This is a genomic window from Natrinema salifodinae, assembly GCF_900110455.1.
GTDB classification, from domain to species: Archaea; Halobacteriota; Halobacteria; order Halobacteriales; family Natrialbaceae; genus Natrinema; species Natrinema salifodinae.
In genome coordinates this window covers 1-109,578 of sequence record NZ_FOIS01000004.1, presented here as the reverse complement: position 1 = coordinate 109,578, position 109,578 = coordinate 1, and the positions used below count along the sequence as shown (strand labels likewise).

Genomic DNA, 109,578 nt, shown 5'->3' with positions numbered 1-109,578 from the left:
TCGGTCGGGTGATCTACGCGCCGCTGCTCGAACCCTTCCGGGAGGCCTTCGGCGCGAGCGCGGCCGCCGTCGGCCTGCTGGCGACGCTGGCCTGGCTCGGCGCCGCGGCCCTCCAGATTCCGACTGGCTACCTCCTGACGCGGTTCCCGCGTCACTGGTTGATCCTCGCGTCGGGCGGTCTGCTCGCCGCGGGATCGGTGTTCGCGGCCACCGCTCGAAGCCTCGAGGTGCTCTCCATTGGCGCGCTATGTATGGGGATCGCCAGCAGCGCCTACTTCGTGGCGGCGAGTCCGCTGGTCAGCGAACTATTTCCCGCGCGGGTCGGGCGCGCGATCGGCGTCCACGGCACGTCGAGCCAGGCCGCCGCGGTGGCCGCCCCGCTGCTGGTCGGCGCTTTCTTCGCGGTCGCCTGGCCCGTGGCCGCCTGGCGCGCGCTCTTTATCGCAATCGCGCTGGCGGCGGTCGCGTCGACGGCCGCGCTGTTCGTCGCCGCGCGGCGCGCGACGCTGCCGACGGCCGGGAAACTCGACCGGGACCTCCGGGCGGCGCTGCGCCGCCAGTGGCCGATCGTCGCCACGGGCGTGGCGATCGTCGGGGTCACGGCGCTGGTCTGGAACGGCGTGTTCAATTTCTATGTGACCTACCTCGTCGAGGTCAAGGGGTTCCCGGAGGGGTTCGCCCGGTCGGTCCTGACGCTGCTTTTTCTGGCCGGCGTGCCGGCGTTCGCGATCACGGGCTGGATCGCCGATCGCGTCCGGTTCGTGCCGCTTCTGCTATCGATCGTCGGCGCGTTCCTCCTCGCCCTGCTCGCGCTGACCGTCGTCGAGGGAACCTGGGCGATCCTCGCGGTCACGGCAGTTATGGGCTACGTCATCCACAGCATCTTCCCCGCCTCGGACACCTACGTCCTCGCCTCGGTCCCCGACGAGAACCGCGCCAGCGCCTACGCCCTGTTCACCGGCGTCATGATGCCGCTTCAGGCGGCCGGGAGCGCGGTCCTCGGATTTCTGGTCGACGCCGGCGTGGCGTTCGACGCCGCGTTCCGACTCCTCGCGCTCGGCGTGGGCGTCGTCCTGGTCGGCCTGGTCGCCCTCTATGCGGCCGGCCGGCTTCCGACGGGCGCGAACGGGGAACCGAGAGCGAGCGCGGACGCGAACTGACCGTCGGCGAGTCAGCAACCCGGCGACCGCTCGATTTCGGCCGACGCGTCCCGCCGCCCGGAGTCGTGGCCGTTTTACCGGTCCGCTCGAACAACCCATCGATGGAGTACGTCCAGGAACGGATCGCGACGCTTCACGAGTTCGGGGAGTGCTCGGGGGCGGACGCGGAAGCAGGCGGTGACCTCGCGCGCGAGGCCGCCAGCGCGGTTGCCGAGACGGCCGTCGTCGTCCCGATGGCCGGCCGCGAGTACGAGAGTCCCGCGGCTGACCGCGTGCTCGGCGAGCTCGAACGGCTGGTGCCGGCACCCGCCGCGGTCTTCGTCCCCGTCCGCACCGAGCCCGAGCGAATCGGTCCGTTCCGGGACTGGCTGGACACGTTCGACCTGCCGACCCGCGTCCTCTGGTGTAACGCGCCTGGCGTCGATCGGCTGTTCGCCGACGCGGGCCTGGCCGGCGACTTCGGGAAGGGCCGGGACGTCTGGCTCGCGCTCGGACCCGCGGCCGACGCCGCCGACACCGTCGTCGTCCACGACGCCGACGCCCGGAGCTACGAGGCCGAGCACGTCCGTCGGCTGCTCGCGCCGCTGACGCTGGACTACGAGTTCTCGAAGGGCTACTACGCTCGCGTCGAACGCGACCGGCTCTACGGTCGCCTCTTTCGGCTGTTCTACGAACCGCTCGTGCGCGCCCTCGCCGCCGCCCACGACGCGCCGATCGTCGACTACCTCGGCGCGTTCCGGTACGCCCTGGCCGGCGAGTTCGCCGCGACCGCCGACCTCGCTCGCCGGCTCCGCGCGCCGCGGGCCTGGGGGCTCGAGGTCGGGACGCTCGGCGACGCCTACGACGTCGCCGGCTTCGGCGGGAGCGCGCAGGTCGACCTCGGCCGCCACGAGCACGACCACCGCGCGGTCACCGGCGACGCCGGCCTCGAGGGGATGAGCCGCGAGGTCGCCGCCGAACTTCTGCGCGCGCTCGAGGACCGCGGCGTCGAGCCCGACTACGAGACGCTGCCCGACCGCTACCGGGTGGCCGGCGGCGAACTGATCGACCAGTACCGCGCCGACGCGGCGTTCAACGGGCTCGAGTACGACCCCGCCGGCGAGCGGGATCAGGTCGCCCGCTACGCCGAGTCGATCGCCCCGCCGGGGCCCGACACGCGGCTACCGCGGTGGACCGAGGCCCCGTTCTCGCCGGCCGACGTGCTCGTGGCGGCCAGGCCCTGGCGGACACGGGATGCGGATCGAGGACGGGGCGGGAGCGCGGCGCGTCGGTTCGGGCTCGCGAGCCGAGAGACTAAAGACTAATCCGATCACTCCCCGTTGGACCGCGTATGGACGCGACCGCCGACGAACTGGCCGGCGTGGTCGACCTCTTCGGCGGGTTGACCCGCACGGAGCTCGAGCGGGCGCTCGCCGAGGCCGCCTACCGCGACGACGGGCGGGCCGTCGACGACGCGGCCCTCGAGGCGGCGATCGACCGGGCGATCGAGGACTTCGCGCTCTGCCGGTACGAACCCCGCGAGCCCCGCGATGACGGCGTGGCCCCCGACGGAGCTGCCTCGGACGGCGAGCCGCTGCTGGTCGCCGGTCCGACGGCCTTTCCGACGGTGCCGGAGTACGCGGAGGACGTCCCGCACATCCTCGATATCGACCGGCGACGACTCGACCGCGAGGCCCTCGGCGCGGCCGCTCGCGAGCGCGTTCGCGAGGCCGCCGACGAGGCCGTCGCCGCGGGCGACGTCGACCGGATCCGGACCCTGATCGACGTCAGCTACGACGTCGAAGCCTGGGCCCCGGTCGAGCTCACGGACGAACGGACGCGACTGGAGGACGCGCTCGAGGAATGACGCGACGGAGACTGACGCTCGACCCGGTCGCGACTCACGAACCGGCCGAGATCGACGATCAGCCGTACGACGCGGCCGTGCTCGCACCGATCGTCGACCGCGACGGCGAGGATCACCTGCTCTTTACCAGGCGGGCCGACGACCTCGGCGAGCACCCGGGACAGATGAGCTTCCCCGGGGGCGGAGCCGAGCCGGAGGACGAGACGATCCTCGATACCGCGCTTCGGGAGGCCAACGAGGAGATCGGCCTCGAGCGCGATGAGGCGGAGATCGTCGGCCAACTGGACGACATCCGGACGATATCCGAGTACGCGGTCACGCCCTTCGTCGGGCACGTGCCGGACCGCGAGTACGAACGCGACGGGCGTGAAGTCGCCGAGATCGTCGTGCTCCCGCTTTCGGGGCTGCTCGATCCGGCCAACTACGAGTACGAGCGCCGCGATCACCCCTACTACGGCGACATCGTCATTCACTACTTCCACGTCGACGGCTACACCGTCTGGGGCGCGACGGGCCGCATTCTCGTGCAACTGCTCGAACTGGCGACGGACTTCGAAGCGCCCGAGAAAGTCGACCGCTCCAACCGCTGAGGGCGTTCGTCCCGTCGGCGCGTTCGTTCGCCGCCGCCGGACGTTTTTCAACCCCTACGCGGAAGGCATCGATATGGTGATCTCCACCGAATCGGCCCTCGACCTCGCGGACGTCGAGCTAGGCGATCTGTTCGTAAAGGAGTACGACGACGCCGTCGTGTACGGCGATATGGAGAGCGAGACGGTGTTGCACGAGGGCGCGATACGCCTGCTCGCGAACGGATGGGTGGAACTGCCGAGCGGTCGGCTCCTGTCACCGACCGCAGTGCACCACATCGACGAAAATCCGGACGCGGACGGTTAATATCTGGGTCAACTCGAGAAGACGACTTGTGAGACTAACTTCCGGCCTATCTCGAAGGGATAACGTAGGGGTGAGTAGTGCACGCGAGAGCGAGCGGCGATCACCGCGTCGTCGCGACGGAACGAGCGCGGCTCCGACTCCGAGACGTCACAGTTCCTCGATCGAACGCAGCTTCTGTTCGACGTCCGGCGGCGCGGCGCTGGGGCCGTCGCGCACGCGGTGGTCCGGAATCAGGATCGGTGCCGGGTTCTCGTCGAGCGCGGTCCGGACCAGGATGACGTCGTCCTCGTCCTCGTGATCGAGGTTGGGGGTCATCCGCGCGAGGGTATCGACGTCGACCTGGTCGCCGTAGGGGATCTCGCGGACCTGCTCCAAGACCGCGCGCTGGTCGGTGGGCATGGTCATCGCGACCTGGACGTCGTCGAAGGTGACCGGCTCCAGCCCGTCGAGGTACTCGAAGACCCGATCGAGGACGGGATGGTCGTCGTCGGCGTCGTCCTCAGGCACGTCGGGGAAGGAGACGCTGAGGACCCGCCCGCTGGCGGCTCCGATCTCGACGTACCGGTCGAGGTACGGCGACTCCCGCACGTAAATTCCGGCGTCCGTAACGTCCTCCATACCCGTTCGTAGGCGATCCGGACTTGAATAGGCGCCGGTCCTCGTTCTTAAAGGGGCCCGCCGCATCGGTCCCGTCTTGCACATCCGAATGACGCAAGCCTTTTGTACATATGCGTACGTCGATGTACAACAATGAACTCCGAGACGGAGCTGGCGCCCGCGGTGCAGTCGATCCTTGCGGCCGCGCGGGAGCGGTCGGGCGGCGACGGTCAGGTGGCCGTCGACGCGCGCTCGCTACCCGACGCGGTGGCCCGGGCCGAGGCCGACGGGCGAGTCCCGATCGTTGCGGAGGTGAAGCCGACGAGTCCGACGGCCGACGGAACTCGGGCGGACGACCCCGTGGAACTCGCACAAGCGATGGTCGACGGCGGCGCGGCGGCGATTTCCGTCCTTACGGAGCCGACCCACTTCGGCGGCTCGCCGGAGGCGCTGACTCGCGTCCGCCAGGCCGTCGACGTCCCCGTCCTGCGGAAGGACTTCGTCCTCGACGAGGACGGGATGGACGTCGTCGAGGCCGACCTGCTGCTGTTGATCGCCAGGTTCGTCGAGGATCTCGACGGCCTGATCGCCGCGGCTCGCGAGCGCGGGTTCCAGCCGCTGGTCGAGGTCCACGACCGCGCGGAACTCGAGGCCGCCGTCGAGGCGGGCGCGGACCTCATCGGCGTGAACAACCGCGACCTGGCACAGCTCGAGGTGGACCTCGAAACCTTCGAGTCGGTCGCTCCCCACGTACCCGATGACGTAACGCTGATCGCCGAGAGCGGGATCTCGTCGCCGGCCGACGTCCGGCAGATGCGCGAAGCCGGTGCCGACGCGTTGCTGGTCGGCAGCGCCATCATGGACCACGGCGCGGGCGATAGCGACGTGACCGAGAACACGCGGCGGCTCGCGCGGGCGGAAGCGGAGTCGGAGCCGCGATCGGAATCGACGGAGTGAGAGACGACATGAACGAGTACGACAACGACCACGACGGAGCGATTCAGACATGAGTACAGGCGAGCGCGACCGCGACGGCGAGAGCGACACCGGGCAGGCGGGCACGGGTACCTTCGGCGACTACGGTGGCCAGTACGTCCCCGAGGCGCTGATGCCGGCCCTGCAGGAACTCGAGGACGCCTACGAGCGGTACGTCCTCGAGAACGAGGACGGCTTCATGGACGAGTTCCGCGAGCGGATGCGGGACTTCGGCGGCCGGCCGACGCCGCTCCAGCGCGCCGACCGGCTGAGCGAACGCTACGACCGCGAAGTCTACCTCAAGCGCGAGGACCTGGTCCACGGCGGCGCGCACAAGTTGAACAACGCACTCGGCCAGGTCCTGCTGGCCAAGTACATGGGCAAGGAGCGGATCATCGCCGAGACCGGCGCCGGGCAACACGGCACCGCGACGGCGATGGCTGCGGCCCACCTCGATATGCCCTGTGAGATCTACATGGGCCGGACGGACGTCAACCGCCAGCGGCCGAACGTCTACCGGATGCGGATGAACGGGGCCGAGGTCAATCCCGTCGAGACCGGCAGCGGGACCCTGAAGGAGGCGATCAACGAGACGATGCGCGACTGGGCGACGACCGTCGAGCGGACGCACTACGTGATCGGCTCAGTCGTCGGCCCGCACCCGTTCCCGAAGCTGGTCCGGGACTTCCAGGCTGTCATCGGCCAGGAGGCCCGCGAACAGGTCCGCGAGCAGGCGGGTCGGCTTCCCGACAGCGTCGTCGCCTGCGCCGGCGGCGGTTCGAACACGATGGGGACGTTCCACGCCTTCGTTCCCGATGAAGAGGTCGACCTCGTCGCCGTGGAAGCCGGCGGCTCGAGTCTCGAGATCGACGAGGAAGAGGCCGTCGCGCCAAACTCCGCGACGCTCTCGACGGGGACCGACGGCGTCCTCCACGGCGCGATGACGAAACTCCTCCAGAGCACGGACGGCCAGATCGTCGAGTCCCACAGCGTCAGCGCGGGGCTGGACTACGCCGGCGTCGGGCCGGAGCTCTCGCATCTCGTCGAGACCGGTCGCGTGACACCGACGAGCGTCGACGACGAGGCCGCGCTCAACGGCTTCCACCGGCTCTCCAGACTCGAGGGGATCATCCCGGCGTTGGAGTCGAGCCACGCCCTGGGGTACTTGGAAGAAGCCCACGAGGACCTCGGCGACCTGGTCGTCGTCACCGTCTCCGGGCGCGGCGACAAGGACTTGGAGACCGTTCTCGAGGAGACCGAGAAACGCGACCTTGCGGCCGCGCCGGACGTGGAGGTGTTCGACTCGTGAGCGACGAATCGCGATCCGCCCCCGGCGAATACGACAGCGACGTCGAAGCGGCCGTCCGCGAGAACCACCCGGCGCTGATCACCTATATCACCGCCGGCGATCCGTCCCTCGCGGACACCAAGGAGTACGTCGAGGCCCTGGATCGGGGCGGCTCGGATCTGATCGAACTCGGCCTGCCGTTCTCGGAGCCGATCGCGGAGGGGCAGACGATTCAGGGGGCGATCAACCGCGCGCTCGAGGCCGGCACGACCCCCGAGGGGTTCTTCGAGTTGGTCGACGACCTCGAGACGGAGGCGCCGCTGCTGGTGATGACCTACTACAACATGATCCTCCAGTACGGTTCGGAACCCGACGTGCGGCCCTTTGTGGAACGGGCGGCCGACGCGGGCCTCTCGGGAATCATCGTCCCCGACCTCCCCGCCGAGGAGGCCGACCCGCTGCGTCGGGCCTGCGACGACAACGGGCTCGATCTCGTCTTCATCATCGCGCCGACGACCGAGGGCGAGCGCCTCGATGCTATCATGTCGCAGGTTTCGGGCTTCGCCTACGTCCAGGCCCGCCTCGGAACCACGGGCGCACGCGAAAACGTCTCGACCGCGACCCACGACAGCCTGGCGCGCCTCTCCGAGTACGACGTGCCCAAGGCGGTCGGCTTCGGCGTCAGCGAGGGCGACCACGCCGCCGAAATCGTCGAATCGGGCGCGGACGGCGTCATCGTCGGCAGCGCGCTCGTGGACATCATCGCTGAGCACGGCTCAGCGGGCACTGAAACGGAGTCTCAGAACATCGCTTCGAGCGACGACCCGAGCGACGCGGTCGACCGACTCGAGGCCAAGGCCCGCGAACTCAAGCGAGGCGCGCGCCGCGGCGCGGACTCTATCACGGTCGATACGGAAGATACACCGGAACCAGAACAGCCATAACCACAAGCTTGCTACAAACTCGCAATGACTACCACAGGCATCGACGCGCGACTCGACAGGATCGGTACAGACGGCTCCTACGTGATCGTCCCGATGGATCACGGGCTCACGATGGGCGCCGTCCAGGGGCTGAAAGACATCGAATCGACCATCGACGGCGTGACCAGCGGCGGCGCGGACGCAGTCCTCACGCAGAAGGGCGTCGCGCCCCGCGTCCACGACAATAAAAACGACCAGGGCTACATCGTCCACCTCAACGGCTCGACGACGATCGGGCCCGACGAGAGTGACAAACGGATGACCGGCACCGTCGAGGAGGCCGTCCGCGTCGGCGCCGACGCCGTCTCCTTCCACATCAACGTCGGCTCCGACCACGAACCCGACCAGATCACCCAGCTCTCCGAGGTCACCGCGGCGGCCGAACGGCTCGGCATGCCCGTGCTCGCGATGGCCTACGCCCGTGGCCCCGGCGTCGACCCCGAAGACCCCGAAGCGCTCGGGCACGCGGTCCGTCTCGCCGAGGAGGTCGGCGCCGACATCGTCAAGACGGGCTACAGCGGCGACGCCGAGAGCTTTCAGCACGTCGTCGAATCGACTCGCCTTCCGGTCGTCATCGCCGGCGGCTCGAAGGGCACCGACCGCCAGACGATCGAGATGGTCCGCGGCGTGATGGACGCCGGCGGCGCGGGCGTCTCGATGGGCCGGTCGATCTTCCAGCACGAGAACCCCGAGGCCATCGCGCGGGCGGTCGCCGGCGTCGTCCACGACGACCTCTCGACCGAGGACGCGCTCGCCGAAGCCGGCCTGGCGATCGAAGCCTGAGTTCCTGCTTTCCTGATTCTTCTTCGAAGCTCGCCACGTTCAGTGGCAGTGCGTATCCAGATACACGTCGCGATCGGTGTAGCTGGGCGATACCTCGACGGTCGCGTGATCGACGCCGTGGTGGGCGAGTTCGTCGTGGACGCGGTCAACCACCGACTCCGCTTCCGTCATCGTCTCGACGCCCGTTTCGAGGTGGACCGTCGCGACCGTGATCTGGCTGCAGATCTGCCAGGCGTGGAAGTCGTCGACCCGATCGACGCCGTCGAGCTCGCGGATGTGCCCGCGGATCTCGTCGCTCTCCAGGGGCGTCTTCAGGAAGAAGATCTCGCCGCTGCCGCGCAGGACTCTGACGGCCGACCAGGCCACGACGGCGGCGATCAGGGCCGCGGTGATCGGGTCGACGATCCGGTGCCCGGTCCACTCGACGACGAGCACGGAGACGATGACGGCGACGGAGCCGCCGGCGTCGCCCAGCAGGTGGTAGAACGCGCCCCGCTCGTTGAGACTCATCGCGTCGCCGTGGAGGACGGCGACCGAACCGACGTTGACCAGCAGGCCGCCCGTCGCGATCGCGAGCGTCGGAGCGGTGCCGATGGCGACGGGCTCGAGGAACCGGTGATACGACTCCCAGAGGATGAACCCGACCATCGGCAGAAGCAACAGTCCGTTGACGAACGCGGCGAACGGCTCGAGGCGGTGGAGACCGTACGTCCAGCGCTCGCCCTCGCCGTAGTGCTCGGCGACGTAGGCCGCCGCGAAGGCCATCACGTACGCTAGCGCGTCGAAGAGCATGTGGATGGCGTCGCTGATGAGCGCGACCGAACCGAACGCCAGGCCGCCGGCGAGTTCGACGACGAAGCCGACGACGTTGATGAGCGAGACCGCGGCGAGCTTGCGGCTGCTCGTGTTCCCGTCGCCGTGTCCGTGACCGTGGCTATGATCGTGTTCGTGCCCGTGACCGTGATCGTCGCGGGAGGGCGAGTCGTCGTGGGCGTGCGCCGACTCGTGGGGACTCATTAGTTCGATCTCGGAGGTACTCGCTTATTAATCCAGCTGCTATTAGACGCCGTATTATGCACCGTTCTTACTAACTATTCGCAGATTAGTTACTAACAACGGGCGGGAGCGCGTCGCCGCCGTCGTTCGCACCCGGCTCCCGCGGGTCGAACAGTTATCCTCCCGTCCGTCATAGGCTGCGTCCGTGTCACGGCCGACCATCACGACGCAACCGCTCGAGCGGACCGATACGGGACACTACTCCGAATTCCTCTACGACGACGGATCGAACGACGAGGTGCTGGTCTGTGCCGCACACGGCGGGCGGGTCGAACCGGGAACAGCCGAGCAGGCGCTCGAACTCGCGACCCGGCTGTCCGACGCCAGCTGTTGGGCGTGTCTCGGCTACCACGAAGACGGCGAGGAGTTCGACCTGTGGCACCCGCCCTCCTCGGCGATCGGTCCGGACGAGTACCCGCTGCTCGAGACGATCGCCGATCGGGGCTTCGAGACCGTGATCAGCCTGCACGGGCTCGCCGGCGATCGGGTCGTCGTCGGCGGCGGGATCGACCTCGCAGTCAAACGCTGCGTCAGCGATCGACTCGACGCGGCGGTCACGCCCCCGGTCGAGGCGGTTTCGGACGGACCGTACGCCGGTGCCAGCCCGAACAACTTCGTCAACTGGCTCGCGCGGGGCGATCGGGGCGGGCTACAACTCGAGCAGAGCCTTGTCGTTCGCGAGGACGAACGCGACCGGGTCGTCGCGGCGCTCGAAGCACTGATCGAGGACGGAGACGGATTCCGCCGTTCGTCATAGAGCCGTCCGGCCCACCGGGTCGACGGTCCCCCATCGGCGGAATCGAAAGCCCTTCGGTCCCCGTTTGCGTTCCATCGGCCCGTACGTGACCGACGGCGAACGACTGACGCTCGCGGACGAGATCCTCGCCCGCGCGCGGATCCACGCCCGCGAGGTCGTCGACGAGTACGACCTAGCTGTCGACCTCGCCGCCCTCGAGTGGACTGTTTCGAAACGCGCGAAGCGCCGCGCCGGCGCGTGTCGCTGGGACGCCGCCCGCGAGACGGCGACGATTGTGCTCGCCAGGCGAGCCTACGAGCGCTACGAGTGGCCGGCGTTCGCCGGGATCGTCCGCCACGAACTCGTCCACGCCTGGGAGTTCCAGCGCTTCGGCGAGTCCGGCCACGGCGCGCGCTTCCGCGAGGCGGCCGCGCGGCTGGACGCGCCGCGCCACTGCGAGGAGTTCGCGGACCCGCGGTACGTCCTCCGGTGTCTCGGGGCCGACTGCGACTGGACCGCAAAGCGCCACCGCGCCTCGAAGCCGGTGAAAGCGCCCGATCGGTACCGCTGTGGCGCCTGCGGCGGCTCCTACGAGGTCGAGCACGCGGCCAGCGGGCGGATCTGGACGACCGCGAGCGGCTACGGCGGCGCGAAGGCGGCGCTCGGCGACGACTGGTAGCGCCGCCGTCGTCTCGACCACGGAACACTTATTCACCTCTCGATACCCCGTTCAGATATGGGAATTCTCGACTTGATGTTGGGCCGGTCCGGAACCGGCGATCAGGGCGTCGAGGGGCAGTCGTACGCGCTGCCGAAGGAGACCCACGACTTCGTCTACCCCGTCGCGGTCCGGCGCGAGGAGGTCGAGGCCGTCGCCGAGTTGCTCGACGCGGAGGCCGACGCGCCGTCGATCGAAGAGCAGACGGACGACCTCCAAGCGGTCTTCGACGGACTGGGCGAGGAGGCGGCCGTCGACGTCGACGCCGAGGAGTTGGCCGAGCGCATGCAACAGCCCCGCCGCGCGATCGAGCCCGTGATCGAGGACTGGCGAGAGCGACTCGACCGCGATGTCGGCGTGGTCTACGTCCGGTCGGGAGTCACCGAGAACCTGGCGGCGTTCGTCAAGCTCTGCAAGCGACGGGGAGAGGACGAGAACGACCCGTTCGAACTGCCCGAGAGCGTCCCGAACGCGGCGGCGCTACTCAAGCGCCTCTCGGAGGGGACCGACACCCAGTACCAGGCGGTCGTTCACATGGATCTGCTGCCGAACGACCGGTAGCGATCGACGCGGCTCAGACGACCGTCTCGAACGCCTCGAGCGACGCGAGTTCGTAGGTCGGCTCGTGCTCGCGGGGGCCGTCGCGGCCGGTGTCGAGCCAGGCGGAGTCCAGACCCATCGCGTTGGCGCCCGCGACGTCGGCGTGCAGCGAGTCGCCGACGTGGATCGCTGCATCCGGCGCGACGTCGAGTTCGGCGAGCGCGTACTCGAAGGGAGCCGCGTCCGGCTTCGGGTAGATCCCGGCGCTGGGGTCGGTGAACACCCGCACGTCGAACGCGTCCTCGATCCCCAGCGACCGGAGCTTCTGCGTCTGTGTCTTCCGGCCGCCGTTCGTGATCAGGCCGACGCGACCCCGGTCGCGGGCGTGGTCGAGCGCGGCTCGCGCGCCTGGTCGGAACTGCACCGCGGTCGGGTCCTGCAACTCGAGGTACTCCGCGGCAAGGTCCGGCGCGACGTCGGACTCGACGCCGGCGCGGCGCGCGACTTCGGCGAAGAGGTGTTCGTAGAACTCCCGATCCGTCTCGGCGGTCGGCAGATCGGGCACCGCGGCTCGCAGATCCGCGGGCGTACAGAACCGCTCGCGGCCGGTGTGGTCGAACGTCGCGTCGAGCAGGTCGGCGGCGTCCTGGGTGGGCTCGCAGAGAGTCCGATCGAGATCGAAACAGATCGCGTCGTAGACAGCCATCTGCTCGCTCGTAGGTGCGGCGGCGCCCTCAACGTTTCGCCGAGTCGAACCTCTTCTGGTCGTCGTTTCAACTAGACTCCCTTATCGCCCGTGTATGTTAATTCAGACACACATAAGTTAGCTATTTGGAGGATATCTGATAAAATATTTGTCCTCCTATATGTGTCTAATTTGTATGGTCTCTCGGCGAAACCTACTCACCTCGATAGCGACCCTCACTAGCGCAACCCTCGCGGGTTGCTCTACCTTCCTTGAAGAGGAGTCCGACCGTCACTACGCTAATATGTATAATGGCGCCGAGAAACCACACGACTTCGTGGTCACCGTAACTAACAAGGCTGGAGAGACAATCTTCGACCACGAATACGAGCTTGGTGCCCGATCAGCCGACGAGAACAGGATCATTGACGGTACTCCGAGAGAGGTTACCGTTACCATCGACGATACCAACCCTGTACAGTTCCCGTGGGCACCTCGGGATGGTGTCGGTACCTATCCCGAGGATGGTTGTTCAGAAGGGACGTCAGCGAGTCTGGTCATCTATTACCAAATGGCGACAGAAGAGGAAATAACACCGATCTACGGCTGCGCGACAGTTCGAGACCAGTAATTTGGTCAGTCAGAAGATCAACGAAGCCATATTGAATCCATATCAGCACTATACCCTCGCTATCGGCTGATCTGCTGGAAAGGTCTTACGTGATCGCCCAGTCACTGCTCGTCTTCTCGCGTAGGCGTTGCAATATAGTAACAACTGAAACGATTTACACACCGATCGCACGTCTGTCATGCGATCGGGTGTGCATTGACTTTCAGTGGCTACTATAGTCGGCGATAAGGGCCGCGCTATTCATTTTCTGCTAAAATATCCGTACTATCATTACTGTCGCTACTGTTCAGAGTATCGGAACGTTCGATCGGTCGTGAGAGTCGGAACGGGCTGCCGATCGACCCGTACGGCGGTTCGACGCCCGCCGGTATCGAATCGATCACCTGTCGCCCCTGCCCGATCCGCCACGTTCAAGCCGGTTCCCTTCGAGGGTCGATTTATGACGCGAGCTGTCTGGGTAAAAGCCGACGACGCAGTCGGCGACTGGGACGACCGCCGGGAGCGGATCACCGCCGCGCTCGAAGCGGGCGCAGACTGGGTACTGGTCGACGAAGACGACGTGGAACGCGTCCGCGAACTCGGCGATATCAACGTCGCGGCGTTCCGGACCGACGGGGACGTGACCCTCGTCGACGACGCCGAAGACGAGGACGGCGACCCGCCCGCGCAGGCGGATTCGGTCGTCGTCGGCAAGGCCGGCGAGGGCGACGCGACGATCGAACTGCCCGAGGACTTCTCGGGCTCGGCGGACCTCTCGACGCTGCGCCGCGACGGCGACTTCGACCGTGGCGCGTACGTCCGCATCCTCGGCAAGGAGTACGAACGCTTCGCCGAAGCGGCCGCCGAGGAGGCCGAGCACACGATCGTCGTCGGCGAGGACTGGACGATCATCCCGCTCGAGAACCTGATCGCGCGCATCGGCGAGGAGACCGACCTGATCGCCGGCGTCACCAGCGCCGAGGAGGCCAAGACGGCCTTCGAAACCCTCGAGATCGGCGCCGACGCCGTCCTGCTCGACTCGGACGACCCCGACGAGATCCGCGAGACCGTCGAGGTTCGCGACGAGGCCGAGCGCGAGACCCTCGACCTGGAGTACGCCGAGGTGCTCGACGTCGAGCGGGCCGGCAGCGCCGACCGAGTCTGCGTCGACACCGGCAACCTGCTCGAACACGACGAGGGGATGCTCGTCGGCTCGATGAGCCGCGGCCTGGTCTTCGTCCACGCCGAGACCGCCGAGTCGCCGTACGTCGCCTCCCGCCCCTTCCGGGTCAACGCAGGCGCGGTCCACGCCTACGTCCGCACGCCCGACGGCGGCACGAAGTACCTCTCGGAGCTTCAGAGCGGCGACGAGGTTCAGGTCATCGACACCGACGGCAATACCCGCGAGGCCATCGTCGGCCGGGTCAAGATCGAACAGCGGCCGATGTTCCGGATCGGCCTGGAGACCGACGACGGCGACCGCATCGAGACGCTGCTCCAGAACGCCGAGACGATCAAGGTCGCCTCCTCGGAGGGTCGTAAGGCGGTCACGGACCTCGAATCCGGCGACGAGATCCTGCTGTACTCCGAGGACACGGCCCGCCACTTCGGCGAGCCCGTCGAGGAGAGCATCATCGAGAAATAACCGGTTTCGACGTCTTCTCGCTTCACCGACACAGTTAATTGCTAGCATCCACCACAGCCGACGGGCCGTTCGACCGCGATCGACCGACCATCTCCCAGTCCCGGTGACAGTCACCGCATCATGCACCGAGTCACGGCCTAACGCCCAATTTTTCACGGGTTTCCGGAGAACGAACGACCAACCTCTATGGTGGTTGCTAGCATCAATATACGCGTGCTATGAGCGTCACTCGAGAGCAAGTCAAAGCGGTCGAGCTGCCCGAATTCGCGGTGACGCTGCGCAACGCCGGCCTGGCGGGCGCAGGGGGCGCCGGATTTCCGACCTACGCGAAGTGGGAACGCCTCGAGGCGGTCGACTCGCTGTTGGTGAACCACCAGGAGAGCGAACCGAACTACTACATGGACAAGTGGCTGGGACGTGCGCGCACCGAAGAGTTAGTCGCGCTGTTCGAGGGGCTGCTCGATCGCGCGTTCGACCGGATCGTCGTCGGCGCCAAGCGGTCCAACCGCGAGGAGTGGCTGGGAGAGTTGGAGGCGGCGACCGACGCGACGATCTACGAGCCGGCCGACCTCCCGGTCGGCGAGGCCGAGACGGGGCTCGTCATCGCCTACACCGAAGACAAGTACGAATTCGGGATGGAGAGCGTCCTCATGCGGCTCGTCGCGGGCGAGGTGATTCGGGGCGATGATCTCCCGATGGACTACGGCTGGATCGTCCAGAACACCGAGACGCTCTACAACGTCTACCGCGCGCTCGTCGAGGACGAACCGGTGACCCGGAAGTTCGTCCACGTCGACGGCCGGGTCCCCACCCACCGCTTCCTCGAGGTGCCGATCGGAACGCCCGCCACGGACCTCCTCGAGGCGGCGGGTCGAACCGACGGGCTCGCCGGGAACGAGGTCATCCTCGACGGCGGCCCGGGGTGGTGCTTCGAGATCCAGCGGCCGCCCGAGGAGTTCGGCGTTCGCAAGCGGACGAACTGTTTGCTCGTCCTGGACGACTCAGTCGTCGCGGACAATCGTCTCGGGAGCGGCGGCCGCGTCAACGTCCTCGCGTCCGCGGCCTGGAAGCAGTCCGTTCACGAGACCGAACCGACCGAGACGCTCGTTCCGGATCGCGTCGAAGTACCCCTGATCACGAACCCCGCGTTCGAGGGCCTGGTGGTTCCCAGCGAGCCGATCGTCCGTCCCGGCGACGAGGTCGAGACGAACGAGATGATCGCCAGGCCGGCCGACGGGATCAGCATCGCACAGCACGCGCCGATCGACGGGACGGTCACCGAGATCGGCGATCGGTCGATCACGATCGAGCGAGCGGACGCGGGCGCGGATGCCGCCGCGCGCGCAGCCGAGGACGAATCCGATGCGGACCGGATCTACTGGGCCCGCTGTGCCGAGTGCGGGCGGTCGTTGCCGGAGACGCAGCTCACGGCCGTCGAGCCGACCGGGTTTGTCTGTTCCCGGTGTCGCTGATCGCCGACTGCCGCCGGCGCCGCCGGCAGCCGGAGCCGCCGCTCGCCGATTGACGTCGACGACGGGTCGTCCGTCGGCGGCGTTCCAGTCGGTTACCGCCGACACGGTCGGACGGCCGTCGACCGGAGCCAGGCGGACGGGTTTCGGCGATCGCAGATGATCGTCCCGTCGCCGTCCGCGTAGCTCACGTACCGCTCGAATTCGTCGCTCGCTCCCGAGAGCTGTTCGCCGCGGTCGTCGTGATAGGTGCTGGTATCGTCCGTTCGCATCGAAGTACTCCCGTCGATCGCGGCCGTCGCTCGCAGCCGACGGGTTGCATCTCACGTCTCGCGGCCGCGGGTCGCGGGCCACGGGCCGTGCCAGGCGATCGACGTCGCTGTCCGCGATATCCGACGCGCGATGAAAAGGGTCCCGGCAAAGTAGTACTAGCGTGGTTATATCGCGCGATCGAGTAGCCGCGCCCCGCGGGGCCGTGATTTACGGACGAACGGGGCCGTCGTCGGCCGTCTCGGGGTCGGGGTCGAGCCGCGTCGTACACCAGTGGCAGAACTCGAGTTCCTCGTCGATTTCCTTCCCGCAGTGCGGGCACGTCGCGCCGTCGTCGTCGGTCCCGCCTGGCGGGAAGCCGAGCGCGCGGAAGGTCGCGTCGATCGCGGCGAACAGGGCGATAAACGAGAGGAAGAACTGCGTCATCTGGCCGGTTTCCTCGGTCATGACGGTCGCGTACTTGGAGAGGTCGCCGGAGCTCGTGATCGGGCCGAGGGCCGCGACCTGATCGATCGGCAGGAGGATCGCGCTCGCCGCGAGGAAGAGGCCGGCAAAGCCGACGGCGCGGAGCCAGTCCCGAACGAGGGCGTGTCCCGCGCCGGGCATGAGAACCGAGAGGCCGGCAGCGAGGAGCGCACGGAGCCATGTCATTGTACGTGGAGATGGTAGGGGATCCCCACCCTTAACGTTCCGATTTCGATTGTTTTTCAGCTTGCAGCAAAGACGGCTGCCGAATCGGCCGTCTCCGGTAACACGTTCCCGTTCGTCGAACGCGAGCGGATCAGTCGAGACTCCCGATCAGGCCCGCGAGCGTCTCGAGATCGTACTGGCCTGGCGCGGTCGCGTCGTCGGGGTCGACGGGCGCGTAGCCGATCTTCGAACCGTACACCGGCGCGACCGCGCGCGTGTGGCGTCCGACGTCGCCCATCGCCATCGTCGCGACGGCGTCGCCGTGGGCAGTCAGCTGTTCGGTCGCCGAGAGCAACGCGAGGGTATCGGCTTTCGATTCGGCCGTGACAGCCACCTTCGCGACGTCGGCGTGCTTGCCGGCCTCGGTCAGCGTGCGGACCAGCTCGTTTCGTGGCGGGGTCCCCTCGAAGTCGTGGGCCGACGCGACGATCGAGACGTCGCGTGCGGTCTCGAGTAGCTCGTCGGCCTCGTCCGCGAGGATCGACTCGAGTTCGACGTCGATCGCTTCGACGCCGTCGACGGTGGTCGCCTCGGCTAGCGCCTCGAGCCGGCCGTCGTCGCTCGCCTCGCCGCCCTCCCACTCGGCGCGGTTGGTCGCGAGGATCGGCACCTCGCCGTCGTAGTCCTCGAGCGCGGCGAGCGGTTCGTCGGCCAGGTCCATTCGGAACTCGATCGCGTCGGCGTGCTCGCGAGCGACGGGATCGGCTGCGTCCGCGAGATCCGCCGTCGACGCTGCGAGGACGAAGGAATCGAACTGCAGGCTCATCGTGCTCAACTGCGGACGAGAACGGCAAAAACGGTGTCGTTCCGCCGACCGGCGAGCGACGAAGCGAAGATGCGGCGAGACGGTTACGCCAGGCCGATCGTGTCCTCGGCTTCGAGGAGTTCGTGGTAGCGGTTCCGGATCGTCACTTCGGAGATGTCGGCGACGTCGGAGACGGCGGCCTGGGTGGTCTTTTCGTTGGTCAGCAGGGCGGCGGCGTAGACCGCGGCGGCCGCGAGGCCGACCGGCGACTTCCCGGAGTGGACGCCTTTCTCCTTGGCGTTCTGGAGCAGCGAGCGCGCGCGGTGTTCGGCCTCGTCGGAGAGCTCCAGGCCCGAGGCGAAGCGGGGGACGTAGCTCTCGGGGTCGGCGGGCTGGACTTCGAGGCCGAGTTCGCGGACCACGTAGCGGTAGGTGCGCGCGATCTCGTTTTTCTCGACGCGGGAGACGTCCGCGATCTCGTCTAAGCTGCGGGGGACGCCCGCCTGGCGGGCGGCGGCGTAGACGCAGGCCGTCGAGACGCCCTCGATGGAGCGTCCGGGCAGGAGGTCTTCGTCGAGCGCACGCCGGTAGATGACAGAGGCGGTCTCGCGGACGTTGTTGGGGAGGCCGAGCGCGGAGGCCATCCGGTCGATCTCACCCAGGGCCTGCTTGAGGTTGCGCTCCTTGGAGTCGCGGGTACGGAAGCGCTCGTTCCACTTGCGCAGGCGCTGCATCTTCTCGCGCTGGCGCGAGCCCAGCGAGTTGCCGTAGGCGTCCTTGTTGCGCCAGTCGATGTTCGTCGACAGCCCCTTGTCGTGCATCGTGTTCGTGGTCGGGGCGCCGACGCGGGACTTCTCGTTTTTCTCGGCGGCGTCGAACGCGCGCCACTCGGGGCCGCGGTCGACCGAGTCCTCTTCGACGACCAGGCCGCAGTCCTCGCAGACGGTCTCGCCGTGTTCGTCGTCGACGACGAGGTTGCCCGCACACTCGGGGCAAACGAGATCCTGGTCTTGCGTCTCGGTTTCGGTCTCCTGTTCGCTCGTTTCGTGTTCGCTACGTCGTACTCTCGTGTTCGATGGTGCGTTAGTCATGCGATGGCGAGTGCTCCCGGCCGAACCGATCGCAAAAGCCCGGGCGGATCGTTACCTTCCACGTTCAGACACTCGAGGTTTAATGGTTTCGAAATCTCGGCCAGATCCCCAGCGAAACCGGATAATTCGAGGAAAAGAGCATGATGAAGAGTAACATTCAAGCAGGGAAGGAGTTCCGAAGCGGAGCCTCCAACTACACCCCGTTCGAACGGGTGGTATGAAACTCGCAGTCGGGAGCACGAACCCGGTCAAGGTCGACGCGGTCGAGCGGACGCTCGCAAGATACGAGCCGACCGTCACCGCGGTCAACGTCGACTCCGGCGTCAGCGAACAGCCCTGGTCGATCGAGGAGACCGTCACCGGCGCGGAGAACCGCGCCCGCCGTGCGCTCGCCGCAGCCGACGCCGACTACGGCGTCGGCCTCGAAGGCGGGGTTGCCCGGCTGGACGGGACACCTGGCCTCTCGCTGATCATGTGGGCTGCCGTCACCGACGGCGAGCGAGTGGGACGGGGCGGCGGGCCGACGCTGCGGCTTCCCGACGGGGTCGCGGCGCGACTCGACGACGGTGCGGAGCTGGGACCGGTGATGGACGACCTGCTCGGAACCGAGAACGTCGCCGAGTCGGACGGCGCCGCCGGCGCGCTCACGGACGGGCTGACCGACCGCGCGGATGCGCTCGGCGAAGCGGTCGCCTGCGCGTTCGGACCGTTCGTAACACCGTATTACGACGTCGACGCGTGACCGTCACCGGCGTCGACGCATCCGCACCGCTCCCCGCTGGTCGGACCCGCCGATCGGCTCCCGTCGGCCGGTAACGATCACGAACAAACGACAGTCCGCACCCGGGATGTTTTAACCGGACGTACCAACGAAACCTTTCCGTCCGATTATTCGCCGATTACTCCCCGGTGAAATCGCACGACTGCGGTCGGTTAACCGCGCGTACCAAACCCCCTAAGGCCGTTCCTGTCATCCCGTTGTGTATGAGCACTGCAATGGCGCCCGACCTCACGAGCAAACAACAGCGGATTCTGGAGTACCTCCGGGAGAACGCGGCGACCAAGACGTACTTCAAGTCCCGCCTCATCGGCAAGGAGCTCGGAATGACGGCGAAAGAGGTCGGCTCGAACATCACCGCACTCCAGGAGGGAGATTATAACGTGGAGATCGAAAAATGGGGTTACTCCTCCAGCACCACCTGGAAAGTCGATATTTAAGCCCGGCACGTCGCCAGCTCTCGCTTCTCTCTCCGTATTTTACCGATCGTTCCGAGAGTCACGCGCGACGCCGAACCTCTTTTACCCGCGACGTACGATTTCGTGTCGAATGACGCCGGTACTGTTCGACATGGACGGGATCATCCTCGACGGACCTCGGACCGATCCGCAGGTGTACGCAGACGCCGGTGACGCCGCGCTCGCCGAGCTCGGCGCCGACCCGACGCCCGCCCAGCGACGCGATTTCAGGCGCCACGACTACGAACGGATTAGAGCGCACTGCGCGGACCTCGGGATCGATCCCGCGCGGTTCTGGGAACTGAAGGAGACGTACGCCTCGAACGGCACCCACGACCGGCTCCGCTCGGGCGAGCGCGGGACGTACGACGATATCGATGCGATTCACGAACTCGGCGATCGGACGTCGATCGGCCTTGTCACCAACAACCGCCACGAGACCGCCGAATTCGTCGCCGATCACTTCGGGTTCGATTTCGCGGTCGTCCGCGGCCGTGATCCCACGTTCGAAGGCTACGAGCGCCGCAAGCCCGCCCCCTACTACATCGAGGACGCGCTCGACACGCTCGGCGTCAGCGAGGGGCTTTACGTCGGCGACTCGGCGAAAGACGTCACCGCCGGTCGGGCGGCCGGGCTGGAGACCGCGTACGTCCGACGACCCCACAACCGCGACCGCGACCGACCGGCGGGCGCGACCTACGAACTCGAGTCACTGATCGAGCTACTGGATATCGTCGACGGAGCGAACGCATAAGCGCAAACTGTCGAACCGAAGTAACAGCGTCTTACCTCGGCGTAAGCATCTTCGTACTGCGTTTCATCCGCGATACTCGAGGAACCGATCCGCGTTCCGGGCGAGTTCTCGCGCCCGGTCGCCAAAGGAGTCAGCGTGGCGGACGACCAGAACGAGCACCGTCTCCGGACGTTCGACCGCGTAGCCGTCGTCGCGGGAGAGCAGCCCCGCATCCTCGAGTTCGCCGGCGTACTTGCTCACCGTCGGCGGCGAGACGTCCAGCGCGTCGGCCAGGTTGCCCGCGGTCGCGTCCGGGTTCAAGAGGAGTTCGATCAGCATTCCGCGAGGCGTCTCCCGCCGGAGGTAGCCCAGCGCGCGTTTCTCGAACTCGTCGAATCGGCCGGCCGTGACGAACCGCTTGTAGTCGCCATCGCGGTAGCGCTCGATCGCGTCGACGTCCTCGAGCCGGCGCAGGTGGTGTTGGGTCTCGCCGGTTCCGAGCTGGAGATCGTCGCGAATCTTGGAGAAGTGTGCGCCAGGCGTCGTGGAGAGATACCCCGCGATCGCGTCGCGGGCGTCGCTTTCACCCGTATCAGCCGCTGCTGAATCGGAGCGCCCGACCAGTGGAGAGGCGGCTCCGAGGGCAGCGAATCGGCGCAGGGTCGCTCGTTTCTCGTCGTCGACCCCATCGGGCGATGTCATATCTACGTACCGTCCAGAACGGGGCGACCGGTAAAACAGGTTTCGCTCCGCTTTGTTCACCGAAAATTATCAGTTAGCTCTTTTATAGATAATTATTCTGTTATTTAGTCACTCCTCAGACTCGTCGGTCGGCACGTCGGTGCCGCCGTCGGTCTGGCCCTGGAAGTCCTGATCCATCTCCTCGATGACCTCGTCGGGATCGGTGATGGTCGACGGGTCCTCGCCTTCCTTGATCGCCTGGGCCTCCTGTTCCATCGCTTCGACGTCCATCTCGGCCTCCTGATCGATCTCGCCGATGATCTCGGAGATGTCGTCCAGACCGATCAGTTCGCGGGTCTCCTCGTCGAACTCGAGGGCCTCGAGTTCCGTCCCGTCCTTCTCGACGTCACTGCCGGAGAGGTGCTTGCCGTAGCGGCCGACCAGGGAGGACAGTTCCTGGGGCAGGACGAACGTCGTGGACTCGCCCTGACCGATCTCGGAGAGTGTCTCCATGCCCTTGTCGATGACCGCGCGCTCACCCATCGATTCCGCGGAGCGGGCCCGCAGCACGGTCGAAATCGCGTCACCCTGGGCTTCGAGGATCTGGCTCTGCTTCTCACCCTGGGCGCGGATGATCTCGCTTTGCTTGTCACCCTCGGCCTTCTCGACGGCGCTGCGCCGTTCACCCTGGGCTTCCAGAATCATCGCGCGGCGTTTCCGCTCGGCGGAGGTCTGTTGCTCCATCGCGCGCTGGACGTCCTTCGAGGGGTTGACCTCGCGGACCTCGACGCTCTCGACGCGGATCCCCCACTCGTCGGTGGGTTCGTCGAGTTCCTGGCGGATGCGGGCGTTGATCTCCTGGCGCTTGTTCAGCGTGTCGTCGAGTTCCATGTCGCCCAGCACGGCCCGGAGGGTGGTCTGGGCGAGGTTGGAGACGGCGCGCTTGTAGTCGTCGACCTCCAGAAACGCCTTCTTGGCGTCCATCACCTTGATGTAGACGACGGCGTCGGCCGTGACGGGCGAGTTGTCTCGGGTGATGGCTTCTTGCCGGGGGACGTCTAACGTCTGCGTTCGCATGTCGAACCGGTAGGTGTTCGAGACGAACGGGGGGACGAAGTTGATCCCCGGTTCGAGGAGCTTTCGGTACTCCCCGAAGACGGTCAAGGCGCGCTTCTCGTACGCGTCGACGATCTCGATCGCGCTTAACAGCGCAGCGACGACGACGACGAGTACGAGAGCACCGACGAACAGCAACGCACCGCCGGTCTGCATCGGGATCAGTGGTGGCACCATATTTCGCCGTTACGCCGGTGGACAGAAAAGCGTTCCCTTATTTCGGCTACATGTGTTCTTCAATAGCACACCTGCGGCTATCGCGACTTCTCCGTTTCCGTCTCGGCGTCGGCGTCGGTTTCGCTTCCGCTTTCGGACGACACGTTCCCGCCCTCGTCGTCCGGGTCGGTCTCGGCCGTCTCTCGTGCGAGCGCGCGGTCGATCTCGTCCTCGCCGAGCGCGTCGAGCGATTCGACCGTGAGCACGTTTCCGCCGCCCGGATCGATGACGATGATCTCCTCGCCCTCCTCGATGGTCCCACTCGTGGACCGTGCGCTGTAGTAGGGCGCGAACCCGCCCTCGTCGAGTTTGACCTCGCCGCTGCGGGTCGTGACGGGCTCGGTGACGTAGCCCGTCGCCCCAGCCAACGAGTTCGAATCCGACGTCTGGGCGGTCCCCTTCCCGCCGTAGAAGTCGAACTCCCGGTAGACGTAGGCCGCGGCGAGTCCGATGACGAGCGTCAGTCCCGCCAGTACGAGCACGTTCGCCGCGGGCGGGAAGAGCATCCCGACGAGGCCGGCCCCGACCAGTGCGATCCCGATGACGATGAGATGCGCCCCCGGCGAAACGGCTTCGAGCACCATCAACGCGAGTCCCACTACCAGCAGCAACAACGGCACGTTCCCCACGAGGGATTCGACCATATACGGAGGTTAGGCCTTCTCCCGATTAAATGTTTACCGCGTTTCAAGAGTGATTTTTACCCTCGCGACGAGGTTCCGGTTCGCCGATCCTGATTCACCAGGCGAACTCAGGCGTCGAGTCGACGCCCCGCGACCCGTGTGGTCGTCCGGCCGATCACCCCATCGGAATCATCACCAGGCGAACGAGCACGAGCACCATCGCGACCGCGCCCAGAAGGACGAACAGCGCGTTCTCGAGGTCCGGGTCGCCCGGTTCGATCGGCGTCGAACTGTCCTCGGGGACGTATTCGCCTTCGGTCCCGGTCTCGTCCGTCTCGTCCGAGTCGTCGTCCCGCGAGCCGGAGAGATCGATCGGGATGCGATTGCGATCACCGTCATCGTCGCGGTCGTCGCGCACGCTCCACTCGTCCTCGCCGGTGTCGGTGCCGCTCGCGCCGGGGCCGCTCGCGTCGGTCGCCGTCTCGATATTCGAATCCGTCGACGACTCGCGCCACGGGTCCTCGGTGTCGTCGCCGCTCCCGGGCGACTCGTCAGTCATAGTGGGTCGTAGTAGTCCCGCCGTCAAAAAGCCGTGGTCCGTGGTCCCCGGGCGTCGGCCGCCGTCCGACGCCGGTCCCGATCTCCGGTCAGGGTCGTTCGGTCCGGTCGCCGATCTCGCCGCCGTAGACGACGCCGCGTTCGGCGTCGAGGGTGACGGTGTCGCCGGCGGCGAGGTCTGCGAGGTCTGCGCCGCTGACCATCGGAATGTCCATCTCGCGGGCGACCAGCGCCGGATAGCCGGTCATGCCCCGCTCGGCATCGACGATCCCGCCGATGCGGCTCGTATCGCCCTCGAACTCCGCGTCGAACTCGGTCGGCAGCGCGAGGATCGCGCCGTCCGGGACGACGGAAAGGTCGCCGTCCGGCACCCGCGCGATGGGGCCGGTGACCCGGCCCTCGACGACGACGCGGCCGGTCGTCAGCGCCTCGGCGGCGACGTGGACCTTCAGCATGTTCGTCGTGTTCGCACCTTCGAGTTCGGTCATCATCCCACAGAGGACGACGACGGTGTCGCCGCTCTCGGCGATGCCGGCGTCCAAGGCCGCCTGGACGGCCTTCTCGACGACGGCGTCAGCTCCCTGGTCCGAGACCGGCGCGTACAGCGGCGTCACGCCCCACGTCAGCGCGAGCTGGCGGCGGACCGCCTGGCTGGGCGTCGAGGCGACGACCGGCACGCCGGGACGGTACTTCGCGGTTTTCAGCGCCGTATATCCGGACTCGGTCGCGGCGACGACCGCATCCGCGCTGATATCCCGCGCGAGGAATCGAGCCGAGCGCGCCAGGGCGTCGGTCCGCGCCTCGCCCGATCCGGGCACGCGCTGTTCGAGCAACTCGGCGTACTCGTTGGACTCTTCGACCTGACGGACGATGCTGTCCATCGCGTCGACGACGGCGACGGGGTGGTCGCCGACGGCGGTCTCGGCCGAGAGCATGACCGCGTCGGTGCCGTCGAGGACGGCGTTGGCGACGTCAGAGGCCTCCGCGCGGGTCGGTCGGCGCGCGTGGACCATCGAGTCGAGCATCTCCGTGGCCGTGATGACCGGCCGGCCCGCCTCGCGGCACTCCCGGATGATCCGCTTTTGGATCATCGGGACGTCCTCCATCGGACACTCGACGCCTAAGTCCCCGCGCGCGACCATCACGCCGTAGGCGGCGTCGATGATCTCGTCCAAGTTCTCGACGGCGCCCGCGCGTTCGATCTTCGCGATGATCGGGATATCCGCACCCTGCTCTTCGAGGACCTCGCCGACCTCGTAGACGTCCTCGGCGTCCCGGACGAAACTCGCCGCGACGAAGTCGACGTCCTTCTCGGCGGCCAGTTCGAGGTCCTTTCGATCCTTCTCGGTGACGACGTCAAGATCGAGATCGACGCCGGGAACGTTGACGCCCTTTCGGCCGCCGAGTTCGCCGCCGGTGTCGACCCGCGCCCGAATCACGTCACCGTCCTGCTCGAGCACGGTGGTCTCGATCAAGCCGTCATCGAGCAGGATGCGATCACCGGGTTCGACGTCGATCGAGACCGAGAGGCCGACCCGCTCCGGCGTCGCTTCCTCGCCCTCGACGAACTGAATTTCGGAGTCGGTCTCGAGGGATACCGTCTCGCCGTCGGGCAGCGGTGCGGTCCGGATCTCCGGGCCCTTCGTGTCGAGCATGATCGCGACGGGCTCCGTTCGATCCTCGTCGACCGCGCGGACGTGGTCGATCAGTTCGGCTCGGTCCTCCCGGCTGCCGTGACTCGCGTTCAGCCGTGCGACGGACATGCCGGCCGCGGCGAGGTCCCGGATCGTTCCCCGGTCGCTCGACGCCGGCCCCAACGTACAGACGATCTTCGCGTTTCTCATAGCGGGGACTAGCGCGGGCATCGCCTAAAAGATAGGGACTTACTCGCATTCGAGTAGCTATCGCGCTCGCGGCTGGCGCCCCCGTCGTTTGCCACGCGAACCGTTTTCCGCGGATCGCCCCTCGCACCCGATATGCCGACCTACGCAACGCTCGTCGACCTCGCCGACCGCGACGTGCAAAACGCACAGGAGCTCGCGTCGATCTGGGGCGAGATCAGGACGGAGTTCGAAGAGCACGGGGCCACCCTTCGGGACTCCTACGCCGCCCTCGGCGAGCACGATTTCCTCGTGATCTTTGAAACCGATGACAACGAGGCGGCGTTCAAGTCGGCGCTGACGCTTCACCGCCACGGCCTCGAGGGACGGACGATGGAGATCGTCGATACCGACGACTTCGCCGACGTCGTCGACGAGGTCTGACCGCGTCGCTCCCCTCTCTCATCCGTCGGCCGGCCGCTCATCCCGATCAGTCCGTCGAATCCGCCGTCGTCGGATCGGCCGTCTCGGCCGATCGATCGAGCAGCCTAGTGACCCGCTCGCCGCTGACGACTTCGGGAATGACGACCTCGTCGGCGCCGGCCTCCCGCGCGACCGACTCGTAGATCTCCTCGCCGACGCGGACGATGATTTCGGGCGTCGACGCGGCCGTCCCGCTGACGATCGCGATCTGGATGTTGACGTTGGAGTCGTCGATCGCGGCGACGAGTTTCGACGCGCGCTCGAGCCCGGCGTCTCGCAGGACGACGTCGCGCCTGGCGTCGCCAGAGACGAGCAGGTGGCCGTCGGCCCGCACTCGGCGGGCGGTGTCGTCGTCGGTTTCGATGACGACGACGTCCCGCCCGGACTCGGCGAGGTCGTTCGCAATTGTTCGTCCGAACATTCCGTACCCGCAGACGATGACGTGGTCGTCCGTCTCCGTGATCCGTCGTTTCATTGTTGCTCGCGTCACCTCGGTTCGAAGTTGACCCTCGAACGCCGCGGTCAGGACCGTTTCGCCGATCCACAGGCCCGAGAGGACGAGTCCGACCGTCACAAGGACCGCGTAGGCCTTGATCGCGCGTCCCGGCACTTCTCGGCGCTCGACGTACAGTTCGATGCTCGTCAGATCGGCCAGCCAGAACGCCGCCTCGACGAGACCGACGCCGCCGAGAACCGAGAAACCGAGGACGCCGGCGGCGGCGATCGCGACGAAGCTCCCGATCGGCGCCAGCGCTCGCCGCAGGAGCGGTCGACCGACGAGGTGGGACACGAACCCGGGGCGCACGAACGTGTGGGTTGATAGCAATGAACATATAACTACTCGTTGGCGCAAAATCTAGCTGCCACGATCAGCACCAGCGGCGAAAATTCACGCAGTCAGATCCGTTCAGCGGCGATTCCGGTTTTCATCTCCCGGTCGTGACTGCTCGACCGGACGGGATCGGCGTTACCGCACCTTCTCGCCGACCTCGGCGTCCCCGTGAGTCGTCAGCAGGTCCGCCTCCTCGCCGGCCGCGAGGATCATGCCGTTGGACTCGACGCCGAACAGTTCCGCTTTCTCCATGTTCGCGAGCATGACGCACTTCTCGCCCGGCAGCTCGTCGAGATCGTGAAGCTGCTTGATGCCCGCGACGATCTGTCTGGTCTCGAAGCCGATGTCGACTTCGAGGCGCGCCAGGTCGTCGGCGCCGTCGATCCCCTCCGCTTCTTCGATCCGGCCGACGCGGATGTCGAGTTCCTGGAAGTCGTCGAAATTGATGCGCTCGTCGGCGAGCGCCTCGAGGTCGTCGGTGTCTGCCATGCCCGCGGCTTCGTCCGCGGCGGTGTCGTCGCTTTCGGTTTCCGCTTCCTCGTCCTCGTCTTCGTCGTCGCCGGCCGCCGCGACGCGCTCCTCGAGCTTCTCGTTGAGCGCCGCCACGCGGTCGTCCTCGATCTTCGCGAAGAGTTCGCCTGGCTCGTCGAAGTTCCGCGGCGGCGCTTCGAGCGCGTCCTCGAGGTGAGCGTCGGCGATCTCACCCTCCTCGCCGAGTTGCTCCCACAGCCGCTGGGCCTTGTCGGGCGCGATCGGCTCGAGCAGGACGCCGACGGCCTTGGCGATCTGGACGCAGTCGTGGATGACCTGCGCGGCCTCCTCGGGCTCCTCGTCGGTGAGCTTCCAGGGCTCGTTGCGCTGGATGTACTCGTTGCCGAACTGGGCCAACTGGACGGCCGCCTGGCCGACCCCGCGAAGCGAGTAGTCGTTGACGCTCTCGCGGACGTCGCCGATGGCACCCTCGATGCGCTCTTGAACGTCCTCGGAGACGTCGGCAGTGCGAGACTCCGTCTCGCTGGCCTCCGAGTGTAACTCGGAGACCTCGGGGGTGCCCTCGTAGTTGCGGTAGGCAAAGAGCAGCGATCGGTACCAGAAGTTGCCGACGGTGCCGACGAGTTCGCCGTTGACCTTCTCCTGAAAGGCATCCCAGGAGAAGTCGACGTCCTGCTGGAGGCCGCCGGTGGTCGTCAGGTAGTACCGCAGCAGGTCGGGGTGGAACCCTTCGTCCAGGTACTCCTTCGCCCAGATGGCGCGGTTGCGGCTGGTCGAGAGGCCCTTGCCGTTGATCGTGATAAAGCCGGTCGCGGCGATCCCGCGGGGCTTGTTGTAGCCGACGCCCTCGAGCATCGCGGGCCAGAAGATGGTGTGGTGCTGGATGATGTCGCGGCCGATGACGTGGACGATCTCGCCGTCGCCCTTCCAGACCTGTTCCCAGTCGTACTCGTCGTCGCCGACGCGCTCGGAGTACTGCTTGGTCGAGGCGACGTACTCGATCGGCGCGTCGACCCAGACGTAGAGGACGAGGTCCTCGCCGTCCGCGCCGGGGTAGTCGATCCCCCAGTCCATGTCCCGGGTGATACACCAGTCCTGCAGGCCGTCCTCGATCCACTGGCGGGGCTGGTTGCGCGCGTTCGAGGTGCCCTCGAGGCCGTCCAAGAACTCGGTGAGGAAGTCGGCGAACTCGGAGACCTCGAAGAACTTGTGGGTGCGTTCGCGGTACTCCGCGGGATTACCCGTGATCGTGCTCGTCGGATCCTCGACCTCGCCGGGCTCTAAGTGGCGCTGACAGCCCTCGTCGCACTCGTCGCCGCGGGCCTTCGCGCCGCAGTAGGGACAGGTCCCCTCGACGTAGCGGTCGGGGAGGTACTGGTCGGCGTCGGGGTCGTAGGCGACCTGGATCTCCTTCTCGTAGATGTAGCCCTCCTCGTCGAGTTCCCGGACGATCTCCTGGGTCAGTTCGGTGTTGGTCTCGTCGTGAGTGTGACCGTAGTTGTCGAACTCGACGTTGAACTGGGGGAACGTCTCCTCGTACTGTTCGTGCCACTCCAGGGCGAAGTCTTCCGGATCGACGCCCTCCTGTTCGGCGTTGACGGCGACGGGGGTACCGTGCATGTCCGACCCGCTGACGTAGGCCGTTTCCTGGCCGAGCGTCCGGAGCGTGCGGGTGAACGCGTCCGCGCCGATGTACCCCCGCAGGTGACCGATGTGCAGGTCCCCGTTCGCGTAGGGGAGCCCGCAGGTCACGACCGCGGGACGGTCCGTCGGAAAGTCGTCGTTGCTCATGCTCGTCACGTCGGGCCCGTGGGCGTAAAACCCGCCGGTTTCGATCGCTGAATCCGTTCCCGTCCGCGGTTCGCTGCGGCCGGTTGCATCGCCGACGTGATCGCGTTCCGACTCGATTCAATACTGCTCGAGCGGTGCTACGTATCGCCACGCGGTCGGCCGTCCGTCAGCCGGGTAGGCCAGCCGGTACGGGATGCGTATCGACGATCGACCGCTATCGGTGGGCCTTTCGGCGGCTACGACGGCGCCGAAGAGAAACGGACCGCGATCAGACCGCGTACCCTTCGTTTCGCAGCGCGAGTTCGACCGCTTGATCGAACCGCTCTCGAAGCTCCGGTTCGAACCGTTCGACGCGCTCGTCGGATTCGGTTAGTTCGAGCCGACGTTCGTCGCCGTCGCCATCGCCGTCGATACGGCGGTACGTCTCGGTGAATTTCCGGCTGTCGTTTCCGTAAACGGTTACGGAGACCTCGTCCGAACCCGGTTCGTCCCCGTTCGACGCGTCCGCCCCGCCGCTCACTTTCACTCGCTCGAAATCGGTGAGGTTCGTGCTGAGCCCGCCGATCGCGAGTTTCTGTTCGAGCGATTCGCGGTCCCATTCGCGTCGCTCGCCCGTTTCCCGATCCGCCCCGATGATCGTTTCCGGGCCGATCGTTTCGACGGTCCACTTTCTGAGCGACTCGGACGCGAGTTCGTCCGGCGTTCGTGAACGAATATCCCCTTCCTGGACCGTGTCCCCCTCTTCGACGCGGATATAACGCGGATTCGAGGCGGAGACGTCGACGAAAATCTCGCCGGACTCGGTGCTAACGAGCGTTTCCACGCCTTCGATACTGCGTGAAACCATGTTCCGAGCCCTGTCGTTGCTCATGATTTGTCACCACACTCGCACTCGGATGCAGGCCTATCTAAGGGTGCTGCAGGCACTGTCTAGATGCATATTTCACGGTCGTCGTCGGTAGCGCGGAATTCTACCCGACTGGGCAATTATCGGGGCAGGAGGATTGCGTTCGCGTACGATAACCGGACGGCAACGCCGATCCGTTCGTCCGGGGCCGTCGCTACCGACGACACGACGCGTCCGGTCAGTCGTCGCTCGCCACCGGAACGCTCGCACGCACCTCGAGCCGGTCGAGATCGCCGACGAACGACGCCAGCATCTCGCGGGTGACGTGGGGCATACAGACGATCCGGAGCTCGTCGGTCGCGGTCCGGGAGATCCGCCACCCCTTCGCTCGGAGGGCGTCGAACGTCGACCGCGGAACGTCGGCCGCGACCAGCGGCAGCGTCGGCTCGGCGACCTGGTAGCCCCGCTTCTCTAAGGCGTCGGCGAGCCACTCGGCGTTGTTCTGCGAGCGGACGTACTGCCGGCGGTAGCCGCCTGGCCACAGCTCCTCCATCGCGGCGACGGCGCTGGCGACGCCGGCCCCCGATCGGGTCCCGGTCAGCGTCGCCTGGCTCGTCGACTCGAGGTAGGGGGTGTCGACGGCGAGTTCGTCCAGCAGGTCCGCCGAGCGCACGAGCAGGCCCCCCGCGGGGACGGCGGCCTGGCCCATCTTGTGCGGGTCGATCGCCATCGTATCGACGGGGGCGTGCTCGAAGTTCCACTCGTAGTCGGTAAAGGGGAGCACGAAGCCGCCCCAGGCGGCGTCGACGTGAAGCGTGGCGTCGACCGAGCGGGCGATCTCGCCGAGTTCGGGTATCGGGTCGACGCGGCCGTACTCGGTCGTGCCCGCGACGCCGATCACCGCGGCGGTGTCGTCGTCGACGGCGGCGCGGACGGCATCGAGGTCGGCCCGGTACCGGTCGTCGGTCGGGACGATGCGGAGTTCGACGCCGAGTAGGTCGGCGGCCTTCTGGAAGCTGAAGTGGCCCGACTCGGGCATGACGACGTTCGGCGTGCGGGCGTCGGCCCGCTCGCGGGCGATCCGGACGGCCTGGATGTTGGCCTCCGTGCCGCCACTGGTGATGTAGCCCGACGGGTTCGCCAGGCCCGCGATTTCGCCCATCAGTTCGATGGCGTCGTCTTCGAGGGCCGCGACGTTCGGATAGGTGCCGGGGTCGCCGGGGTTCGTCGCGAGAAACCGCTCGGCCGCGTCGCGCGCCGCCGGGTGAGGGTCCGTACACATCGAGGAGAGAACCCGGTCGAACGCTTGCGGCTCGGCTTGCATATCACGTATGTGAACGGATGTCTGGTTATAAATATTGCGAGGTGGGCGCAATCGCGGTCGGCACGCGTCGCCCCGTGCCTGACCCGAATCGTCCCCGGTATCGAACGGGGCCGCGATAGCGCCGGCCAGCGCAGGTACCGAACGACGGCGTAGAAGAATTGATAAACCGTCGATTGAAATCCCCGCTAATGATTTCGACAGTCCCTCGCGCCGTCGAGCACGGGGGAACCGTCGTCGGCGCGGTCGTCCTGCTCGTCTTCGGACTCACGCAGGGTCGAGAGATCCAGCGGATCACGGTCGACTTCCTCGTCGTGACTGTCCAGGTTATCTTCCTCGAAGCGCTGTCGGCGATGGCGGTGTTTACGTGCTTCGTGGCGATCACCGGGCTGTTGCTGGCCCGCGAGGTGTGGTCGTCGCGGGACGCCATCGAGTCGGTCATCGACGGCCCACGGCTGACGGCGATCGTTCCGGTCTACCGCGATCACGTGGTAATGGCCGAGAGCGTCGAATCCCTCTGTGAAAGTGCGTACGAGAACCTCGAGATCGTCGTCGTCGCCGAACCCAACGACGGCCCGACGCTGGACCGCGCCCGCGAACTCGCGGCCGAACGCGACCGAGTGACGTGTCTCGTCAACGGCGAACCCGGGTCCAAGGCGGGCGCGATCAACTACGCCGTCCGCGAGCGCGATGCCGAGTACATCGCGGTGTTCGACGCCGACGAGCGGATCACGCCCGAGTTCCTGCCGCGAGCGATGGGCGCGCTGCTCGACGGCACAGACGTTTTCCAGGGTCGCCGGATCCCGCGGCCGACCGGCCCCGTCGAGACGGTCGCCTACTGCGAACGGGTCGTCTTCCATGCAAGCTACAAACTGGTCGAACTCTTCGATTTCACCAACTGCCGCAGCTCCTCGACGGTTCTCACCCGCGAGGCCTTCGAGCGCGTCGGCGGCTACGACGACATGCTCACCGAGGACCTCGACTTCGCCCACGCCTGCTACCGCGAGGGACTGACCGTCCGCCAGGCCCGCCAGTGTACGAACACGATGGAAGCGCCGCACACCTTGGCCGACCTCTGGGGCCAGCGTAAGCGCTGGCGCGTCGGCCAGATCGAAGTCCTGCACGCGACCGTCGGCGACCTTCTCCGCGGCGAGATCGACCGCCGCGGCCTCGTCTCGATCGGCCGGATGTGCTCGAGTCTCTTCGGCAGCCTGTTCACCCTCGCGCTCACCTCGAAGCTCCTCCTGTTGCTCGTTCTGGACGTCGAATCGGCGTTCCTCCTGCCGTTCACCGCCCTGGTCGCGACCATCGGCCTGGTCGCCTGGCGCGATACCCGCGACGGTCGGATTGACGGCCTCAGCTGGACGGTCGTCCTGGCGCCGCTGCTCTACCCCGCGTTCGGGATCCTGACGCTCAAGTCGCTGCTCGAGTACGGCCTCAGCTGGGACGGGGCCTGGTACCGGGTCGAGAAGACGGGCTCGTAAACTCGGACGGTCGAATCCGTTCTCGGGAGTTTTTGCGCGATCGTTCGATCGGACGATGGCACGTCGGTGACCGGAATGGCGCCGCTAAACGGAAAGCGTGCCTTCAAGTCCGCCGCCGCGCAACGTCGAGCCATATCTATGAACCCAGGCGACCGCATCCGCGTCGATCGCGCGGACCGCACGTACGAAGGCGTGTTGCTCCCCTCGAGCACGGACGATCACCTCGTGGTGAAACTCGAGGGCGGCTACAACGTCGGCGTCGACCGGGAGGGGGCCGACGTGGAAGTCCTCGCGGAGGACGTCTACGAGATCGACGGGGCCGACGCCGCGGGCGACGAGGGCGCCGCCTCGGAGATCGAGTTCGACGACGACCTGCCGACGATCTCGCTGATCTCGACCGGCGGGACGATCGCCTCGACGGTCGACTACCGCACCGGCGCCGTCACGGCGCAGTTCGACGCCGAAGACGTCCTGCGCGCGGTGCCGGACCTGGCGGGCCGCGCGAACTACCGCGGCCGCGTCGTCGCCAACATCCTCTCGGAGAACATGGAGCCGCCGATCTGGCGGGACCTCGCGCAGGCCGTCTACGAGGAGATCGAGGCCGGCGCCGACGGCGTCGTCGTCATGCACGGCACGGACACGATGCAGTACTCGGCCTCGACGCTCGCGTTCATGCTCGAGACGCCGGTGCCGATCGTCTTCACCGGCTCGCAGCGCTCGGCCGACCGGCCGTCCTCGGACAACGTCATGAACGCCGTCTCGGCCGTCGAGGCCGCCAAGAGCGACTGCGCGGAGGTGCTCGTCTGCATGCACGCTACCGAGTCCGACGACGTCTGCGCACTCCACCGGGGCACGCGCGTGCGGAAGAACCACACCTCCCGCCGGGACGCCTTCGAGACCGTCGGCGCGGAGCCGCTGGGTACCGTCGACTACGAGACGAGCGAGGCCGATGCGGCCTCGGATAGTCAAGCGGCGTCGAGCCGCGAGACCGTGGCGATCGAGTTCCGCCGCGACTACCGGCAGCGGGGCGAGACCGACCTGGTCGTCGAACCGGAGCTCGAGGACGACGTCGAACTCCTCAAGTTCACGCCCGGGATGGATCCGCAGTTCCTCGACGTCGTCGAGGGCGCCGCAGGCCTGGTCATCGAGGGCACCGGTCTCGGGCACGTCCACACGGACCTCATCCCGCGGATCGAGGAACTGATCGAGGACGGCACGACGGTCGTCATGACCAGCCAGTGTCTCGAAGGGCGGGTCTGCGACCGGGTCTACGACACCGGTCGCGACCTGCTCGAGGCCGGCGTCGTCGAGGCCGGCGACACCCTCCCCGGCACCGCGAAGGTCAAACTCATGTGGGCGCTCGAGCACGCCGACGACGTCGAAGAGGCCATGAGCACCTCGCTGGCCGGCGAGATTCAGGAGCGGTCGGTTCCCTGGGAGTAGAGAGACCTAGCGATAGGGACGCCGCCGAGCGACGAAATCGGCGACGCGTTCCGCGGCGTGTACTTCTTTCTCGGCTGACCGCGTGAGTACCGCGTAATGACGGACTCGGATTCCGCCCTCGAGATACGACGCGCGACCCACGACGACTACGAGGCCGTCGCCGACTTCACCGGCGAGATCTGGCCCGACCGCGGCGGCGACTACATCCCGCGGATCTACCACGACTGGCTCGAGGACGAGCCCGGGCAGGGGAAGAAGACCTTCCTCGCCGAAATCGACGGCCAGGCGGCTGGCATCGTGCAGGCGGTCATGCTCTCGCCCGACGAGGCCTGGTTCCAGGGCATGCGCGTCGCGGCCGACTACCGCCGGCGGGGCGTGAGCCAGCGGCTGAACGAGGCGACCTTCGAGTGGGCCCGCGAACAGGGCGCGACCGTCGGTCGGGTGATGATCTTCTCGTGGAACGCGGCCTCGCTCGGCGCCGCGCGGGCGAGCGACCTCGAGCCGATCACCGAGTTCCGGTTTGCGCATCCGGCACCCGATCCGGACGCCGAGGGGCCGTCTCGAGTCTCGAACGATCCCGCAGCCGCCTGGCGCTACTGGACTCACAGCGACGCGCGCGGACACCTGGCCGGCCTCGGCCTCGCCCCAGAGGAGTCGTGGGCCGTCCGGGAGCTCACGCGCGAGGACTTCGAGCGCCTGGCCGACGAGACGGCAGTCTTCGCCGTCGACGGAGAGCACGGCCTGGCGGGGGCGGCCTACCGGTCGCGGACGTACGACCAGGCGGTCGAGGACGATTCCAACGGCGCGACAGCGGCGAAAACGGAGACCGAGACCTGGGCCGAGTACGGCGTCGGCGCCTGGGACGACGTCGACGCCGCCCGATCGCTGTTCGCGGCGATCGCACGGGACGCCGCCGATTGCGGCGCCGATAAGACGCGGGTCCTGATCCCCGAGACCCCCCGCGCGGTCAGCGACGCCTCCTACGCGGGCGCCGAAATCGCGGAGGAACCGGACTTCGTGCTCGGGGTCGATCTGACGGCCGACTGATCGACGGTTGGTCGAGCGACGGTCGGTCGCTGTCACATGACCGTACCGCGGATTGCGGCCGCTCCCCCGCCCTCTCGGTGTCGGTATCCCTATCGCGCGCCGCCGCTGACCGGCGGGAACAGCGCCAGTTCGTCTCCTTCTTCGAGTTCCGTCGCCAACCCCTCCTCCTCGACGAGGACGTTCGTTCCGTTCCGAAGCACGTTGATCTGCGAGCGCAACTCGCCGTCGTCGTCGAGCACGCGTTCCTCCAGTTCGGGCGCCTCCGCGAGCAGCGCGTCAAACGCGTCGCCGACGGTATCGCCGGCTCCGGGGTCGACGGTCCAGTGTTTGTCACCGGCGCGTTCGGCGAGATCGGCGAACAGTTTCCACTCCGTTGGCATACCTGGCGCTATCGGTGCCGAAGGCAAGTAGCTACCGCTCCCGCGGTTGTTCGGGTTCTCGATCCCGGTTTCGGTCCCGGTCGGCGGACGAATACTTGTCTGCGCGGCCGTCCCCGTCCCTGTCCCCGGCGCCGTCCGATTCCGAATCCGGCGCCGGCGCGCGGTCTCCGTCGGGCGCCCGGTTCCGTTCCCGACCTCGGTCGAGGATCCGTTCGGTCACCCGCCGCAGCGCGTCCGGCCGGCCGAGCACGTAGGCGACGTCACCGGCCGCGAGTCGGACGTCGCCGGCCGGCAGCGCCAGCGAGTCGTCGCCGTCGTCGCTCGCGGCTCCGCTCTCGCCGCCGCGCTCGAGCGCCACTACCAGTACCGGCAGCGCATCGATCGGCAGCCCCGCGAGCGGGTCGTCCGAGCCGACGGTGACGGTCGTCACCGTCTCGTCGACCGTCCGGAGCAGGGAGACCAGGTCCCGCTCGGCGTCGGGGCTGCCGGGTAGCGTCACGAGCCGGTACTCCCGCTCGGGGTCGAGATCGCGGGCGTCCTCGGCGTCGAGGGCCACAGTCGCGACGTCGGCAGCGGTCCCGCGCAGTTCGCCGCCGGCAACCCGCCTGGCGGTTCCGCCGCCGCTCCCGTCACCCTCGCCGTCGCGGGTCCAGATCTGGACCGCGTCGCCGGGGCTGGCGTCGGCCGCGGGGTCGGCCTCCAGCGCGACGGCGACCGTCCCCGGCGCGAGCGTCGGCCCGATCCCCGCGGGGCGGCTCCCGACTGCGAAGTAATCGACCGTTCCGTCGGCCGCGAGGTCGACGTCGACGTGGCCGACCCCGAAGTCGCGCTCGAGGCGGGCGACCAGGCGCTCGCGCAGTTCGTCGCCGGCGAGCCGGCGGGGGAAGAGGAGCGTCTGGCCCGCGAGTTCCTCCTTCACCGCGTCGTCGACCGGGTCGTAGCCGTCGATGTCGCCGATTTGGTCGGGCAGTTCGACGGCGACGACGCGGCCGGCCGAGCGGACGAGCTGGCCGACCTCGGCGATCGACCGCGGCGAGGCGACCGCGAACACGTCCCGCGCGAGGTAATTGCCGAGCCGTCGGCCGCCGTCGGCGGCAACCGCGCTGGCGACGAATGCGGCGACGGTGTAGACCGCGGTTCCCGGTTCGGTCAGACCCGTGTCGCCGATGATCGCCTCCTGGAGCGCGGTCTGGGTGTTCAGCCAGAGCGCGACGATCGTAACGCCGGCGAGGACCGCGACGCCCTCGGGGATCTCGGTCCCGCTGTACCAGCGGTAGGTGAAAGCCGCGCCGGCCGCGGTCCCGGCCGCGAGCAGTGCGAAGCCGAGGATCCCGACGAGCGCCTCCAGCAGCGTCTCGGTCGAGACGATCCCGTCGAGAGTGACCTGGGCGAGGGCGGGATCTACCACCGGGACGCACCTCCGATGCCGGACCGAACGCGGGCGCGATCGGCGTCGACGGCCACGGCTCGCCTCATCGCGCGGTTCCCTCCGCGAACGCCTCGACGGCTTCCTCGGGCCCCGCGACGAACGCTTCGTCGCCGGCCTCGAGCCGCCGTTCGATTCCCGGGGCGAACACCCAGCCGTGGCGGCGCCCGCTCGTCTCGCTGCCCTGCCGTCGCACCGCGAGGATCGTCACGTCCGCGTCCGGGACGGTCCGCTCGGTGTCGGTGTCGGTCTCAGCGATCGCGTCGATCCCGCCGCTCGAACCGACCGTGAGCCGACGGACGGCGTCCCCCTCGCGCTTGATCAGGGCGAACGCCTCGAACTCGCGGCTCGTTCCCCGCGAGCGCACGACGAGCTGCGGCGACTCGGCCTCGAGGATCGGCTTGACGTCCCGGCGCGCGACGGCGACGGTCACGCGACCCGGCCCGCCGGCGGTGGTCCCGTTCGATGTCGCCGCGGGGGCCGCGGTCGCGGGCTCGGCGTCCTCGCCGCCGTCGGTCGCCACCTCGTCGACCGGCGCTTCGGTAGCGGCGGCCTCGGCGCGTTCGTCGTCGAGTTCGGTCCGGGCGCCCAGCACCGTCCCGGCGATCGATCGCTCGCCGATCCGAACTTTCACCTCGTCACCGCGGGCGAGCCCCGTCGGGATCAGGGTCGCGATCGAGACGGCGCGCTTGCCCGCCTCGATCCGCCCCGAGAGCGTCCCCGACGGCGGCGCGGCCGCGATCGTCGCCCGCGCCCGTTCGTCGATCGTCACGTCGACGTCCGTCAGGTCGTGGTCCGTCCGGAGCCGCTCCTCGAGTCGCGACTCGAGTTCCGAGAGCGGGAGATCGGCGGGCAGTCGCCAGGACCCGATCTTGAGCGCACCACGGAGCTCGGGTGACAACGGCGGATAACCCTCCATGTCACGGATCTCGCCGGTCGGTCTGACGGTGACCTGGCCGACCGAGCCGACGAGTTCGACGACGTCGGCCGAGAGCGTCCGCTGGCGCAGCGAGGTCAGCGAGAGCCGACGGGGGAGTTCGGCCCCGAGCTTGTCGCCCTGATTGTGGGCGTAGAGCGCGAGCATGAGCACGATCAGCACGGCGACCAGCAGCCGCGGGGATTGGGCGATGGTGGGCTCGACGAGACCGAGCAGCCCGCCCTGGACGCTGGCGATCGACAGCGCGAGGACGACGACGCCGAACCCGGGGAGCGTGACCCCGGTGAAGTACCGCACGAGGAAGCCGAGCGAGCCGGCGACGAACGCGGGCACGATGCCGGTCAGCAGCCCGAGGTAGATGCCGAGCAGCACTTCGACCGGAAGGGATGGCATTGTCGGTCCGGTGGGCCGGGATCGTTAAAGATTCACCGTCGGCAGCGAGCGGAGATCGGCCGCCGAGACGGCTCGGTGGGTTCGAGACGGAATACGCGGGATACGGGTTTTTGCGCGCTCGCACCGTACGACATCCATGGGCGTCACGATCCAGTACTACGATCTGGTCCTCCTCGGGATTCTGGTCAGCCTGCTGCTCGGGGTCGTCGTCAGCTACGTCACGGGGCTGTCGACGGCGCTCACCGTGCCCGCGGCGGCGGTCCTCGGGATCGCGCTGATCTATCACACGCTGTTTCTCAGGGGGCCGGTAAACTCGACTGAAGACCTGAGCGAAGAGGCCCGCGAGATCGACCTGCCGAAGTGAGCCGCCGCTCGCGGGTCCGGCCCGACCGCCGCCCGGCTCGCCTGGTCCACCGTATCCGTATCCGTGTACCCGCCGGTCGGCCCGATCCGAATCGGCCTGACCACGGGCGGGGTTTATCGGCGCGTTCGTCGTAGCGGTCCTATGCTCGATCGCGTTCTCGTCCCGATGGACGGCTCCGAGATGTCCAAGCGCGCGCTCGAATACGCGCTCGAGAACCACCCCGACGCCGACGTGACCGTCCTGTCGGTCGTCGCCGAACCGTCCGTGATGATGGGCGACGCGATGAGCATCGCCTTCGAGGACGACATCGAGGAGGCTGCAGAAGAGCGCGCCGAAGCGGTCTTCGATCGCGCCCGCGAGTTGGCCGCCGACTACGACACTGAGATCGGCACTGCCGTCGCCATCGGGCGGCCGGCGCGAGCGATCGTCTCCCGCGCCGAGGACTACGACGCAGTCGTGATGGGCAGCCACGGCGGCAATATGGTCGACCGCCTGTTCGTCGGCGACGTCGCCGAGACCGTGTTCAAGCGCTCGCCCGTCCCGGTGACCATCGTCCGCTAATCGCCTGGCGTGCGAGGAGACGCGATTCGGGCCGAGACGGGGACGCTTAACTAACGCGGACGCACAGCGGTCTGTATGGCCGACGATCGGTCGCTTCGAGCGCGACTTCCTGGGCGCCGCGTCTCTGTAACGCGGACAGCCGTCGCGCTCGCGCTCCTGGTCGCCTTGCTCTCGGTCGCGACGGCGATCGTCAACATCGGGACGAACGACGTCGGCGGGCCCCTCGCCGAGTACGTCCCCGAGGCCGTCCAGAGCGCGGCCGCGTTCACCGGCGCGCTCACCGGGTTCATGATGGTCGGCAGCGCGCTCGCGCTCCGGCGCGGACTTCGTGCGGGCTGGTGGGCGACGCTCTTCCTCCTCCCGCTGACCGCCGCACAGGGACTGCTCCAGTCGAGCCCCTACTCGTACCCACTGGTCGCCCTCTCGCTGATCGCAGTTCCCGTCCTCCTGCTCACCCGCAAGCGGTTCGACGAGCCGGTTTCGCTCACCACGACCCAGCTCGCCGCCGGCGCGGCCCTACTCGGCGTCCAGCTGTACGGGACCGTCGGCGGCTACGCGCTCCGGGATCACTTCGAGGGCATCGACACCATCCTCGACGCCTTCTACTTCACGCTGATCACCTCGAGCACGGTCGGCTACGGCGACGTCACGCCGGCCCCGGGCTCGACCGAGGGCATGCTGTTTACCATGTCCGTCCTCGTGCTCGGGGTGGCCAGCTTCGGTATCGCCATCGGGGCGCTGGTCGGCCCCGCGATCCAGGCCAGAATCTCCAAGACGCTCGGAAAGATGACCGACTCACAGCTCCAACTGCTCGACGAGCACCTCCTCGTGCTCGGCTACGGCGAACTGACGGAACCGATCGTCGACGAACTCGCGGACAGCGGCCGGGAGTTCGCCGTCGTGACCAGCGACCGCGAGGCGGCGTCGGCGCTCAGCGAACGCGGCATCGCTGTCATCACCGCGGACCCGAGCGACGAGGAGCCGTTACACCGCGCGAAGATCGACCGCGCGGCGGCGATCCTCGTCGCCACCAACGACGACGCTCAGGACGCGCTGACGATCCTCACCGCGCGCCAACTCGCGCCCGACACGCGGATCGCCGCCGCCGCGACCGAACGCGAGAACACGAAGAAACTCGATCGCGCCGGCGCGGACGCGGTCATCAGCCCCGCCCTGCTCGGCGGCCACCTGCTCGTGCGCTCGGCGCTGGGCAGCGACGAGACCGAACTGATCGATCGGATCCTCGAGAGCGAGTGAGCGGTCACTGACCGGCCGTTCGATCCCGAGGCTACCGACGCCGCCCGCGGTGGACGATCGCCACGTCGCACTCGAGGTCCCGGAGTTTCCGGAACGTCGGCGGCGAGACGAACCGCGAGGCGGTCGTCCGGTCCGTGCTCGACCCCACGAAACACACGTCGTACCGGGGCGCGACCCTGGTGAGGTACGTCTCGACCGCCGCGTTGACGACGTGGGTCTCGAACCGGCCCGAGAACGCGTCGATCAGGTCCGCCAGCGTGCTCTCGGCGGTACGGCGACGCGACTCGCCGTCGATGCAGGTACAGACGCTGATCGGCCGGTGGGACCCGGTGACCCGAATCGCGAAGTCGAGCATCGCCCGCGCGGTATCGCCGGCGCCGCGGGCCGCGACCAGGCCGTGTCGCCAGCGCTCCCGGCCGTCGTTCGACCGGAAGGCGATCACGTCGATCTCGCTGTCGAACAGCCCCTTGATGAACGGCGAAAGGCCGCCGCGGTCGCTCTCGGCGTAAGGCGCGACGATGAGATCGCAGTTCTGTCGCTGCGCCGTCTGCAGGACGAGACTCGCAGAAAGTCCGCCGTCGGCAGCGACGACGAACTCGCAGGGCACGCCGTACGCCTCCTCTAACTCGGCCGCGAGCGATTCCAGCCGGCGAGCGGCGTCGCCGGCGACGCGCTCGGTCGTAGTAGCGGCCGACTCGGTCCGGCCGACGTTCCCGCCGGACTCGCCGACCGCCTCCGCTGCGGCGCCCTCGTCGACGACGTCGAAGAGGACCACCTTGCCGGCGTCGTGGGCGGCGGCGATCGACGCGCCGAAGCGAGCGACCGATTCGTCGACGGTGCCGTCGGCATCGCCGTCGATATCGTCGCTTCCCATCGGCACGAACACGTGATCGTCCCCGCTGGTCGTCCCGTAGAGATATCGGGCACGCTCCTCGTAGAAGTGGCGTCGCCAGGCGACGAACGCGACCGCGACGAACGAACTCGAGACGACGATGCCGAGGACGTAGGCCGCGTGTGCGTTCCCGGTCACGAGCACGAGCAGGGCGGTCGAGAACGCCGTCGGCTCCTCCAAGTCGAGCGCCCAGGTGCAGGTGCCGGTGAAGAAGACGCCGAGCGCGGCGCCGGAGGCGCTGACGCCGCCGCCGTCCAGCCCGATCGCGCTTGCGAGTGCGAGCGCGAGCCAGCCACAGCAGGCGCCGACGGTCATCCCGCCGACGAACTTCCAGGGCGTGGCGTACGTTCCCTCGGGATCGGCGAAGAGGGTGTACGCCCCGGAGGCCAGCGGCGGGAAGAGCAGAAACGAGATGGCCGCGGTCGCGTTGGCCAGCCAGGTCACCGCGGCGATCAGCAGGGGGACGAAGACGAGCACCGAGAGGTGCAACAGGTTCCCGGTGTGTTCGAGCCACCGGAAGAAGGCGTCGAGTTCGCGCCGCTCCAGCCGACGGAGCCGTCTCGCGAATGCGACGAGGCGAGCCCGCACTCGATCGCGCATAGCCTCCCGTTGGACGGGGAGCGACCAAAACAGTACCTATCGGACGTCGCCCGCGCTATTCCGGCGCGCCGTCGAGGATCTCGACGCCGCTGGAGGCGCCGATCCGTTCGGCGCCGGCGTCGAGCATGTCCACGGCCGTCTCGTAGCTGCCGATGCCGCCGCTGGCCTTGACCGGGAGGAACTCGCTCATGAGTTCGACGTCGTCGACGGTAGCGCCCCCGTCGGCGAACCCGGTCGAGGTCTTGACCATCGCGGCGTCGGCTTCTTCGGCGGCCTCGCAGGCTCGCCGCTTCTCGTCGTCGGTCAGGAGCGCGGTCTCGATGATCACCTTCACCGGGATCGGGACGGCCGCGACCAGTTCCGCGAGCTCCTTCCTGACGGCCTCGTCGTCGCCCGCCCGCAGGCGACCGACGTTGATCACGACGTCGAGCTCGTCCGCGCCGTCCTGCCAGGCCGCCACGCCTTCGCGGCGTTTCACCTCGGGGGCGTGTTGGCCGTGGGGGAAACCGATCACCGTCGCGAGGGTCACGTCGGGGGCGTAATCGGCAGCCAGTTCGATCGCGTACGGTGGGATACAGGCGTTCATGCCGTGTTCGGCGGCCGCGTCGAGGACCTCGCGGACGTCGGCGGGGGTCGTCTCCGGGCCGAGGACGGTGTGGTCGATCAGGGGGGCGAGTTCGCTGCGATCCATACCCGGCCCGACTCGCCCGACGGGCAAAAAGCCGCCCGATCACTTTTCACCGGCGGGGTGTAACTCGTCCGCATGGCCGACGACGATCCCGGCGTCGCCCCGACCGTCGAATCCACCGCCGAGGACATCGCCGCGATGCGGATCCGCGGCGCGGCGACGATCGCCGACGCGGCCGCGGCGGCGCTGGCGAGCCAGGCCGACCGGTCCGAGGCCGAGACCCCGGCGGCGTTCCGCCGCCAGCTGCGAGCCGCCGCGAAGTCGCTCTACGAGACCAGGCCGACCGCGGTCAGCCTCCCGAACGCTCTCCGGTACGTGCTCCGCGGAACGGACGGCGAGACCGTCGCCGACCTGCGGAAATCGACGATCGCCCGCGCCGAGGCGTTCCGGCGCGACCTCGACCAGGCCCAGGACAAACTCGGCGAGATCGGCGCGAACCGACTGCGCGACGGGGACATCGTGATGACTCACTGCCACTCGACGGACGCTCTCTCGTGTATCGAGGCCGCCCTCGACGCGGGCAAGGAGATCGAAGCGATCGTCAAGGAGACCAGGCCGCGCAAGCAGGGCCACATCACGGCTCGACAGTTGCGCGAGCGGGACGTCCCGGTGACGCTGATCGTCGACAACGCGGCCCGCCGGTACTTAGACCGGGCAGATCACGTGCTCGTCGGCGCCGACAGCATCGCGGCCGACGGCAGCGTCGTCAACAAGGTCGGGACCAGCGGCCTGGCGGTCAACGCCCGCGAGCGGGGCGTGCCGGTGATGGTCGCGGCCCAGACGATCAAGCTCCACCCTGACACGATGACCGGCCACACCGTCGAGATCGAGATGCGCGACGAGCGGGAGGTGCTCGCCGCCGAGGACGACCTCGACGATGCGGACGACGGCCTGGTCGTCGAGAACCCTGCCTTCGACGTCACCCCGCCGCGGTACGTCGACGCGATCGTCACCGAGCGCGGCCAGTTCCCGCCGGAGAGCATCGTGACACTCATGCGAGAGCTCTTTGGCGAGACGACGGACGAACCCTGGGAAGCGTGAGACGATCGATTTCCGCTATTCTGGGAATCCCGGTCTCCATCTCAGCGGTGTATCTCTCGCGCTCGTGAATCGTCGCTAATCGGAAAGTGTTAGTGACTGGTGTGACCCAGTAGCCCCTATATGGTCTTGCCCGAGGGATTTGTCGTTCCGCCGTGGTATCTGCTCGTTCCGGCCGTCGTGATTCTCGGGGGCGTCGTCGCGCTGCTGTGGGCGATCGACCCGCCGGTGACCGATCGGTCGGTCCTGGCCTTCGCGCCGTGGATGATGTTCGGGGCGGCGCTGCACGTCCTCTACAAGCTGGACGCGTTTCCGCCGGCCATCGAACCGCTGTTCAGCGCGCCGATGGTCTACGTCGTGACGGCGATCGTCGCTGGAATCGTCTGGATCGTCGCGGTCTTCCTCCACATCGGCGGGCTTCAGCCGACGATCGCCAGGTTCGTCGGCGTCGCCGGGACGGCGTTTTTCACCGTCTTCGCGATGGTCGCGATCCTCCAGAGTATCGACGCGGGGACGTTCGATCCGTTCTGGCCCGTCATCGCCGTCGTCGTCACCGGTATCGTCACCACCATCGCCTGGATCGCGCTGAGTCTCTGGTTTACCGACGTTGCGGCGACCACGGGCGCGACCGGCGTGCTCGTCGTCTTCGCCCACACCTTAGACGGCGTCACGACCGCGATCGGCTACGATGTGCTCGCGGTCGGCGAGGACGTCCCGCTGTCCCTCCTGATCCTCGAGGCCGGCGAGTCGCTGCCGACCGCCGAGTACGTCGGCGCCGGCTGGCTGTTCGTCCTCGTCAAGGTCGTCCTCGGGCTGGTCATCCTCGGGCTGTTCCGGGAGTACGTCGAAGAACAGCCCCGACAGGCCCGGACGCTTCTGGCGCTGGTCGCCGCGGTCGGGCTCGGTCCGGCCGTCCACAACGTGTTGCTGTTCATCGTGACCTGAGCGGCCGTCAGCCCCGCTTCCTGCAGCGATTGGCCGATCGCGATTGCGCGCGGATCCTCGGGCGTCGCAGGCAGTCACCTAGGTTTTTCCCGGCCGGTATCGTTTCTCCAGCATCGTGGAATGGATTCGGTCACCGTACTCACCGCCGGCCACGTCAACTGGGACGTGACCCTTCGCGTCGACAGACTCCCCGAACCCGACGGCGAAGCCTCGATCCGCTCGCAACGCCAGTCCGGCGGCGGCAGCGCCGCCAACGTCGCCGCCGCCCTCGCCGGACTCGACGTCGACGCCGGACTGATCGGTAGCGTCGGCGACGACGACAACGGCCTGCTCGCCAGGCGCGAACTCGAGGACGCCGGCGTCTCCATCGGGGGCGTCCGGGTCATCGACGGAGCCGACACGGCCGTCAAGTACCTGCTGGTCGACGAGAGCGGCGAGGTCGCGATCCTCGGTAACGACGGGGTCAACGAGGCCGTCACTCCGGCGGACCTCGAACCGGCTCGCATCCGCGCGGCCGACCACGTCCACCTCACGGGGCAGCGCCCGAACACGGCCGCGGCGATCGCCAGGCTCGCCAGCGAGGCCGACGTGCCGGTCAGTTTCGACCCGGGCCGTCGGCTCGCGGACCGAGACTACGGTGAGGCGCTCTCACTCGCCGATATTATCTTCCTGACCGACCGGGAGGCGACGGCCCTGTTCGAGGCCGAGTCGATCGACCCGGCGGCCGACGAGCAGATCGTCGTCGTCACCTGCGGGGCCGACGGGGCGGAGGCGTACACCCCGGACGGCGAGTTCGTCCACGAGGGGTTCGACGTCGAACCCGTCGACACGGCCGGGGCGGGCGACGCCTTCGCCGCGGGTTTTCTCGCAACCTGGATCGAGGATGCGGCGATCGACCGCGCGCTCGCGTACGGAAACGCCTGTGGTGCGCTGACCGCGGGCCGCGACGGAGCGCGGAGCGCGCCGACGGCGGCGGCGGTCGAGGACGTTCTCAGTCGGCGAACGTGACCGGTACCTACTTAGTATCCCTAGAACACCTAAAATCAGCTTCCATCGGGCGGTTCTCACCCGATGTTGTCTGACGGTAGTTATATGGGCGGCGCCGTTGCCCACTCGAGTGAATGGTCACGATCTCGTGACTGAGAGACATGACGGAAGGAAGGGTAAACCAGTCCAACGGATGCGGTCTCCGACGACCGGTCCAGTACGAACGAGGTGCGGATGAACCGCCGAGTATCGCCGCTGCGATGGCGCTGGCCCGGTATTACGGAGACGACGTAACCGGCGCCAGCACGCAGCTGTACGACTACATCGATCCGGACGCGCTCGACAGTCTCTTCGCCGAGACCAATCGCGGCACCGCGCGGGCGACCGGCCTGGTCGAGTTCGAACTCGACGACGCAGTGGTCACGATCCGACCCGAGCGCGTCGACGTGCGTCCGGCTGATCGATCCCCCAGCGGTGATCACTGACCGACAACCGACGACCGACTGCCGTTTGCGACACCCACACCACCACTATCACACCGAGCGGATGCGGGGACCCGGGGTGGCGTTGAGGATCGCCGATTCGAATCGGCCGCTCCTCGACCCTTCCTCGAACCTTTTTTCTCGCAGCCCGCGGAACGCGACGGTATGGCGACGCAGCCACACCTGCTGGTCGACGACGGAGAGCTGACAGACATCGCGCTCATCCCGGGCGATCCGGGACGGGTCGATCGCATCGCCGACCACTGCGACGAGGCGGAGACGGTCGCGAGCAACCGCGAGTACAAGATCGTCAACGCCACCTACGAGGGTCGGGAGCTGACGATTTGCTCGACGGGGATCGGCTGCCCCTCCGCCGCGATCGCCATCGAGGAGCTAGCAAACGTCGGCGTCGAGACGTTCGTCCGCGTCGGGACGACCGGCGCCCTCCAGTCGGAGATCGAGATCGGCGACATGATCGTCGCGACCGGCGCCGCGAAAAACGAGGGCACGAGCAAGCGCTACGAGGCCGCCGAGTACCCCGCGGTACCGGACTACGACGTGCTCTCGGCGCTGGTCGACTCCGCCGAAGCGAACGACGAGGACGTCCACGTCGGCCCCATCGTCTCCGACGACGCCTTCTACGCCGAAACCGACGAGCACGTCGACGACTGGGAGGCCGCCGGCCTGCTCGCGGTCGAGATGGAGGCCGCCGCCGTCTTCTCGCTTGCCCGCCGCAAGGGCCTGCGCGCCGGCGCGATCTGTACCGTCGACGGGAACCTGGTCGAGGGCACGCAGAAGGGGACGAACACCGAGGACGACGAACTGCCGGACAAGGCGAAGAACAACGTCGGCCGAGCGATCGACATCACGCTCGAGGCCGCGACCCAACTGTAGCGCTGTCGCTCAGTTCTCAGTTGCGTCCCCCTCGCGATGCGGTGACCGATGCCGGCCGAAAGCCGCCGATACCGCGGTGAATCAACGGAGCATATAGTATCGCTCCGAGTACGAGCGAAGTATATGGACCACTGACTCGACGAGATCGATCGTCGAATCATCCACGCGTTGATGGACGACGCCCGAAACACGTCGGCCCCGACGATCGCCGACGACGTGAACGTCTCCCCCGGCACGATCCGCAACCGCATCGCCCAACTCGAGGACCGGGACGTCATCACCGGCTATCACGCGGCTATCGACTTCGAACGGGCCGAGGCCCATCTCCCCAACCTCTTCATGTGCAACGCCCCGGTCTCCGAGCGCGAATCGATCGCACGCCAGGCGCGGATCATTCCGGGCGTCGTCAACGTCCGCGAGCTGATGACCGGCCGGCGGAACTTACACGTGCTCGCGGTCGGGAAGGACACCGAAGATCTGCGCCGGATCGCGCGCTCGCTGTCGGACCTCGGTGTCGAGATCGAGGACGAGGTTCTGGTCCAGACCGAAACGACCTGCGCGTACTCGCCCTACGGGCCCGACGATGGCCCGCGGGACGCCGTGCTCACGGACTTTATCAGCCTCTCGGGCGACGCCGAAGTCGCCGAAGTCACGGTCGATCGGGACGCCCGGGTCGCCGGGACGAGCATTCAGGACGCGGCCCGCAGTGACACCCTCTCCGACGACACGCTCGTCATCGCGATCGAGCGCGACGACTCCGTGGTGACGCCCCACGGCGACACGGAGATCCGGCCCGACGACATCGTCACGCTGTTCTCGCGGGGTGGGGTCTCCGAGGAGACGATCGCGAATTTCAGCGGGAGCGACAGCGCCGATTCCTGACGAGTCGGTCGTACCGGATTCGGACCGTTCACTGAGCCGTGAGCTGTTCGGCCAGCGTCGTCGTCTGCGTCGTCAGTGTCTCGGTCGTCGCGGCAGCGTCCTGCAGCGTCTCGTTGATCGTCGCGAACAGCCGGTCGAACGCGACGATACCGTCTCGTTCCCAGTCGGCCGTCTCGGACGCCGCGAGCCCGCAGACCGGACACGCCGTCCGGCGGCCACCGCTCTCGCCGTCGCTCTCGAGTCGCTCGAAACAGCCGTGACAGCGATCGAGCCCGCTCGCGACCGTCTCGCCGAGCGCGACGACCTTGCGGAGCGTCGACTGGAGCGTCGCCGCCGTCTCGGCGAAGGCCGCGAGCGCAGCTCGGACCTCGGGGTCGAACGCGTTCTCCTCGATCGCGTCGAGTCGCTCGAGGCGAGCGGTGACGATATCGAGCGCGAGCGACACGTCGCGGCGGGTGCGGCGGTACTCCGCGATTGACTCGGCCACCGCGTCGGCAGGCTCGGCGTCGAGGGTCGGTAGCGAGGTCGCGAGCGACGCGAACGAAGCCACGTCGGCGATGGTCGCGCTCTGGACCCGCGTGGTCTCGCGGACGATGCGAAATAGTTCGCCGTCCCTGATCGGGTCCGCCGCGGGCGGTGCGTCGAGCGTCGCGTAGCAGTCTCCGCAGACGGTCACGAGCGCGCTCTCGTGGGCCCGATCCTGCTCTCGGTCGCCGGCGTCGGAAACGCCGTCGACGGCGTACGTTCGGAGGGGCGTCGCGTCGTCGCCGGTGCCGCAGTGGCAACAGGCGTGTCCGTCGCGGTCGAACACCGCCGCTCGGTCGGCCTGGCGGTCGCGGGAAGTCACGGCCGAGCGAAGACAGCGCGGCGACAAAAACGCTCCGACTACGGCGGTCAGCGGTGACACGAACCACTAACTCGCCGTCCGTCGTAGCGCCGCTATGGCTGAGACACCCGACGACGCCGATCGACCGGACGAATCGAACGCGGACGACGGAGGCGAATCCACCGAGTTCGAACTCGAGCGTGCGTACGACCGCGCGGACCTCGCCGCCGTCTTCCGCGAGTTCGCGACCGCGTTCGAGAACGGCCGTCCCGTCCGCATGGACAGCGACGATCGGACCGCACACATTGCGGTTCCCGAGCGCGTCGTCGCCGAGTTCGAGGCCGAGCGCGACGCCGCGGCGGAGCCGCCCGTCGGCGAACTCGAACTGGAACTGGAGTGGGACGACCCCGACGGGACGAGCGTGCGGGTCTCCGATCGGGAACCGGACGAGTCGGGCACGGGCCAGGCCCGCGCCGAGGGCGAGGATGAGGGGGAGGACGAGCACCGGGACGTCGATCCCGCTGCGGCGGTGATGCCGCTCGAAAGGATGGCCGATCAGGGGGGCCGCGAGGGCGAGGCGGCGGCCGGCGCCGACGAGACGGCCGCTACGGACGCGGACAGCGGAGCCGAGGCCGAGGCCGAAACCGAAACTGAACCGGGAGAGCCGGCCGAGACCGGTCGGACCAGCCGCTTCGAGGTCTACGAGGACAGAGCGGGCCAGTGGCGCTGGCGCCTGGTCCACTGGAACGGGAACATCGTCGCCGACAGCGGCGAAGGGTACGCCTCGCGGTCGAACGCCGAGCGAGCGGCCCGGAGCGTGATGCGCAGCGCGCCGACAGCGACCATCGAACGGAAAGCGCGAGACGAGTGAGTCGGGCGCGGCCGTAATCGCGTCTCGGTATCAGTAGATAGTAGCGCGGTTTCTTTATTCAGAATTATTATCTGAAACTGAGTCGGGCGGTTTGATAAGTACGTGTGGTATTGACCGCTGACGGATTCATCGTATACGGGATGTAACCGTAGTATCGTGCCGAACACAAGGCGCGTATGCAGCACACACCGATGTCTGAGTATCTTAGCACGACAGTCTTATTAATGTTCACGAATGTGTCTGTTTCATTCGAATCTGTGCTATATATTACACCCAATGGAAAGATTGGTGCCCATTCGGAGCGAATGATAGACATGGAACAGCATATCCTCGTTCCGGTAGACTCCTCATCCAGTTCTGAGAGCGCCTTTGAATACGTTTTAGAAGAGATACCGGAGCCGACAATAACTCTCTTGCACGTCCTCAATCCGCTCACCGTGTTCAACCAGGTGCGCGCTGAGGGGTTTGACTACGAGAAATCTCGACAAATCGAGCAGGAGCGACGTGAAGTCATCGAACAGATCTTTGACGAGTACCGTAGCAAGGGTGCAGCACGTGACCGTGAAATCAAAACAGTGATTGAGGCGGGAGCGCCTGATGAGAAAATCCTCGAATATACCGAGAACATGGGAGTGGATCACATCGTCATGGGCAGTCGTGGCCGATCCGGTATGGAGGAAGCATTACTCGGTAGTGTGGCGAAAGCCGTCGTAAAAAGATCGTCCGTTCCCGTGACGATCGTTCCGTAGCACTGCAATGTCCTTCATCTATACTGAACGCGAGTTTCACTCCTCACGCTGAATAAAGAAACCGTCTTACCAACTACTGGTATCGTTACGAATGCGGTCACCGCGTGCCGACGAGACGAACCGATCGCGAGGCGGCGACGAGTTCGCGACGCGTCGACGCCGACTACGGGCGGACTTCGTCGCCCTCTAAATTGACGTCGAGCTCCGCGGACCGATCGACGCGTTCGTACTCGAGAGACGGCCTGGTGTCGGCGTCGTCCGGGACGGCGTTGTACTCGCGGAGGAAGTCGACGATGCCGCGTCGCCCGCCGAAGTCGCCGCGGAACTGCCGGAAGCGCCGCGGGATCGTCGCCGTGTCGCCCTCGGCGTCGTAGGTGACGTTCTCCTCTAAGAACCACTCGATGGCGATGTCGAGTTCCTCGTCGACGTCGCGGGGAGAGTAGACGGCGATCGGCGGACAGTGCTCGGCACCGTGGCTCAGCGCGAAGTGAATCCGGGGATCGCACTCCGGGAGGCGGAACTGCCGTTCGAACGAGGAGGGGAACAGGCGCGGCAGGTAGCCGAATCCCCAGGAATGCTTCGAACTACGGAGCAGTCCGTGTTCGATGTCGTTGAGACTCAGCCAGGCCCCGCTGACCGGGATCCGATCGCGCGCGAAGAACTTCCAGCGGTTGACCAGCCCGCCGTCGAACAGATCGTCGTCTTCCTCCTCCAACAGGAGCTGGGCGTACGCGTTGTAACAGTTGAGCCAGAAGGCGAGTTTCCCCTCGCGGCTGGACAGCGCCCGCTCCAGCTGCGATCGCTCGAGCGTCGCGAGGTGCTCCCGCAACGGCTCGGCGTCGCCCTCGGTCTTGACCGTATACAGGAGATCGGCCGAGAGCGAAAGAGGATCGAGCTGGGTCGACATCCAACTAGTCGTTCGCGAACCAGACCCTTGAAGCCGTGTGACGGGTGATTACGACAGTCCCGACTGGAGATAAGTTACGGCCGTAGTTTTATCTCGGGTACGGTGCAAATAACCGATGTGAATCTCAGTAAGGGATTTCTCCTCGTCCTCGTTGCCCTCTTCGTGTACCTCTCGCTGTTGCTCGTGCTCCCGTTCTTCCAGTACGTCCTCGGGGCCATCCTCCTCGCGTACGTCCTCTATCCGGCCCAGAAACGGCTTGAGAACCGCATCTCGCCGTCGATCTCCGCCTTCGGGCTCGTCGGGCTCGCGGTCGCCGGCTTCGTCGTCCCGCTGCTGGCCATCGGCGTGGCGGTCGCCAGCGACGCCAGGCGACTCCTCGAGCGGGTCAACACGGACGACCTCCAACTGATCGAACTCGAGCGGGCGATCGAGGAACAGACCGGACAGTCGGTCGACCTCCCGTCGGCGCTCGCCGACGCCGCACAGAGCGCCGGTACGGTGGTCCTCGAGCGCTCGACCGAGTGGTTCAGCACGATCACGCACACCCTGATCGGGCTGGGGCTCGCGATCTTCCTGCTGTACTACCTGCTCAAGGACGGCAGCGATCTGTTGGCCTGGCTGCGGGAACTGACGCCGCTGCCCGACGATGCGCAGGACGATTTCTATCGGAAGTTAGACGAGGTCATGTGGGCGGTCCTCGCCGGCCACGTACTGATCGCGATCATCCAGGGAACCATCGCCGGTCTCGGATTGTTAGCGACCGGAATTCCCAACGCCGCGTTCTGGACGTTCGTCATGATCATCCTCTCGCTGATCCCGCTCATCGGCTCGTTCCTCATCTGGGGGCCCGCCGTGGGGTATCTCTTCCTGACCGGCGAGCCGCTGCTGGCGGCGGCGCTGTTCGCCTACAGCGCGGTCGTCGTCGGCCTCTCGGACGACTACCTCCGGCCGATTCTGGTCGACCGGTACGCCGAACTCAACCCCGCGGTCATCATCCTCGGCGTCCTCGGCGGGGTCTACGCCTTCGGCGTCATGGGCCTGTTCTATGGCCCGGTCGTCCTCGGCGCGCTGATCGCGACGCTATCCGTGATGAACGACCACTACGACCGGCTCGAGGACACGCCCGGAATGCAGTGAGTACGGAAAGCGACGGCTGCGGGCTGTACGGCGGCGATTATGGAGGTCGAAAACGCGATGTCCTTACTGCGAGTTGCCGGTCCCCGCGAGCAACTCGTCGACGAGCCGCGTGAACCGATCGACGAACCGATCGGGGACCGTCGGCGTCACCGTCGTCAGGAGTTCGCCCGTCGCTTCGGGCGCAGCGAGTTCGAGTTGGACCCGGTTGCGATCGTCGTAGCGCTTCTCGACGATTCCGTGTTCGACCAGGCGATCCAGATGATACTCCAGCGTACTGCGTGCGATCCCGAGAGCGTCGGCGACGTCGCCTGGTGCGGCCGGTTCGTGCTCGATCAGGTAGACGACGATCTCGCGGGCGGTCTCCCGACGGAATAACGCCAGCGCGGCCCGCTCCCACGCGTCGTACTTCGGGGGGTAGTAGTGGGTCCGACCGTAGAACTCCTCGCGGACGAGCCGCTCGTCGTCGAGCAGTCGCCGGACGTGATACTGCACCTGACCCGGTGCGAAGTCGGACTCCCGAACGAGTTCGTTGAAGTGAACGCCGGCGTTCGCGCCGACGTGGGCGCGGATCTTCTGTCGTGTGTCGGTCATCGGTAGCGAGTGCCCGTCCCGTGGGTCGTCTCGTCGGTAGCGCCGGGGGACATATAACGGGTTCGGGGCGTTCCCAGGCGTCGAGAACCGAGGGTCGCGCCCCGGTCGGCGTTTTCACGCGCACACGAGCGTCCGGGGAAGTCGCCGAAGCGGGAGCGCGCGACGCACCGAAGCGAATAGGTATCCGTCTCGCCCATGTCCGGTATCGATCGCATGACGCTCACACCGTCGACGCCGGCGGCGCTCTTCGGCGACTGGCTGAACCCCCAGCTCGCCCCCGTCCTCATCGCCGTCATCGTCCTGGCCGTGCTCGGGACGACCGCCCTGTTCGTGGCCGGCCTGGTCGCCTACTCCCGGCGCCGGACCTTCCGGTATCTCCTGATCACGATCGTCCTCGGCGTTCTGGTCGTCCGGTCGGTGACCGGCCTGGGGACGGTCCTCGGCCTGATCCCGATGACGGTCCACCACCTCGTCGAACACGGGTTCGACTTCCTGATCGCGGTGCTGGTCCTCTACGCGGTCTATCGGAGCGGCCCGTCGAACGACGCCGCGTCAGCCGGGTTCGACGACTGAGACGGGTCGAGTTCGACGGCCCTACGACGGCAACGGCGATCGTGTCGGCCGTCGGGAGATATAAGTTTTCGTAGGACACGGTATCGGTATGTCAGTCCCCGACGCCGCGGCGACGGTGGAGGCCGTCGTCGACGAGATTCTCTCCGCCGTCGTCGCCGACCGAACCGTCCTCGAGGAAGTCATCGCGGGGGTGCTCGCCCGCGGGCACGTGCTGCTCGAGGACGTGCCCGGTACGGGCAAGACGCTGACGGCGCGGTCGTTCGCCACCGCGCTCGGCCTCGAGTTCGCCCGGATCCAGTTTACGCCGGACCTGATGCCCTCCGACATCACCGGCTCGTACGTCTTCGAGGAGGAGACCGGCGAGTTCCACTTCACGCCCGGCCCGGTGTTCGCGAACGTCGTGTTGGCCGACGAGATCAACCGCGCGCCGCCGAAGACCCAGGCCGCCTTGCTCGAGGCCATGGAGGAAGGCCAGGTGACCGTCGACGGCGAGACCCACGACCTCCCCGACCCCTTCGTCGTCATCGCGACGCAGAATCCCGTCGAACAGGAGGGGACCTTCGAACTCCCCGAGGCTCAGCGCGACCGGTTCATGATCAAGACCTCGCTGGGATACCCCGACGCCGAGGGCACCCGCGAACTGATCGACCGTCGGGCCGACCGCGACCGGCCGGACCCGACCGTCGAACCGGTCGTCGACCGGGAAGCGGTCCTGTCCCTCCAGCGCACCCCCGAAACCGTCACCGTCGAGGGGCCGGTCCGCGACTATATCGGCTCGGTCTGTCGGGCGACCCGAGCGGACGGCCGCGTCGACGTCGGCGTCTCGCCGCGGGGCGTCCAGCGGCTGTTCGAAGCGAGCCGCGCCAGAGCCGTCCTCGACGGCCGCGAGTACGTCGTCCCGGACGACGTCAAACGGATCGCCCGCCCCGCGCTGGCCCACCGTCTCGTGTTGACTCCCGAGGCGAGCGTCGACGGGGTCTCCCGGCGCACGATCGTCGACGCCGTCCTCGACGACGTCGCGGTGCCGGCGATGGAACCGCCCGCGGCGTCAGCGGAACAGTAACCAGGCGCCGCCGAGGACGGCGGTCACGGCGGCGATCACGCCCGCCGTCGCCGGGATCGACAGCGTCGGCGCGAGAACCGCCGCCCCCAGCACGCCGAGACTCGCGACGGGAACCCCGACGACGGCCACCGCCCCGCTCCAGCCGAGCCGGACGAGTTGCGGTCGCCGTGAGGCGCCCTCGGCGCCGACCTCGCGGGTGAGCGCCAGGCCGTACTGCCCGACGTCGTAGGTGAACGTACCGGCCGCGAGCGCGACGAACGTCGCAGCGCCGGCTCGGGCCGTCTCGAGGTCGAGCGCGGCGACCTCGACGCTCGCGGCGGCGCCGACGCCGCCGACCGCGAGCGCAATCGCGAGGGCGGTCGCACGGCTCGGCGCGTGGCCCATCGAAACCGCGTCCGCGTAGCCCCAGGCACCCAGCCAGCCGACCCCGAGCACGACCGCCGTCACGCCGAACAGCGCGGCCGCGTCTATCGGTGCGACGCCGACACCCACCATCGCCGCGAACGGGACCGCGATGCCGGCAACCCCGCCCACGACGATCGGGACGACGGCGTTACCGGGCTCGGTCGAGTGCAGCCACGAGGCGCGGACGACCGCACCGTAGAGAGCGACGGCCAGGCCCACTCCGACGGCGCCCGTCGCGAGGCTGCGACCGACGGTGCTGTCGCCGAGCGCCGCGACGAGCGGCTGGAGCGGCGGAACGAATCCCGAGAGCACGACGACCGCTCCCAGGCCGGCGACGACGACCGCCGTCGCGATCGCGATCGACCAGGCGACCGCGTTGCGGGTCCGGACGTACGACCCCCGCCCGCTCGGACGGGCGAACGCCGCCGGCGGAACGACGAAGAGACTGCCGACGGCCGCGGCGCCGGCGGCGCCGATCGCGATGAGCAGCCCCGTGGGACCCTCGCCGGTGAGCCACAGGATCGTCGCGATTACCGGTCGGACGCCGCCCAGCGATTCGACGCTGACCGCGATCGAGGCCGCCCCGGCGCCGACGACGGCGGCGCACAGTGCGGCCGCGCCCGCTCGAACAAACGCGGTCGTCGTCGACCGACCGGTGACGACGCCAGGCGCGGTGGCGCCGACGACCGTTCCCGCGATCGTCAGGAGGCCCGAAACCGGCCCGCCTGCGAGGGCGGCGACGGCGATCGTACCGAGGACGGCGACCGGGAGGAACGCCGATGCGAGCGTCACGCGGGCGTAGGAACCGTCGAAGCCGGACCGCGCCAGTGCGAGTCCGAGCCCCGGGAGGAGGCCGACGGCCACCAGCGGCTCGTACCCGATTAGTCCGAGCGTGCCGACGACGGCAGCGACGGTGATCGCCCACGCCGTCGCCGGCGGCAGCCGGTCCGCGTCAGCGCCCGCGCCGGTGGCCGCGTCAGCGCCGATGCTCATCGGCGACTCACCTCCCCGAGCGCGGTTCGGAGAACGAGCCCCAGCGGTTGATCGCGGTCCCAGTCGATCACGCCGGCACCGGCCGCGCGAGCCCGGGCGAGCCTGGTCCCGCGGTCGAGCGCCGCGAGTCGCGTCGCGGCGTCGTCGGCGTCGGCCGTGACGTCCGGCGAGACGACGCGGACGGCGTACCCCTGCGCCCGGAGCCGCTCGACGAGCGCGACCGATTCGTCGTCGACGAACGAGGAGAACAGGTACACCTGTGCCTCGCCAGGGAGCGTCCGATCGATGTCGGCGATGGAGTTGGTCGTCGCCGTCCGGAACGGGGACCAGTAGCCGAGCCGTTCGGATCCCCGAATCGCGTCCAACAGCCGCGACGTTTGCCGTCGTGTCGTGGGATCGGTCCCCGGCGGGACGGTCGTCAACCTGTTCTCGTGGACGCCGACCACCCCCGTGGGATGACCCGCGGCCACCAGCGCCGCGACCGTTCGCTCGGCGGCGTCGGCCGACAGTTCGATCGCGGGCGGCCGCGCCGTCGTCGCCGCTCGGTGCTGACTGTCGCGGGCGTCGACGACGCAGACGATCCGCGTCGCCCGCTCGGCGCGGTGCTCGACGGTCGCCAGGTCCCGCGTGCTCGCGTACCGTCGCCAGTCGATCGCGCCGACCGGGTCGCCAGGCTCGTACTCGCGGACGGAGTAGAACTCGACGCCACTGCTGCCCTCGTCGGTCGGTACCTCGCCCGCGTAGTCGTTCGTGCCGCCGCCGAGCGGAACCGTCTCGACGACCGGCGAACAGCGGACCGCGTCGTCGCCGGCCGCGTCGGCCGACCAGGTCTCGGTCACCGTCCCCGTGAGATCGCGCGTCCGGATCGTAGGGTCGTCGAACGCGTGGTCGCCGCGGCGGAGTTCGACCTCGTATTCGATCGTCGCCGTCTCGAGCGGGTCGAGGGTGACGCACGTCCGGGGCGTGCCGGCGACGACTGGCAGTTCCTCGGGGACGCCGTCGACCGCGCGCAGGTCGACGATCGGCTCCGAGCCGGCGTTTTGCACGGTTGTCCGCACGGTGATGGTATCGCCCGGGTCGCCGGTGGTGATCTCGTCCGAGGTCGCGCTCCGACCGTCTTCGTCGCCGCTGTTACTCGATAGCTCTCGCCGGACGCGAAGTATCGCTTGCTCGCGGGTTCCTAGAACGGCCGCGGCGACGTACCACAGCGGGAGTGTGGCGGCGGCGACGAGGAGTTGGCTCCCGACGGCGAGCCCGAGACCCGCGATCGACAGCGTCGCGGCGGCGGCGAGTTCGCCCCGTCCGACTCGATCGATGTCGCGATCGGTCATCGAGCCACCTCCACGTCGGCCGGTTTCGATCCGGCGCGGTTCGGTTCCGTTCCACGCCGCTCTCTGCCGTCTTGTCCGTTCCCGTCTTCGCCACCGTCGAGCGCCTCGATCGCGGCGACCGATCGGTGGACGCGGCGGTAGTACGCCGCGCCGGGATCGATCGCCGCGCGCAGCCGCTCGTTCGGGGGCTGGGACGACTCCTCCGCCAAGAACGCGGCCGCGACTGGGTCCTCGGTCCACGTCCCCGATCGAACCGCCTGGCGGGCCTCGCCGGCCGTGAGCCCCTGTTTCGTCGTGATGACGCGCACCGCGTTCTCGACGAGCCGTCCCCGAACGTCCGCGACCGACTCGTCCGGCCGACAGCCGTACCAGGCGTCCGCGGCGTCGGTGAGCGTCTGCTCCGTCTCCCGCCCGACCGCATACTCCGTGGCGGTCACGGCCGTCTCCGGCGGCGGGCCCTCGAGCATTTCGGTGCCGGCTGACCGGTCGCCCGTCCAGGCCCACCAGCACGCAACGGCCGCGATCAGGACGCCGAACACGGGGAGCAACACCGCCAGCGGATACAGGAGCCAGGCGAGCGGGCGAACGGAGGGGACGAAGCCGCCGAGCAACACCGCGCCGACCGCAACGAGGGCGCCGCCGGCGACGAGCGCGGTCGCGACCCGTTCCGGATCGAGCGAGCCGAATCGGGCGAGCAGGTCTCCCGACGATCCCGACGGCCCCGACGACCCCGATGGCGGGCGTCGACTCATGTCGATCCCTCCCCGTTCGAATCAGCGTCCGAATCCGGGTCTGGATCCTCGTCTGGGTCGATATCGAGCAGCTCGCTCGCCGTCGCCCGGACGTCCGTCACCCGATTCGGCGACGGCTCGCGGCCGCCGTACTCGATCTCGCGGACGATCGCGACGAGCCGAGCGACGAGGGCGGCCGGATAGCCGGCGGCGAGCGCGCGGCGGGCGACCTCGCCGGGGGTCGCCGTCTCTCGATCGCCGAGCTCGAGTCGATCCACGAACGCGTGCCAGGCCGCACGGATCTCCGCGCGTGGGCTCCGGGGGGCGAGCGGCTCGGCCGCCAGGCCAGGCCCGCCCGGATCGGCTTCGGCCGGGGACGTCTCCGACTCGTCGACCTCGTCGTCGTTCGTCCCGAACCAGTCGCCGAGCGGCGATTCGCGAGGTCGGGTCGGCGATCGGACGAGCGACCCCAGCGACGGAAGCGACCCGACCGCGCCCCCGAACGAGGCGATGGCCGCCCCGAGCGCGGGGAACCCGATCCCGAAGCCGCCGGCGGCGGACCCGGGGACCGAGGGACTCGGCAGCGAGATCGAAAGCGACGGCCAGCTCCAGGACCGGATGCGACCGCCGAGCGCACCGAACAGGTCCCCGATCAGGTCCGAGACGCCCGCGAAGAGGTCCGCGAGCGCGACGAACAGCCCGGCGATTCCCGCGCCGCGCCGTCGATCGGAGGCGGCGACCAGGCGGGCGTAGGTCAGCAGGCCGCCGAGACAGAACCCCGGAACGAGCACGACGATCGCCGTCAGCCGGAGGTAGAGGTTCCCGACGGTCGCCGTCGCGGATTCGGTGCCGACCTCGGCCGTCACGGTCGCGCCGTCGTCGATCGGCAGCCAGAGCAGCGCCCGGCCCTCGTCGCCGGTCGTCGCCGACCCGCCGCTCTCGAGCGAGACCGTCGCGTTCGGGACGCCGCTCCCGTCGGCCGACACCTGGACGGGCGCGGGCGAACCCGGGAACAACAGCGGAGAGACGAATCGAACCGTCGGTTCGGGGATGTCGACGGTCCGCTCGCCCGCGACCGGGCCGCGATCGACGCGGAGGTCGACCGAACCGGCCGATTCGGGCAGCGGCACCGTCGCGTCGCCGTCCCCATCGGTCGTCGCGACGGCCTGGCCGTCGCGGTACACCGTCGCGTCGGTCACGGGGGTCGATCCGACGGCGGCCGAGATCTCGATCTCGCGGGCCGGCGCCGCCGCATCGTGGACTTCGATCGTCGCGTTCGTCGGCACGTCGACGGTCCGCGACTGGTTGTCGGCGGGCACCGAGACGGTCATCTCTTCGGCGTAGGGTACGGTGACGTTGGCGTCGCCGAACCGATCGGTCGCCGTGACGTTTTCGCCGTTGACAGCGACCGTCCGCTCGTCGGAATGGCCGAAATGCCGATTGACGCCGCGCTCGGTTCTGACCGTCACCTCGTTTCCGGGTTCGATCTCGCCGTCGATCTCGAGGTCCGGGTCGGCGGTGGGGGATTCCGAGTCGCTCTCGCGCTCGGCCGCGTCCTCCGGCGGCTCTGTCTCGAATTCGGGGAGATCGTCGATCGATTCCCAGTCGCCCGCGACCGGCTCGCCGCCGCGGTCGACGGGCCCGTCGAGCCGCGGGTCGGCCGCGGGAAGCGCGCTGGCGACCGCGAGCAGACAGCACAGGCAGCCGGCGACGAACAGGAGCCGGCGGGTCCGCGTCACGGTTGTCTCCCCGTCGCTCCCGCCGTCGCCAGGTCGGCCGCTAGCTCGCTGAGCCGGCGGACCCGCCGCTCGACCGGCGGGTGGGTCTCGGACGCCCCGCCGCCGATCGGTCCCGCGGGCGTCGCGCCCTCGAGCCAGGCGGTCACGCGCTCGCGCCGTTTTTCGCCGTCGGTCGGTCGCCGAATTCGGGGCGGCGACGCGGTCTCGGCCCCCGTGACGGGCTCGATCGGGGTGATACACAGCGCGCGGATCCCGGTCGTCCGGAGGTCCGTCGCCGGCGTAGGGGTCGTCTCGGCCAGCGTCAGCAATGCGGTCGCGAGCGCGAGCGGGTTGCCGGTGATCCGGGCGGCCGCGGCGTCGGCGGCGAACTCGCGGGCGTGAGAGAGCGTCCGGGTCGCCCAGGCGGCGATCGTCGGAAACACCCACAGGATGGGCGCGACGAAGACGTACGTCAGCGCGACCAGCGGGAGGAACCAATACAGCGCCGCGCGGCCGCTTTGTGACAGCGCGTCGGGGTCGGCCAGGGCCCGGCGCGCGAGCCGCGCTCCGCGGTAGGCGCGATCGGCGATCTCGACGAACAGCGTCGTGATCGTCATCAGCGTCACGTCGCGGTTGGCGACGTGGGCGATCTCGTGGGCCAGCACCGCCTCGAGTTCCTCGGCGTCGAGGGCCTCGACCAGGCCGGTCGTGACGACGATCGTCGCGTCGGTCAGCCGGCCGACGGTGTAACAGCTCGGCTCCGTGTCATCGACGACGCGGACGGCGGGTTCCGGGACGTCGGCGATCATCGCCAGGCGGCGGACGGTGCGGGCGACGGCGTGCTCCGCGTCGCCGTCGGCGCCGCGGGTCCCCGCGAGGACGCGTCTGTACCCGTAGTAGAGTTGGGCCGCGAGGAAGGCGGCGACCAGCAGGAGGGCCGTCGGCCACGACACCGGCAGTCGGAGGAAGTCGATCCCGACGGTCCCGTGTTGGAAGTAGACGATCGTGCCGCCGACGATGCCGGGCAGCAAGACCCCGTAGGCCCACAGCAGGGCGAGGACGAACGCGGCGTTGACGGCGACGAACACGCCGAGGACGGCGCAGATGCGGCGGCGGAAGCTCATGGAGGGCGTTACCACTCGTTTTCGACCCCGGGGTCAAAAATTTTCGTAGAAAATTCCACTCGATATCCACTTCGCGCTCGCAGTTCGTCGGTCGCGATTCGCGAGCGCCGGGGGACGCGGATCGCCTGGCGACACGCCAGCTCAGCTCGAAACCGTCCCGACGTCGCCGCCGGTTGCGACCGCCGACCGTGACGGAACGCCGCACCCGTGGTCCGGATCCGTCGGGCTTTTGGCCTCCCGCGCCCGACAGTGGTGCAACGACGAATGGCCCGATATCACATCGAAACGTACGGTTGCACGTCCAATCGCGGGGAGAGTCGCGAGATCGAGCGGCGGCTCCGCGACGCGGGCCATTACCGAGTCGACGGCCCTGAGACGGCCGACGTGGCCATCCTGAACACCTGCACCGTCGTCGAGAAGACCGAGCGCAACATGCTCCGCCGGGCCGAGGAACTGTCCGACGAGACGGCCGACCTCTTTATCACCGGCTGCATGGCTCTGGCCCAGGGCGAGGAGTTCCGCGAGGCCGAGATCGACGGCCAGGTGCTCCACTGGGACGAGGTCCCCGAGGCCGTCACCAACGGCGAGTGTCCGACGACGACCCCCGACGCGGAACCCATCCTCGACGGCGTCGTCGGCATCCTCCCGATCGCGCGGGGCTGTATGTCCGACTGTTCGTACTGTATCACCAAGAAGGCGACCGGCAAGATCGACTCCCCGCCGATCGAGGAGAACGTCGAGAAGGCCCGCGCGCTGCTCCACGCCGGCGCGAAGGAGATCCGCATCACGGGTCAGGACACCGGCGTCTACGGCTGGGACGAGGGCGAACGGAAGCTCCACCGGCTGCTCGAGCGGATCTGCGAGATCGAGGGCGACTTCCGCGTCCGCGTGGGGATGGCGAACCCCAAGGGCGTCCACGGTATCCGCGAGGAGCTCGCCGCGGTCTTCGCCGAGTACGACGAACTCTACGACTTCCTGCACGCGCCCGTCCAGTCGGGGAGCGACGACGTGCTCGGCGACATGCGCCGCCAGCACCAGGTCGAGGAGTACGTCGAGGTCGTCGAGACCTTCGACGACTATCTGGACTACTGGACGCTCTCGACGGACTTCATCGTCGGCTTCCCCACCGAGACCGAGCACGACCACGAGCAGTCGCTGGCGCTCATGCGCGAGACCCGTCCGGAGAAGATCAACGTCACCCGCTTCTCCAAGCGGCCGGGCACCGACGCCGCCGAGATGAAGGGTCTGGGCGGCACGATCAAGAAGGAACGCTCGAAGGAGATGAGCGAACTCAAGCGCGACCTCGTCGCCGACGCCTACGCGGATATGGTCGGACAGCGCCGCGAGGACGTTCTGGTCGTCGAGGAGGGCACCGGCGACTCCGTCAAGTGTCGCGACTCGGCCTACCGGCAGATCATCGTTCAAAACGCCAGCGAACACGGGCTCGAACCGGGCGACTTCGTCGACCTCGAGATCACGGCCCACGAGACGATGTACGCGTTCGGCGAGCCGGTCTGACGCTCCGTCGACGCGGTCGGCATCCGCGATCGAGCGCGCCGATCGGCCGCTCGACGTGGGACGTACCCTTTTGGCGTCCCGCTCCGTATCGTGAGCTATGCTCACGCTGTACCAACTAGACGGCTGTCCGTACTGCGAGCGCGTCGCGGATCGCCTCGATGAATTGGACGTCGACTACGAGAGCGCCTGGGTCGAGGGTCTCCACTCGGAGCGCGACGAGGTCAAGCGCGTCTCCGGGCAACGGCAGGTCCCCGTCGTCGTCGACGAGGAGTACGGCGTGACGATGGCCGAATCCGACCGCATCCTCGAGTACCTCGAGACGACGTACGCCTGAGCCGTCGGATCGAGCGTCCGTTACTCGCCAGGCGATCGCCGTCGGTCCGCGACCGTCTCGGCAATCGCGGCCGCATCCCCGTGTCGGGGTTCGCGACCGCGGGTCGCACTAGTCGAACGCGAAGACGACTGCACTCTCTTCGTCGGGAACGGTTGCGCCTTCCTGAGCGGCGAACGCGTCGCGGACGCGATCGTAGGTCTCCTCGAGCGCCTCGACGATCACCGAGGTGTCGCTGAGGACGGGCATGAAGTTGGTGTCGCCTTGCCACCGCGGGACGACGTGAGTATGAAGGTGGTCGTCGATCGAGCCGCCGGCGCCGTCGCCGAGGTTCAACCCGGCGTTGAAGCCGTCCGGTTCGAGCGCGACCTCGAGGGCGTCGAACGCACGCTGTTTCAGTCGGGCGTGATCGAGTAGGACCGCGTCGTCGAGATCGGTGTAGTCGCCGGTGTGGACGTGCGGAATCACCATCGCGTGGCCCGGGTTGTACGGGTAGTTGTTCAACATGACGAACGCGTGCTCGCTGCGCGCGACGATCAGGTGCTCTCTGTCGTCGTCGAACGCGGGGAGTTCACAGAAGACGCAGTCCTCGATGTCCGGATTTCCCTCGTCGCGTCGGATCCACTCGATTCGCCACGGTGCGAACACCTGGTCCATACCGGATACCATTCGAGACGCGCCTAAAGCGTTTCAGTCCGACCGCTGGTGGTGTTTTCGGTTATATTCTCCGGCAAAAGTGTGTTACGAGAAGACACCATTCAAATGAAATGACTAGAGAACGTTCAATAAACGATATAGAACGCTCTCAGAGGGTTTTATGAAGATGGTAAAGCCGTCTTGCGATTTTCACGACTCACGGCTCAAAATGAAGCGTGGGTTTAAGATAGGGCTACTGCAAGTAATCCGGTAATGGCAACGACCGACGACTCCTTCAACGGGATGACCGAGCACTGCGAAGAATGCGACCTGGAGACGCTCCACGAGGTTTCGGTCCAGATTCGGACCGAGAGTCTCAAACAGGAGAACGCGCAGTTCTCCCGCGAGCCCTACCGCGTGGCCGAGTGCCAGCGGTGTGGGAATCGGTCGAGCCAGCGGATGAACAACGCCTGACCGCGGCTCCGACCGCCCGCAGTAACGGAATCGAAAAATCGACGCCCGTTGCCCGGTCTCCCGCCGTCCCGACTCTTTCATTGCTCTCCCGGTTCGTCCGACCGGTACTACGACCGGTCGGCGATTGCGACGACGTTCCGTCTTACTTCGTCGTGACCTCGCAGCCGTCCTCGGTGACGATGATCGTGTGCTCCTTCTGGCTGACGAGGTAGCCGTCGTCCTCCTTGAGCACCGGATAGCCGTGGACGATGTTGTTGCGCTTGAGCCGACGCAGCGCCATCTCCGGGCGATCCGTCTCGAGCCACCGCGTCGCGAAGGGAAGCGTCCGGAACTCCTCGGTGATCTGGTCTAAGGCCTCGCGCGCCTGGCGATTGCGGACGTTACCCTCGCGCTCGAGCGAGAAGATCTCCTCGCTGGCCCCTTCCGTAACCTTGCCGCCGCCGTCGGTCGCGAACGGCTCGATCGCGACGACGTCGCCGACCTCCAGCGTCGTCCCCTGCGAGACGGCCCGGTTCGGGATGTTCGGGCTGGTGTGTTGCTCCCAGTGGTCCAGGCCGTGTCCGGTGAGGTTGACGACGGGGTTGTAGCCGTAGCCGTCGATGACGTCTTCGATCTCGGCGCCGATATCGCCGGTGTCGACGCCCGGTTCGACGATGTCGAGCGCGGCTTCGAGGGCCTGCTCGGGGGCCTCGGCGAGTTCGGGATTCCCGGAGAGGTCGACGGTGATCGCGGTGTCGGCCAGCCAGCCGTCGATGTGGACGCCGATGTCCAGGTTGATCATCTCCTCGCCGAAGGAGGTGTCGTCGTCGATCGACGGCGTCGCGTGGGCCGCCTCCTCGTCGACGGAGATGTTGACGGGGAAGGCGGGTTCGCCGCCGAGTTCGCGGATGCGGTCTTCGGCCCACTCGGCGACCTCGAGGTGGCTCACGCCGACCTCGACGCGCTCGGCCGCTTCGTCGCGCACTTGCGCGAGGATTTCGCCCGCCTCGCGGTGTTTCTCGTACTTTTCGGACTCGAGGTCCACCTCGGATTCGGCCATGCACCGGGGTTGTACCGGTCGACAAAAAGAGGTTCCGTCTCCCGACCGTCGATGTCCGTGCGCGCCGCTGTGCGGTCAGCGCTCGGCGTCCTCGTCGACCCAGTCGCACTCCGGACAGGCGGCGACGCCCTGAACGTTCGACAGCGTCACGTCACACCGCGGGCAGCGGCGCGCGGCGTACTGCGGCGCTCGTAGCATGGTCGACCCCACGAATACGTCGATAATAAATGTACCTGACGACGATCGTCGAAACGGGCTGGGAAAGATCCACGCCGTGATCACCACGATGAACGAACGACCATCGGAATCGACCGTTTACGCACGAAACGGCGCAGCCGGACGCTCGATCGCGTGAAACGGTCGCCACGCGTTATACCCGGCGGCCGCGTCGTCCCGCCTGGCGTGAGAGACGCCAGCCGACCGGGCGGCCAGTCACTGGCACGCTGACGGCCGTTCGGGAGCCGCGACCGCCGTTCGTCGACCGTCGAGACCGACGATACGGGCGCGTACCCGGCGGGTGGATCACCGGTCTCGGGTCTCGGACGGCGGTCGCGACGACGGCTTTTCGCTCCGCGCGGTCTGCATGGCGGCGCTGTTGTACGCCGAGCCGAGGGTTCCGCGCGCGTCGAGAACGATCACGCCGGCGGTCGACCCGGTGAGTTCCGCGAATTCCTCGATCGCGAGCGTCGCCGCCGTTTCGGCGTCGCGTCCCCGCTCGACGTGCCGGGCGGCCCGCCGCGCCAGCGTCGTGCGCGCGATGTCCTCGCCGGCGCCCGTGGCGCTGACCGCGGCGGCGGGCGAGCAGTAGAAGCCGGCTCCGACCTGCGGCACGTCGCCGACCCGGCCGGCGAGCGCGAGCCAGCGACCGCCGGTCGATGTCGCCGCCGCCAGGCGATCGCCGTCGAACGCGACCGCGCCGACGGTGTCGTGGTCGCGCCCGGGGTCGTCGATCGCTTCGCTCCGCGCGTCCACCTCGTCGGCTCGCTCCGCGTCGTCTCCATTCTCCGCGTCCCCCTCGCGGCCGCCGGGATCCGTGCGCCCGAACCGATCGCGAACCCACGCGAGTTCGTCCGCGCGGTCGCCGGTCGGGACGTCGAGATCGGCCCATTTCTCGCGCGTCCGGTCCGTCCAGAGGTCGACCTCGGTCTCGATCCCGTAAGCCTCGGCCAACTCGACCGCGTGGTCCCCCGAGACGAAGCCGTGGGGCGTCTCCGTCATGACGAGCCTGGCCACGCTGACCGCGTGTTCGACACCCGGCATCGAACAGGCGGCGCCGACCGCCCGGTCGCTGGTCATGAGCCCCGCGTCGGACCGGATTTCGCCGTTGCTCTGGACCGCACTGCCGACGCCGGCGTTGAACAGCGGGTCCGATTCGAGGACGCGGACCGCCGTCTCCACCGCGTCGACCGGGTACGATTCCTCCGCGCCCGCGTCGGCCGCCGTCTCGAGTCGGTCGCGCCTGGTCGTCGGATCGTCGGGGTCGCTGCCGGCACCGCCGTGAACGAGCACCTGCATACGAGTCCCTGTCGGGACGCCGACCTAACAGGTTTCGCGGATTCGCCGCGCCGGAACGACGCTGATTCCGCGGCGAGAAATGAGGAATCTCCCGCGAATCCCCCCGTCGTTCAACGAATGTTTATATAGGGTGACGAACGACGTCTTCGCCCGCATACCCGCGTTCCAGCCGTTAGCTCCCGGTATCAGCGGTGGCGGCGCGGTCAGGTATCGTTCAACTTTTGCCGGTCCGAAACGGAAATGGTAGACCTTTTACCCCCGGTCGCAGCACCGTCTAGACGAGATGAGCTACGACAAGATCGAGGTTCCCGACGAGGGGGAGAAGATCACGCTGAAAGAGGGTGCCGACGACGAGCTCGAGGTGCCCGACAACCCGATCATCCCGATCATCTACGGTGACGGCGTCGGAAGCGACGTCGGCCCGGCTGCGCAGAAGGTCCTCGACGCCGCCGCGGAGGCGACCGGTCGCGAGATCAACTGGATGCGCGTCTACGCTGGCGAGTCCGCTCGCGAGAAGTACGACGAGAACCTGCCCGACGAGACCGTCGAGGCCATCAAGGAACACCGCGTCGCGATCAAGGGCCCGCTGACGACGCCCGTCGGCGCCGGCTTCCGCTCGCTGAACGTCGGCCTGCGCAAGCTGCTCGACCTCTACGCGAACGTCCGGCCGACCTACCACCTCGACGGCGTTCCGTCGCCCGTCTCCGAGCCGGAGAAGATGGACATGGTCACCTTCCGTGAGAACACGGAGGACGTCTACGCCGGCATCGAGTGGGAGCAGGGCTCCGACGAAGTCGAGCAGGTCAAGGAGTTCGTCGAGGAGGAGATGGGCGCCGACGACGTCATCCACGACGGCCCCGTCGGTATCGGCGTCAAGCCGATCACGGAGTTCGGCACGAAGCGCCTGGTCCGCCGCGCCATCGATTACGCCTTAGAGCACGACCGCGACTCGGTTACGCTGGTCCACAAGGGTAACATCATGAAGTTCACCGAGGGCCAGTTCCGCGACTGGGGCTACGAGGTCGCCGAAGAGGAGTACGGCGACGAGGTCATCACCGAGGACACCCTCTGGGAGGAGCGCGACGGCGAGGCGCCCGACGACGCGGTCGTCGTCAACGACCGCATCGCGGACAACATGCTCCAGCAGCTCCTGACCCGCACCGAGAACTACGACATCATCGCGACGATGAACCTAAACGGGGACTACCTCTCCGACGCCGCCGGCGCCCAGATCGGCGGCCTCGGCATCGCGCCTGGCGCCAACTTCGGCGACGGCCGCCTGCTCGCCGAGCCCGTCCACGGCTCCGCGCCCAAGTACGAGGGCCAGGACAAGGTCAACCCGACTGCCATGATCCTCTCGGGCCGCATCATGCTCGAGTACCTCGGCTGGGACGACGCCGCCGACCTGGTCCGCGACGCCGTCGAGGAGACCATCTCCTCGGGCAAGGTCACCTACGACCTCGAGCGCCAGCTCGACGACGCCGAGAAGCTCGCCACCAGCGAGTACGCCGAGGAAGTCGTCGACAACATCGAGAACCTCTCCTAAGAGTTCTCGCACTCGCGCGGTAAAAACCGCGCAACTATCGTGAACCTCTCGTAAAACGACGTCTCGGATCCGTCTCACTCTTGATTTTCTTCGCCGTTCGCGCGGCGCCGTCGTCGCACCGATTCGAAGTCCGCGTCCGTCCGGTCCGTGTCGTAACGCTCTCAGTACCGCTCTTCCTACGCACTCCCGATGGAGGAATCTGCAGACGCAGTTGAGATCGACGTCCGCGTCGCCGACGACGATCCGGCGCGCGACGACGCCTTTGGAGTCCGCCAGGCGGTCTTCGTCGAGGAGCAAGGCGTCGACGAGGACGAGGAGTACGACGAACACGATGCGACGGCCGTCCACTTCGTCGCCTACGACGGCGCCGAGCCGGTCGGCGCGGCCAGGCTCCGCGAGTACGAGGACGGGGTCGGGAAGGCCGAACGCGTCGCCGTCCGCAAGTCGCATCGCGAGCGGGGCGTGGGCCGCGCGCTGATGCTGGCTCTCGAGGAGCGGGCCGGCGTCGAGGGATTCGAGAGCATCAAACTCCACGCGCAGACCCGCGCCGCTGGATTCTACCGTTCCCTCGGCTACGAACGCCGAGGGGAGGAGTTCGAGGAGGCGGGGATTCCCCACGTCGAGATGCGAAAATCGCTCGCGTGATCGCTCGTCGTCCACGGCCTTGCAGCGGGACGGACGACTCGGGTCTTGAAACCAAAGCGGAGAGGTATAAACACTCCTGAAAGTAAATACGAATTACAAATTTAATCGTATATTGTTCTCGATACCGGATCGGGATGTCAGCAATTATCGGACTACTATTCAACATCGTTACGTACCCGGGCATGCTGCTCAACGGGATCGTCCAGAACCACTACGTCCGGAAATACAGCGTGCCGGTCGATCGGCTGGATGCCGAAGCGCTCGAGGAGATGGACGACGACGAACTGGAGGACGCTCTCGAGGGACGAGACGTCGAACTCGGCGGGGACGAGTCGGGCGAAGTCGCCGTCGACTTCTACGACATCGACGACTACCGGAGCGCGTTCGCCGTTACGCTGATGCCGTTTTTCATCTGTTCGGCGGTCGCCTTCGCCGCGTTCATCCTGAGCGTGCCGTTGCTCGAGGGCGACGTACGCTTCTGGTGGGTGCCGGTCTGGCTCGGCGCCGCCGTCGGCTCGCATACGTTCCCGAACGCCGTCGCGACCGACGCGCTCTGGGAGCAGTCGCAGTCGACCCCGAGCCCGCTGAAGCTCGTCGGCTACCCGCTCGTCGCGGTCTCGAAGGTCGTGAACCTGCTGCGGTTCCTCTGGATCGACCTCGTCTACGCCCTCGCGCTGTTTCTCGCCGCGAAGCAGTTGGTCGTGCTCCTCATCCTCTGACGGGGCGTCTCCACGGGTTCGAGTCAGAGTCGCTCGCCGGTCCGCACTTTTCGAAGCAGGTTGCAGATGCCGGCGATCGTCGATCTGCGGACGCCCGACTCGTGGACAACCACGACCCGCGCGTTGGATCGGCCGTTTCCTCGTCGAACGGCGCACCGAGAACGGCCGCACCTTCGATACCGATACCGAAAATCGGCCCCGACGGCGGGACCGACGTCTCTAGTATCGGATCAGACGACTAACGAGAGCGCCAGGCCGAGCAGGACGACGCCGAGCGCGAGTTTCAATCGGCCGGCGTCGATCCGGTGTGCGAGCCACCAGCCCACCCCGACGCCGCCGAGGTACGCGGCCGTGAGTGGGACGAACAATCCGGCGACGACGGCGTCGAGACGCAGATAGTTCAGCGCCGTAAACAGCGCGGTGACGACCACGACGAGTTGGGTGATGGCAATCGTTACGAGCATCGGCACGCCGACCAGGACGAGCGCCGGGGCCGACAGCGCCGCGCCGCCGATCCCGAGGAGGCCGCCGAACACGCCGATCACCAGGCCGATTCCTACGAACGCCAGGAGATCGCTTCCGGCGCGTCCGAGTTCGACCCGCGGCTCGAGGTTTCGCCACTCCCGATAGACGATGTTGCAGCCGACGACCGCGAGCATCGCCGCCAGAATCAGGCCGTAGAGCCGTCGTGAGAGGAATGCGTTGGCCTGCACGCCGAACCAGGTGCCGACGGCGGCCGCGGCGCTGACGACGCCCGCAATCGGCCAGTCGATCTCGCCCGACCGCGCGTAAACTGCACTCCCGAGGACCGCGCCGACGGTGAAGGTCGCGCTCGAGGTGCCCGCAACCTCGGCGCTCGAGAGCGGCGTCAGAAGGTACAGCCCGGCAACGATGAGGATTCCGCCGGGGCCGATCGTGGCGACGATCACGCCGCCCAGGAACGACAGCGCGGTAAGGGCGAGCAGGAGTTCGGTGGCGACCACGCTTCCGGACGAAGCGAGCCGATTCGAGGGGGTAAGCACTTTCCTTGCAGTCGTATCGGTTCGGATACCAGGCTCGACCCGTCTACACGTGAGCGCGGCGTCTGTCGGATGTCTGACTGAGTTTCAAGTCCTCGTCCGTGGGCGTGACAGTATGGCACAGGAAATCCGCCTCCCCGCGAACGCCGCGACGGTCGCGGTAGAGACGCTGCAGCGGACCGTCCGGATACACCTCCCGCTCGCGATCGCGACCGCTGTCACGGTCCTCGGTCTGCTCGTCTTCTTCGAGCTGGTCGCCGCCCTGCCGGCGTAGCGACGCGAGGACGACGTCGACGGCCATCAGCGACCGCCGACGCAATCCCGGACGTACCTGCCGCCCAGCCCGACGATCGCGAGCGCCATCGCCGCGGCGAAGGCGACGACGAACGCCGAGACCGGTTCGGTGACCGTCGCGAGTTCGTCCTGAACGAACTCGCCCGCGAGGACGACCGCGACGGCGAAGAGGACGAGTCCGCCGACGTTCGCCGGTACCGAGTTCGTCTCCGGAACGACGTCGGGATCGTTCAGCAGGAAGAGGATCACCGCGATGGCGAAGGGCGTACCGACGAGCCCGAACGCCAGCGTGAGCACGAGCAACTGGAAAAACGTCCCCTCGAGGAAGGCCCCGAGCGCCGACGCGAGCGCGACGGCGGCGATCACGGCTCGGTAGCGGACGTCGTCGGTGGACCGTTCCCAGCCGAGTTTGTCGGCGAGCAGGTACGGCGGCACGATCGTGTTCCCGCCGAGGGTCGACACCGCCGCACCCAGAAGGCCACCGAGGAACAGCCAGGTGGCGTAGTCGCCGGCGACGGGGCCGAGCGTCCGTGCGGCCTGTATCCCGTCGATCGTCGCCGGATCGACGCCCGCAGCTGGGAGGACGCTCGCCGCGACGAGAAAGACCGAGAGACTGAATATCCCGAACGCGGCGATCATCGAAGTCACGACGTCGACGGTCGCGACGTCGGCGTCGTGTGCGGTCCAGCCGCGGGCGCGCATCGTGTAGCTCTGCATCGTCAACAGCGTGATGTGGACCGCCCCGCCGAGGACACCCGCGGCGACCAGCGCCCCGTCGACGCCGGCCGGGATCGCGGGCGCCAGGCCGCGCGCGGCCGCGGCGGAATCGATCGGCACGACGAACGCGGCGGCGACGAACGCGCAGACGACGACCGAAACGAGGAGCTTGGCGCCGAGTTCGGCGAATCGGTAGCCGCCGCCCGCCAGTCCCAGGGCGAGGATCACCGCCCACGCCACGCCCCAAAGGCGCGGATCGGTCGCCGTCGCGGCGCCGACGCCCGTACTGGCGACGATCGTCGCGCTGACCTCGGCCAGCGTCTTCATGATGACGAGTTGGGCCAGGCCCGCGGCCACCACGGCGTCGACGACGAGCACCCAGGCCCAACCCGAGCCGAGGTGGCGTTCCGCGACCGACACGATCCCCGCTTCGGTGAGCAGTCCCAGCCGCATCGCGAGGTACTGACCGACCGTTCCCAGCACGGCCGACAGCACGACGACCCACAGCAACGCGTAGCCGAAGCTCGCGCCCGCGACCAGCAGCGAGGCCATGGTCGCCGGGCCCGCCGCGATCGCGCTGGCGAGCCAGGTCGGCCCCAGTCGCTCCAGATACGTTCCGATACCGCCGAGAATCACCGATCGTCGCTCGGTTGCCATCGGACGTTCTTGCGAACTGAGCTATATAACTCCGTGGTATTCTTTAGTGAACCATCCGCTCGGTACGCGGTAGTCGTCGGGAGACCGCAGTCGAGAAATTGAACCGCTAGTCGTCTCGCCAGTCCGGATCTTCCCGCGGCGGGCTGAAGATGTCGACCCCGCGGACCGTCTCGTCGCCGCGGTTCTCGGCCGCGTGGGGCTGTTCGCCCGGGATCGCGTAGGAGTCGCCCGGCCCGCAGACGGTCTCCTCCCCCTCGACGAGGAAGGTCAACTCGCCCTCGCAGATGTAGCCCGTCTGGTCGTGGGGATGGCTGTGCTCTTCGACCACCGCGTCGGGTTCGATTTCGAAGTGCTGGACGTTCATCGCGTCGGTGCCGGCCAGCAGCGCCAGGTGAACGCCGTCGGCGGCCTCCGACGGGTCGCGGTCGGTCAGGGAAACGCGTTCCATACGGGCTACGGCGACGATCTCGTACATAGTTTCACGGGTTTCCGCGGCAACTCGGTCGCCAGGCGCCTGCGCTCGTCGCGATCGACGAGCCGTCGGTTCGAGTGTGAGTCGGAATGGTTATTATTTTTCTACTATTATCGAGTCGTATGGACTCGTACGTGCTCCTCAGCGGCGCGATCCTTTCGGAGCTCGTCGGAACGACGGCGCTGAAACTCTCCGAGGGATTCTCGCGCCCGCTCCCGAGCCTGGTCGTCCTGCTCGGCTACGGCGGCGCCTTCTACCTGCTTTCGCTGACCCTCGAGGAGTTGCCGGTCGGCATCGTCTACGCGACGTGGGCCGCGCTCGGCATCGTCGGCGTCGCGGCGATCGGCGTGGTCGTGTTCGACGAACGGCCCGATGCCGCGGCCGTCGCCGGGTTGGGACTCATCCTCGCGGGCGTCTACTGTCTCAACGTCGTCTCTGACGTCTCCGCGCATTGAGCGCACCGACGAGAGCGGGACCGAAACCCGTCGCGACCCGACGACACCGGCGGTCGGACCACTTCCGCCGCGCTTGCCGAACCTTGAACTGCCGTGCGGCCCCACTGCGAGCCATGTACGCCGTCGTCGGTTGTAGCGAGTGTTCGCACCTCTGGATCATCGAGGGTCGCTCCGAGACGACCCAGTGTCCCCGCTGTGGCTCGCGCAAAGCCTACGAGAAGCGAAAGAAGTTCGTCGAGACCGACGACGCCGCCCACGCCCGCGACGTCCGCGCGTCGATGCTCGCGAACCGCCAGGGCGAGGGCGAGGCCTTCGCCAAACTGGATTCCTTCGCCGAACTCGAGGACGACGTCGCGGACGGCGTCGTCGACGACGCGGAGTACCTCGAGGAGTCCGGCCTGGCCGTCGACGAAGTCGAAGCGGCCGGCGACCGCGACCCGCGGGGACCCGCCCGTAGCGGCAGCAAAAAGGAAATCGTCAAGGCCGCGCTCGACGCGCTGGACGAGCCGACAGAGGACGAGGTCGTCGAGTACGCCGCCGAGCGCGGGGTCGAGGCCGAGTACGCCAGCGACGCGCTGGAGAAGCTCGCGCGACGTGGCGTCGTCAGCGAGAGCCGTGGGCGGTATCGGTTACTTTGAGGAGAGGGCACGGAATCGGATTCTCCGCCGATCTATCCGCGTTGTAGAACGTGAGAAACGGACCGCTTCTGAGATCGATCAGTGGGACGACTCGTGAGAAGCTACGCGTCCGGCGTACTCAGGCGCAACGACGCCGGACGAGATCGAGGTGAGGGTCCGTTGGTAGTGGGTGTGGATTGGATCGCTGTCGCGCATAGTGGGGTGCGCGACAGTGAAGATGTTCGCTGCGACCTATATCAATCTCTATCCGATTCCGAGCAGCTTGGAATCGTCCGACCGCCTCATTACGACCGCTCTACCGCGGCGTCCGACCGTCGTCCGCGGCCGCCGCAGTTCCCCGTTCCCGTTCTCGTCGGGTTGCACGGTCGCCCGCCGCGACTCGGTGCGCGCCACCGCCCCACTGTTCGTGGCCGATATCGTCTTCTACCGGCCGAGATCCTCGTGGGCGCTCGCCAGGTGCCGCGAGGACAGCGCGCCGAGCAGCGAGAGTTCGCCGGCGAGCGCGCCGACGGCGATGATCTCGGCGAGCGCGTCCGCGTTCGAGCCAGGCGGGTCGCCGCCGCCCCGCAGTCCGAGAACGTCGAGGGCTTCGGCCTGGGTCGGCAGCTTCGTGCCGCCGCCGACGGTACCGACCTCGAGCGAGGCCAGGGAGACGCTGGCGTAGAGGTCGGCCGAGCCGTTTTCGGCGTCGCCTCCGTTTTCGGGTTCGCGCGTCTCCATCGTGGTGATGGTGTTGGCGGCTTCGACGACTTGGGCCTCGTCCTGGCCGGTCGCGAGGAAGGCCGCACCGACGACGTTGGCGGCGTGGGCGTTGAAGCCCAGGCTTCCCGCTTTGGCGCTGCCGATCAGGTTCTTGCGGGTGTTGGCCTCGGCGATTGCGTCGGCGGTCGTGTGGAACCGGTCTTCGACGAGTTCGCCCGGGATCACGACGTCTGCGGTCACGGAGCGGCCCCGGCCCTCGACGGCGTTGACGGCGGCCGGCTTCTTGTCCGAGCAGAGGTTGCCCGAGAGCGCGACCAGCGAGGCAGGGGTCTCCGCCTCGACGACCTCGCAGGCCTCGCCGGTGGCGATGGTGGCCATGTTCATCCCCATCGCGTCCTTGGTGTCGTAGGCGAAGCGCAGGTAGACGGAGTCGCCGACGACGTACGGCTCGACGTCGAGCAGTTCGCCGTGGCTGGTCGTCGATTCCGCAGCTTCCCGGAGCGCCTCGAAATTATCCTCGACCCACTCGACGGTCTCGGCGGCCTCGGCGACGCCGTCGACGCGGAACACGGGGGCGCGGGTCATCCCGTTTTTCGTGACGCGGGCCTCGGCACCGCCCGCCGCGCGGATCGCCGAGAGGCCGCGGTTGACCGACGCGAGCAGGGCGCCCTCGGTCGTCGCGAGCGGGAGGTAGTGGTCGCCGTCGGCCGCGCCGCCGTCGACGGGAACGGGGCCGACGACGCCCATCGGCACCTGCGCGGCGCCGATCATGTTCTCGATGTTCGGATCCGCTCGCTCGGCAGGGAACGCGTAGTCGCCGACGGTATCGAGTTCCGCGCCGGTCTCGCGTTCGACGAGCAGCCGGCGCGCCTCGGCTGCGGTGTCGTAGTCGGCGTGGTCCTCGAGTTCGTGCAAGCGAAGCTCGCCGTCGCGCACCCGCTCGGCGAGGTCCTCGGGGTCTGTCATGAGTGGGTCGAGACGGTGGGACGCCCTAACAGTTGCTGATTTCCGCGCCCGTCTCACCGATCGCCCAGATCGAACGTGAGTTCGCCGCCCACATCGCGATACCCGGCCAGGCCTTCGTAACAGAAGGCGCTCAGGAGCGCTCCCGTCCCGACCGCGGCGAGCAGCAGGTGGCGAACGCCCTCCGCGTCGGCGGCGAACGCGACTGCGAACGACGCCGTCGCGACGGCGGCGACCCGGACCCTGCTGCGCGGCGTGGCTGCCGCGCCGATCCGCGCGAGGTACAGCTGCGGGAGAGCCACGGCGACGCCGGCAAACAGGAGCAGCGAGACCAGCGGCCAGTCGCCGAGCGCGACGTCGAACCGGGAGCCGACGACCGTCGCGCCGGTGATCGCGAGGACGAACATCAGGAACGATCCGAAGACGACGCGACCTTCGCGATCGAGCATACTGAGCGCTCAACGAGGAGACAAGTCAAGGTTGCGCTCAGTTGCACGTTCGGCGTCCGAACTGCGCCGCCGGACCGTCGCGCCCGTCCCGCGCCGACGCCGCGCTGGCCCGTCGACCGGCCCCGTCGGCAACGGACGCAACTGTTTTGCCACTCGCGCGTGCGCTCTCCCCTATGACCGCGGCCGCCGACCTCTTGTTGGTCAACGGGGAGGTCCACACCCTCACGGAACCCGACACCGTCCACGAGGCCGTCGCCATCCGCGACGGCGAACTGGTCCGCCTGGGCAAGACCGACGAGGTCCGATTCCTCGAGGGCGTCGAAACGGACGTGATCGACTGTGAGGGACGCGTCGTCCTCCCCGGATTCGTCGACGCACACACTCACATGGAGCAGTTGGGCCAACACCTGGTCCACGCGGATCTCTCGGACGCCGCCGACGCCACCGAGTGCATCGAGCGGCTCCGCGACCAGGCCCGGCCCGAGCGCGAGTCCGCGTCCGCCCGGGACCAGCGAAACCGCGAGTGGATCCTCGGCTTCGGGTACGACGACAGCGAGTGGGCCGACCGATCGACGCCGCTTACGCGTGCGGACCTCGACCGAGTCAGCGAGGAGCGGCCGGTCGTCGCGATGCGGGTCGACTTACACACCGCGTCGCTGAACTCGGTCGCGCTCGAGCGCCTGGCGGACGACCTGCCCGACGGCGACCTCCGGCGCGAGGGCGGAGCCGAGAGGGGAGAGCTGACCGGCGTCGCCGTCGAGGACGCCGCCGAGGCAGTTCGAAAGACCGTCACGGCCGACCGCGGGGAGATGCGCGAGCTCCTCGCAGCGGCGAGCGAATACGCGGTCGAACGCGGCGTCACCGGCGTCCACGATAAGGTACGGGGTTCGGTGGCCCCGCGCGTCTACCGCGACATGGCCGCCGACGGCGACCTCCCGCTGCGCGTGCGGATCGACTACTGGAGCGACCACCTCGACGCGCTCGTCGAGGTCGGCCTGGCGACGAACGACGGCGACGGGCGGGTGCGGACGGGCGCGATCAAGTCCTTCTCGGACGGCAGCCTCGGCAGTCGAACGGCGAAGCTCGGCGAACCGTACGCAGACGCCGGCGGGGAGGCGGGCGGAGCCGGCGACGAGCGCGGAAAGTGGGTCGTCGATCCCGACGAACTCGACGCGCTCGTCGAGCGGGCCGACGGCGAGGGCTATCAGGTCTGCGTCCACGCGATCGGCGACGAGGCGATCGAGGAGACGCTGTCGGTCCTCGAGTCGACCGCCGATCCCGGACGCGCGCGCCACCGGATCGAACACGCGGAGCTGGCGACCGACGACCAGATAGAGCGCATGGCCGAGGCGGGGATCGTCGCGTCGATGCAGCCGAACTTCCACCGCTGGGCCGACGCGGGCGGGCTCTACGACCGGCGGCTCGGCGAGGCCCGCCGCCGGCGAACCAACCGGCTCCGTCGGGTGCTCGACGCCGGCGTCCCCCTCGCCTTCGGCTCGGACTGCATGCCGCTCGATCCCCTGCTCGGAATTCACCACGCGGTGAACGCGCCGGCGGCGGCTCAGCGGCTGTCGGTCACCGAGGCGCTGCGGGCCTACACGCGCGGCGCGGCCTACGCCGGCTTCGACGACGACCGGCTCGGCGCGCTCGAACCCGGAAACCGGGCCGACCTGATCGCGCTCGAGAGCTCCCCGTGGGAGCGGCCGGACGCGATCGCGGACGTCGACGTCGCGATGACGATCGTCGACGGCGAGGTGGTCTTCGACGGACGGGACGGATAGCGAGGTCCGCGAACCGGGACCGCGGTCGACGACGCCGGACGATCCGGACTCGACGCGACGCTCGAGTACCAGGCGATCGCCGAACCCGGACTGGCGACACTGCCCGCCGCGGTGCCGATTCTGCGACCGAGAGTCGATTTTTTGCCGCTGGGGGTCGACCCACGGTGCATGGATGTCGGACTCATGGTGACGGCCTTCGGCGATGTTGACCTCGCAGACGTCGCCGTCCGGGCCGAAGATCGGGGCTACGACGCCGTCTGGGTCGGCGAGCTCTGGGGCGCGAGCGGCGTCGTCCAAGCGACCGAGATGGCCTGTCGGACGGACGAGATCGGGATCGGAACCGCGATTCTGAACGTCTACTCGCGGTCGCCGGCCGTCCTCGCGATGACCGCGGCCTCGCTCGACGCCGCCGCCGACGGTCGGTTCACGCTCGGCCTGGGGACGAGCACGCCCACGGCCGTCGAGGGCCTCCACGGGATGGCCTTCGACCGGCCGGTGCGACGCGCCCACGAGACGATCGAACTGATCCGCGAGTTCACCGCGGGCACCGGTGAGCCGGTCGACTACCGAGGCGAACTGCTCGAGGCGGCCGACTTCCCCTCGATCGAGGCGTCGGTGCCGATCTACCACGCCGGCCTCGGCCCGGCCAACCGCCGCGTCGTCGGTCGCCTCTGCGACGGCTGGATCCCGCACAACATTCCGTTCTCGCGGCTCGACGACGCCTTCGAGGAGGTCGCCGGGGCCGCGCGCGAGCGCGACCGAGACCCGGACGAGATCGCGATCGCACCGTACGTCCCCTCGGCGGTCAGCGACGATCCGGAAACGGCCCGCGAGACGCTGCGTCGCCACATCGCCTACTACGTCGGCAGCGGCGAGGGCTACCGCCGGGCGGTCGCGACGAAATTCTCGGACGAAGCGGATCGGATCTCCGACGCCTGGCGATCCGGCGACAGGGCCGCCGCCGCGGACGCGGTGACCGACGAGATGCTCGGCGACCTCGGGGTGGCCGGGACGCCGGATCGGGCGCGCGAGCAACTCCGGACGCTCGTCGACGAGACGGGGATCGACCAGCCGATCGTCGTCGTTCCGGAACCGGCCTCGAACGAGGTGGCCGAGGCGACGATCGAGGCGCTCGCGCCCGAGCGACTGTAGGCGCTCGCACCGGGTCCGGGTCCGCGGGCGACGCAATCGAGGCCGCTCGCGTCGTTCCCACGGCCGCTTGCGAATCCACGGATGGTGTTTTTGCGCGGCCCTGCCGACAGTTTCGGGTACGCGGATCACTGACTATGGGCACGAGTTACACCGATTTCGTCGGCGAGGTACAGCACCGAATCGAGGCCGGGACGCAGGCCGAGGCCGTGCGCACGACGCGGGCGGTCCTCGAGACCCTCGGCGAGCGCGTCGACGAGGGCGGCGCAACCGACATCGCGAGCCCGCTGCCGATGGAGATCGACCGCTACTTGCTCGAACCCGAGCACGGCCAGCAGTTCGACTTCGACGAGTTCGTCACGCGGGTCCACGACCGGTTGAACTACGAGGACTTGAATCTTGATACCGGCTACGGACGTCCGTCGAGCGTCGACGAGTCCGACGCGGTGTTCCGAGCCAAGGCGGTCGTCGCGCTGGTGAGCGAGCAGGTCCCCGGCGGAGAGATGGCCAACGTCGAGGACCAACTCCCCGGCGAGTTCGCCGAACTGTTCGAACTCGTCGACGCCGAGACCAAGCCCTGGGAAGAGGCCTAAGCGACCGAACGCGACGGGCGTCACCGGTAATCGATTTTCGCCGTTCGGTACGAGACGACCGTCTTTCCCGTCTATCGGCTCGACCGAGAGCCGGAGGCCGATCGACCGGTTCGCTTCAATGGCAGACCCCACAGGTATCTTTTCGGTGCTCGGAGTCCGTAGTTCACGTTGGGTGCTATCATGGGACACTACAGGCGGTGGGTGCTCCGACTGACCGGAGGGACGGTCGCCGCCGCCCTCGCCGGTTGCACCGGCGGTGGCGAGCCGAGCATCGAACGGACCACGGCCGTGACGATGGCGGACGCACAGTTCGATCCGCGAAACGCCGCCGTCGAGACCGGTGCGACGGTCACGTGGACGAACGAGGACGACACCGCTCACACGGTGACGAGCGCCTCGGACGACTGGACGAAAGACGCGGAAGTCGCGGCCGGCGAGGAGACGACCCACACGTTCGAGGCGGACGGGGTGTACGACGTCTACTGCCGTTTCGACGGCGACGCGGATCTCTCGGGGATGAGCATGAAGGTCGGCGTCGGCGACGCCGCCATCGAGGACCCGCTCGGCGACGACGACGGCTCCGGCGGCGGCTACTATCGAGCGGAGTGACCGGCGTCCGAACGAAAGCGGCGGCGAGTCGCCCGCTCACGCCACCCCCACCCGGCGCCCGGTCTCGGCTGACTCGTAGGCGGCCTCGATCGCGCGCAGGTCCGTCAGGCCGTCCTCGCCGTCGGGCTCGGGATCGGTGTCGGTCAGCACGCAGTAGCCGAAGTAGTCGAACTCCTCGCAGACCTCGTCGACCGGCGGGCCGGTGTACTCCATCCGGACGTCGCCGCTCTCGACGACCATCTCTTGGGGGACGACGCCGCCGAACGGCGACTCGATGTGAATTTTTCCCTCGGTGCCGATCAGGTCGAGTTGGCTGCTGGCGTGTGCGTCGAGGCTGGCGGTACACGAGGCCGTCGCGCCGCGTTCGAACTCCAGTTGGAACGCGATGTGTTCCTCGACCGCGTCGAAGGGCTCGCCGCTGGAGTGGGTCGTGGCGTAGACGCCCGTCGGTTCCGCGTCAAGGATGAACCTGGTCGTGTTCAGCGGGTAGATCCCGAGGTCGACCAGTGCGCCGCCGCCGGCCAGTTCCGGATCGAGTCGCCAGGTGTCGGGCCCCGCGCTCTCGAGCAGCGGATGCGAGAAGCCGCCGTGGACCTGCACGACGTCGCCGATGACGCCGTCCCGAATTAGGTCCCGCGCCCGTCGGACCGTCGGTTCCGTCTGCAATCGGTAGGCCGGCATCAGTGTCACGCCGGCGTCGGCGCAGGCATCGACGATCTCCTGCGTTCGTTCGAGGGTCGTCTCGAGGGGTTTCTCGCAGATGACGTGATTCCCGCGCTCGGCCGCCGCGATCGCGTACCGGCCGTGCAGCGCGTTCGGCGTCGCGACATAAACTGCGTCGTAGGCGTCCGCACCGTCTCCGTCGAGGAAGGCATCGTAGTCGATGACGTGCGAGATGCCGTACTCCTCGGCGACGTCCGCCGCGCGTTCGGGTGAACTCGTGACCAGCGTCGTCGACTCGCAGTAGCGCCCGTCGGCGATCGCGGGCAGCGCGCGCTGGCGCGCGAACCCGCCGACCCCGATCACGGCGAGTCGAACCGTTCCCTCGACCGGTTCGTCCTCCCAGTCCCGTCGCGTGAAGTTCGCGAACGCGTCTTCGAGTGCCATATGGTCACTAGGTACGCGATCGAATAGGCTCTACTATCCGACCAGGTGACCCTCCCGTTCGGTGATCTGTCCCCAAAACTGACCAACCAACGGTCCAGCTTCGATATCCGAATCATTCGATAGTACCTCGTCAATATTCTGTATCGAAGGAAAATTTTATTCGATCCTGCCTCGTGAGGTGTGATTACCCACGGGTGACGTAATATGGTCAAAATGGAAACGGCGGAACTTGAAACCGACCTGAGTTTGTTCAAATACGACACGCTCGAACAACTTCCGCCACGATATCGGGACCTCGAAGAAGACGAGCGGACCGAACGCATCGAAGCGGCGCTCGAGGAACTCGGCGACGACGTCGTGATCCTCGGCCACAACTACCAGCGGCGGGAGATCGTCGAGCACGCCGACTTCGTCGGGGACTCGTACCAACTCTCGAAGCAAGCCGCCGCGGCCGACGCCGAGTACGTGGTCTTCGGCGGCGTGACGTTCATGGCCGAGAGCGCGGACATCATCACGGACGACGACCAGGCGGTGATCCTCCCGAGCATGGAGGCGTCGTGTCCGATGGCCGGGATGGCCGAGGCCCTCCAGGTCGACAGCGCCTGGGCCGAGATCACGGAAGCGGCGTCCGACGCCGACATCGTCCCGATCACCTACATGAACTCCTACGCGGACCTGAAGGCCTTCTGCGCGAGTCAGGGCGGACTCGTCTGCACCTCATCGAACGCACACCGAGCCTTCGAGTACGCCTTCGAGAAGGGCGACAAGGTCCTGTTCCTCCCGGACAAGCACCTCGGGGAGAACACCGCCCACCGGCTCGGGATGGCGGACGAGATCGCCGAGTGGGATCCCTGGGATCCCGACGGCAAGGACGCCGACGAGGTCGCCGAGAGCGACATTATCCTCTGGGACGGCTACTGCCAGGTCCACGAGCGGTTCCGCGTCGAGCACGTCGACGAGATTCGCGAGGAACACCCCGACGCGAACGTGGTCGTTCACCCCGAATGCCGCCGCGAGGTCGTCGAAGCCGCCGACGTCGTCGGCTCGACGAGTACGATCTGCGAGACCGTCGCCCAGGCGGACCCCGACGAGACGTGGGCCATCGGCACCGAGATCCACCTCACGAACCACCTGCAGCGCTGGCACCCCGAGGTGACCGTCCTGCCGCTGTGCGGCGAGGCCTGCATGGACTGCAACGCCATGCGACAGATCGACCCTAACTACCTCGCCTGGGTACTCGAGGAACTGGCCGAGGGCCGCGAACACAACGTGATCGAGGTCGCGCCCGAAGAGAAGGAACTGGCCGAGGTCGCGCTCGACCGCATGCTCGAGATCTAACGTATGACCGCCACCGCTACAAACCACGACACCACGGACGTGCTCGTCGTCGGCAGCGGCATCGCTGGCTGTGCGGCCGCGCTCGCGGCGGCTAGGGCGGGCGCCGACGTCCGCCTGCTGACGAAAGCGACGAAACCCGACGACGCCAGCACCGACCGGGCGCAGGGCGGCATCTCGACGACCCGCGGGGATCCCGGCTCGCTCAAACGGGATATCCTCGCGGCCAGCGACGGCACCGCCGACCCCGACGCGGTCGGTGTCCTCGTCGAGAACGCCGACGACGCCGTCGAGGACGTGCTCATCGACACGCTCGGAATCGAGTTTGACGAGTCCGGAGACGGCGGGTTCGACTACGCGCGCGAGGCCGCCCACTCCGACCGCCGAATCCTCCACGTCGACGCCGCCACCGGTTCGCACATCCTGCGACCGTTCTTGAACCACGTCGACGATCACGACCGCATCGACGTCCGCCAGGATACCGCCGCGCTCGAACTGATCACCGCGGAGGGGCGCGTCCACGGCGTGGTTACCGACGAAGACCCGACCGGAAAACCGATCTACGCCGGCGCGACCGTCCTCGCGACGGGTGGCATCGGCGCGCTCTACGGCCAGTCGACCAACCCCGACGACGCGACCGGGGACGGCATCGCCATGGCCGCGCTCGCGGGCGCCGACGTCAAGGACCTCGAGTACGTCCAGTTCCACCCCACGGCCTCCGCCGGCGAGGACCCGTTCCTGCTCTCGGAAGCCCTCCGGGGCGAAGGGGCGGTTCTCCGCAACGGCGACGGCGAGCGGTTCATGGACGACTACCACCCGGACGCCGAACTCGCGCCCCGCGACATCGTCGCCCGCGCGGTCGCGACAGAGCGCCAGGCGACCGGCGACGTCGTCCTCGACGTGGGTCCCGTCGAGTTCGAGTCGGCGTTTCCCGCCGTCGCCGAGAAATGCCGCGATCGGGGCATCGAGGGCGACGAGATCCCCGTCGCCCCCTGCGAGCACTTCTGCTGTGGCGGCATCGCCGTCGACGACCGCGGCCGCGCTAGCCTCGATCGCCTCTACGCCGTCGGCGAGTGCGCCCGGACCGGCGTTCACGGCGCGAACCGCCTGGCGAGTACCAGTCTGCTCGAGGGTCTGGTTTGGGGGCTGCGGGCGGGCGCGGATGCGACCGGCTTCGACTCCGAAGTCGTCGAGGCGCCCAGCCTCTGCGACAGCGATCCCGAGCTGCCCGAGCGCTTCGCCGCCGAGAAATTCGCGCGCCTGCGGCGGACGATGGATGAGTCCCTGGGCCTCGAGCGCGATCCCGACGAGATCGCCCGCGCGAGCGCCGTCCTCCGGCGGCTCAAGGGCGAGGTCGACGCCTACACCCGAACGCGGACGGCGCGGGACCTCTACGAACTCCGCAACGCCAGCGTCGTCGCGCTGTTGATCGCGCGTGCGGCCGCCGAGAACGCCGAATCGAGGGGGTGTCACTACGTCGCGACGGACGGCGACGGAGACGGCGGCGGCAACGACGAACTGCCCGCGGAGCGCCCGGCCGACGATTGAGATGCTCACCGACGCTCAAATCGAACGCTGGCTCCGCGAGGACGTCGGCCACCACGACGTGACGAATCAGGTGCCGGGCGAGACCGCGGGTCGCCTGGTCGCCAAACAGTCGGGGGTCGCCGCCGGCCTCGAGGCCGCGGGCGCGGTCTTCGAATACCTCGGCGTCGACGTCCGCGAGCGCCTCGCGGACGGGATCGCGGTCGACCCGGACGACGAACTGCTCCGCGTCGAGGGACCGGCCCGCGAGGTACTTCGGGGTGAGCGCGTCGCGGTCAACCTGGCGAGTCACGCCTCGGGGATCGCGGCCCGGACTCGCCAGGCGGTCGCGGCCGCGCGGACCGAGTCCGACGACGTCGCGGTCGCCGCGACCAGGAAGACGACGCCTGGCCTGCGCGGACTCGAGAAGCGGGCCGTCGTCGCGGGCGGCGGCGACACCCACCGGCTCGACCTCTCCCACATGGTGATGGTCAAGGATAACCACGTCGCGGAGATGGGACTCGAGGCTGCGATCGAGCACTTCCGAGAGCGGACCTCGTTCGCGACGAAGCTCGACGTCGAGGTCGAGACCGTCGCCGACGCGCCGCGAGCGGCCGCGGCGGGCGCGGACGTCGTCCTTCTCGACAACATGTCGCCCGACGAGACGCGGGCGGCCGTCGCGGAACTCGCCGGCTACGAGGACGTGCTGGCCGAGGCCAGCGGCGGGATCACCGTCGACGACGTGCCCGACTACGCCGCGACGGGCGTCGACGTGATCTCGATGGGGTCGCTCACCCACTCGGCGCCGTCGCTGGACCTGTCGTTCCGAACCGGCCGGTAGGAGGCGGTCACTCCGCGCTCCACGCCCGCACGTCGGCCTCCTCGAGGAACAGCGACGGGTCGTCGTGCGAGAAGGAGACCCACCGGTCCGTCGCGTCCGCCGTCACGTGAAGCAGTAGTTCCTCCTCGACGAGCGCCGCCTCGAAGACCGATCGTGCCGCCGAGACGTCGTAGGTGAGCGGCACGAAAATCGCCGTTTCGCCGTCCTCGTCGCGCTCGACCGTCAGGGCGACCCGGCGGTCGCTCCCCTCGTCCGCGAGCGGGCGGTAGTAGACGTCGGCCGCAGTGATGGAGACCGCGCCGTCGATGAGGTCTTCGACGACCTCGTACTCCTCGGCTGACACCGCGACGTCGAGGCCGGTGCGCTCGTCGGTCTCGACCGGCGAGACGTCGGTCGGCTCGAGGACGACGGCGTCCCAGCCCTCCTCGCGGTAGTCCTCGGCGATGGCCCGCGCGTCCTCGCGGAGTTCGTCCCACAGGTCGTCCGTCGGGGTCGCCTGGCCGGCCTCCGTCTCGGTCTCCCGCTCCGAACTGTCCGTCGTCATCGCGATCCCTCCGGTCGGAGTCGTGTCGCCATACGCGAATCGGACGACGCGGAGACGAAAAACGTTACCCCACTCCGACTTGGTCCGATCGTTCGAATCCGCGGTTCGAGCGGCGGAGGCGACCCGCGGTGCCTCGGGACGGAGGCGAGGCGGCCGAGCGCCGTCGCCACCGATCCCGGGTCAGACGAACGGGATCCCGATCGCCCGGTACGTCGCGAACCCGAGCGCGGCGAGGGTAGACAGGACGAGCAACGTCACGAGCCAGGCGACGAGCGATATCTGCAACGCGTCGCCCCAGCCGCCCGGGTACCGTCTGTTCACTACCCAGGTGTAGACGAACAGCACGAGTAGCTGGCCGAGCAGCGGGATCCACCCGAATAGCGCCCCGGAGACGATCCAGACGACGGCGCCGATCACGCCCGTGATGAGCGCGTTAATCGGGTCCTCCTCGCCGACCGCGAGCCGCGCACCGACGTAAACTCCCAGGCCGCCGGTCACGAGGCTGGCGACGAAGGTGGTGACGAAGACCATAGGCCGGCCTTCGCGGCCCGTATCGTGGGAACTTGCGCCTGCACACGCGACGATAGGCGCGATCTCCGGTCTCCCGTCACCGTCGCGTTACGGTCGGTCACCGGCGCTGACGACGGAAACGTCGGTCGCGTCACCGATCAGAGATTCCTCGATCGCCGTGCGAACTGTCTCGGGATCCGAGGGACCGCCCGCGTCCGCGACGGTGCCGACCGAGGACGGATCGAACGGCACGTCGAGTGCGCCGTAGACCTCGTCGAGTACGTCCGCGAGTTCCTCGCGGTTGGCGACGAGGGCGATGCCGGCGGTGAGGGCGGCGTCGCTCCGGACACGTTGGGCGATACCGACGAGTTTCCGTCGCGGCGCGCCCGTCTCATCGTCGCCCGCGCCATCGGCGCTCGCTTTCGGCTCCGTCCTCGCGACCGCCACCGAAAGCGAGTGCGTTCCGGGGCAAAACGAGTCGTCCGGCTCGCCCCGAACCGGCTCGAGTCCGAGCGTTCGGAGCGCCCGTTCGAGGGCAGCCGTTGCGCGCTCGTACCGATCGGTCGTGCCGGTCCGCAGGTCAGCGACCGGTTCGGCGCGGGCGAAGGCCAGGGTCGTCGTCCCGTCGTAGGCGACCGCTCGCCCGCCGACGTCGCGCTCGACCGGCGGAAAGCCGCGCTCGCGTGCGAACTCGCGGGCGCGGTCGTACCCCTCGCGGCGAGCGTCGCGGCGACCGAAGGCGACCTGACGGTGCGGCGTCCAGACGCGGACGGCGGGATCGCCGTCGGCGGCCACGGAGAGCAGCCGGCGGCTCACGTCGCGATCGGCGTCGATCGATTCCGCTCGCCCGCGAAACACGCGCATATCAGGCGTTGAACCCGGTGGGCCTAAACGCTCCCGCCGCGCAGATGGACCATCGATGGCCGTCACGCTTCCCGAGTCCGTGCTGGCGCGCTACGAGCGCTTCTCGCTGTACAATTCGCCGTATCCCGCCCACGACGGCGGTTGCGCGATCGATCTGTATCCGGGGACGCTGGTCGACGGGCGGACGACCGCCGCGCCGAGCCCGGTCGCCGGCACCGTCCGCGAGACCAGAACCGTCCGCGCGCCGCCGAAACCCTACGCGCCCGAGCACGATCACCTGATCCTGATCGACTGCGAGGGTCCGTCCCCGCTCGAGGGGCTGACAGCCCGGGTACTCCACGTCGAGCCGGCCGTCGCGGCCGGCGACCGCGTCGAGCGCGGCGACTCGCTGGGCCGACTCGTCCGCGCCGGCTTTTTCGCCCCCTGGGTCGACAACCACCTTCACATCGGGTTCCGCGGGCCCGACCAGAACCCCTACCGGGCGTCCGGCTCGCGCCCGATCGATCTCGGCGTCCCGGTTCGGCCGCTCGCCTGGGACGGCACCGGCCGCGTCGTCGCCACCGGCGACACCTACGCGGTGCTGGACGCGCCGGCGCATCCGACCCCGGGAACCGAATTCGTCGGCGTGCGGGCCGACGACGGCGGCGTCGTCGACGGCGGCCTCCCCCACTACGATGGCGGCGGCCTGCTCGGACGTTCGGGACGGTCGCGGCCAGGCGCGTTTGCGGACGATCTTGAGGCCGACCGCGGGACCGAAACCGAGACCGTCGTCTCACTGAACGGCGACCGACTCGGGGTCGCCGAGGGCCGGACGATCGCCTGGGACGACGTCACGGTCACGGCGAACGGCGAGCCGATCACGGGGCTGTCGCTGTTTTGCGCCCGCGACGCGGAGTTCGGCGCGAAACTGATCTGTCCGGATCGCGATTTCGAGCGCGGCGAGCGAGTTCGGGTGCGGGTTCGGCCGAGCGCGGACGTCTGAGAGGGGACCGATCAGTCCTGAAGCGTCGTCCCATCGACGACGCGGCCGACGAAGAGCGGCGTTTCGGTGGGCCGATCCCGAACGTAGAAGAGAAACGGCCGGTCGACGGTCAGCTCGACGCGCTCTACCGCCGAGGTCGGAACCATGACGGCCGTCGCGGCCGCCGCCTCGGTTCCCTCTTCGTCGACCTCGACGACGCTCTGATGGACGATATCGTCGATGGCGAGTCCGTCACCGTCGCCGTCGACCATTCCGCTGAAGTCCGCGCCCCCGCCGAAGGCCCGCTCCATGCCGAGTTCCGCCATGACCTCGACGAGGCTAAATTTCGACTCGATCCCGAACTTCGGAAGCGTCAGGTCGACCCGCTTCGTCGCGGTCGCCTCGAGCATCGTCGCCAGGCGATCGACGGTGAGATCCGATTCGAACGCCTCGAACTCGCCCTCGGCGGGAAGCACGACGACCATGCTGGTGTCGCCGTTGGCGTAGGGCAACTCCACGATCTGGTGGCCGTCGATTTCGGCGTACGGGAACCGCGCGGCCTGGTGCATCAGGTCGACCTCGGTCTGGCTCCCGTCGAGACTCGTGAACGGCGCCGGCTCGGTGTCGGCCGGATCGAACTCCCGTTCCCAGGCCGCGAGGAAGTATACCGCGTTCGTCAGGACGAGCCTGGTCGACCTCGTGACCGAGTCCGCCGGCAGGAGGTCCTCGATCCGATCGTTCGTCCGCTCTTCGACCCAGGCGTTGATCGCTCGGCGCGCGTCCTCCGGATTGCCGCTGAAGTCGGCCAGGCGGCCGCCGGTCTCGTAGTACGCTTCGAGCAGTTGGAGGTAGTTCTCGTCGACCGGATAGTCCGCGTCGACCCAGACCGAGTTCGCGCTCGAGAGTCGGAAGCCGAGATCGTCCTCCTCGTCGTCTTCGGGAGACTCCCCGTCGTCCGGTCCGACACCGAACGGATCGTCGACTTCCGCACCGTCTTCGTTGCGCCGCTCGAACTCCGTCTCGAGCGCGCCGAAGGCGGCGTGGAGGTCCTCGCGCTCGAGTTCGTACCGCAGGGAGTCGGCCATCTCGGCGGCCGTCTCGCCGCGAGCGCCCGCGTAGGTCATCGCCAGCGCGACCGAGACGCTGTACGGCGAGAAAAACAGGTTCTCGTCCGACGAATCGTCCCGCAGCCGTTCGAGCAACGCGAGCGAGAACGCGACGTTCCCGCGGACCTGGTCGCCGAGCAGCGCGGGGTCGACGTCGGGATCGGTGACGGGGTCGATCGCAGGGAACTCGGGGATGGCATACTCCTCGAAGCCGGTCCCGTCTTCGCCGTCCTCGCCCGCGTCCGGGCGATCGGGATCGCGTTCGGTCGCAGTCGGCCCGCTGCCAGCACAGCCGGCGAGCCCTGCGAGGAAGGCCCCGGAGAGTGCTAAAACGGTCCGCCTATCACGGCTGTCGAATTCCATGTTCGAACGATGTGTCAATGTTGATAAATCCGTTTGGATAGGTGAAACGATCGTTTGAGTCCGGGTTCGAAACCGCGCGACCCCGACCGGCGGGGAAGTGAACGCACGACAACGGACGCGACGGGAAGCGTAGCTGTCAAGCCCGTCGCCTGTCCACGAACGGCTATGACGGAGGACGCGCCGCCGGCGGATCTGCTCGACGAGTTCGACGACCTCGAGAGTCTCTTACAACACTTTCTCGACGAGAATCAGGAGTTCCTCTCGTGGCTCGGGACGAGCGTCGATCGCGTCGGCGACGAGACGATGACGCTCTCGATCCCCTACGACGAGAAGCTGACCAACACCCGCCCGAACGCCGGCCCCGACGAGCGGGCGGACCTTCACGGCGGCGTCGCGGCCACCCTCATCGACACCGTCGGCGGGCTGGCGCTCCGAACGGCGATGGACGACCCCTTCAACGCGCGGATCGCGACGATCAACCTGAACGTCAACTACCTCCGCCCGGCGACGGGCGACCTGACGGCGACCGCGGACGTGGTCCGGGTCGGCGGCAGCGTCGGCGTCAGCGAGATCGTCGTCGAGAGCACGACTCCGGACGGCGAGACCCGCGAGGTCGCGATCGGCCAGGGCGCCTACCGGGTGTTCCGCAGCGACTGACGTCGCGGGGATGCCCGTCAGCTGGCAGTGGGAAGCGGGAAGCGATCAGCGGTCAGCAATTAGCCGTCGGCCGACAGCATCCGGAACCGAGCCGCGAGATACACCGCTACGAGCGCGAACGCGCCGGCGTAGAGCCACGTCCCGTTGGAGACGGCGTACGCGAACGCGACCGCGTTGAGCGCGATCCCGATTAGGTAGATCGGGCGGAGCCGCCGGCCGTTCATTCGCGGTCACCGCCTGGTCCCGGTCTTGGTCCCGATTCTGATCCTGATCCCGGCCTCGTCACCCACCGTGGCTGCGATCGTCGGTCGCCACCGTCTTCGATCGCCGCAGTCGCCGTCGATCGGGGAGACCGAGCGAGTACGACGTCGATCACGCGAACTCGATGTCGTCGCTCGACTCGACCTCGCCGAACAGCCAGTCGGCGTGGTCGATGGCGTACTCCTTGTGCTCGTCTTCGATCGCGCCGATGCAGTCCTCGACCATGATCGGCCGGAAGTCCCGCAGCCCCGCGCTGCCGCCGGTGTGGAGCACGCAGACGTTCGCGAGCGTGCCACAGAGCACCAAATCTTTGATCCCGCGAGCGTTCAGCCACCCCTCGAGTTCCGTGTTGTAGAACGCGTCGTAGGTGTGTTTCTCGACGACGTGGTCCGCCGCCTCGACGGGCAGTTCGTCGACGACCTCGGCCTCCCAGGACCCCTCGAGGACGTGCTCGCCCCACTGCTCGAACTCGTCGTAGTAATGGGCGTCGTCGAACTGCTCGAGCGGGTGGACGTCCCGGGTAAACAGCAGTGACGCTCCGGCCTCGCGGGCGCGCTCGACGAGGGCTGCGATCGGCTCGATGACCGTCTCGCTGCCCGGCGCGTACAGCGAGCCGTCGGGATGACAGAACCCGTTTTGCATGTCCACGACCACGACCGCCGTGTCCGCTGGTTCGAGGCGCATCTTTAGGCGTTCGTAGGGGATGAATCGTAAAAACGTTCGTGACGGATCCGGGCCCGACCGCCGTCCTTTTTGCACTTCCATTCGTACGGATAGCTAGCCGATTCAGATGCACTCGACGCCTTCCCGTTCGTTCACTGCTCTCTTCGCGATGCTGCTCGCCGCGGTACTGCTCACCGGCGGGGTCGTCGGCCCCGTTGCGGCCGGCTCGGCCGCGGGTCCGACGGGCCCGTCCCCCTCCGCTTCCTCGCTTTCCGCCGTCTCCCACGCAGCGTCAACCGACGCGCCGGCTTCGTCGCCTGGCGTCGTCCAAAACGAGACCGACCGACCGGAGGACCCCTCGACCGAGGACACCGTCGGCTACGTCGAGGGCTACTGGTACGACGACGAGTTACCCGTCGACGACCGCGACGACGCCGCCGTGGACGACGACGAACTCGATCCCGTCGTCTACCGGTCGATGGCCCGCGTCGAGCGCATTCGGAACATGACCTTCGCGGACGAGGTCGACGTCGAGGTCGTCTCCCGGGCGGAGTACCGGCAGAACAGCGGCGACCGATTCGCGAACGTCAGCGAGGACGAACGCCTCGAGCACAACGTGGCCTACGAGGCCCTGTTCATGGTCGACCGAGAGACCGCGGCGACCGACGCGACCGAGTCGGTCTACGGCGGCGCCGTCGACGGCTACTACGACCCCGAGACCGACGAGATCGTCATCGTCTCGGAGAACCCCGACACGCCCGAACTGAACGAGCTTACGCTCGGCCACGAGCTCGTCCACGCGCTGCAGGACCAGCGGTTCGACCTCTCGCAGTTCGAGGGCGAGACCAACGACGAGGAGGTCGCGATGAACGGGCTGATCGAGGGCGACGCCGCCTGGGTCGAACGCGCCTACGAGAGTCGCTGCGGCGTCGAGTGGGACTGTCTCAGCACCAGCACGGAACGTTCCGGCCAGCTCGACGTCAACTGGGGCATCTACTTCAGCGTCTACCAGCCCTACAGCGACGGTCCCGACTACGTCAGCTCCCTCCGCCAGCAGGGCGACGGCTGGGACGCCGTCAACGCCGCCTACGACGACCCGCCGACGTCCACCTCGGCCGTGATCCACCCGGGTTCCGAGCGCGAGCCGGCCGACGTCTCGGTCCCGGACCGATCCGACGACGCCTGGCGGCAGTTGGAGGTCGACGGCGAGGTCGCGAACGACACCGTCGGGGAGGCGGGGATGGTCGCGATGTTCGCCGCCGACGCGCTCGACGGACAACAGTCGGTGATCGCCTCCGGCGAACTCTTCACGGGCGGCGAGGGATACGAGTACGACCACTCGTACACGAACGGCTGGGCCGGCGACGAGCTGGTCGTCTACGCGACCGACGAGGCCGCCAGCGCGGACGATCCGACCGCGGCGGCCGGCGACGCCGGCTACGTCTGGCGAACGCAGTGGCAGTCGGCGGCGGACGCCCGGCAGTTCCGCGACGGCTATCTGGAATTGCTCGATCACCACGGCGCCGAGGCCGTCGACGGACACCGGGATACCTACGTGATCGACGACGGCGGCTACGCCGGCGTGTACTACTTCGAACACGACGGCGAGACGCTGACGCTCGTCCGCGCACCGTCGGTCGACGACCTCTCGGCGGTCGAGGCCGGCGCCGCGCCCGAGGGCGAGGACACCGTCGAGCTCGGCGAGTCGGACAAGACCGAGACCGTTCCTGGCTTCGGGGCACCGGCCGCGGCGGCCGCGATCGCGGTGCTCGGCGCGGGTGCCCGGCTCGCCGTCGGTCGCGGCCGAATCGGGTCTCGGACGCAGTCGAATCGGACGGACGACAGCACGCGTGACTGAGCGCCGCCCTCTCCGACGGGATCGGAAGCTGGACCGGAACCGATCGACGCGCATTTCACGCCGTCGCCGAACCGTTCGCCAATGAGCCGAGTGCGACTGTTCGCGGTCATCGCACTCGTCGTCCTCTCGGGCTGTACGCTCCCCGGTGGCCCGGACCGGTTCGACACCGACCGCGAACTCGGGTACATCGGCGACTACGCCCACGACGACGTCTTCGAGTTCGATCCAAGCGACGGCCTCACGGCGGACCAACTCGAGGCGGTCAAGTACCGCACGATGGCCCGGCTCGAGGTCGTTCGCGGGCTGAAGTTCGAGCGCGACGTCGCCCTCGAGATCGTGAGCCGCGACGAGTACCGAAACCAGCGAGCCGACGGGATCCGGAACGCGTCGGCCTTCGAGAACGAAGTCTGGCGCGGCGCGTTCGTCGTCGACGGCGACACGGACGTCAATCGAGCGTTCGACGACCTCTACGGCGACTCCGTTCAGGGCTACTACGTCAACGATCGGATCGTGATCGTCACCGACGAGACCGACGAGATCCGGATCGATCGCTGGACCCTGGTCCACGAACTGACCCACGCGTTACAGGATCAGCACTTCGGCATCGGCCGCCAGAGCGAGACGATCGACGGCGTCCGCGCCGAAAACGGTCTCTTCGAAGGCGAAGCGAACTTCCTCCCCGACCGGTACGACCGCCGCTGCGGCGACGAGTGGCAGTGTCTCCCCGACGCCCAGCCGACGGCGACGAGCGAGGGCCTCACCGACCGCCCGTTCAACGTCGGGCTCTTCCTCTCGGTCTACGTGCCCTATGCCGAAGGCCCCGAGTTCGCCGCCGACCTGTACGACCGCGGCGGCTGGGACGCCGTCGATCGCGCTCACGACGAGCGACCGACGAGTACCGCCCAGCTGATCCACCCCGATCGCTACCCGGACACCGACCCGGTCGACGTCACGGTTCCGGATCGCTCGACCGACGCCTGGCGACCGGTGGCCGACGGCGGCGACCCTCGCACGGAGACGGTCGGCGAGGCCACCCTGTTCGCGACGTTGTGGGCCAACGGGGCCGTCGACCGTCCGATCACGGCGGGTGCGACCGAGCGCTCGCCGTACAACTACTCCCATCCCGCGACCGCGGGCTGGGCCGGCGACGCGATGACCGTCTATCGGAGCACCGACGGGTCGAACCGGACCGGGCACGCCTGGCGGCTCGCCTGGGAGAGTCCGAGCGACGCCGCGGAGTTCACGGACGCGTACCGTCGGCTCCTCGCGAACGAGGGGGGCCAACGGGTCGACGACGCTGACTCCGCCGCCGGAACCGAAGCGGGGACCGTCTATCGCATCCCCGACGGCGAGCCCTTCGCCGGCGCGTATCGCGTCTCGATCACCGGCGAGACGGTCACCATCGTCGGCGCGCCCACGGTCGACGACCTCGACGCGATCCACGCCCACGCGGGCGGCTCGTACGCGAACGAGTCTGCGGCCGCCCTCGACCCGGCATCGGCGGGGGACGCCGAGTCGTCACCGACCGCGGTGGCCGGTCCGGCGACGCCGACGTCGGCCGATCCCGGGACGCCGCGCGCATCGGCAGACGGGTAGCTTTTTTGCCTCCCACGGGAAACCGACGATATGTCAAATCCGTTTGGGACCGTGCCCCCGGAAGCGATTCTGGCGGGGGACGCGACGGACGCCTACTTCGAGCGCACGCGGACGACGCTCGAGCACGCGGGGAAGAACCCCCACGTCGTCGCCGAAGTGACCGCCGACCAGTTTCCGACCGGTAGCTTCGACGTCTTCACCGGTGTGAAAGACGTCGCGACGCTGCTCGAAGGGCGCGACCTCGACGCCGACGCGCTCCCCGACGGGACGCTGTTCGACGGCGGCCCCGTCCTCCGGATCGAAGGGCCCTATCTCGAATTCGCGGCGCTCGAGACGTCCCTGCTCGGCTTCCTCTCCCAGCCCAGCGGCTTCGCGACGGCCGCCCTCGAGGCCCGCCTGGCCGCCCCGGAGTCGCAGGTCCTCTCGTTCGGCGCGCGCCACGTCCATCCCTCGATCTCGTCGACCGTCGAGCGCGCCGCTTTGCTCGCGGGCCTGGACGGCTTCTCCCACGTCGCGGCGGGCGAAATCCTCGGTCGGGAGGCCGGCGGAACGATGCCCCACGCGCTCATGTTCTGCTTCGGCGAGGGCGAGCAGCCGGCGGCCTGGCGGGCCTTCGACGAGGCGGTCGGCGAGGACGTCCCGCGGATCGCGCTGGCGGATACCTTCTGGGACGAGAAAAGTGAGAGTCTCCTGGCGGCCGAGACGCTCGGCGATGACCTCGATGGCGTCCGCATCGACACGACGAGTTCCCGTCGCGGCGACTTTCGACACATCATCCGCGAGGTGCGCTGGGAGCTCGACGCCAGGGGCTACGAGGACGTCGACATCTTCTGTAGCGGCGGCCTCGATCCCGACTCGATCCGCGAACTCCGCGACGTCGCCGACGGCTTCGGCGTCGGCAGCCACATCACGGGCGCCGACTCCGTCGACTTCAGCCTCGACATCGTCGAGATCAGCGAGGGATCGGAAGATTCCTCGAGCAGCCGGACGCAGTCCGGCGACGAGGGCGAGCTGATCTCCAAACGGGGCAAACTCTCCGGGGTCAAGCAGGTCTACCGAACCCCCGACGGCGGCCACCACGTCACCCTGGCCGACCGCGACGGGCCCGCGGACGGCGACCCGCTCCTCGAGCCGCTAGTCCGCGACGGGGAGATCGTCCGCGAATTCGACTTAGACGACGCGAGCGAGCGGTGTCTCGCCGACGCCGAGACGGTCGACTTCGAGTCGTCGACCGCCTGATTCGGCGGGAAACCGATCGGAGACGATTTCGACTCCGACGGAATCGAAGACGAGGAATGACTGATTTTTTCACGCCCCGGACTCGAGTCGCTAACCGATGGCAACCGCTTCCGGAACCGCCGATGTCCGCTCCGAAATCGCGACTCGCCTGGCCGTCCGACTCGTCCTCGTCGTCGGCGCGGCGGCGTTCTGTACCTGGACGCTGCTGCCGTGGGACTCGGTGCTCGCGTTCCCGCTGGTCCTCGTCGTCGATCTGATCGCCCTCTGGTTCGCCGTCCACGACGTCTTCGCGGCGCTGGACGACCTGCTCGAGGCGAAACTCGAACGCATCGAGATGAGAGACGGAGTCGAGGGTCGATAGCAGTACTGGGTTCGTGTCGTCCGAACGGGTGGGAAAGAAGATAAGTCGACGATCACACGGTCGATTATGGGCGCGTTCAGCCCGAATGCGACCGATTCGCCGTTCGAACTCGCGAACTGGCCGTTCGCCGGGCTCGCCGTCCTGGCCGGCCTGACCGCCTCCGTCTCGGTCGTCGCTACGGTGACGGTCGCGTCGTTCTAGGGCGTCGTCGGCCGTGCCCTCGTCGCCCTGCTCGCGCTCTGGATCGCCCTGCGACTGCTATCCGAGGCGGTGGCAGCGCTGTTCGCGGCGACGGTCGAGCGAGAGCCCGGCGATTCGGGGGTCGTGATCGATCGGGCGGCTCGCGGCCCGGTGCGACGGGGCGCTGCGGCTCCGATCGCGGAATCGCGGGTCGCAGAGAACCGAAAGTCGAGAAGAATCGCCTATCGGCGTCGGCCTACACTTCCTCGATGCTGCCGTCGGCCTCGCGCTCGCGGAAGACCTGGCCTTCGAACAGCGTCACGACGACGTCGTCGTCCTGCCAGGCGCCTGGCGCGAGTTTGGCCTTCCGGCAGGTGCGGTCGAGGTACTCGCGGGCGCTCCAGTCGTTCTCGACCGGAACGGTCGGGTAGAGCCACCCACCCTCGCCGCCGTCGATGGCGGCGCCGTGGGTGCCGAGTTCGAGGTCGGCGAGCGGATCATCGGTCAAAACGACGCTCTTGACGGTACAGACGGAGACAGTGAGATTCGGCAGTTCCGAGGGTCGAACCTCGGAGCCACAGGAGTCCTCGCTCGCGGCTTCGATCGCCGCGTCGACGATGACGTGGCCGAGCTGGTCGCCGGAGCGGTAGCCGCCCGCACAGCCCCGCAGGCTCCCCCGGCCGCGGGTCGATTCGAGGCGGACGAACGCGCCGGTCCGCTCGTAGAAGGCTTCGCGCATGCTGCCCGGTTGTTCTCGTTGTCCGTGTCGTACGTAAGATTCGACGGATTCACGCGCGAGTTCAACCGCGCGTGCACCGTCCTCGTAGGAGAGGTCGACGCCCTGTCGCTGGGACATACAAATGGACATGGTGATAGCCGTCCTAAAACGCTTCCATTCCGCTCGACGGCCGGTCGCAGCGCCGACCGGGGGACTTATTCGCCCGACGGTCCTATGGTCACTGGGAGAGAGAGCCTGGCTGCCGCGGTGGCCGCGCCGGTGACGGCGCGCCCACACAACGTTGCCCGACTCCCCGAGTCGAGCAGCGCTCGCGAGGAAAGTCCCCCCACCTGTTCGGGCAGGTGACCGGACGCAAGTCCGGAGCGGGAGACCGCTGGCTCTGGAACAGAAACGACACGTCTCGGCCCGACCGATGATGCGCGCGAACCCGACCGAGAGGAAGGGGAGTTGACCCGCAGAGGGCGTGTGGTCGTCTACTCACGGTTCGAACCCGTGGATCACGCCTGGCGTGATCGGCCACACGGAGACGGCCGAGGATCGATGGAACGGCGAACCCTCACCGGTGCAAGTCCGCGCCGTGGTAGCCCGAACACCCCGCGGCGCCGCCGCGGACGGCGCGGACGCTCAGCCGAATGCCGGGACGAACAGAAGGGGGCTTACTCCTCTCACCCGTTTTCCGTACTCGAGAGCGACCGGACCGGCTCGGGCTGTCGCCGATCGCTACCGGAGCAACGTCAGTATCGTCCGCCAGAGCGAGCGCGATCGCTGCCCGTCGTCGCTCGTGTCGTCCGTCACCTTGCCGCTGTCGTCGGACCGCAGGGCGGCGTCGTTCGCACCGCGTTCGTCGTCGGTCGTTCGAGTCGACTCAGTCGGTTCTTCGTCTTCTGCGGCGACCTCGCCGCTCTCATCGAGTCCGTCGTTTTCGTTCCTCTCGGTTCGCCGGTCGGCTCGATCGGTCGGATCGGAGTCTCCATCTTCGTCCCCGTCGCCCGCGCGGATCGCGGTCAGCCCGCCGTCGTCGACGTAGATCGTCCGATCGGCGACCGCGCACCGCTCGCCGATCTGGTCGGTCCCGGTCCGCGAGAAGGCCCACCGCTCGCTGCCGTCGGCGATATCGAACGCGACGAGCGAGTTCTCGTACTCCCGGCCCTCGACGCCGAACCCGACGAGGACCGTGTTACAGGCGATCACCGGCGCCCCGATCGTGTGCGAGTAGTTTCCGACCGTCCACCGCTGGTCGCCGGTCTCGAGATCGACCGCGACGAGTTCGTACCGCGTGACGAAGATCAGTACGTCCTCGCGAACGGCGATGCGGCGGATCGGGCCGTGCCACGCGTCCTCGCGCTCGCCGGTCGCCTGGTCGTAGGCGGCGACCGCTTCGGAGCCCGTCCTAACGTACACCCTGTCGTCGGTCGCCGCGAGGTCGAGGAGGTAGTGGTAGTACGTGTCGGTCGTCACCCGCTGCTCGCCGGTCAGCGGATCGAACCCGACGAGCGTCCCCGCCTCGGCGATCGCGAAGACGTACTCGTCGGTGGCCACCGGGTCGCCCGCGAGCGATCGCTCGACGGTCGCCTGGTCCTCCCAGGGATCGCCCTGGGTCACCGTGACCGAGTCGCGCGTCCAGTCGACCGCACCGGTCTCGGCGTCGAGCGCGTACAGACGGCCGTCGCAGTACGCGTAGGCCGTCCCGAACGCGACCGTCGGCGGCGAGACGGTCGCATCGGTGTCGGGATCTGCGTCGGCGGTACCGGTGTCCGAGTCGGCGAGGTCCGTCTGCCACAGAACGGTCCCGATCGCGGGGTCGAGCGCGGTCACGCTCCCGGAACCGCCGACGTAGACGGTGTCGTAGGCGACCGTCGGCGGATCGGTGGCGCCGACGTCTTCGCTACGCCACACGAGGGTGCCGTCGTCGGCGTCGAGTGCGTGCACTGTGCCCTCGGACGAGAGATAGACAGTGCCGTCGTCGACGACCGGCAGCCCCGCGGCGTCGGACTCCCAGTCGGGTTCGAGGGCCTCGAACTCGAACCCGTCGCCGAACCCGTGGTCGGCGCCGACCGCGGCAGCGTTTCCGTATCCGCCCCGATAGGCGGACCAACCCGTCGCGGCCTCGGGGGGCCGTGGCGGCAATCCGTTTCCCTCGTCCTTGTCGTCGGTCGACGAACCGGCACTCGATTGCGCGAGTACACCGCCAACCATCGCAGCCGTCGCGCACCCTTTGACGAATCGTCGCCTCGTGTTGCCAGGCATACGTGACCAACGGGCGACCATCTTTATATCTATCACACTGTTAATGTATTTTCAATAACGAAATCGTAACGATCACGGGCCGTCCGCGCTTCAAACCGCTCTTCGGACGGCACCCGCTTCGACGGTCTCGGCCGGGTCGTCCGCGATCTCCTCGGAGACGTCGAATGCTTGTATGACCGCGCGCACTCGCGAGCGACAAGCCCGACCCGACGACGAAGCACCGCGACGCGCTCCTGACGGATACCGGCTCTCTGCCGCTGACCGATCGGAACCCCACGGCCAATTGGCCCGTTGCCAGGACGCGGCGCTCGTGGCGATCATCACCGTGATTGCGGCGCTGCCGTTCACTTCTCTACGAGTCGTCTTCGAGAGGAACCGCTCGCTACGCTCGCGGTCTTGTGCTGAAGAGAAACGTCCTGACGGAGTCTCACACGAACGTAGTGAGTGTGAGGTACGGCAGGTCGTGGATGAAAGTGAGCGTCCTGACGGAGATTTGAACTCCGGTCCCTGGCTCCGCAAGCCAAGAGGATAGTCCACTACCCTATCAGGACTCATCTCTACGTAACCGGGAGAACATTAAAGCACTTTCGAAAGGAATCGCCATCGGCTCTGCGTCACATTCTCGTGCTCCCGCGTCTCGAAGCGGGCTCCGACCCGGCTCGCAGCGGGAATCGCCGCCGTTCGTCCCGAGTCGGGTCCGGGTTGTTGTCACCAGGCGTTCGTTCGCCTGGCGAACCGGCCGCCGTTCCACCCTCGATAGCGCGACCGGAGCAGAGCCTCGAGTTTCCAGGCGATCGCGAGGATGATCGCGTAGGGGCCGAAGACGAGGATATGGACGTAGCTGTCCGTCGTCAGGAAGATCTCCACGAGAAGAAAACGCGGGACGACGAGCGCGAACAGCACGAGCGGAGCGAGCAGTCCCCTGGCGAGCAGCGCCGCGAGCGGCACCACGGTGACCACGGCGGCGCTGACAAAGACGACGAACACCGTCTCGGGCGTGAGACCGGCCGACTCGTCGACCAGCACCACCGTCCCGATGCCGACGAGGGCGGCGACGCCGGCGACGGTTTTCGCGAGGGTGCGCCACGGCAGCGGAAGCGCGGGGAGGTTTCGGAGCCGAGCGGCCCCGAGGCCGTAGCCGCGTCGGATCGCGAACTCGGCGACGCCGGCGACCAGCAACAGGGCGAGCAACACGAGCCACGAGTCGGCGTAATTGTAGATGTGAAACGGTCCCTCGACGATATCGTAGCCGCCGAGTTCGCCCACTTTTTCGGGGATTGGCGTGGTCAGTTCGACGTATACGGTTCCGCACAGAAGCGCCGCGAGCCCGCCCGCGGGTGCGACCAGGCCGGTGTGCGCTGCGATCGAAAACGGGACGGCCCCGAGCAGGAACGCCATCGTCGCCACCACCGCGAGGTCGACGGTCGAATCAAGTAGCGGGTAGTCGAAGTGGACCAGGAGAGCGGCCACGACGGCGGCGTTCGCGAGACCGCCGAGGCCGGCAATCGCGACCGTTCGGACGGGGCGGCGGGTCATGCGGCGTGTTCACTCCGTGTTCCGCGACGCTTCGACGAGCGAACGGTTGCCAGGGCGATCATCGTACTCACACTGGGTTCATTTCCGCCCTCGGTCATAAATATTCACGGCCAAACCGGTTGTATCAGATCGGGACAGCGGTATGGCCGCGTCCGTGCTCGGTTACCCAACCGCGACAGCTCGGTGCCGGTACTGACGTTTATATATCGTGGGGCGGCCAGATGCCGCCGTGATTTCCCGATCGAGCGCCGTCACGGTGCGGGCCCTTCGATTCCGGTCCTCGCGATGGGCAGTGCAACCGATCGACCGCGCGCGTGGTCATCTCACGCACGAATCCGGTCCGAGACACCGAATGGACAACGCTTATGCGCGGGCTACCCATGCCTGAGCATAGAATGAGCGACATCGAGGGCGTCTACGAAGACCTCGAGGCCGACGTCTCCCTCGAGGAGTTTCGCGAGGCCGTCGAGGCGAAAGTGGAGCAGATGGGGGGACTCGCGGACGAGGAGACGGCGGCGATGCTCGTCGCTCACGAACTCGGCGAGAGTGAGGTCGGCGGCGTCGCCGACATCGAACCCGGCATGGAGGAGGCCAAGTTCGTCGCCAAGGTGATCTCGATCGGCGAGATGCGCACCTTCGAGCGCGACGGCGAGGACGAAGACGGCCGGGTCGTCAACGTCGAGGTCGCCGACGAGACCGGTTCCGTGCGCGCGGCCTTCTGGGACGACCACGCCGAGGCCGCGATCGAGGAACTCGAGGAAGGCCAGGTCCTGCGGATCAAGGGTCGGCCCAAGGAGGGCTTTTCCGGCGTCGAGGTCAGCGTCGACGACGTCGAACCCGACGCGGACACCGAGGTCGACGTGCAGGTTTCGGACACCCACACCGTCGAGGACCTCTCGCTTGGCCTCTCGAACGTCAACCTCGTCGGCCTGGTGCTCGATACCGACAGCGTGCGCACGTTCGATCGCGACGACGGCTCCGAGGGCCGGGTCTCGAACCTCGTGCTCGGCGACGAGACCGGTCGCATCCGCGTGACGCTGTGGGACGACCAGGCCGACCTCGCGACGGAGTTCGACCCGGACGAGACCGCCGAAGTGATCGACGGCTACGTCAAGGAACGCGACGGACAGCTAGAACTGCACGTCGGCAACCGCGGGGCCGTCGAAGCGGTCGACGAGGAGGTCGAGTACGTCCCCGAGAGCACGCCCATCGAGGACGTCGAGATCGGCCAGACGGTCGACATCGCGGGCGTCATCCGCTCGGCCGATCCGAAGCGGACCTTCGACCGCGACGACGGTTCGGAAGGGCAGGTCCGAAACATCCGCGTCCAAGACGCCACCGGCGATATCCGCGTCGCCCTCTGGGGCGAGAAAGCCGACGTCAACATCGGACCAGGCGACGAAGTCGCGCTGGGCGACGTCGAGATTCAGGACGGCTGGCAGGACGACTTAGAGGCCTCCGCGGGCTGGCAGTCGACGATTACGGTACTCGAATCTCAGTCCGACTCCGGGGGCACCGGCGGCGAAAGCGGTGCTGACGGCGCGAGCGACCAGAACGCCGGGTTGTCGGCGTTCGCCGGCGACGAGGACGGGGCCGGATCCGAGGCCGGTGGAGATGCAGGGGCGTCGGCGGACGACACCGGCGCTACGGCAGCCGAATCCGCCGATGCCGGCGGTGCCGCGGCCGAAGCCAACGCCGGCTCCGACGAACCGACCAACGGCGAGGAACTCGAGTTCACCGGCGTCGTGGTCCAGGCCGGCGATCCGATCGTTCTCGACGACGGCGAGACGACGATGAGCGTCGCGACGGACGTCGACGTCGGCCTCGGCGAGGAGGTGACCGCTCGCGGGGTCGTCCGCGACGGCCGACTCGAGGCAAACGACGTGTTCTGACGGCGCGAGCAACCTCATCGACCGCCTAGGAAAAGCGTTAAGGGAGTTAGCTTCGCCTATCATGATATGAACGTCGAACTCCCGTTCGCCCCGGTGGATACGATCATCCGGCGGAACGCGGGCGATCTTCGGGTGAGCGCCGACGCGTCGGAGGAACTCGCAGCGCGGATCCAAGACCACGGGAGCGAACTCGCGGTCGACGCCGCCGAGGAGGCGACGGCGGACGGCCGCAAGACGCTGATGGCCGATGACTTCGGCGTCGAGACGGTCGTCGACAAGGACGACCTCGAACTCCCCGTCGCGCCGGTCGATCGCATCGCCAGGCTGGAGATCGACGACCGCTATCGCGTCTCGATGGACGCCCGCGTCGCGCTCGCCGATATTCTCGAGGATTACGCGGACAACGTCGCCCGGGCGGCGGCGATCCTCGCGCACCACGCGGACCGGCGGACCATCACCGACGACGACATCGAGACGTACTTCTCGCTGTTCGAGTGAGCAGATGCAGTTCGGCTACAGCGAGGTCTGTCTCGCACACGATCCCGGTTCGCGCCACCCCGAGTCGCCGGACCGGCTGCGCGCGATCCAGGAAGGCCTGAAGAAGAAACACGGCGTCGACTACGTCGAGCCCGACCCCTGCGATATCGACGCGATGGCGGCCGTCCACGACCGGGAGTACGTTGAGTCCGTCCAGGAGTTCTGCGCCGACGGCGGCGGGAGCTGGGACCCCGACACTACCGCCGTCGAGGAGACCTGGGACGCGGCTTGCCAAAGCGCCGGGCTCGCCTGTTGGGCCGCCGAAACGGCGCTCGAGGGGGCTGCGGGTCGCGAAACCCCGTTCTCGCTCGGTCGTCCGCCCGGCCACCACGCGGTCGAAGACGACGCGATGGGGTTTTGCTTCGTCAACAACGTCGCGGTCGCCGCCCAGCACGCGCTCGACCACGACGACTACGACGTCGACCGCGTCGCGATCATCGACTGGGACGTCCACCACGGCAACGGAACCCAGGATATCTTCTACGACCGGGGCGACGTCTTCTTCGTCTCCCTCCACGAGCAGGGGCTCTACCCCGGTACCGGCGAAATCGACGAGATCGGCGAGGGCGACGGCAAGGGGACGACGATGAACGTCCCGGTGCCGGCCGGGACCGACGACAGCGAGTACCTCGCGGCGCTCGATGGCCCGGTCACCGCCGCGCTCACCGACTTCGATCCCGATCTGGTGCTCGTCAGCGCAGGCTTCGACGCCCACCGCCACGATCCGATCTCGCGGGTCCGTCTCTCGACCGAGGCTTACGCGCTCATGACCGACCGGATCCGGTCGCTCGCCGACGACGCCGACGCCGCGTTGGCCTTCGTCCTCGAGGGCGGCTACAGTCTGGACGTGCTCGCCGACAGCATCGGCATGGTCCACGAGACCTTCGACGGCCGCGAGCCGATCGAACCCGACGACGATGACGATCCGGACGACCAGGCGACGTCGGTCCTCGAAGACGTCCTCGACGCCCACGGGTTAGACGTCGAGCTTCCGTGACCGCGCGGATCGAACCCGATTCCGTCGCCTCGACTCGGAAACGGCTGTGTTTTTGACATAGTGGGCGCCACTTTCGCGTAATGTCCCCTGATATCCCCGGATCGAGCGGCCCGAATAGTCCGAGCAGACGGGCCCTCCTCGCCGGTCTCGGAACGCTCGGGCTCGCCGGCGGAACCGGACTCGGCTATCGGGCCTGGTCCACGCGGACCGACGAGACCGACGTGACGCGGCGATTGACCGTCGACGACGAGTTCTCGCTCGACGAGACGGGAGTAACCCCCGTCGAGGACGGTGATCGAACGCCCCGCCGGAAGCCGTCGGTCAGCCACCGCTGCGACCCAGATCCCGGCCGGATCGATTCTACCAGTTACAGCGCCAATTTCTCGATGATCGACGCCTGGAACGAGCGCTATCACCTGTGGCGGACCGCGGACGGGGGCCAAGGCGGCGACGGAAGTGGGAGCGAGAACGAAAGCGACGGCGACGATACGGACGGGCCAGGCGTGTCGGTCCAGAACTCGGTCACTCTCGAAAAAGCGCCCGAGCGAGTCGACGGCTCGTATCTGTACGGCTCGCGACTGTACTCGCTCGCACACGTCGAAGACGGGCACCTCTCTCGACACCGAATACGGCGACTAGAGATCGACCTTCGCATCGACCCGGCCATCGAGGTCCGAACGGTGCTCCCCACCGGACCGATCGACCCCGAGAGTGGCGTCTGTACGCTCACGCTCCTGCGGGAACTCCCCAGCGGGTGGAACGCCGGCTACGAGCGGACGACCTGGGTCAACGAGGGGACCGTCGACGCGGCGTACGATCGCGACGCGAATCGGGTGACGCTCTCGTTTACCGGCGATTCGTCGATGTCCGAATCGATGCTCGGGCTGCTCGAACTCCGGACCGACCGTCCGATCACCGCGTTCGACGAGCCGTTTACGTGGACGGTTCGCGGAACAGCGAGTCGCCGCGGACTGTGATCTGCGACGCTCGATCGGAGCAGCGTCCCCTTGCGCGTAGCCGTTCAGGGACGCGGCTCGAAGTAGGCCGCTAATTCCGCGCCGAATTCGTCGAGCAGGGCGGCGACCTCGTCGTCGATCAGTACCTCGTACCCGTCTTCGAGCGCGGTCTCGACGTGTGCACCCAGGCCCACGTCGAAGAGACGATCGCTCTCGAGGAACTCGCGGGCGGTCGTGAACTCGCGTTCGCGTTCGGTGACGTACCGATCGTCCTCGATGAACGGTCCGTAGGCGTCCGGATCGTCCGCGTAGGCGACGTAGAAGCCGTCCGCGTGACCGCGGACGTGGATCGGCGGTCCCTCGTGGCGCTCGACGGCGGGCCGTTCGGCCACCGCGAGCTCGGCGAAGACGACGGCCGTCTCGTCGGCGATCGTCGTCGCCCGGAAGACGTCGAATCCGCGGTCGTCCAGCCCCTGCGTGATGCCGGCGAGCGATTTACGCAGTTGCGGGTAGAGCTGATCCTCGACCAGGTCGGGTGCGTCGAACCGGACGGCGACGGGCGTAGTCCCCCGGCGCTCGAGGTGGGCAGACAGGTCGGCTTCGGTCAGCGGTTCGGGCTCGGACGGATCGAAGAAATCGGTGTGTGGTGACTCGAGAAACTCGCGAGCGTAGTGTTGGAATCGGGCGACGTTCTCGGACGAACAGACGGCCGCGACGTTGCGCTCGGGATCGGTCGGGTCGATGACGACCAACGGATCGTCGAACGGGAGGTCAACATCGTTGACTTCTTCGTCCCGAGACGGTGACGCCGTCTCGCGCGCCTGGCCGTGATCCTCGGGATCGAGTTCGACCGGCGGGTGCCAGTCGGCCGCGGCCTCGAGCAGCGGCCGGAACCCGCCGTACTCGCAGACGAGCAGTTCGGTCAGGTAGCCGCTGAAGCCCTGCGTCCTGAGGTCGCTGCCGTAGACCCCGATCCCCTTGAGGAACTGTTTGGTGACGCGGACGGCGGCGGCGAGATCCTCGTCGAGTCGCGTCTGGAGGTATCTGGTGTGGAAGGGCGTGCGATCGACCGCCGAGCGGATCTCGGTGGCGGACTCGAGCCGGAAACAGGGGACCACGTCGACGTCGAAGCCCTCGACCTCGCCCTTGACGTAGGGGTGTTCGGCGTACTCCTCGTGGCCCTCCGGCAGGGTGGCGTGGCCGACCTCGAGCCCGTGTTCCTCGAGCGTTTCGCGATCGAGCTCCGGCGGAAAGCGGACGAAGACGTCGATGTCGCGGTCGCCGCTGATCCAGGTGTTGCGGGCAGTCGAGCCGACCTGTAAGACGTCGGCGCCGTCGCACAGCTCCGTCGCCGCCGTTTCGGCGCGGTCCATGAGTCGGTCGGCGACCTCGCGGAGTCGGTCGCGCTCGTCGTCGTCCGGATCGACGCGGTCGCGAATCTCGGCGACGACCGTCTCGAGGTCGCGAGCGCGGCTCGCGTTCCGGACCTCGTGCTCGTCGCTGTCGTCCTCCTCGGTCATCGCGTGGCCCTACCGGCGCGGCGGGTGAAAGGGTATCGACCCGCGAGTGCGTGAAGGGGTATCGAACCGCGGAAGCGAGTAAAAACGAAAGCCCTATCAAATACAGCCGGTTATCAAAGAACGCAGCCGAAGTAGCTCAGATGGTAGAGCACCTCGCTGTTAACGAGGTTGTCCCAGGTTCGAGTCCTGGCTTCGGCGCTGCTTCTCTCAAATTCTATCCGTAAGCGGTGCCGCTACCCCGTAACTTCTGGATTCGTCTCGAGACCGTCGTCTAACCGACAGCGGCAGGAGCGAGCCGGTTACGAACCGTCCGGCCGCTCACCGCACGAGCGGGACGTACTTACGTACGCCGCTCGGCGTCACCCCGTTGACCGTCGCGAAGACGGCACCCAGGACGATTCCGTAAACGAGGTGTCCCAGCGCGAACAGCAGCGCGCTGACCAGCTCCGCCGCGAGCCCGGGCACCGGTAGGAACGGGAGCGGTAACGTCGCTACCCCGACGCGTCCCATCGCGATCGGGAACAGGACGCCACCGGCGAAGAGACCGAGAAGCGCCCCGAAGACCAGGCCCGTGACGACGTAGTCGCTGAACGTCTCCACCAGTTCCCGGACCGCCTCCCGCGAGGTGATCGCGGCGAACAGCAGTCCGAACAGCATGCTCAGCATCAGGTGGATCGTCCAGCCGACGCCGACCGCCGCACCGGGATCCGCCGCGAGCCCGCCCAACAGTTCGATCTGGTTGCCGCCGAAGTGGAGGACCAGGCCCATGGCGATCCCGGCGACCAGGCCGCCCGTGATACCGCCGCCCCAGACACCGACGCCGTCGAGTTCACGCATCTGCGAGTTATTCTCTCCCATGTATGAGCGCACGTGTGCGAGCAGAAAAAATTTCAGCATCCGTCGCCTGGAACGACAGTGCGTCGAGCAGATACGGTTGCCGGAGCACCGCTTCGTCCCGACGGGGAGGTCGCACCCGGCGTTCGAGAGCAGATACGTCGCGGCCAGCAGTGGTCCGACCGCTGCCCGTCAGGGGAGGGATTATCGTCTTCCGCCAGTGACGTACCACCATGTCCAGCGATCGCGACGATCGACGACACACCGACGATCACGGCCACGACATCATCGACCCGCTCCACGTCGGAATCGTTACCGTCTCTACTTCGCGCGCGGGCGCGGACGATCCCGACGATCCGGGCGGGGACACTATCCAGGCGTCGTTCGAGGATGCGGGCCACGAGGTAACAGAGCGACTGTTGGTCCGCGACGACTACTCCGCGATCCGGACCGCCGTCCGGAGTCTGGTCGCGCGCCGCGACATCGACGTAGTGTGTACCACCGGCGGCACCGGCGTCACCGTCGACGACGTCTCGCCGGAGGCCACGTCGTCGCTGTTCGAACGCGAACTCCCCGGCTTCGGCGAGTTGTTCAGGTCCCTCTCCTGGGACGAGGTCGGGACGCGCGCGATGGCCTCGCGTGCGACCGCCGGGATTGCCGTCGATACACCCGTCTTCTGTCTCCCCGGCAGCAAAAGCGCCTGCGAAACCGCCTGCGAGGACCTGATCGTCCCCGAAGCGCCACACCTCGCGGGCCTGGCGACGCGCCACCGCGCCGGAACGAACGACCAGACGCTGGCGGACTATCAAGAGCAGAATCGAACCTCGGACTGAAATCGAACCGAGACGGCAATTCGACTCGCCTGGTCACCGTCCCGTTTCGGCGGTGAGCAGTCAATTCTCCTGAACAGGGTTTATTGACACCGGCCGCCTGGTTTCGAATGCTATGTGCCACCACTTCGAGGCCATCGCTGAACTCGACGCCGACGAACGCGAGGAGGTACTCGAATCACACAGTGCGGACGAGTTCGAGGACGAACTGAGCGACGAGGAGCTCGAGGCGCTGACCGCATAGGTCGAGTCGGGACAGCATCAGGTTCGTACGGACGAGCGAAACAGACAGCAAGGGTTAATTAGCGCGCGCAATTTTTCTCGGATAGAGGGCCCTTAGCTCAGTCTGGTTAGAGCGCTCGGCTCATAACGCGACCTGACCGTGTGAGGTCGTGTGAGACACCGAGTGGTCGATGGTTCGAATCCGTCAGGGCCCATGGAGCGAGGCGAGCAGATGCGAGCCTCGTGGAATGGATCCCTGCGGATTCGAAGCAGGAAGGAGCGTCGTTCCGACCGAGGTTCGAATCCGTCAGGGCCATAGAGTGCTGCGAGTAGACGCGAGCAGCACGGAACGCTTCCTTGACGGTTCGGACTAGACGACGGCGAGCGAAGCGAGCCGTCGGCGTGGTTCGAATCCGTCAGAGTCCTCAATTCTACACCGAACGTAAGCACCAAATCGATCTTGCCTGGCGACTCGAATTAGAGAAGCACGTTGCTCGGATCGAAGTCCATCCTGCTAGGATACACGATGCCTGTAATCGACGATGACTAGGCGAAACGGAAGCTGGTTTTCACAGTGTCGGAACGGTTTCGATGCGGTTCAGCCGTCATACGACTAATAAGGGTAGAAGCGTAATTGATCTGAAGATCTTATAACTTTGATAGCGAAATTCACCTGCAACTGTGTGTTACTGCCTATCTTTGATCCCTCAGTTCGTAGCCCTTAAGTAGTCGACAGCGACTACAGTTAGGTACGAAGACGTGATCGATGGGGAGATTGACTTTCCCCGTCGATCCGGACGGTTCGAACCCGAAGGGGTTAAGTACCCTTCGTGGCTTACGAATACGTCCGAAGGAAATGAGGATCCTACCCCTGCGGTCCGCCGTACAGATGGGATCTGATGTTAGCCTTGACAGTTCGGTGACGCCCGATCGGTCATTCGACCAGCGTCATCGAACGTGTGGACCCATTTAGTGTGAGTGTGTACCTACATTCACCGCCAACCCCCAGCTTCGCTGGGGAATAGCATTCCGGTTGATCCTGCCGGAGGTCATTGCTATTGGAGTCCGATTTAGCCATGCTAGTTGCGCGGGTTAGACCCGCAGCAGATAGCTCAGTAACACGTGGCC

Annotated in this window: 115 protein-coding genes, 3 tRNA genes, 1 rRNA gene and 1 other RNA gene (1 of these 120 only partly in view); 69 read left to right on the top strand and 51 right to left on the bottom strand. The window is 67.8% G+C overall.

Annotated features, from left to right (window positions below; all coding sequences use genetic code 11):
* The 5 genes from BMY29_RS14910 to BMY29_RS14890 form a co-directional block, all read left to right on the top strand.
* Positions 1-1,160: the 3' portion of an MFS transporter gene (locus BMY29_RS14910; RefSeq protein ID WP_206539054.1), read on the top strand. 109 nt of this gene lie to the left of the window's left edge; the window shows 1,160 of its 1,269 coding nt (coding positions 110-1,269); its start codon lies off the left edge, out of view; it ends in the stop codon at positions 1,158-1,160.
* 101 nt (positions 1,161-1,261) lie between these two features.
* Positions 1,262-2,464 (top strand): glycosyltransferase family protein, encoded by a 1,203-nt coding sequence (locus tag BMY29_RS14905; protein ID WP_049989697.1) that lies wholly within the window; start codon positions 1,262-1,264, stop codon positions 2,462-2,464.
* A gap of 26 nt (positions 2,465-2,490) precedes the next feature.
* The gene (locus BMY29_RS14900; protein ID WP_049989696.1) at positions 2,491-3,006 is read left to right on the top strand and encodes a DUF7109 family protein; all 516 of its coding nucleotides are present in this window, start codon (positions 2,491-2,493) and stop codon (positions 3,004-3,006) included.
* Entirely contained in the window at positions 3,003-3,596 is a 594-nt protein-coding gene (locus BMY29_RS14895) for an NUDIX hydrolase (RefSeq protein WP_049989695.1), read from the top strand. Before BMY29_RS14900 ends, BMY29_RS14895 begins: the two co-directional genes overlap by 4 nt.
* Before the next feature lie 73 nt (positions 3,597-3,669).
* Entirely contained in the window at positions 3,670-3,900 is a 231-nt protein-coding gene (locus BMY29_RS14890) for a hypothetical protein (protein WP_049989694.1), read from the top strand.
* A gap of 147 nt (positions 3,901-4,047) precedes the next feature.
* On the opposite strand, the gene BMY29_RS14885 is transcribed toward BMY29_RS14890, so the two are convergent.
* A complete protein-coding gene (locus tag BMY29_RS14885; protein ID WP_049989693.1) occupies positions 4,048-4,518 on the bottom strand; it encodes an MGMT family protein in 471 nt (156 codons plus the stop codon).
* A gap of 132 nt (positions 4,519-4,650) precedes the next feature.
* Here BMY29_RS14885 and trpC point away from each other — a divergent pair, with 132 nt between their 5' ends.
* Genes trpC through BMY29_RS14865 form a run of 4 tightly spaced genes read left to right on the top strand, consistent with a single transcriptional unit; the run spans position 4,651 to position 8,526 of the window.
* On the top strand, positions 4,651-5,454 hold the full coding sequence (gene trpC / locus BMY29_RS14880) for an indole-3-glycerol phosphate synthase (RefSeq protein WP_049989692.1): 804 nt from the start codon (positions 4,651-4,653) through the stop codon (positions 5,452-5,454).
* 49 nt (positions 5,455-5,503) lie between these two features.
* Complete coding sequence (gene trpB, locus BMY29_RS14875; RefSeq protein ID WP_049989691.1) at positions 5,504-6,781, top strand: tryptophan synthase subunit beta; 1,278 nt, start codon at positions 5,504-5,506, stop codon at positions 6,779-6,781.
* Entirely contained in the window at positions 6,778-7,704 is a 927-nt protein-coding gene (trpA, locus tag BMY29_RS14870; protein WP_049989690.1) for a tryptophan synthase subunit alpha, read from the top strand. Before trpB ends, trpA begins: the two co-directional genes overlap by 4 nt.
* A gap of 24 nt (positions 7,705-7,728) precedes the next feature.
* Complete coding sequence (locus BMY29_RS14865; protein WP_049989689.1) at positions 7,729-8,526, top strand: 2-amino-3,7-dideoxy-D-threo-hept-6-ulosonate synthase; 798 nt, start codon at positions 7,729-7,731, stop codon at positions 8,524-8,526.
* A 39-nt stretch (positions 8,527-8,565) separates the two neighbouring features.
* On the opposite strand, the gene BMY29_RS14860 is transcribed toward BMY29_RS14865, so the two are convergent.
* Positions 8,566-9,543, bottom strand: coding sequence for a cation diffusion facilitator family transporter (locus BMY29_RS14860; RefSeq protein WP_049989688.1), 978 nt, complete (start codon positions 9,541-9,543; stop codon positions 8,566-8,568).
* A gap of 184 nt (positions 9,544-9,727) precedes the next feature.
* On the opposite strand from BMY29_RS14860, the gene BMY29_RS14855 reads away from it, so the two are divergent.
* The 3 genes from BMY29_RS14855 to BMY29_RS14845 all read left to right on the top strand — a co-directional run bounded on the left by BMY29_RS14855 (position 9,728) and on the right by BMY29_RS14845 (position 11,597).
* Positions 9,728-10,339, top strand: a complete 612-nt coding sequence (locus BMY29_RS14855) for a poly-gamma-glutamate hydrolase family protein (RefSeq protein WP_049989687.1) — start codon at positions 9,728-9,730, stop codon at positions 10,337-10,339.
* Positions 10,340-10,424: 85 nt separating this feature from the next.
* Positions 10,425-10,997 carry a SprT family zinc-dependent metalloprotease gene (locus BMY29_RS14850; RefSeq protein ID WP_049989766.1) on the top strand — a complete coding sequence of 191 codons (573 nt, stop codon included), beginning with the start codon at positions 10,425-10,427 and terminating at the stop codon, positions 10,995-10,997.
* A gap of 57 nt (positions 10,998-11,054) precedes the next feature.
* Positions 11,055-11,597 (top strand): hypothetical protein, encoded by a 543-nt coding sequence (locus BMY29_RS14845; protein ID WP_049989686.1) that lies wholly within the window; start codon positions 11,055-11,057, stop codon positions 11,595-11,597.
* Positions 11,598-11,610: 13 nt separating this feature from the next.
* Here BMY29_RS14845 and BMY29_RS14840 read toward each other — a convergent pair whose 3' ends face one another.
* Positions 11,611-12,282 carry an HAD family hydrolase gene (locus tag BMY29_RS14840; protein WP_049989685.1) on the bottom strand — a complete coding sequence of 224 codons (672 nt, stop codon included), beginning with the start codon at positions 12,280-12,282 and terminating at the stop codon, positions 11,611-11,613.
* Between the two features lie 175 nt (positions 12,283-12,457).
* Here BMY29_RS14840 and BMY29_RS14835 point away from each other — a divergent pair, with 175 nt between their 5' ends.
* The 3 genes from BMY29_RS14835 to BMY29_RS14825 all read left to right on the top strand — a co-directional run bounded on the left by BMY29_RS14835 (position 12,458) and on the right by BMY29_RS14825 (position 15,988).
* Positions 12,458-12,892 carry a hypothetical protein gene (locus BMY29_RS14835; RefSeq protein WP_143067718.1) on the top strand — a complete coding sequence of 145 codons (435 nt, stop codon included), beginning with the start codon at positions 12,458-12,460 and terminating at the stop codon, positions 12,890-12,892.
* A 439-nt stretch (positions 12,893-13,331) separates the two neighbouring features.
* The gene (locus tag BMY29_RS14830; protein ID WP_049989683.1) at positions 13,332-14,516 is read left to right on the top strand and encodes a 3-dehydroquinate synthase II; all 1,185 of its coding nucleotides are present in this window, start codon (positions 13,332-13,334) and stop codon (positions 14,514-14,516) included.
* A 218-nt stretch (positions 14,517-14,734) separates the two neighbouring features.
* Positions 14,735-15,988, top strand: a complete 1,254-nt coding sequence (locus BMY29_RS14825) for an NADH dehydrogenase (protein WP_049989682.1) — start codon at positions 14,735-14,737, stop codon at positions 15,986-15,988.
* Between the two features lie 92 nt (positions 15,989-16,080).
* Here BMY29_RS14825 and BMY29_RS21180 read toward each other — a convergent pair whose 3' ends face one another.
* The 4 genes from BMY29_RS21180 to BMY29_RS14810 all read right to left on the bottom strand — a co-directional run bounded on the left by BMY29_RS21180 (position 16,081) and on the right by BMY29_RS14810 (position 18,781).
* Entirely contained in the window at positions 16,081-16,257 is a 177-nt protein-coding gene (locus BMY29_RS21180) for a DUF7331 family protein (RefSeq protein WP_173424889.1), read from the bottom strand.
* A 208-nt stretch (positions 16,258-16,465) separates the two neighbouring features.
* Positions 16,466-16,906 (bottom strand): zinc ribbon domain-containing protein, encoded by a 441-nt coding sequence (locus BMY29_RS14820; RefSeq protein WP_049989681.1) that lies wholly within the window; start codon positions 16,904-16,906, stop codon positions 16,466-16,468.
* A gap of 130 nt (positions 16,907-17,036) precedes the next feature.
* Positions 17,037-17,711, bottom strand: a complete 675-nt coding sequence (locus BMY29_RS14815) for a type I 3-dehydroquinate dehydratase (protein ID WP_049989680.1) — start codon at positions 17,709-17,711, stop codon at positions 17,037-17,039.
* Positions 17,712-17,794: 83 nt separating this feature from the next.
* Positions 17,795-18,781, bottom strand: a complete 987-nt coding sequence (locus tag BMY29_RS14810; RefSeq protein ID WP_049989679.1) for a transcription initiation factor IIB — start codon at positions 18,779-18,781, stop codon at positions 17,795-17,797.
* 217 nt (positions 18,782-18,998) lie between these two features.
* Here BMY29_RS14810 and yjjX point away from each other — a divergent pair, with 217 nt between their 5' ends.
* From yjjX to BMY29_RS14795, 3 genes are all read left to right on the top strand, one after another.
* Complete coding sequence (yjjX, locus tag BMY29_RS14805; RefSeq protein WP_049989678.1) at positions 18,999-19,523, top strand: inosine/xanthosine triphosphatase; 525 nt, start codon at positions 18,999-19,001, stop codon at positions 19,521-19,523.
* A gap of 254 nt (positions 19,524-19,777) precedes the next feature.
* Positions 19,778-19,999 (top strand): DUF7123 family protein, encoded by a 222-nt coding sequence (locus tag BMY29_RS14800; protein WP_049989677.1) that lies wholly within the window; start codon positions 19,778-19,780, stop codon positions 19,997-19,999.
* A 109-nt stretch (positions 20,000-20,108) separates the two neighbouring features.
* On the top strand, positions 20,109-20,771 hold the full coding sequence (locus BMY29_RS14795; RefSeq protein WP_049989676.1) for an HAD family hydrolase: 663 nt from the start codon (positions 20,109-20,111) through the stop codon (positions 20,769-20,771).
* Between the two features lie 63 nt (positions 20,772-20,834).
* Here the strand turns inward: BMY29_RS14795 and BMY29_RS14790 are convergent, their stop codons facing one another.
* The 5 genes from BMY29_RS14790 to pyk all read right to left on the bottom strand — a co-directional run bounded on the left by BMY29_RS14790 (position 20,835) and on the right by pyk (position 25,788).
* On the bottom strand, positions 20,835-21,452 hold the full coding sequence (locus BMY29_RS14790; RefSeq protein ID WP_049989675.1) for a winged helix-turn-helix transcriptional regulator: 618 nt from the start codon (positions 21,450-21,452) through the stop codon (positions 20,835-20,837).
* Between the two features lie 108 nt (positions 21,453-21,560).
* On the bottom strand, positions 21,561-22,724 hold the full coding sequence (locus BMY29_RS14785) for an SPFH domain-containing protein (RefSeq protein ID WP_049989674.1): 1,164 nt from the start codon (positions 22,722-22,724) through the stop codon (positions 21,561-21,563).
* 77 nt (positions 22,725-22,801) lie between these two features.
* Complete coding sequence (locus BMY29_RS14780) at positions 22,802-23,407, bottom strand: NfeD family protein (protein ID WP_049989673.1); 606 nt, start codon at positions 23,405-23,407, stop codon at positions 22,802-22,804.
* 154 nt (positions 23,408-23,561) lie between these two features.
* Entirely contained in the window at positions 23,562-23,945 is a 384-nt protein-coding gene (locus tag BMY29_RS14775) for a DUF7312 domain-containing protein (protein ID WP_049989672.1), read from the bottom strand.
* 88 nt (positions 23,946-24,033) lie between these two features.
* A complete protein-coding gene (gene pyk / locus BMY29_RS14770; protein ID WP_049989671.1) occupies positions 24,034-25,788 on the bottom strand; it encodes a pyruvate kinase in 1,755 nt (584 codons plus the stop codon).
* A gap of 132 nt (positions 25,789-25,920) precedes the next feature.
* On the opposite strand from pyk, the gene BMY29_RS14765 reads away from it, so the two are divergent.
* Positions 25,921-26,208: a GYD domain-containing protein gene (locus BMY29_RS14765; RefSeq protein WP_049989670.1), complete on the top strand. Its 288-nt coding sequence runs from the start codon at positions 25,921-25,923 to the stop codon at positions 26,206-26,208.
* 46 nt (positions 26,209-26,254) lie between these two features.
* On the opposite strand, the gene BMY29_RS14760 is transcribed toward BMY29_RS14765, so the two are convergent.
* The 4 genes from BMY29_RS14760 to mfnA form a co-directional block, all read right to left on the bottom strand.
* Complete coding sequence (locus BMY29_RS14760; RefSeq protein ID WP_049989669.1) at positions 26,255-27,052, bottom strand: potassium channel family protein; 798 nt, start codon at positions 27,050-27,052, stop codon at positions 26,255-26,257.
* Between the two features lie 162 nt (positions 27,053-27,214).
* Positions 27,215-29,362 (bottom strand): methionine--tRNA ligase, encoded by a 2,148-nt coding sequence (metG, locus tag BMY29_RS14755; RefSeq protein WP_049989765.1) that lies wholly within the window; start codon positions 29,360-29,362, stop codon positions 27,215-27,217.
* A gap of 268 nt (positions 29,363-29,630) precedes the next feature.
* Entirely contained in the window at positions 29,631-30,233 is a 603-nt protein-coding gene (locus tag BMY29_RS14750) for a hypothetical protein (RefSeq protein WP_049989668.1), read from the bottom strand.
* Positions 30,234-30,447: 214 nt separating this feature from the next.
* The gene (gene mfnA / locus BMY29_RS14745) at positions 30,448-31,533 is read right to left on the bottom strand and encodes a tyrosine decarboxylase MfnA (RefSeq protein ID WP_049989667.1); all 1,086 of its coding nucleotides are present in this window, start codon (positions 31,531-31,533) and stop codon (positions 30,448-30,450) included.
* A gap of 188 nt (positions 31,534-31,721) precedes the next feature.
* Here mfnA and BMY29_RS14740 point away from each other — a divergent pair, with 188 nt between their 5' ends.
* The 3 genes from BMY29_RS14740 (at position 31,722) to BMY29_RS14730 (ending at position 35,504) form a co-directional block, all read left to right on the top strand.
* The gene (locus BMY29_RS14740) at positions 31,722-33,014 is read left to right on the top strand and encodes a glycosyltransferase family 2 protein (RefSeq protein WP_049989666.1); all 1,293 of its coding nucleotides are present in this window, start codon (positions 31,722-31,724) and stop codon (positions 33,012-33,014) included.
* 138 nt (positions 33,015-33,152) lie between these two features.
* Complete coding sequence (gatD, locus tag BMY29_RS14735) at positions 33,153-34,457, top strand: Glu-tRNA(Gln) amidotransferase subunit GatD (protein WP_049989665.1); 1,305 nt, start codon at positions 33,153-33,155, stop codon at positions 34,455-34,457.
* A gap of 96 nt (positions 34,458-34,553) precedes the next feature.
* Positions 34,554-35,504 (top strand): GNAT family N-acetyltransferase, encoded by a 951-nt coding sequence (locus tag BMY29_RS14730; protein WP_049989664.1) that lies wholly within the window; start codon positions 34,554-34,556, stop codon positions 35,502-35,504.
* An 89-nt stretch (positions 35,505-35,593) separates the two neighbouring features.
* Here BMY29_RS14730 and BMY29_RS14725 read toward each other — a convergent pair whose 3' ends face one another.
* From BMY29_RS14725 to BMY29_RS14715, 3 genes are all read right to left on the bottom strand, one after another.
* The gene (locus BMY29_RS14725) at positions 35,594-35,884 is read right to left on the bottom strand and encodes a ubiquitin-like small modifier protein 1 (RefSeq protein WP_049989663.1); all 291 of its coding nucleotides are present in this window, start codon (positions 35,882-35,884) and stop codon (positions 35,594-35,596) included.
* Positions 35,885-35,915: 31 nt separating this feature from the next.
* Positions 35,916-37,292, bottom strand: coding sequence for a DUF8167 domain-containing protein (locus BMY29_RS14720; protein WP_049989662.1), 1,377 nt, complete (start codon positions 37,290-37,292; stop codon positions 35,916-35,918).
* A gap of 64 nt (positions 37,293-37,356) precedes the next feature.
* Positions 37,357-38,640, bottom strand: a complete 1,284-nt coding sequence (locus BMY29_RS14715; protein ID WP_049989661.1) for a DUF8167 domain-containing protein — start codon at positions 38,638-38,640, stop codon at positions 37,357-37,359.
* Between the two features lie 136 nt (positions 38,641-38,776).
* Here BMY29_RS14715 and BMY29_RS14710 point away from each other — a divergent pair, with 136 nt between their 5' ends.
* From BMY29_RS14710 to BMY29_RS14700, 3 genes are all read left to right on the top strand, one after another.
* Positions 38,777-39,004, top strand: a complete 228-nt coding sequence (locus BMY29_RS14710; RefSeq protein ID WP_049989660.1) for a DUF8015 family protein — start codon at positions 38,777-38,779, stop codon at positions 39,002-39,004.
* 141 nt (positions 39,005-39,145) lie between these two features.
* Entirely contained in the window at positions 39,146-39,565 is a 420-nt protein-coding gene (locus tag BMY29_RS14705; protein WP_049989659.1) for a universal stress protein, read from the top strand.
* Positions 39,566-39,640: 75 nt separating this feature from the next.
* Entirely contained in the window at positions 39,641-40,822 is a 1,182-nt protein-coding gene (locus BMY29_RS14700) for an NAD-binding protein (RefSeq protein ID WP_049989658.1), read from the top strand.
* A 31-nt stretch (positions 40,823-40,853) separates the two neighbouring features.
* Here BMY29_RS14700 and BMY29_RS14695 read toward each other — a convergent pair whose 3' ends face one another.
* Together BMY29_RS14695 and deoC are read right to left on the bottom strand one after the other, a co-directional pair.
* Positions 40,854-42,314, bottom strand: coding sequence for an HPP family protein (locus tag BMY29_RS14695; RefSeq protein ID WP_049989657.1), 1,461 nt, complete (start codon positions 42,312-42,314; stop codon positions 40,854-40,856).
* Between the two features lie 55 nt (positions 42,315-42,369).
* Positions 42,370-43,005, bottom strand: a complete 636-nt coding sequence (gene deoC / locus BMY29_RS14690; RefSeq protein ID WP_049989656.1) for a deoxyribose-phosphate aldolase — start codon at positions 43,003-43,005, stop codon at positions 42,370-42,372.
* Positions 43,006-43,077: 72 nt separating this feature from the next.
* On the opposite strand from deoC, the gene BMY29_RS14685 reads away from it, so the two are divergent.
* The 6 genes from BMY29_RS14685 to BMY29_RS14660 all read left to right on the top strand — a co-directional run bounded on the left by BMY29_RS14685 (position 43,078) and on the right by BMY29_RS14660 (position 48,230).
* Positions 43,078-44,043, top strand: a complete 966-nt coding sequence (locus BMY29_RS14685; RefSeq protein WP_049989655.1) for a ribose 1,5-bisphosphate isomerase — start codon at positions 43,078-43,080, stop codon at positions 44,041-44,043.
* Positions 44,044-44,163: 120 nt separating this feature from the next.
* The gene (locus BMY29_RS14680; RefSeq protein WP_049989654.1) at positions 44,164-44,985 is read left to right on the top strand and encodes a DUF63 family protein; all 822 of its coding nucleotides are present in this window, start codon (positions 44,164-44,166) and stop codon (positions 44,983-44,985) included.
* Between the two features lie 120 nt (positions 44,986-45,105).
* On the top strand, positions 45,106-45,993 hold the full coding sequence (locus tag BMY29_RS14675) for an ATP-dependent ribose-1-phosphate kinase (protein WP_049989653.1): 888 nt from the start codon (positions 45,106-45,108) through the stop codon (positions 45,991-45,993).
* Positions 45,994-46,133: 140 nt separating this feature from the next.
* The gene (locus BMY29_RS14670) at positions 46,134-46,457 is read left to right on the top strand and encodes a HalOD1 output domain-containing protein (protein ID WP_049989652.1); all 324 of its coding nucleotides are present in this window, start codon (positions 46,134-46,136) and stop codon (positions 46,455-46,457) included.
* 162 nt (positions 46,458-46,619) lie between these two features.
* Positions 46,620-47,348, top strand: coding sequence for a guanosine phosphorylase (locus BMY29_RS14665; protein ID WP_049989651.1), 729 nt, complete (start codon positions 46,620-46,622; stop codon positions 47,346-47,348).
* A gap of 144 nt (positions 47,349-47,492) precedes the next feature.
* Positions 47,493-48,230, top strand: coding sequence for an Lrp/AsnC family transcriptional regulator (locus BMY29_RS14660; RefSeq protein ID WP_275041246.1), 738 nt, complete (start codon positions 47,493-47,495; stop codon positions 48,228-48,230).
* 28 nt (positions 48,231-48,258) lie between these two features.
* Here BMY29_RS14660 and BMY29_RS14655 read toward each other — a convergent pair whose 3' ends face one another.
* Positions 48,259-49,077 (bottom strand): hypothetical protein, encoded by an 819-nt coding sequence (locus BMY29_RS14655; protein WP_049989650.1) that lies wholly within the window; start codon positions 49,075-49,077, stop codon positions 48,259-48,261.
* Between the two features lie 94 nt (positions 49,078-49,171).
* On the opposite strand from BMY29_RS14655, the gene BMY29_RS14650 reads away from it, so the two are divergent.
* Together BMY29_RS14650 and BMY29_RS14645 are read left to right on the top strand one after the other, a co-directional pair.
* Positions 49,172-49,927: an amphi-Trp domain-containing protein gene (locus BMY29_RS14650; protein ID WP_049989649.1), complete on the top strand. Its 756-nt coding sequence runs from the start codon at positions 49,172-49,174 to the stop codon at positions 49,925-49,927.
* 314 nt (positions 49,928-50,241) lie between these two features.
* Positions 50,242-50,676, top strand: coding sequence for a universal stress protein (locus BMY29_RS14645; protein ID WP_074854837.1), 435 nt, complete (start codon positions 50,242-50,244; stop codon positions 50,674-50,676).
* A gap of 163 nt (positions 50,677-50,839) precedes the next feature.
* Here BMY29_RS14645 and BMY29_RS14640 read toward each other — a convergent pair whose 3' ends face one another.
* Positions 50,840-51,583 carry a DUF547 domain-containing protein gene (locus BMY29_RS14640; RefSeq protein ID WP_049989647.1) on the bottom strand — a complete coding sequence of 248 codons (744 nt, stop codon included), beginning with the start codon at positions 51,581-51,583 and terminating at the stop codon, positions 50,840-50,842.
* Positions 51,584-51,700: 117 nt separating this feature from the next.
* Between BMY29_RS14640 and BMY29_RS14635 the strand changes: the two genes are divergently transcribed.
* Entirely contained in the window at positions 51,701-52,720 is a 1,020-nt protein-coding gene (locus BMY29_RS14635; protein WP_049989646.1) for an AI-2E family transporter, read from the top strand.
* A 63-nt stretch (positions 52,721-52,783) separates the two neighbouring features.
* Here the strand turns inward: BMY29_RS14635 and BMY29_RS14630 are convergent, their stop codons facing one another.
* Positions 52,784-53,311 (bottom strand): winged helix-turn-helix transcriptional regulator, encoded by a 528-nt coding sequence (locus BMY29_RS14630; RefSeq protein ID WP_049989645.1) that lies wholly within the window; start codon positions 53,309-53,311, stop codon positions 52,784-52,786.
* Positions 53,312-53,524: 213 nt separating this feature from the next.
* Between BMY29_RS14630 and BMY29_RS14620 the strand changes: the two genes are divergently transcribed.
* Both BMY29_RS14620 and BMY29_RS14615 read left to right on the top strand, forming a co-directional pair.
* Complete coding sequence (locus BMY29_RS14620; RefSeq protein WP_049989764.1) at positions 53,525-53,884, top strand: DUF7471 family protein; 360 nt, start codon at positions 53,525-53,527, stop codon at positions 53,882-53,884.
* Between the two features lie 88 nt (positions 53,885-53,972).
* Entirely contained in the window at positions 53,973-54,947 is a 975-nt protein-coding gene (locus BMY29_RS14615; RefSeq protein ID WP_049989643.1) for an AAA family ATPase, read from the top strand.
* Here BMY29_RS14615 and BMY29_RS14610 read toward each other — a convergent pair.
* From BMY29_RS14610 to BMY29_RS14590, 5 genes are read right to left on the bottom strand one after another with little or no spacing between them, the layout of a single operon-like run.
* Positions 54,933-56,345 carry a hypothetical protein gene (locus BMY29_RS14610; RefSeq protein WP_049989642.1) on the bottom strand — a complete coding sequence of 471 codons (1,413 nt, stop codon included), beginning with the start codon at positions 56,343-56,345 and terminating at the stop codon, positions 54,933-54,935. The genes BMY29_RS14615 and BMY29_RS14610 overlap by 15 nt on opposite strands.
* Complete coding sequence (locus BMY29_RS14605; protein ID WP_049989641.1) at positions 56,342-57,676, bottom strand: DUF58 domain-containing protein; 1,335 nt, start codon at positions 57,674-57,676, stop codon at positions 56,342-56,344. Before BMY29_RS14605 ends, BMY29_RS14610 begins: the two co-directional genes overlap by 4 nt.
* On the bottom strand, positions 57,673-58,428 hold the full coding sequence (locus BMY29_RS14600) for a DUF7269 family protein (RefSeq protein ID WP_241471268.1): 756 nt from the start codon (positions 58,426-58,428) through the stop codon (positions 57,673-57,675). The genes BMY29_RS14605 and BMY29_RS14600 overlap by 4 nt, the downstream gene beginning before the upstream one ends.
* On the bottom strand, positions 58,425-60,146 hold the full coding sequence (locus BMY29_RS14595) for a DUF4129 domain-containing protein (RefSeq protein ID WP_049989640.1): 1,722 nt from the start codon (positions 60,144-60,146) through the stop codon (positions 58,425-58,427). The genes BMY29_RS14600 and BMY29_RS14595 overlap by 4 nt, the downstream gene beginning before the upstream one ends.
* Positions 60,143-61,249 (bottom strand): M48 family metallopeptidase, encoded by a 1,107-nt coding sequence (locus tag BMY29_RS14590; protein ID WP_074854803.1) that lies wholly within the window; start codon positions 61,247-61,249, stop codon positions 60,143-60,145. Before BMY29_RS14590 ends, BMY29_RS14595 begins: the two co-directional genes overlap by 4 nt.
* 264 nt (positions 61,250-61,513) lie before the next feature.
* Between BMY29_RS14590 and BMY29_RS14585 the strand changes: the two genes are divergently transcribed.
* Both BMY29_RS14585 and BMY29_RS14580 read left to right on the top strand, forming a co-directional pair.
* Positions 61,514-62,767, top strand: coding sequence for a tRNA (N(6)-L-threonylcarbamoyladenosine(37)-C(2))-methylthiotransferase (locus BMY29_RS14585; RefSeq protein WP_049991537.1), 1,254 nt, complete (start codon positions 61,514-61,516; stop codon positions 62,765-62,767).
* A 97-nt stretch (positions 62,768-62,864) separates the two neighbouring features.
* Positions 62,865-63,101: a glutathione S-transferase N-terminal domain-containing protein gene (locus tag BMY29_RS14580; protein WP_049991538.1), complete on the top strand. Its 237-nt coding sequence runs from the start codon at positions 62,865-62,867 to the stop codon at positions 63,099-63,101.
* A gap of 108 nt (positions 63,102-63,209) precedes the next feature.
* Here the strand turns inward: BMY29_RS14580 and BMY29_RS14575 are convergent, their stop codons facing one another.
* Complete coding sequence (locus tag BMY29_RS14575; protein ID WP_049991539.1) at positions 63,210-63,755, bottom strand: HIT family protein; 546 nt, start codon at positions 63,753-63,755, stop codon at positions 63,210-63,212.
* A 252-nt stretch (positions 63,756-64,007) separates the two neighbouring features.
* Here BMY29_RS14575 and BMY29_RS14570 point away from each other — a divergent pair, with 252 nt between their 5' ends.
* Positions 64,008-64,208 (top strand): DUF7835 family putative zinc beta-ribbon protein, encoded by a 201-nt coding sequence (locus BMY29_RS14570; protein WP_049991540.1) that lies wholly within the window; start codon positions 64,008-64,010, stop codon positions 64,206-64,208.
* Positions 64,209-64,350: 142 nt separating this feature from the next.
* Here the strand turns inward: BMY29_RS14570 and map are convergent, their stop codons facing one another.
* From map to BMY29_RS14560, 3 genes are all read right to left on the bottom strand, one after another.
* Positions 64,351-65,247, bottom strand: a complete 897-nt coding sequence (gene map / locus BMY29_RS14565; protein ID WP_049991541.1) for a type II methionyl aminopeptidase — start codon at positions 65,245-65,247, stop codon at positions 64,351-64,353.
* 75 nt (positions 65,248-65,322) lie between these two features.
* Positions 65,323-65,445 carry a hypothetical protein gene (locus tag BMY29_RS21615; protein WP_275041258.1) on the bottom strand — a complete coding sequence of 41 codons (123 nt, stop codon included), beginning with the start codon at positions 65,443-65,445 and terminating at the stop codon, positions 65,323-65,325.
* A gap of 324 nt (positions 65,446-65,769) precedes the next feature.
* Positions 65,770-66,762 carry an isoaspartyl peptidase/L-asparaginase gene (locus BMY29_RS14560; protein ID WP_049991542.1) on the bottom strand — a complete coding sequence of 331 codons (993 nt, stop codon included), beginning with the start codon at positions 66,760-66,762 and terminating at the stop codon, positions 65,770-65,772.
* A gap of 283 nt (positions 66,763-67,045) precedes the next feature.
* On the opposite strand from BMY29_RS14560, the gene icd reads away from it, so the two are divergent.
* The 3 genes from icd to BMY29_RS21465 all read left to right on the top strand — a co-directional run bounded on the left by icd (position 67,046) and on the right by BMY29_RS21465 (position 69,672).
* Positions 67,046-68,308, top strand: a complete 1,263-nt coding sequence (gene icd, locus BMY29_RS14555; protein WP_049991543.1) for an isocitrate dehydrogenase (NADP(+)) — start codon at positions 67,046-67,048, stop codon at positions 68,306-68,308.
* A 189-nt stretch (positions 68,309-68,497) separates the two neighbouring features.
* On the top strand, positions 68,498-68,953 hold the full coding sequence (locus BMY29_RS14550) for a GNAT family N-acetyltransferase (RefSeq protein ID WP_049991544.1): 456 nt from the start codon (positions 68,498-68,500) through the stop codon (positions 68,951-68,953).
* Between the two features lie 134 nt (positions 68,954-69,087).
* Positions 69,088-69,672, top strand: a complete 585-nt coding sequence (locus BMY29_RS21465; RefSeq protein WP_241471316.1) for a hypothetical protein — start codon at positions 69,088-69,090, stop codon at positions 69,670-69,672.
* 230 nt (positions 69,673-69,902) lie between these two features.
* Here the strand turns inward: BMY29_RS21465 and BMY29_RS14540 are convergent, their stop codons facing one another.
* The gene (locus BMY29_RS14540) at positions 69,903-70,655 is read right to left on the bottom strand and encodes a sulfite exporter TauE/SafE family protein (protein ID WP_049991545.1); all 753 of its coding nucleotides are present in this window, start codon (positions 70,653-70,655) and stop codon (positions 69,903-69,905) included.
* Positions 70,656-70,806: 151 nt separating this feature from the next.
* Between BMY29_RS14540 and BMY29_RS21175 the strand changes: the two genes are divergently transcribed.
* Positions 70,807-70,965: a hypothetical protein gene (locus BMY29_RS21175; protein ID WP_160290120.1), complete on the top strand. Its 159-nt coding sequence runs from the start codon at positions 70,807-70,809 to the stop codon at positions 70,963-70,965.
* 26 nt (positions 70,966-70,991) lie between these two features.
* Here BMY29_RS21175 and BMY29_RS14535 read toward each other — a convergent pair whose 3' ends face one another.
* Positions 70,992-72,359 carry an NRAMP family divalent metal transporter gene (locus BMY29_RS14535; RefSeq protein WP_049991546.1) on the bottom strand — a complete coding sequence of 456 codons (1,368 nt, stop codon included), beginning with the start codon at positions 72,357-72,359 and terminating at the stop codon, positions 70,992-70,994.
* Positions 72,360-72,465: 106 nt separating this feature from the next.
* Positions 72,466-72,807: a cupin domain-containing protein gene (locus tag BMY29_RS14530; protein ID WP_049991580.1), complete on the bottom strand. Its 342-nt coding sequence runs from the start codon at positions 72,805-72,807 to the stop codon at positions 72,466-72,468.
* Between the two features lie 146 nt (positions 72,808-72,953).
* On the opposite strand from BMY29_RS14530, the gene BMY29_RS14525 reads away from it, so the two are divergent.
* Both BMY29_RS14525 and BMY29_RS14520 read left to right on the top strand, forming a co-directional pair.
* Positions 72,954-73,286 (top strand): DMT family transporter, encoded by a 333-nt coding sequence (locus BMY29_RS14525; RefSeq protein ID WP_049991547.1) that lies wholly within the window; start codon positions 72,954-72,956, stop codon positions 73,284-73,286.
* Between the two features lie 113 nt (positions 73,287-73,399).
* Positions 73,400-73,924 carry a DUF5817 domain-containing protein gene (locus tag BMY29_RS14520; protein ID WP_049991548.1) on the top strand — a complete coding sequence of 175 codons (525 nt, stop codon included), beginning with the start codon at positions 73,400-73,402 and terminating at the stop codon, positions 73,922-73,924.
* A gap of 423 nt (positions 73,925-74,347) precedes the next feature.
* Here the strand turns inward: BMY29_RS14520 and hmgA are convergent, their stop codons facing one another.
* Together hmgA and BMY29_RS14510 are read right to left on the bottom strand one after the other, a co-directional pair.
* Positions 74,348-75,592 (bottom strand): hydroxymethylglutaryl-CoA reductase (NADPH), encoded by a 1,245-nt coding sequence (hmgA, locus tag BMY29_RS14515; protein ID WP_049991549.1) that lies wholly within the window; start codon positions 75,590-75,592, stop codon positions 74,348-74,350.
* A 53-nt stretch (positions 75,593-75,645) separates the two neighbouring features.
* The gene (locus BMY29_RS14510; protein WP_049991550.1) at positions 75,646-76,038 is read right to left on the bottom strand and encodes a hypothetical protein; all 393 of its coding nucleotides are present in this window, start codon (positions 76,036-76,038) and stop codon (positions 75,646-75,648) included.
* 173 nt (positions 76,039-76,211) lie between these two features.
* Between BMY29_RS14510 and BMY29_RS14505 the strand changes: the two genes are divergently transcribed.
* The 4 genes from BMY29_RS14505 to BMY29_RS14490 all read left to right on the top strand — a co-directional run bounded on the left by BMY29_RS14505 (position 76,212) and on the right by BMY29_RS14490 (position 80,170).
* The gene (locus tag BMY29_RS14505; RefSeq protein WP_049991551.1) at positions 76,212-77,819 is read left to right on the top strand and encodes an amidohydrolase; all 1,608 of its coding nucleotides are present in this window, start codon (positions 76,212-76,214) and stop codon (positions 77,817-77,819) included.
* A 168-nt stretch (positions 77,820-77,987) separates the two neighbouring features.
* Complete coding sequence (locus BMY29_RS14500; protein ID WP_049991552.1) at positions 77,988-78,971, top strand: LLM class flavin-dependent oxidoreductase; 984 nt, start codon at positions 77,988-77,990, stop codon at positions 78,969-78,971.
* Positions 78,972-79,105: 134 nt separating this feature from the next.
* Entirely contained in the window at positions 79,106-79,561 is a 456-nt protein-coding gene (locus BMY29_RS14495) for a DUF2267 domain-containing protein (protein WP_049991553.1), read from the top strand.
* A gap of 180 nt (positions 79,562-79,741) precedes the next feature.
* Positions 79,742-80,170 carry a cupredoxin domain-containing protein gene (locus BMY29_RS14490; RefSeq protein ID WP_049991554.1) on the top strand — a complete coding sequence of 143 codons (429 nt, stop codon included), beginning with the start codon at positions 79,742-79,744 and terminating at the stop codon, positions 80,168-80,170.
* A 36-nt stretch (positions 80,171-80,206) separates the two neighbouring features.
* Here the strand turns inward: BMY29_RS14490 and gfo6 are convergent, their stop codons facing one another.
* Positions 80,207-81,277 (bottom strand): D-xylose 1-dehydrogenase Gfo6, encoded by a 1,071-nt coding sequence (gene gfo6, locus BMY29_RS14485; protein ID WP_049991555.1) that lies wholly within the window; start codon positions 81,275-81,277, stop codon positions 80,207-80,209.
* Positions 81,278-81,481: 204 nt separating this feature from the next.
* On the opposite strand from gfo6, the gene nadA reads away from it, so the two are divergent.
* From nadA to nadC, 3 genes are read left to right on the top strand one after another with little or no spacing between them, the layout of a single operon-like run.
* The gene (gene nadA / locus BMY29_RS14480) at positions 81,482-82,615 is read left to right on the top strand and encodes a quinolinate synthase NadA (RefSeq protein WP_049991556.1); all 1,134 of its coding nucleotides are present in this window, start codon (positions 81,482-81,484) and stop codon (positions 82,613-82,615) included.
* A gap of 3 nt (positions 82,616-82,618) precedes the next feature.
* The gene (locus tag BMY29_RS14475) at positions 82,619-84,160 is read left to right on the top strand and encodes an L-aspartate oxidase (RefSeq protein WP_049991557.1); all 1,542 of its coding nucleotides are present in this window, start codon (positions 82,619-82,621) and stop codon (positions 84,158-84,160) included.
* A 1-nt stretch (position 84,161) separates the two neighbouring features.
* Positions 84,162-84,977: a carboxylating nicotinate-nucleotide diphosphorylase gene (nadC, locus tag BMY29_RS14470; protein ID WP_049991558.1), complete on the top strand. Its 816-nt coding sequence runs from the start codon at positions 84,162-84,164 to the stop codon at positions 84,975-84,977.
* A gap of 7 nt (positions 84,978-84,984) precedes the next feature.
* On the opposite strand, the gene BMY29_RS14465 is transcribed toward nadC, so the two are convergent.
* The 3 genes from BMY29_RS14465 to BMY29_RS14455 form a co-directional block, all read right to left on the bottom strand.
* Positions 84,985-85,521: a DUF7529 family protein gene (locus BMY29_RS14465; protein ID WP_049991559.1), complete on the bottom strand. Its 537-nt coding sequence runs from the start codon at positions 85,519-85,521 to the stop codon at positions 84,985-84,987.
* Between the two features lie 180 nt (positions 85,522-85,701).
* On the bottom strand, positions 85,702-86,052 hold the full coding sequence (locus BMY29_RS14460) for a hypothetical protein (protein WP_049991560.1): 351 nt from the start codon (positions 86,050-86,052) through the stop codon (positions 85,702-85,704).
* 87 nt (positions 86,053-86,139) lie between these two features.
* Entirely contained in the window at positions 86,140-86,895 is a 756-nt protein-coding gene (locus tag BMY29_RS14455) for a lipoyl protein ligase domain-containing protein (protein ID WP_049991561.1), read from the bottom strand.
* Positions 86,896-86,950: 55 nt separating this feature from the next.
* On the opposite strand from BMY29_RS14455, the gene BMY29_RS14450 reads away from it, so the two are divergent.
* Positions 86,951-87,877 carry a DUF8155 domain-containing protein gene (locus BMY29_RS14450; protein WP_049991562.1) on the top strand — a complete coding sequence of 309 codons (927 nt, stop codon included), beginning with the start codon at positions 86,951-86,953 and terminating at the stop codon, positions 87,875-87,877.
* Positions 87,878-87,888: 11 nt separating this feature from the next.
* Here BMY29_RS14450 and BMY29_RS14445 read toward each other — a convergent pair whose 3' ends face one another.
* Positions 87,889-89,325: a serpin family protein gene (locus BMY29_RS14445; protein WP_049991563.1), complete on the bottom strand. Its 1,437-nt coding sequence runs from the start codon at positions 89,323-89,325 to the stop codon at positions 87,889-87,891.
* A 165-nt stretch (positions 89,326-89,490) separates the two neighbouring features.
* On the opposite strand from BMY29_RS14445, the gene BMY29_RS14440 reads away from it, so the two are divergent.
* Positions 89,491-89,982, top strand: coding sequence for a PaaI family thioesterase (locus tag BMY29_RS14440; protein ID WP_049991564.1), 492 nt, complete (start codon positions 89,491-89,493; stop codon positions 89,980-89,982).
* 59 nt (positions 89,983-90,041) lie between these two features.
* Here the strand turns inward: BMY29_RS14440 and BMY29_RS21170 are convergent, their stop codons facing one another.
* Positions 90,042-90,206: a hypothetical protein gene (locus tag BMY29_RS21170; protein ID WP_173424940.1), complete on the bottom strand. Its 165-nt coding sequence runs from the start codon at positions 90,204-90,206 to the stop codon at positions 90,042-90,044.
* Positions 90,207-90,354: 148 nt separating this feature from the next.
* Entirely contained in the window at positions 90,355-90,927 is a 573-nt protein-coding gene (locus BMY29_RS14435) for a cysteine hydrolase family protein (RefSeq protein ID WP_049991565.1), read from the bottom strand.
* A 106-nt stretch (positions 90,928-91,033) separates the two neighbouring features.
* Here BMY29_RS14435 and BMY29_RS14430 point away from each other — a divergent pair, with 106 nt between their 5' ends.
* The 5 genes from BMY29_RS14430 to BMY29_RS21610 all read left to right on the top strand — a co-directional run bounded on the left by BMY29_RS14430 (position 91,034) and on the right by BMY29_RS21610 (position 96,161).
* A complete protein-coding gene (locus tag BMY29_RS14430; protein ID WP_049991566.1) occupies positions 91,034-92,764 on the top strand; it encodes an Hvo_1808 family surface protein in 1,731 nt (576 codons plus the stop codon).
* An 81-nt stretch (positions 92,765-92,845) separates the two neighbouring features.
* A complete protein-coding gene (locus tag BMY29_RS14425; protein ID WP_049991567.1) occupies positions 92,846-94,360 on the top strand; it encodes an Hvo_1808 family surface protein in 1,515 nt (504 codons plus the stop codon).
* A 30-nt stretch (positions 94,361-94,390) separates the two neighbouring features.
* Entirely contained in the window at positions 94,391-95,599 is a 1,209-nt protein-coding gene (locus tag BMY29_RS14420; protein ID WP_049991568.1) for a nicotinate phosphoribosyltransferase, read from the top strand.
* A 97-nt stretch (positions 95,600-95,696) separates the two neighbouring features.
* Positions 95,697-95,960 carry a hypothetical protein gene (locus BMY29_RS14415; RefSeq protein ID WP_049991569.1) on the top strand — a complete coding sequence of 88 codons (264 nt, stop codon included), beginning with the start codon at positions 95,697-95,699 and terminating at the stop codon, positions 95,958-95,960.
* A gap of 66 nt (positions 95,961-96,026) precedes the next feature.
* Positions 96,027-96,161, top strand: a complete 135-nt coding sequence (locus tag BMY29_RS21610) for a hypothetical protein (RefSeq protein ID WP_275041259.1) — start codon at positions 96,027-96,029, stop codon at positions 96,159-96,161.
* Positions 96,162-96,396: 235 nt separating this feature from the next.
* Here BMY29_RS21610 and BMY29_RS14410 read toward each other — a convergent pair whose 3' ends face one another.
* The gene (locus BMY29_RS14410; RefSeq protein ID WP_049991570.1) at positions 96,397-96,996 is read right to left on the bottom strand and encodes a TIGR00296 family protein; all 600 of its coding nucleotides are present in this window, start codon (positions 96,994-96,996) and stop codon (positions 96,397-96,399) included.
* A 105-nt stretch (positions 96,997-97,101) separates the two neighbouring features.
* Here BMY29_RS14410 and rnpB point away from each other — a divergent pair.
* Positions 97,102-97,550, top strand: an RNA gene (gene rnpB, locus BMY29_RS14405) — RNase P RNA component.
* Positions 97,551-97,599: 49 nt separating this feature from the next.
* On the opposite strand, the gene BMY29_RS14400 is transcribed toward rnpB, so the two are convergent.
* The 3 genes from BMY29_RS14400 to BMY29_RS14390 all read right to left on the bottom strand — a co-directional run bounded on the left by BMY29_RS14400 (position 97,600) and on the right by BMY29_RS14390 (position 100,662).
* Positions 97,600-99,126 carry an outer membrane protein assembly factor BamB family protein gene (locus BMY29_RS14400; protein WP_160290121.1) on the bottom strand — a complete coding sequence of 509 codons (1,527 nt, stop codon included), beginning with the start codon at positions 99,124-99,126 and terminating at the stop codon, positions 97,600-97,602.
* A 478-nt stretch (positions 99,127-99,604) separates the two neighbouring features.
* Positions 99,605-99,677, bottom strand: a tRNA-Arg gene (locus tag BMY29_RS14395).
* Positions 99,678-99,834: 157 nt separating this feature from the next.
* Entirely contained in the window at positions 99,835-100,662 is an 828-nt protein-coding gene (locus BMY29_RS14390) for a hypothetical protein (RefSeq protein WP_049991572.1), read from the bottom strand.
* A 395-nt stretch (positions 100,663-101,057) separates the two neighbouring features.
* On the opposite strand from BMY29_RS14390, the gene BMY29_RS14385 reads away from it, so the two are divergent.
* The 4 genes from BMY29_RS14385 (at position 101,058) to BMY29_RS14370 (ending at position 105,065) form a co-directional block, all read left to right on the top strand.
* Positions 101,058-102,554 (top strand): single-stranded DNA binding protein, encoded by a 1,497-nt coding sequence (locus tag BMY29_RS14385; RefSeq protein WP_049991573.1) that lies wholly within the window; start codon positions 101,058-101,060, stop codon positions 102,552-102,554.
* A 66-nt stretch (positions 102,555-102,620) separates the two neighbouring features.
* Positions 102,621-103,052: a histone family protein gene (locus BMY29_RS14380; RefSeq protein ID WP_049991574.1), complete on the top strand. Its 432-nt coding sequence runs from the start codon at positions 102,621-102,623 to the stop codon at positions 103,050-103,052.
* A 4-nt stretch (positions 103,053-103,056) separates the two neighbouring features.
* Positions 103,057-104,088: a histone deacetylase family protein gene (locus tag BMY29_RS14375; protein ID WP_049991575.1), complete on the top strand. Its 1,032-nt coding sequence runs from the start codon at positions 103,057-103,059 to the stop codon at positions 104,086-104,088.
* A gap of 80 nt (positions 104,089-104,168) precedes the next feature.
* Positions 104,169-105,065, top strand: a complete 897-nt coding sequence (locus BMY29_RS14370) for a hypothetical protein (protein ID WP_049991576.1) — start codon at positions 104,169-104,171, stop codon at positions 105,063-105,065.
* A 44-nt stretch (positions 105,066-105,109) separates the two neighbouring features.
* Here BMY29_RS14370 and cca read toward each other — a convergent pair whose 3' ends face one another.
* Positions 105,110-106,564, bottom strand: coding sequence for a CCA tRNA nucleotidyltransferase (cca, locus tag BMY29_RS14365; protein ID WP_074854801.1), 1,455 nt, complete (start codon positions 106,562-106,564; stop codon positions 105,110-105,112).
* A 125-nt stretch (positions 106,565-106,689) separates the two neighbouring features.
* Between cca and BMY29_RS14360 the strand changes: the two genes are divergently transcribed.
* A tRNA-Asn gene (locus BMY29_RS14360) sits at positions 106,690-106,762 on the top strand.
* 120 nt (positions 106,763-106,882) lie between these two features.
* Here the strand turns inward: BMY29_RS14360 and BMY29_RS14355 are convergent.
* Positions 106,883-107,422 carry a hypothetical protein gene (locus BMY29_RS14355; RefSeq protein ID WP_049991577.1) on the bottom strand — a complete coding sequence of 180 codons (540 nt, stop codon included), beginning with the start codon at positions 107,420-107,422 and terminating at the stop codon, positions 106,883-106,885.
* A 209-nt stretch (positions 107,423-107,631) separates the two neighbouring features.
* Here BMY29_RS14355 and BMY29_RS14350 point away from each other — a divergent pair, with 209 nt between their 5' ends.
* The 4 genes from BMY29_RS14350 to BMY29_RS14340 all read left to right on the top strand — a co-directional run.
* Positions 107,632-108,231, top strand: coding sequence for a MogA/MoaB family molybdenum cofactor biosynthesis protein (locus tag BMY29_RS14350; RefSeq protein WP_049991578.1), 600 nt, complete (start codon positions 107,632-107,634; stop codon positions 108,229-108,231).
* Between the two features lie 112 nt (positions 108,232-108,343).
* Complete coding sequence (locus BMY29_RS21605) at positions 108,344-108,472, top strand: hypothetical protein (RefSeq protein ID WP_275041260.1); 129 nt, start codon at positions 108,344-108,346, stop codon at positions 108,470-108,472.
* Positions 108,473-108,558: 86 nt separating this feature from the next.
* Positions 108,559-108,665: transfer RNA gene (locus BMY29_RS14345), tRNA-Ile, on the top strand.
* A gap of 811 nt (positions 108,666-109,476) precedes the next feature.
* A 16S ribosomal RNA gene (locus tag BMY29_RS14340) occupies positions 109,477-109,578 on the top strand; the annotation flags it as partial.

Bases quoted from the DNA above. Each gene is read 5' to 3' on its own strand.
- nadC (WP_049991558.1), top strand. From the start codon at position 84,162: ATGCTCACCGACGCTCAAATCGAACGCTGGCTCCGCGAGGACGTCGGC.
- pyk (WP_049989671.1), bottom strand. From the start codon at position 25,788: ATGAGAAACGCGAAGATCGTCTGTACGTTGGGGCCGGCGTCGAGCGAC.
- BMY29_RS14505 (WP_049991551.1), top strand. From the start codon at position 76,212: ATGACCGCGGCCGCCGACCTCTTGTTGGTCAACGGGGAGGTCCACACC.
- BMY29_RS14715 (WP_049989661.1), bottom strand. From the start codon at position 38,640: ATGCCATCCCTTCCGGTCGAAGTGCTGCTCGGCATCTACCTCGGGCTG.
- BMY29_RS14905 (WP_049989697.1), top strand. From the start codon at position 1,262: ATGGAGTACGTCCAGGAACGGATCGCGACGCTTCACGAGTTCGGGGAG.
- metG (WP_049989765.1), bottom strand. From the start codon at position 29,362: ATGAGCAACGACGACTTTCCGACGGACCGTCCCGCGGTCGTGACCTGC.
- BMY29_RS14455 (WP_049991561.1), bottom strand. From the start codon at position 86,895: ATGCGCGTGTTTCGCGGGCGAGCGGAATCGATCGACGCCGATCGCGAC.
- BMY29_RS14500 (WP_049991552.1), top strand. From the start codon at position 77,988: ATGGATGTCGGACTCATGGTGACGGCCTTCGGCGATGTTGACCTCGCA.
- BMY29_RS14600 (WP_241471268.1), bottom strand. From the start codon at position 58,428: ATGAGTCGACGCCCGCCATCGGGGTCGTCGGGGCCGTCGGGATCGTCG.
- BMY29_RS14580 (WP_049991538.1), top strand. From the start codon at position 62,865: ATGCTCACGCTGTACCAACTAGACGGCTGTCCGTACTGCGAGCGCGTC.
- BMY29_RS14775 (WP_049989672.1), bottom strand. From the start codon at position 23,945: ATGACTGACGAGTCGCCCGGGAGCGGCGACGACACCGAGGACCCGTGG.
- BMY29_RS14520 (WP_049991548.1), top strand. From the start codon at position 73,400: ATGTACGCCGTCGTCGGTTGTAGCGAGTGTTCGCACCTCTGGATCATC.
- BMY29_RS21605 (WP_275041260.1), top strand. From the start codon at position 108,344: ATGTGCCACCACTTCGAGGCCATCGCTGAACTCGACGCCGACGAACGC.
- BMY29_RS21170 (WP_173424940.1), bottom strand. From the start codon at position 90,206: ATGAACGGCCGGCGGCTCCGCCCGATCTACCTAATCGGGATCGCGCTC.
- BMY29_RS21465 (WP_241471316.1), top strand. From the start codon at position 69,088: ATGTCAGCAATTATCGGACTACTATTCAACATCGTTACGTACCCGGGC.
- BMY29_RS21615 (WP_275041258.1), bottom strand. From the start codon at position 65,445: ATGCTACGAGCGCCGCAGTACGCCGCGCGCCGCTGCCCGCGGTGTGAC.
- BMY29_RS14620 (WP_049989764.1), top strand. From the start codon at position 53,525: ATGACGCTCACACCGTCGACGCCGGCGGCGCTCTTCGGCGACTGGCTG.
- BMY29_RS14695 (WP_049989657.1), bottom strand. From the start codon at position 42,314: ATGCGCGATCGAGTGCGGGCTCGCCTCGTCGCATTCGCGAGACGGCTC.
- BMY29_RS14680 (WP_049989654.1), top strand. From the start codon at position 44,164: ATGGTCTTGCCCGAGGGATTTGTCGTTCCGCCGTGGTATCTGCTCGTT.
- BMY29_RS14460 (WP_049991560.1), bottom strand. From the start codon at position 86,052: ATGGTCTTCGTCACCACCTTCGTCGCCAGCCTCGTGACCGGCGGCCTG.
- BMY29_RS14765 (WP_049989670.1), top strand. From the start codon at position 25,921: ATGCCGACCTACGCAACGCTCGTCGACCTCGCCGACCGCGACGTGCAA.
- BMY29_RS14810 (WP_049989679.1), bottom strand. From the start codon at position 18,781: ATGACTAACGCACCATCGAACACGAGAGTACGACGTAGCGAACACGAA.
- BMY29_RS14685 (WP_049989655.1), top strand. From the start codon at position 43,078: ATGGCCGACGACGATCCCGGCGTCGCCCCGACCGTCGAATCCACCGCC.
- BMY29_RS14650 (WP_049989649.1), top strand. From the start codon at position 49,172: ATGGCTGAGACACCCGACGACGCCGATCGACCGGACGAATCGAACGCG.
- BMY29_RS14800 (WP_049989677.1), top strand. From the start codon at position 19,778: ATGGCGCCCGACCTCACGAGCAAACAACAGCGGATTCTGGAGTACCTC.
- BMY29_RS14475 (WP_049991557.1), top strand. From the start codon at position 82,619: ATGACCGCCACCGCTACAAACCACGACACCACGGACGTGCTCGTCGTC.
- BMY29_RS21175 (WP_160290120.1), top strand. From the start codon at position 70,807: ATGGCACAGGAAATCCGCCTCCCCGCGAACGCCGCGACGGTCGCGGTA.
- BMY29_RS14575 (WP_049991539.1), bottom strand. From the start codon at position 63,755: ATGGACCAGGTGTTCGCACCGTGGCGAATCGAGTGGATCCGACGCGAC.
- BMY29_RS14670 (WP_049989652.1), top strand. From the start codon at position 46,134: ATGACGGAAGGAAGGGTAAACCAGTCCAACGGATGCGGTCTCCGACGA.
- BMY29_RS14390 (WP_049991572.1), bottom strand. From the start codon at position 100,662: ATGACCCGCCGCCCCGTCCGAACGGTCGCGATTGCCGGCCTCGGCGGT.
- BMY29_RS14665 (WP_049989651.1), top strand. From the start codon at position 46,620: ATGGCGACGCAGCCACACCTGCTGGTCGACGACGGAGAGCTGACAGAC.
- BMY29_RS14825 (WP_049989682.1), top strand. From the start codon at position 14,735: ATGAGCGTCACTCGAGAGCAAGTCAAAGCGGTCGAGCTGCCCGAATTC.
- BMY29_RS14535 (WP_049991546.1), bottom strand. From the start codon at position 72,359: ATGGCAACCGAGCGACGATCGGTGATTCTCGGCGGTATCGGAACGTAT.
- BMY29_RS21610 (WP_275041259.1), top strand. From the start codon at position 96,027: ATGGGCGCGTTCAGCCCGAATGCGACCGATTCGCCGTTCGAACTCGCG.
- BMY29_RS14815 (WP_049989680.1), bottom strand. From the start codon at position 17,711: ATGAGCCTGCAGTTCGATTCCTTCGTCCTCGCAGCGTCGACGGCGGAT.
- BMY29_RS14675 (WP_049989653.1), top strand. From the start codon at position 45,106: ATGGATTCGGTCACCGTACTCACCGCCGGCCACGTCAACTGGGACGTG.
- icd (WP_049991543.1), top strand. From the start codon at position 67,046: ATGAGCTACGACAAGATCGAGGTTCCCGACGAGGGGGAGAAGATCACG.
- BMY29_RS14350 (WP_049991578.1), top strand. From the start codon at position 107,632: ATGTCCAGCGATCGCGACGATCGACGACACACCGACGATCACGGCCAC.
- BMY29_RS14615 (WP_049989643.1), top strand. From the start codon at position 53,973: ATGTCAGTCCCCGACGCCGCGGCGACGGTGGAGGCCGTCGTCGACGAG.
- BMY29_RS14440 (WP_049991564.1), top strand. From the start codon at position 89,491: ATGACGGAGGACGCGCCGCCGGCGGATCTGCTCGACGAGTTCGACGAC.
- BMY29_RS14385 (WP_049991573.1), top strand. From the start codon at position 101,058: ATGAGCGACATCGAGGGCGTCTACGAAGACCTCGAGGCCGACGTCTCC.
- BMY29_RS14495 (WP_049991553.1), top strand. From the start codon at position 79,106: ATGGGCACGAGTTACACCGATTTCGTCGGCGAGGTACAGCACCGAATC.
- BMY29_RS14400 (WP_160290121.1), bottom strand. From the start codon at position 99,126: ATGCCTGGCAACACGAGGCGACGATTCGTCAAAGGGTGCGCGACGGCT.
- BMY29_RS14645 (WP_074854837.1), top strand. From the start codon at position 50,242: ATGGAACAGCATATCCTCGTTCCGGTAGACTCCTCATCCAGTTCTGAG.
- BMY29_RS14795 (WP_049989676.1), top strand. From the start codon at position 20,109: ATGACGCCGGTACTGTTCGACATGGACGGGATCATCCTCGACGGACCT.
- BMY29_RS14370 (WP_049991576.1), top strand. From the start codon at position 104,169: ATGTCCCCTGATATCCCCGGATCGAGCGGCCCGAATAGTCCGAGCAGA.
- BMY29_RS14865 (WP_049989689.1), top strand. From the start codon at position 7,729: ATGACTACCACAGGCATCGACGCGCGACTCGACAGGATCGGTACAGAC.
- trpC (WP_049989692.1), top strand. From the start codon at position 4,651: ATGAACTCCGAGACGGAGCTGGCGCCCGCGGTGCAGTCGATCCTTGCG.
- deoC (WP_049989656.1), bottom strand. From the start codon at position 43,005: ATGGATCGCAGCGAACTCGCCCCCCTGATCGACCACACCGTCCTCGGC.
- BMY29_RS14630 (WP_049989645.1), bottom strand. From the start codon at position 53,311: ATGACCGACACACGACAGAAGATCCGCGCCCACGTCGGCGCGAACGCC.
- BMY29_RS14860 (WP_049989688.1), bottom strand. From the start codon at position 9,543: ATGAGTCCCCACGAGTCGGCGCACGCCCACGACGACTCGCCCTCCCGC.
- BMY29_RS14525 (WP_049991547.1), top strand. From the start codon at position 72,954: ATGGACTCGTACGTGCTCCTCAGCGGCGCGATCCTTTCGGAGCTCGTC.
- gatD (WP_049989665.1), top strand. From the start codon at position 33,153: ATGAACCCAGGCGACCGCATCCGCGTCGATCGCGCGGACCGCACGTAC.
- BMY29_RS14780 (WP_049989673.1), bottom strand. From the start codon at position 23,407: ATGGTCGAATCCCTCGTGGGGAACGTGCCGTTGTTGCTGCTGGTAGTG.
- BMY29_RS21180 (WP_173424889.1), bottom strand. From the start codon at position 16,257: ATGCGAACGGACGATACCAGCACCTATCACGACGACCGCGGCGAACAG.
- BMY29_RS14835 (WP_143067718.1), top strand. From the start codon at position 12,458: ATGGTCTCTCGGCGAAACCTACTCACCTCGATAGCGACCCTCACTAGC.
- BMY29_RS14410 (WP_049991570.1), bottom strand. From the start codon at position 96,996: ATGTCCCAGCGACAGGGCGTCGACCTCTCCTACGAGGACGGTGCACGC.
- BMY29_RS14605 (WP_049989641.1), bottom strand. From the start codon at position 57,676: ATGACCGATCGCGACATCGATCGAGTCGGACGGGGCGAACTCGCCGCC.
- BMY29_RS14740 (WP_049989666.1), top strand. From the start codon at position 31,722: ATGATTTCGACAGTCCCTCGCGCCGTCGAGCACGGGGGAACCGTCGTC.
- BMY29_RS14420 (WP_049991568.1), top strand. From the start codon at position 94,391: ATGTCAAATCCGTTTGGGACCGTGCCCCCGGAAGCGATTCTGGCGGGG.
- BMY29_RS14585 (WP_049991537.1), top strand. From the start codon at position 61,514: ATGGCCCGATATCACATCGAAACGTACGGTTGCACGTCCAATCGCGGG.
- BMY29_RS14590 (WP_074854803.1), bottom strand. From the start codon at position 61,249: ATGAGCTTCCGCCGCCGCATCTGCGCCGTCCTCGGCGTGTTCGTCGCC.
- BMY29_RS14490 (WP_049991554.1), top strand. From the start codon at position 79,742: ATGGGACACTACAGGCGGTGGGTGCTCCGACTGACCGGAGGGACGGTC.
- BMY29_RS14730 (WP_049989664.1), top strand. From the start codon at position 34,554: ATGACGGACTCGGATTCCGCCCTCGAGATACGACGCGCGACCCACGAC.
- BMY29_RS14415 (WP_049991569.1), top strand. From the start codon at position 95,697: ATGGCAACCGCTTCCGGAACCGCCGATGTCCGCTCCGAAATCGCGACT.
- gfo6 (WP_049991555.1), bottom strand. From the start codon at position 81,277: ATGGCACTCGAAGACGCGTTCGCGAACTTCACGCGACGGGACTGGGAG.
- BMY29_RS14640 (WP_049989647.1), bottom strand. From the start codon at position 51,583: ATGTCGACCCAGCTCGATCCTCTTTCGCTCTCGGCCGATCTCCTGTAT.
- BMY29_RS14465 (WP_049991559.1), bottom strand. From the start codon at position 85,521: ATGACGACGGACAGTTCGGAGCGGGAGACCGAGACGGAGGCCGGCCAG.
- map (WP_049991541.1), bottom strand. From the start codon at position 65,247: ATGGCCGAATCCGAGGTGGACCTCGAGTCCGAAAAGTACGAGAAACAC.
- BMY29_RS14510 (WP_049991550.1), bottom strand. From the start codon at position 76,038: ATGCTCGATCGCGAAGGTCGCGTCGTCTTCGGATCGTTCCTGATGTTC.
- cca (WP_074854801.1), bottom strand. From the start codon at position 106,564: ATGACCGAGGAGGACGACAGCGACGAGCACGAGGTCCGGAACGCGAGC.
- BMY29_RS14530 (WP_049991580.1), bottom strand. From the start codon at position 72,807: ATGGAACGCGTTTCCCTGACCGACCGCGACCCGTCGGAGGCCGCCGAC.
- BMY29_RS14830 (WP_049989683.1), top strand. From the start codon at position 13,332: ATGACGCGAGCTGTCTGGGTAAAAGCCGACGACGCAGTCGGCGACTGG.
- mfnA (WP_049989667.1), bottom strand. From the start codon at position 31,533: ATGCAAGCCGAGCCGCAAGCGTTCGACCGGGTTCTCTCCTCGATGTGT.
- BMY29_RS14900 (WP_049989696.1), top strand. From the start codon at position 2,491: ATGGACGCGACCGCCGACGAACTGGCCGGCGTGGTCGACCTCTTCGGC.
- BMY29_RS14550 (WP_049991544.1), top strand. From the start codon at position 68,498: ATGGAGGAATCTGCAGACGCAGTTGAGATCGACGTCCGCGTCGCCGAC.
- BMY29_RS14430 (WP_049991566.1), top strand. From the start codon at position 91,034: ATGCACTCGACGCCTTCCCGTTCGTTCACTGCTCTCTTCGCGATGCTG.
- BMY29_RS14705 (WP_049989659.1), top strand. From the start codon at position 39,146: ATGCTCGATCGCGTTCTCGTCCCGATGGACGGCTCCGAGATGTCCAAG.
- hmgA (WP_049991549.1), bottom strand. From the start codon at position 75,592: ATGACAGACCCCGAGGACCTCGCCGAGCGGGTGCGCGACGGCGAGCTT.
- BMY29_RS14700 (WP_049989658.1), top strand. From the start codon at position 39,641: ATGGCCGACGATCGGTCGCTTCGAGCGCGACTTCCTGGGCGCCGCGTC.
- BMY29_RS14725 (WP_049989663.1), bottom strand. From the start codon at position 35,884: ATGCCAACGGAGTGGAAACTGTTCGCCGATCTCGCCGAACGCGCCGGT.
- BMY29_RS14560 (WP_049991542.1), bottom strand. From the start codon at position 66,762: ATGCAGGTGCTCGTTCACGGCGGTGCCGGCAGCGACCCCGACGATCCG.
- BMY29_RS14435 (WP_049991565.1), bottom strand. From the start codon at position 90,927: ATGCGCCTCGAACCAGCGGACACGGCGGTCGTGGTCGTGGACATGCAA.
- BMY29_RS14840 (WP_049989685.1), bottom strand. From the start codon at position 12,282: ATGGCTGTCTACGACGCGATCTGTTTCGATCTCGATCGGACTCTCTGC.
- BMY29_RS14445 (WP_049991563.1), bottom strand. From the start codon at position 89,325: ATGGAATTCGACAGCCGTGATAGGCGGACCGTTTTAGCACTCTCCGGG.
- BMY29_RS14375 (WP_049991575.1), top strand. From the start codon at position 103,057: ATGCAGTTCGGCTACAGCGAGGTCTGTCTCGCACACGATCCCGGTTCG.
- BMY29_RS14790 (WP_049989675.1), bottom strand. From the start codon at position 21,452: ATGACATCGCCCGATGGGGTCGACGACGAGAAACGAGCGACCCTGCGC.
- BMY29_RS14885 (WP_049989693.1), bottom strand. From the start codon at position 4,518: ATGGAGGACGTTACGGACGCCGGAATTTACGTGCGGGAGTCGCCGTAC.
- BMY29_RS14450 (WP_049991562.1), top strand. From the start codon at position 86,951: ATGGCCGTCACGCTTCCCGAGTCCGTGCTGGCGCGCTACGAGCGCTTC.
- BMY29_RS14570 (WP_049991540.1), top strand. From the start codon at position 64,008: ATGGCAACGACCGACGACTCCTTCAACGGGATGACCGAGCACTGCGAA.
- BMY29_RS14610 (WP_049989642.1), bottom strand. From the start codon at position 56,345: ATGAGCATCGGCGCTGACGCGGCCACCGGCGCGGGCGCTGACGCGGAC.
- BMY29_RS14820 (WP_049989681.1), bottom strand. From the start codon at position 16,906: ATGACATGGCTCCGTGCGCTCCTCGCTGCCGGCCTCTCGGTTCTCATG.
- yjjX (WP_049989678.1), top strand. From the start codon at position 18,999: ATGAAACTCGCAGTCGGGAGCACGAACCCGGTCAAGGTCGACGCGGTC.
- BMY29_RS14380 (WP_049991574.1), top strand. From the start codon at position 102,621: ATGAACGTCGAACTCCCGTTCGCCCCGGTGGATACGATCATCCGGCGG.
- trpB (WP_049989691.1), top strand. From the start codon at position 5,504: ATGAGTACAGGCGAGCGCGACCGCGACGGCGAGAGCGACACCGGGCAG.
- BMY29_RS14750 (WP_049989668.1), bottom strand. From the start codon at position 30,233: ATGAGCAACGACAGGGCTCGGAACATGGTTTCACGCAGTATCGAAGGC.
- BMY29_RS14845 (WP_049989686.1), top strand. From the start codon at position 11,055: ATGGGAATTCTCGACTTGATGTTGGGCCGGTCCGGAACCGGCGATCAG.
- BMY29_RS14785 (WP_049989674.1), bottom strand. From the start codon at position 22,724: ATGGTGCCACCACTGATCCCGATGCAGACCGGCGGTGCGTTGCTGTTC.
- BMY29_RS14425 (WP_049991567.1), top strand. From the start codon at position 92,846: ATGAGCCGAGTGCGACTGTTCGCGGTCATCGCACTCGTCGTCCTCTCG.
- BMY29_RS14710 (WP_049989660.1), top strand. From the start codon at position 38,777: ATGGGCGTCACGATCCAGTACTACGATCTGGTCCTCCTCGGGATTCTG.
- BMY29_RS14890 (WP_049989694.1), top strand. From the start codon at position 3,670: ATGGTGATCTCCACCGAATCGGCCCTCGACCTCGCGGACGTCGAGCTA.
- BMY29_RS14355 (WP_049991577.1), bottom strand. From the start codon at position 107,422: ATGGGAGAGAATAACTCGCAGATGCGTGAACTCGACGGCGTCGGTGTC.
- BMY29_RS14895 (WP_049989695.1), top strand. From the start codon at position 3,003: ATGACGCGACGGAGACTGACGCTCGACCCGGTCGCGACTCACGAACCG.
- nadA (WP_049991556.1), top strand. From the start codon at position 81,482: ATGGTCAAAATGGAAACGGCGGAACTTGAAACCGACCTGAGTTTGTTC.